The 115,343-nt window shown below is 34.7% G+C and carries 111 protein-coding genes (2 of these 111 cut by a window edge); 67 read left to right on the forward strand and 44 right to left on the reverse strand.

From position 1 onward, the window contains the following. Both H7F21_RS13185 and H7F21_RS13190 read right to left on the reverse strand, forming a co-directional pair. Positions 1-1,804: the 5' portion of a thiol-activated cytolysin family protein gene (locus H7F21_RS13185; protein ID WP_185789770.1), read on the reverse strand. The gene continues 131 nt to the left of window position 1, outside the view; the window shows 1,804 of its 1,935 coding nt (coding positions 1-1,804); it begins with the start codon at positions 1,802-1,804; its stop codon lies off the left edge, out of view. Positions 1,805-2,018: 214 nt separating this feature from the next. Next, complete coding sequence (locus H7F21_RS13190) at positions 2,019-3,584, reverse strand: tetratricopeptide repeat protein (RefSeq protein ID WP_185789771.1); 1,566 nt, start codon at positions 3,582-3,584, stop codon at positions 2,019-2,021. 539 nt (positions 3,585-4,123) lie between these two features. Between H7F21_RS13190 and guaA the strand changes: the two genes are divergently transcribed. The 4 genes from guaA to H7F21_RS13210 all read left to right on the forward strand — a co-directional run bounded on the left by guaA (position 4,124) and on the right by H7F21_RS13210 (position 8,480). Beyond that, positions 4,124-5,659 carry a glutamine-hydrolyzing GMP synthase gene (gene guaA, locus H7F21_RS13195; protein ID WP_185789772.1) on the forward strand — a complete coding sequence of 512 codons (1,536 nt, stop codon included), beginning with the start codon at positions 4,124-4,126 and terminating at the stop codon, positions 5,657-5,659. 47 nt (positions 5,660-5,706) lie between these two features. Further along, complete coding sequence (locus H7F21_RS13200; RefSeq protein WP_185789773.1) at positions 5,707-7,611, forward strand: amino acid ABC transporter substrate-binding protein; 1,905 nt, start codon at positions 5,707-5,709, stop codon at positions 7,609-7,611. Between the two features lie 91 nt (positions 7,612-7,702). Beyond that, positions 7,703-8,251: a DUF922 domain-containing protein gene (locus H7F21_RS13205; RefSeq protein ID WP_185789774.1), complete on the forward strand. Its 549-nt coding sequence runs from the start codon at positions 7,703-7,705 to the stop codon at positions 8,249-8,251. Position 8,252: 1 nt separating this feature from the next. Continuing rightward, positions 8,253-8,480 carry a DUF3820 family protein gene (locus H7F21_RS13210; protein ID WP_246431485.1) on the forward strand — a complete coding sequence of 76 codons (228 nt, stop codon included), beginning with the start codon at positions 8,253-8,255 and terminating at the stop codon, positions 8,478-8,480. A gap of 2 nt (positions 8,481-8,482) precedes the next feature. Here the strand turns inward: H7F21_RS13210 and H7F21_RS13215 are convergent, their stop codons facing one another. Further along, the gene (locus H7F21_RS13215; RefSeq protein ID WP_185789776.1) at positions 8,483-9,238 is read right to left on the reverse strand and encodes a hypothetical protein; all 756 of its coding nucleotides are present in this window, start codon (positions 9,236-9,238) and stop codon (positions 8,483-8,485) included. A gap of 81 nt (positions 9,239-9,319) precedes the next feature. After that, complete coding sequence (locus H7F21_RS13220) at positions 9,320-9,883, reverse strand: hypothetical protein (RefSeq protein WP_246431486.1); 564 nt, start codon at positions 9,881-9,883, stop codon at positions 9,320-9,322. Between the two features lie 88 nt (positions 9,884-9,971). On the opposite strand from H7F21_RS13220, the gene pyrG reads away from it, so the two are divergent. Both pyrG and yidC read left to right on the forward strand, forming a co-directional pair. After that, positions 9,972-11,588 carry a CTP synthase gene (gene pyrG / locus H7F21_RS13225; RefSeq protein ID WP_185789777.1) on the forward strand — a complete coding sequence of 539 codons (1,617 nt, stop codon included), beginning with the start codon at positions 9,972-9,974 and terminating at the stop codon, positions 11,586-11,588. 165 nt (positions 11,589-11,753) lie between these two features. Beyond that, positions 11,754-13,670: a membrane protein insertase YidC gene (gene yidC, locus H7F21_RS13230; protein ID WP_185789778.1), complete on the forward strand. Its 1,917-nt coding sequence runs from the start codon at positions 11,754-11,756 to the stop codon at positions 13,668-13,670. Between the two features lie 412 nt (positions 13,671-14,082). Here yidC and H7F21_RS13235 read toward each other — a convergent pair whose 3' ends face one another. After that, on the reverse strand, positions 14,083-15,471 hold the full coding sequence (locus H7F21_RS13235; protein ID WP_185789779.1) for a fasciclin domain-containing protein: 1,389 nt from the start codon (positions 15,469-15,471) through the stop codon (positions 14,083-14,085). Between the two features lie 64 nt (positions 15,472-15,535). On the opposite strand from H7F21_RS13235, the gene H7F21_RS13240 reads away from it, so the two are divergent. The 9 genes from H7F21_RS13240 (at position 15,536) to H7F21_RS13280 (ending at position 23,286) form a co-directional block, all read left to right on the forward strand. Then, the gene (locus tag H7F21_RS13240; RefSeq protein WP_185789780.1) at positions 15,536-16,249 is read left to right on the forward strand and encodes a toxin-antitoxin system YwqK family antitoxin; all 714 of its coding nucleotides are present in this window, start codon (positions 15,536-15,538) and stop codon (positions 16,247-16,249) included. A 141-nt stretch (positions 16,250-16,390) separates the two neighbouring features. Next, positions 16,391-17,578 (forward strand): tRNA 2-thiouridine(34) synthase MnmA, encoded by a 1,188-nt coding sequence (mnmA, locus tag H7F21_RS13245; RefSeq protein WP_185789781.1) that lies wholly within the window; start codon positions 16,391-16,393, stop codon positions 17,576-17,578. 188 nt (positions 17,579-17,766) lie between these two features. Continuing rightward, complete coding sequence (locus tag H7F21_RS13250) at positions 17,767-18,708, forward strand: NAD(P)H-dependent flavin oxidoreductase (RefSeq protein WP_185789782.1); 942 nt, start codon at positions 17,767-17,769, stop codon at positions 18,706-18,708. 37 nt (positions 18,709-18,745) lie between these two features. Then, positions 18,746-19,711, forward strand: a complete 966-nt coding sequence (locus tag H7F21_RS13255) for a hypothetical protein (RefSeq protein WP_185789783.1) — start codon at positions 18,746-18,748, stop codon at positions 19,709-19,711. 38 nt (positions 19,712-19,749) lie between these two features. Beyond that, positions 19,750-20,457, forward strand: a complete 708-nt coding sequence (locus H7F21_RS13260) for a DUF3667 domain-containing protein (protein ID WP_185789784.1) — start codon at positions 19,750-19,752, stop codon at positions 20,455-20,457. Between the two features lie 144 nt (positions 20,458-20,601). Continuing rightward, on the forward strand, positions 20,602-21,978 hold the full coding sequence (locus H7F21_RS13265) for an MATE family efflux transporter (RefSeq protein ID WP_185789785.1): 1,377 nt from the start codon (positions 20,602-20,604) through the stop codon (positions 21,976-21,978). A 55-nt stretch (positions 21,979-22,033) separates the two neighbouring features. Further along, entirely contained in the window at positions 22,034-22,387 is a 354-nt protein-coding gene (locus H7F21_RS13270) for a four helix bundle protein (protein ID WP_185789786.1), read from the forward strand. A 99-nt stretch (positions 22,388-22,486) separates the two neighbouring features. Further along, entirely contained in the window at positions 22,487-22,714 is a 228-nt protein-coding gene (locus H7F21_RS13275; protein WP_185789787.1) for a hypothetical protein, read from the forward strand. Then, complete coding sequence (locus H7F21_RS13280; RefSeq protein ID WP_185789788.1) at positions 22,714-23,286, forward strand: phosphatase PAP2 family protein; 573 nt, start codon at positions 22,714-22,716, stop codon at positions 23,284-23,286. The genes H7F21_RS13275 and H7F21_RS13280 overlap by 1 nt, the downstream gene beginning before the upstream one ends. A gap of 5 nt (positions 23,287-23,291) precedes the next feature. On the opposite strand, the gene H7F21_RS13285 is transcribed toward H7F21_RS13280, so the two are convergent. The 5 genes from H7F21_RS13285 to H7F21_RS13305 form a co-directional block, all read right to left on the reverse strand. After that, on the reverse strand, positions 23,292-24,914 hold the full coding sequence (locus tag H7F21_RS13285) for an ArnT family glycosyltransferase (protein WP_185789789.1): 1,623 nt from the start codon (positions 24,912-24,914) through the stop codon (positions 23,292-23,294). After that, entirely contained in the window at positions 24,907-25,530 is a 624-nt protein-coding gene (locus H7F21_RS13290; RefSeq protein WP_185789790.1) for a lipid-A-disaccharide synthase N-terminal domain-containing protein, read from the reverse strand. Before H7F21_RS13290 ends, H7F21_RS13285 begins: the two co-directional genes overlap by 8 nt. Then, the gene (locus H7F21_RS13295; RefSeq protein ID WP_185789791.1) at positions 25,527-26,243 is read right to left on the reverse strand and encodes a glycosyltransferase family 2 protein; all 717 of its coding nucleotides are present in this window, start codon (positions 26,241-26,243) and stop codon (positions 25,527-25,529) included. The genes H7F21_RS13290 and H7F21_RS13295 overlap by 4 nt, the downstream gene beginning before the upstream one ends. Positions 26,244-26,446: 203 nt before the next feature. Then, a complete protein-coding gene (gene meaB, locus H7F21_RS13300) occupies positions 26,447-27,523 on the reverse strand; it encodes a methylmalonyl Co-A mutase-associated GTPase MeaB (protein WP_425509964.1) in 1,077 nt (358 codons plus the stop codon). A 15-nt stretch (positions 27,524-27,538) separates the two neighbouring features. Further along, complete coding sequence (locus tag H7F21_RS13305) at positions 27,539-28,105, reverse strand: DUF2911 domain-containing protein (protein ID WP_185789792.1); 567 nt, start codon at positions 28,103-28,105, stop codon at positions 27,539-27,541. Between the two features lie 255 nt (positions 28,106-28,360). Here H7F21_RS13305 and H7F21_RS13310 point away from each other — a divergent pair, with 255 nt between their 5' ends. The 4 genes from H7F21_RS13310 to H7F21_RS13325 all read left to right on the forward strand — a co-directional run bounded on the left by H7F21_RS13310 (position 28,361) and on the right by H7F21_RS13325 (position 31,892). Continuing rightward, on the forward strand, positions 28,361-28,858 hold the full coding sequence (locus tag H7F21_RS13310) for an RNA polymerase sigma factor (protein WP_221892479.1): 498 nt from the start codon (positions 28,361-28,363) through the stop codon (positions 28,856-28,858). Next, the gene (locus H7F21_RS13315; protein ID WP_185789793.1) at positions 28,842-29,414 is read left to right on the forward strand and encodes a hypothetical protein; all 573 of its coding nucleotides are present in this window, start codon (positions 28,842-28,844) and stop codon (positions 29,412-29,414) included. The genes H7F21_RS13310 and H7F21_RS13315 overlap by 17 nt, the downstream gene beginning before the upstream one ends. Before the next feature lie 53 nt (positions 29,415-29,467). Beyond that, complete coding sequence (locus H7F21_RS13320) at positions 29,468-31,084, forward strand: hypothetical protein (RefSeq protein ID WP_185789794.1); 1,617 nt, start codon at positions 29,468-29,470, stop codon at positions 31,082-31,084. 121 nt (positions 31,085-31,205) lie between these two features. Further along, the gene (locus tag H7F21_RS13325; protein WP_185789795.1) at positions 31,206-31,892 is read left to right on the forward strand and encodes a peptidoglycan DD-metalloendopeptidase family protein; all 687 of its coding nucleotides are present in this window, start codon (positions 31,206-31,208) and stop codon (positions 31,890-31,892) included. Here H7F21_RS13325 and H7F21_RS13330 read toward each other — a convergent pair. The 13 genes from H7F21_RS13330 to H7F21_RS13390 form a co-directional block, all read right to left on the reverse strand. Continuing rightward, positions 31,889-32,407 carry a nuclear transport factor 2 family protein gene (locus tag H7F21_RS13330; protein ID WP_185789796.1) on the reverse strand — a complete coding sequence of 173 codons (519 nt, stop codon included), beginning with the start codon at positions 32,405-32,407 and terminating at the stop codon, positions 31,889-31,891. The two genes, H7F21_RS13325 and H7F21_RS13330, sit on opposite strands and share 4 nt — an antisense overlap. Positions 32,408-32,420: 13 nt before the next feature. After that, positions 32,421-32,828: a hypothetical protein gene (locus H7F21_RS13335; RefSeq protein WP_185789797.1), complete on the reverse strand. Its 408-nt coding sequence runs from the start codon at positions 32,826-32,828 to the stop codon at positions 32,421-32,423. Between the two features lie 86 nt (positions 32,829-32,914). Then, a complete protein-coding gene (locus H7F21_RS13340; protein ID WP_185789798.1) occupies positions 32,915-33,457 on the reverse strand; it encodes a hypothetical protein in 543 nt (180 codons plus the stop codon). A gap of 128 nt (positions 33,458-33,585) precedes the next feature. Further along, the gene (locus H7F21_RS13345; protein WP_185789799.1) at positions 33,586-34,272 is read right to left on the reverse strand and encodes a DUF6624 domain-containing protein; all 687 of its coding nucleotides are present in this window, start codon (positions 34,270-34,272) and stop codon (positions 33,586-33,588) included. A gap of 62 nt (positions 34,273-34,334) precedes the next feature. After that, positions 34,335-34,850, reverse strand: a complete 516-nt coding sequence (locus H7F21_RS13350) for a hypothetical protein (protein ID WP_185789800.1) — start codon at positions 34,848-34,850, stop codon at positions 34,335-34,337. Between the two features lie 126 nt (positions 34,851-34,976). Beyond that, positions 34,977-35,657 carry a hypothetical protein gene (locus H7F21_RS13355; protein ID WP_185789801.1) on the reverse strand — a complete coding sequence of 227 codons (681 nt, stop codon included), beginning with the start codon at positions 35,655-35,657 and terminating at the stop codon, positions 34,977-34,979. A 217-nt stretch (positions 35,658-35,874) separates the two neighbouring features. Further along, positions 35,875-36,420 carry a hypothetical protein gene (locus H7F21_RS13360; protein ID WP_185789802.1) on the reverse strand — a complete coding sequence of 182 codons (546 nt, stop codon included), beginning with the start codon at positions 36,418-36,420 and terminating at the stop codon, positions 35,875-35,877. 125 nt (positions 36,421-36,545) lie between these two features. After that, positions 36,546-39,902, reverse strand: a complete 3,357-nt coding sequence (gene secA / locus H7F21_RS13365) for a preprotein translocase subunit SecA (RefSeq protein WP_185789803.1) — start codon at positions 39,900-39,902, stop codon at positions 36,546-36,548. Positions 39,903-40,069: 167 nt separating this feature from the next. Continuing rightward, entirely contained in the window at positions 40,070-40,291 is a 222-nt protein-coding gene (locus tag H7F21_RS13370) for a DUF2795 domain-containing protein (RefSeq protein ID WP_008272287.1), read from the reverse strand. Positions 40,292-40,453: 162 nt separating this feature from the next. Continuing rightward, complete coding sequence (locus tag H7F21_RS13375) at positions 40,454-41,029, reverse strand: cob(I)yrinic acid a,c-diamide adenosyltransferase (protein WP_185789804.1); 576 nt, start codon at positions 41,027-41,029, stop codon at positions 40,454-40,456. Positions 41,030-41,125: 96 nt separating this feature from the next. Beyond that, positions 41,126-41,818: an ABC transporter ATP-binding protein gene (locus H7F21_RS13380; protein ID WP_185789805.1), complete on the reverse strand. Its 693-nt coding sequence runs from the start codon at positions 41,816-41,818 to the stop codon at positions 41,126-41,128. A gap of 89 nt (positions 41,819-41,907) precedes the next feature. Beyond that, the gene (locus H7F21_RS13385; RefSeq protein ID WP_185789806.1) at positions 41,908-42,678 is read right to left on the reverse strand and encodes an O-methyltransferase; all 771 of its coding nucleotides are present in this window, start codon (positions 42,676-42,678) and stop codon (positions 41,908-41,910) included. Further along, entirely contained in the window at positions 42,679-44,541 is a 1,863-nt protein-coding gene (locus H7F21_RS13390; protein ID WP_185789983.1) for an ATP-binding cassette domain-containing protein, read from the reverse strand. It lies immediately after the preceding gene. Positions 44,542-44,643: 102 nt separating this feature from the next. On the opposite strand from H7F21_RS13390, the gene H7F21_RS13395 reads away from it, so the two are divergent. The 25 genes from H7F21_RS13395 (at position 44,644) to H7F21_RS13515 (ending at position 71,650) form a co-directional block, all read left to right on the forward strand. Next, positions 44,644-45,444, forward strand: coding sequence for a polysaccharide biosynthesis/export family protein (locus H7F21_RS13395; RefSeq protein ID WP_185789807.1), 801 nt, complete (start codon positions 44,644-44,646; stop codon positions 45,442-45,444). A 2-nt stretch (positions 45,445-45,446) separates the two neighbouring features. Further along, positions 45,447-47,909, forward strand: coding sequence for a polysaccharide biosynthesis tyrosine autokinase (locus H7F21_RS13400; RefSeq protein ID WP_185789808.1), 2,463 nt, complete (start codon positions 45,447-45,449; stop codon positions 47,907-47,909). 15 nt (positions 47,910-47,924) lie between these two features. Further along, a complete protein-coding gene (locus tag H7F21_RS13405; RefSeq protein ID WP_246431487.1) occupies positions 47,925-48,506 on the forward strand; it encodes a sugar transferase in 582 nt (193 codons plus the stop codon). Positions 48,507-48,511: 5 nt separating this feature from the next. After that, positions 48,512-49,807 (forward strand): nucleotide sugar dehydrogenase, encoded by a 1,296-nt coding sequence (locus H7F21_RS13410; protein ID WP_185789809.1) that lies wholly within the window; start codon positions 48,512-48,514, stop codon positions 49,805-49,807. 25 nt (positions 49,808-49,832) lie between these two features. Continuing rightward, a complete protein-coding gene (locus H7F21_RS13415) occupies positions 49,833-50,810 on the forward strand; it encodes an SDR family oxidoreductase (protein ID WP_185789810.1) in 978 nt (325 codons plus the stop codon). Positions 50,811-50,847: 37 nt separating this feature from the next. Continuing rightward, on the forward strand, positions 50,848-51,720 hold the full coding sequence (locus H7F21_RS13420; RefSeq protein WP_185789811.1) for an ABC transporter permease: 873 nt from the start codon (positions 50,848-50,850) through the stop codon (positions 51,718-51,720). Beyond that, positions 51,720-52,988 (forward strand): ABC transporter ATP-binding protein, encoded by a 1,269-nt coding sequence (locus tag H7F21_RS13425; RefSeq protein WP_185789812.1) that lies wholly within the window; start codon positions 51,720-51,722, stop codon positions 52,986-52,988. Before H7F21_RS13420 ends, H7F21_RS13425 begins: the two co-directional genes overlap by 1 nt. Beyond that, the gene (locus H7F21_RS13430; RefSeq protein WP_185789813.1) at positions 52,978-54,063 is read left to right on the forward strand and encodes a glycosyltransferase; all 1,086 of its coding nucleotides are present in this window, start codon (positions 52,978-52,980) and stop codon (positions 54,061-54,063) included. The genes H7F21_RS13425 and H7F21_RS13430 overlap by 11 nt, the downstream gene beginning before the upstream one ends. Then, on the forward strand, positions 54,026-55,000 hold the full coding sequence (locus H7F21_RS13435; protein WP_185789814.1) for a glycosyltransferase family 2 protein: 975 nt from the start codon (positions 54,026-54,028) through the stop codon (positions 54,998-55,000). The genes H7F21_RS13430 and H7F21_RS13435 overlap by 38 nt, the downstream gene beginning before the upstream one ends. After that, positions 54,990-55,925, forward strand: a complete 936-nt coding sequence (locus H7F21_RS13440; RefSeq protein WP_185789815.1) for a glycosyltransferase family 2 protein — start codon at positions 54,990-54,992, stop codon at positions 55,923-55,925. Before H7F21_RS13435 ends, H7F21_RS13440 begins: the two co-directional genes overlap by 11 nt. A 13-nt stretch (positions 55,926-55,938) precedes the next feature. Continuing rightward, positions 55,939-56,862, forward strand: a complete 924-nt coding sequence (locus tag H7F21_RS13445; RefSeq protein WP_185789816.1) for an NAD-dependent epimerase/dehydratase family protein — start codon at positions 55,939-55,941, stop codon at positions 56,860-56,862. Between the two features lie 8 nt (positions 56,863-56,870). Then, positions 56,871-57,593: a class I SAM-dependent methyltransferase gene (locus tag H7F21_RS13450; RefSeq protein WP_185789817.1), complete on the forward strand. Its 723-nt coding sequence runs from the start codon at positions 56,871-56,873 to the stop codon at positions 57,591-57,593. Positions 57,594-57,603: 10 nt separating this feature from the next. Beyond that, the gene (locus H7F21_RS13455) at positions 57,604-58,617 is read left to right on the forward strand and encodes a glycosyltransferase family A protein (protein ID WP_185789818.1); all 1,014 of its coding nucleotides are present in this window, start codon (positions 57,604-57,606) and stop codon (positions 58,615-58,617) included. Beyond that, positions 58,617-59,699 carry a glycosyltransferase gene (locus tag H7F21_RS17585; protein ID WP_185789819.1) on the forward strand — a complete coding sequence of 361 codons (1,083 nt, stop codon included), beginning with the start codon at positions 58,617-58,619 and terminating at the stop codon, positions 59,697-59,699. The genes H7F21_RS13455 and H7F21_RS17585 overlap by 1 nt, the downstream gene beginning before the upstream one ends. A 1-nt stretch (position 59,700) precedes the next feature. Further along, positions 59,701-60,369 carry an acylneuraminate cytidylyltransferase family protein gene (locus H7F21_RS13465; RefSeq protein WP_185789820.1) on the forward strand — a complete coding sequence of 223 codons (669 nt, stop codon included), beginning with the start codon at positions 59,701-59,703 and terminating at the stop codon, positions 60,367-60,369. After that, the gene (locus H7F21_RS13470) at positions 60,362-61,408 is read left to right on the forward strand and encodes an N-acetylneuraminate synthase family protein (protein WP_185789821.1); all 1,047 of its coding nucleotides are present in this window, start codon (positions 60,362-60,364) and stop codon (positions 61,406-61,408) included. The genes H7F21_RS13465 and H7F21_RS13470 overlap by 8 nt, the downstream gene beginning before the upstream one ends. After that, positions 61,387-61,980: an LbetaH domain-containing protein gene (locus H7F21_RS13475; RefSeq protein WP_185789822.1), complete on the forward strand. Its 594-nt coding sequence runs from the start codon at positions 61,387-61,389 to the stop codon at positions 61,978-61,980. Before H7F21_RS13470 ends, H7F21_RS13475 begins: the two co-directional genes overlap by 22 nt. Continuing rightward, positions 61,981-63,111, forward strand: coding sequence for a UDP-N-acetylglucosamine 2-epimerase (gene neuC / locus H7F21_RS13480; protein WP_185789823.1), 1,131 nt, complete (start codon positions 61,981-61,983; stop codon positions 63,109-63,111). Continuing rightward, on the forward strand, positions 63,104-64,489 hold the full coding sequence (locus tag H7F21_RS13485) for a hypothetical protein (protein WP_185789824.1): 1,386 nt from the start codon (positions 63,104-63,106) through the stop codon (positions 64,487-64,489). Before neuC ends, H7F21_RS13485 begins: the two co-directional genes overlap by 8 nt. Next, positions 64,489-65,628 carry a glycosyltransferase family 4 protein gene (locus H7F21_RS13490; protein ID WP_185789825.1) on the forward strand — a complete coding sequence of 380 codons (1,140 nt, stop codon included), beginning with the start codon at positions 64,489-64,491 and terminating at the stop codon, positions 65,626-65,628. The genes H7F21_RS13485 and H7F21_RS13490 overlap by 1 nt, the downstream gene beginning before the upstream one ends. Before the next feature lie 6 nt (positions 65,629-65,634). After that, the gene (locus H7F21_RS13495; RefSeq protein WP_185789826.1) at positions 65,635-66,753 is read left to right on the forward strand and encodes a glycosyltransferase; all 1,119 of its coding nucleotides are present in this window, start codon (positions 65,635-65,637) and stop codon (positions 66,751-66,753) included. A gap of 26 nt (positions 66,754-66,779) precedes the next feature. Continuing rightward, a complete protein-coding gene (locus tag H7F21_RS13500; protein ID WP_185789827.1) occupies positions 66,780-67,832 on the forward strand; it encodes a glycosyltransferase in 1,053 nt (350 codons plus the stop codon). Between the two features lie 14 nt (positions 67,833-67,846). Further along, positions 67,847-69,220: an O-antigen ligase family protein gene (locus H7F21_RS13505; protein ID WP_185789828.1), complete on the forward strand. Its 1,374-nt coding sequence runs from the start codon at positions 67,847-67,849 to the stop codon at positions 69,218-69,220. After that, positions 69,183-70,190, forward strand: coding sequence for a glycosyltransferase family 4 protein (locus H7F21_RS13510; RefSeq protein ID WP_185789829.1), 1,008 nt, complete (start codon positions 69,183-69,185; stop codon positions 70,188-70,190). Before H7F21_RS13505 ends, H7F21_RS13510 begins: the two co-directional genes overlap by 38 nt. A 65-nt stretch (positions 70,191-70,255) precedes the next feature. Then, positions 70,256-71,650, forward strand: coding sequence for an exopolysaccharide biosynthesis polyprenyl glycosylphosphotransferase (locus H7F21_RS13515; protein ID WP_185789830.1), 1,395 nt, complete (start codon positions 70,256-70,258; stop codon positions 71,648-71,650). Between the two features lie 7 nt (positions 71,651-71,657). On the opposite strand, the gene H7F21_RS13520 is transcribed toward H7F21_RS13515, so the two are convergent. Both H7F21_RS13520 and H7F21_RS13525 read right to left on the reverse strand, forming a co-directional pair. Further along, positions 71,658-72,827, reverse strand: a complete 1,170-nt coding sequence (locus H7F21_RS13520) for a lipoprotein N-acyltransferase Lnb domain-containing protein (RefSeq protein ID WP_185789831.1) — start codon at positions 72,825-72,827, stop codon at positions 71,658-71,660. A gap of 3 nt (positions 72,828-72,830) precedes the next feature. Then, positions 72,831-73,901, reverse strand: a complete 1,071-nt coding sequence (locus H7F21_RS13525; RefSeq protein ID WP_185789832.1) for a putative type IX sorting system protein PorV2 — start codon at positions 73,899-73,901, stop codon at positions 72,831-72,833. Between the two features lie 144 nt (positions 73,902-74,045). Between H7F21_RS13525 and H7F21_RS13530 the strand changes: the two genes are divergently transcribed. Genes H7F21_RS13530 through H7F21_RS13540 form a run of 3 tightly spaced genes read left to right on the forward strand, consistent with a single transcriptional unit; the run spans position 74,046 to position 75,936 of the window. Beyond that, positions 74,046-74,804, forward strand: a complete 759-nt coding sequence (locus tag H7F21_RS13530) for a CDP-alcohol phosphatidyltransferase family protein (RefSeq protein WP_185789833.1) — start codon at positions 74,046-74,048, stop codon at positions 74,802-74,804. 23 nt (positions 74,805-74,827) lie between these two features. Next, the gene (locus tag H7F21_RS13535; RefSeq protein WP_185789834.1) at positions 74,828-75,637 is read left to right on the forward strand and encodes a TerC family protein; all 810 of its coding nucleotides are present in this window, start codon (positions 74,828-74,830) and stop codon (positions 75,635-75,637) included. Then, positions 75,634-75,936: a hypothetical protein gene (locus tag H7F21_RS13540; protein ID WP_185789835.1), complete on the forward strand. Its 303-nt coding sequence runs from the start codon at positions 75,634-75,636 to the stop codon at positions 75,934-75,936. The genes H7F21_RS13535 and H7F21_RS13540 overlap by 4 nt, the downstream gene beginning before the upstream one ends. On the opposite strand, the gene lptB is transcribed toward H7F21_RS13540, so the two are convergent. From lptB to H7F21_RS13560, 4 genes are all read right to left on the reverse strand, one after another. Then, complete coding sequence (gene lptB, locus H7F21_RS13545) at positions 75,933-76,673, reverse strand: LPS export ABC transporter ATP-binding protein (RefSeq protein WP_185789836.1); 741 nt, start codon at positions 76,671-76,673, stop codon at positions 75,933-75,935. The two genes, H7F21_RS13540 and lptB, sit on opposite strands and share 4 nt — an antisense overlap. A 73-nt stretch (positions 76,674-76,746) precedes the next feature. Further along, complete coding sequence (locus H7F21_RS13550) at positions 76,747-77,094, reverse strand: carboxymuconolactone decarboxylase family protein (protein WP_185789837.1); 348 nt, start codon at positions 77,092-77,094, stop codon at positions 76,747-76,749. Positions 77,095-77,096: 2 nt separating this feature from the next. Further along, positions 77,097-77,927: a twin-arginine translocase subunit TatC gene (gene tatC, locus H7F21_RS13555; RefSeq protein ID WP_185789838.1), complete on the reverse strand. Its 831-nt coding sequence runs from the start codon at positions 77,925-77,927 to the stop codon at positions 77,097-77,099. Continuing rightward, a complete protein-coding gene (locus H7F21_RS13560; RefSeq protein ID WP_185789839.1) occupies positions 77,927-78,892 on the reverse strand; it encodes a KpsF/GutQ family sugar-phosphate isomerase in 966 nt (321 codons plus the stop codon). The genes tatC and H7F21_RS13560 overlap by 1 nt, the downstream gene beginning before the upstream one ends. Positions 78,893-79,113: 221 nt before the next feature. Here H7F21_RS13560 and recQ point away from each other — a divergent pair, with 221 nt between their 5' ends. Next, on the forward strand, positions 79,114-81,315 hold the full coding sequence (gene recQ, locus H7F21_RS13565) for a DNA helicase RecQ (protein ID WP_185789840.1): 2,202 nt from the start codon (positions 79,114-79,116) through the stop codon (positions 81,313-81,315). On the opposite strand, the gene H7F21_RS13570 is transcribed toward recQ, so the two are convergent. Then, on the reverse strand, positions 81,316-81,774 hold the full coding sequence (locus H7F21_RS13570) for a hypothetical protein (RefSeq protein WP_185789841.1): 459 nt from the start codon (positions 81,772-81,774) through the stop codon (positions 81,316-81,318). It lies immediately after the preceding gene. 105 nt (positions 81,775-81,879) lie between these two features. Here H7F21_RS13570 and H7F21_RS13575 point away from each other — a divergent pair, with 105 nt between their 5' ends. Both H7F21_RS13575 and H7F21_RS13580 read left to right on the forward strand, forming a co-directional pair. After that, a complete protein-coding gene (locus tag H7F21_RS13575; RefSeq protein ID WP_185789842.1) occupies positions 81,880-82,812 on the forward strand; it encodes a peptidylprolyl isomerase in 933 nt (310 codons plus the stop codon). Between the two features lie 109 nt (positions 82,813-82,921). Beyond that, entirely contained in the window at positions 82,922-83,623 is a 702-nt protein-coding gene (locus tag H7F21_RS13580; RefSeq protein ID WP_185789843.1) for a tetratricopeptide repeat protein, read from the forward strand. 92 nt (positions 83,624-83,715) lie between these two features. Here H7F21_RS13580 and H7F21_RS13585 read toward each other — a convergent pair whose 3' ends face one another. Further along, positions 83,716-84,105: a PUR family DNA/RNA-binding protein gene (locus H7F21_RS13585; protein ID WP_185789844.1), complete on the reverse strand. Its 390-nt coding sequence runs from the start codon at positions 84,103-84,105 to the stop codon at positions 83,716-83,718. A 66-nt stretch (positions 84,106-84,171) separates the two neighbouring features. Next, complete coding sequence (locus H7F21_RS13590; protein ID WP_185789845.1) at positions 84,172-85,926, reverse strand: ABC transporter ATP-binding protein; 1,755 nt, start codon at positions 85,924-85,926, stop codon at positions 84,172-84,174. A gap of 133 nt (positions 85,927-86,059) precedes the next feature. On the opposite strand from H7F21_RS13590, the gene H7F21_RS13595 reads away from it, so the two are divergent. The 4 genes from H7F21_RS13595 to yajC all read left to right on the forward strand — a co-directional run bounded on the left by H7F21_RS13595 (position 86,060) and on the right by yajC (position 89,178). Then, positions 86,060-87,163 carry a Glu/Leu/Phe/Val family dehydrogenase gene (locus H7F21_RS13595; RefSeq protein WP_185789846.1) on the forward strand — a complete coding sequence of 368 codons (1,104 nt, stop codon included), beginning with the start codon at positions 86,060-86,062 and terminating at the stop codon, positions 87,161-87,163. A 125-nt stretch (positions 87,164-87,288) separates the two neighbouring features. Next, positions 87,289-88,200 carry a transcription antitermination factor NusB gene (gene nusB / locus H7F21_RS13600; RefSeq protein ID WP_185789847.1) on the forward strand — a complete coding sequence of 304 codons (912 nt, stop codon included), beginning with the start codon at positions 87,289-87,291 and terminating at the stop codon, positions 88,198-88,200. 125 nt (positions 88,201-88,325) lie between these two features. Next, positions 88,326-88,877, forward strand: coding sequence for a DUF1573 domain-containing protein (locus H7F21_RS13605; RefSeq protein ID WP_185789848.1), 552 nt, complete (start codon positions 88,326-88,328; stop codon positions 88,875-88,877). Between the two features lie 10 nt (positions 88,878-88,887). After that, positions 88,888-89,178: a preprotein translocase subunit YajC gene (yajC, locus tag H7F21_RS13610; protein ID WP_185789849.1), complete on the forward strand. Its 291-nt coding sequence runs from the start codon at positions 88,888-88,890 to the stop codon at positions 89,176-89,178. A 54-nt stretch (positions 89,179-89,232) separates the two neighbouring features. On the opposite strand, the gene H7F21_RS13615 is transcribed toward yajC, so the two are convergent. The 8 genes from H7F21_RS13615 to H7F21_RS13650 all read right to left on the reverse strand — a co-directional run bounded on the left by H7F21_RS13615 (position 89,233) and on the right by H7F21_RS13650 (position 95,227). Next, on the reverse strand, positions 89,233-89,832 hold the full coding sequence (locus tag H7F21_RS13615) for a YdeI/OmpD-associated family protein (protein WP_185789850.1): 600 nt from the start codon (positions 89,830-89,832) through the stop codon (positions 89,233-89,235). 173 nt (positions 89,833-90,005) lie between these two features. Then, entirely contained in the window at positions 90,006-90,305 is a 300-nt protein-coding gene (locus H7F21_RS13620) for a hypothetical protein (RefSeq protein WP_185789851.1), read from the reverse strand. Positions 90,306-90,453: 148 nt separating this feature from the next. Continuing rightward, positions 90,454-91,290 (reverse strand): SDR family oxidoreductase, encoded by an 837-nt coding sequence (locus H7F21_RS13625; RefSeq protein WP_185789852.1) that lies wholly within the window; start codon positions 91,288-91,290, stop codon positions 90,454-90,456. A gap of 17 nt (positions 91,291-91,307) precedes the next feature. Next, entirely contained in the window at positions 91,308-91,787 is a 480-nt protein-coding gene (locus H7F21_RS13630) for an anthrone oxygenase family protein (RefSeq protein ID WP_185789853.1), read from the reverse strand. Continuing rightward, positions 91,784-92,176, reverse strand: a complete 393-nt coding sequence (locus H7F21_RS13635; RefSeq protein ID WP_185789854.1) for a DUF5367 family protein — start codon at positions 92,174-92,176, stop codon at positions 91,784-91,786. The genes H7F21_RS13630 and H7F21_RS13635 overlap by 4 nt, the downstream gene beginning before the upstream one ends. Before the next feature lie 90 nt (positions 92,177-92,266). Further along, positions 92,267-93,118: a helix-turn-helix transcriptional regulator gene (locus H7F21_RS13640; protein WP_185789855.1), complete on the reverse strand. Its 852-nt coding sequence runs from the start codon at positions 93,116-93,118 to the stop codon at positions 92,267-92,269. A gap of 27 nt (positions 93,119-93,145) precedes the next feature. Continuing rightward, positions 93,146-94,375 (reverse strand): peptidase T, encoded by a 1,230-nt coding sequence (gene pepT / locus H7F21_RS13645; RefSeq protein WP_185789856.1) that lies wholly within the window; start codon positions 94,373-94,375, stop codon positions 93,146-93,148. 21 nt (positions 94,376-94,396) lie between these two features. After that, a complete protein-coding gene (locus H7F21_RS13650; protein WP_185789857.1) occupies positions 94,397-95,227 on the reverse strand; it encodes a universal stress protein in 831 nt (276 codons plus the stop codon). 149 nt (positions 95,228-95,376) lie between these two features. On the opposite strand from H7F21_RS13650, the gene H7F21_RS13655 reads away from it, so the two are divergent. The 4 genes from H7F21_RS13655 (at position 95,377) to H7F21_RS13670 (ending at position 99,230) form a co-directional block, all read left to right on the forward strand. Further along, a complete protein-coding gene (locus H7F21_RS13655; RefSeq protein ID WP_185789858.1) occupies positions 95,377-96,411 on the forward strand; it encodes a quinone-dependent dihydroorotate dehydrogenase in 1,035 nt (344 codons plus the stop codon). A 10-nt stretch (positions 96,412-96,421) separates the two neighbouring features. Beyond that, positions 96,422-97,039 carry a LysE family translocator gene (locus tag H7F21_RS13660; protein WP_185789859.1) on the forward strand — a complete coding sequence of 206 codons (618 nt, stop codon included), beginning with the start codon at positions 96,422-96,424 and terminating at the stop codon, positions 97,037-97,039. Between the two features lie 100 nt (positions 97,040-97,139). Next, positions 97,140-98,288 carry a Kelch repeat-containing protein gene (locus H7F21_RS13665; protein ID WP_185789860.1) on the forward strand — a complete coding sequence of 383 codons (1,149 nt, stop codon included), beginning with the start codon at positions 97,140-97,142 and terminating at the stop codon, positions 98,286-98,288. Between the two features lie 78 nt (positions 98,289-98,366). Then, a complete protein-coding gene (locus tag H7F21_RS13670; protein ID WP_185789861.1) occupies positions 98,367-99,230 on the forward strand; it encodes a hydroxymethylglutaryl-CoA lyase in 864 nt (287 codons plus the stop codon). A gap of 57 nt (positions 99,231-99,287) precedes the next feature. On the opposite strand, the gene H7F21_RS13675 is transcribed toward H7F21_RS13670, so the two are convergent. Continuing rightward, positions 99,288-101,519 (reverse strand): TonB-dependent receptor family protein, encoded by a 2,232-nt coding sequence (locus H7F21_RS13675; protein ID WP_185789862.1) that lies wholly within the window; start codon positions 101,517-101,519, stop codon positions 99,288-99,290. Between the two features lie 317 nt (positions 101,520-101,836). Between H7F21_RS13675 and guaB the strand changes: the two genes are divergently transcribed. Beyond that, positions 101,837-103,306 (forward strand): IMP dehydrogenase, encoded by a 1,470-nt coding sequence (gene guaB, locus H7F21_RS13680; RefSeq protein ID WP_185789863.1) that lies wholly within the window; start codon positions 101,837-101,839, stop codon positions 103,304-103,306. A gap of 27 nt (positions 103,307-103,333) precedes the next feature. Here guaB and H7F21_RS13685 read toward each other — a convergent pair whose 3' ends face one another. Further along, entirely contained in the window at positions 103,334-103,906 is a 573-nt protein-coding gene (locus H7F21_RS13685; RefSeq protein WP_185789864.1) for a non-canonical purine NTP diphosphatase, read from the reverse strand. Positions 103,907-103,969: 63 nt separating this feature from the next. Between H7F21_RS13685 and H7F21_RS13690 the strand changes: the two genes are divergently transcribed. The 3 genes from H7F21_RS13690 to H7F21_RS13700 all read left to right on the forward strand — a co-directional run bounded on the left by H7F21_RS13690 (position 103,970) and on the right by H7F21_RS13700 (position 109,569). Beyond that, positions 103,970-106,132, forward strand: a complete 2,163-nt coding sequence (locus H7F21_RS13690) for a prolyl oligopeptidase family serine peptidase (protein WP_185789865.1) — start codon at positions 103,970-103,972, stop codon at positions 106,130-106,132. Between the two features lie 70 nt (positions 106,133-106,202). Next, positions 106,203-107,690: an ArnT family glycosyltransferase gene (locus tag H7F21_RS13695; RefSeq protein WP_185789866.1), complete on the forward strand. Its 1,488-nt coding sequence runs from the start codon at positions 106,203-106,205 to the stop codon at positions 107,688-107,690. An 82-nt stretch (positions 107,691-107,772) separates the two neighbouring features. Then, positions 107,773-109,569 (forward strand): glycoside hydrolase family 2 TIM barrel-domain containing protein, encoded by a 1,797-nt coding sequence (locus H7F21_RS13700; protein WP_185789867.1) that lies wholly within the window; start codon positions 107,773-107,775, stop codon positions 109,567-109,569. A 4-nt stretch (positions 109,570-109,573) separates the two neighbouring features. Here H7F21_RS13700 and H7F21_RS13705 read toward each other — a convergent pair whose 3' ends face one another. Further along, positions 109,574-109,960 carry a thiol-disulfide oxidoreductase DCC family protein gene (locus H7F21_RS13705; RefSeq protein WP_185789868.1) on the reverse strand — a complete coding sequence of 129 codons (387 nt, stop codon included), beginning with the start codon at positions 109,958-109,960 and terminating at the stop codon, positions 109,574-109,576. Positions 109,961-110,114: 154 nt separating this feature from the next. Here H7F21_RS13705 and H7F21_RS13710 point away from each other — a divergent pair, with 154 nt between their 5' ends. After that, entirely contained in the window at positions 110,115-110,414 is a 300-nt protein-coding gene (locus H7F21_RS13710) for an HPF/RaiA family ribosome-associated protein (RefSeq protein WP_185789869.1), read from the forward strand. A 115-nt stretch (positions 110,415-110,529) separates the two neighbouring features. Here the strand turns inward: H7F21_RS13710 and rlmH are convergent, their stop codons facing one another. Beyond that, positions 110,530-111,003, reverse strand: a complete 474-nt coding sequence (gene rlmH / locus H7F21_RS13715; protein ID WP_185789870.1) for a 23S rRNA (pseudouridine(1915)-N(3))-methyltransferase RlmH — start codon at positions 111,001-111,003, stop codon at positions 110,530-110,532. A gap of 173 nt (positions 111,004-111,176) precedes the next feature. Between rlmH and nadC the strand changes: the two genes are divergently transcribed. The 4 genes in view from nadC to priA are tightly spaced (at most 23 nt apart) and all read left to right on the forward strand, a layout consistent with a single transcriptional unit that may run on beyond the window. After that, positions 111,177-112,034, forward strand: a complete 858-nt coding sequence (nadC, locus tag H7F21_RS13720; RefSeq protein WP_185789871.1) for a carboxylating nicotinate-nucleotide diphosphorylase — start codon at positions 111,177-111,179, stop codon at positions 112,032-112,034. Between the two features lie 23 nt (positions 112,035-112,057). Beyond that, positions 112,058-113,011, forward strand: coding sequence for a YihY/virulence factor BrkB family protein (locus tag H7F21_RS13725; protein WP_185789872.1), 954 nt, complete (start codon positions 112,058-112,060; stop codon positions 113,009-113,011). Then, the gene (locus H7F21_RS13730; protein WP_185789985.1) at positions 113,004-113,429 is read left to right on the forward strand and encodes a DUF2147 domain-containing protein; all 426 of its coding nucleotides are present in this window, start codon (positions 113,004-113,006) and stop codon (positions 113,427-113,429) included. Before H7F21_RS13725 ends, H7F21_RS13730 begins: the two co-directional genes overlap by 8 nt. Further along, positions 113,426-115,343, forward strand: partial view of a replication restart helicase PriA gene (gene priA / locus H7F21_RS13735; protein ID WP_185789873.1) — the 5' portion only. It continues 536 nt past the right edge of the window; 1,918 of the gene's 2,454 nt are visible here — the first part of the coding sequence; its start codon is at positions 113,426-113,428; the stop codon falls past the right edge of the window. Before H7F21_RS13730 ends, priA begins: the two co-directional genes overlap by 4 nt.

The following is a 115,343-nucleotide window of genomic DNA, read 5'->3' on the forward strand; positions in this document are numbered from 1 at the left end:
CAACTTTATCAAACAGTGTTCCTTCTGTATTTGCTAAGTTATCATACCATGTAGTGCTATCTAATGGGTTTTCCCAACTTCCTCCAGCTGGAGTTGAATAAAGTGCATATTCTTCTCCAGGTTTAGCAAAATAAGCATGCGTCTGTACACCTACGCGGCAGCCAGCTTCAAAGCCTTGGCCTGCAAATTGAAAGTTACCACTATCTCCAAAAGTACTGTTAACTAAAAATATATTATCCGAGTCTGATGGATCAACTGTATAGGTTCCTATTGGTGATGTTGGTGCATCTCCATTTCCAGACCAGTTTGTTATATTATATGAAAGAAGAGAACTTAAAAGTCCAGTTTTGTCAAATAAATATATGCTTGTATTAGAAAATTGTATTGCAGCTCCAACATCGTTTAAAGGAACAATTCCTAAAGGAGAATCTGGGTCGTCGATATTGAATACAGCTTTTACGTCACCGCTATTACCATTGTACCAAGCATATTTAGTTCCCATTTTGTTAAACACTAAAAGATTACTATCAGATACATGAAGCATAGCACCAATACCACCACCATCTTCATCGTTACTAAATAAATCGACTAATGACAATAAACCTTGAGGTGGTAAAATACCTTTTAATTCACAGTCAACGATATCGTATTCTGTAGCTAATTCTACACCAACAATTCTATCTGGGCGTTCAACACTTCGTACTACATAAGATAATGGTAAACCTGCTCTTATATCTGTACTTTCAGCCAGCTTGTTAGCAATGTCAGAAATGTTAGTTTCTCCGGCTAGTTGAAACGATCCTGCGGCATCACCACCATAGGCGATCACTTTTATTTTTAAGTCGTTTAATTCTTCCATAGCACTGACACCTAGTTCTGCTTCAGCACTATTATTAAAAGCGCCATAAGCTATGTCCAATTTTGCGTCCATTTCTTGTCTGCTCGATGTCGATTCTATAAGCATATAGAATATGCGTCCATAAGTTACCGAAGAAATAAAAGTTGCAGGATTATTTTCCTGCACATAAACATCTAATTGTTGCGGTGTTACATTAGGTGCAAAAATGTCGTCTAAACTTGTAGGAAGATCAAAGCTCATTGTATAATACGATTGATTGAGCTTAACCAAAGTTCTATTAAATGTTTGCTCTGTACTAAATGACATATCAGCAGAGACTTGTGTTGTGTAAGTTTCAACCTCTATACCAAGTTCTAAAGCCAATTGACTTTCAGATTCAATTTGAACAATTTCTAACTGAAAATTTGCAGGAACAACATCACCAGCATTGGCAATGATATTATTCATGCCGTCTTGTATGGTACTTTTTCTTACCTCGTCAACGGTAAAACTAGAACTTGTATTCCCATTGTTTAAATTATAAGAAATGGTTCCACCAGCGCGATCTACGACTATTGGTGAAGGTGTAGCATTAGATAATGTAGCACCTTGTAATAAACTCCCAGGGTAAATAACATCTGCACTAGTGTCAAATAATGGAAACTGACCATTACCATCTAAAACACTTACGGTTTGCGTTGTACATATAAAACGTTCTGATATGGTTTCTCCATCTTCATCTTCTCGATCATAATCTTCATTCATAGGCTCACTTTCATCTATAACTTCTGTAGTTCTTGATAATGGAAATGATTCAGTTTCACCTCCTTTGGCAATAACTTCTTCGAAGGTTAGGTTATCTGTGTCTTGGTCTCCGTCGTTATTAGAATCTTCTTTACTGCATGATAAACAGCTCATACAAACTAGAGCAATAAGAAATACTGATTTTTTAATAATAGCTTTCATAATACGTTTGTTTTGTGGTTAAAAATTTACTGTCGTTTTGTGTAACCTACTTGGAAAATGGTCTGCAGCCCTTTACCAAGTAAGACCACAAAACGGTGATGTCAACTTAATGACAGAACAAACATATTTTTAATACATAAAAATGAAGAATTTTGTGGGGCGACAAACGGTATACTTGTCTAAAATAATTTTTAAATAACTGAAAAAGAATAGATTATATTATTTCTAGTACAGCCATTTCTAATGAGTCTTTTGTAGATAAATTCATTTTTTTACGAAGTCTTTGGCGTGCTTTTTTAACTCCAGGAACCGAAATGTTTAAAATATTTGCCATTTCTTTTATGGATAAGTTCATTTTTACTAATGAGATTAATCGAAGTTCATTAGGTGTGACTTCTGGGTATTTTTTTGCTACATTCTGATTAAAATCTTTATGCACTTGTTGAAAATAATGAGCAAAGTTTTCCCAATTATTATCATCTTTTAAATCAAAATCTATGGTTCTAATTAATTGCTGATAACCATTAGTTGTATTTTCTGCGGTTTTAAGTTCATTAGCTTTTTGTTTTAAACTTTCTAATAGCTCATTCTTTTTGGCTAGGTGTAACGCATGCGTCGTCAATTCTTTCTTTTTGAAATCTAATTCGGCATCCAGTTTTTCTTTTGCTAGTTTGTTACGTTTCATTTTTTGACGTATACCATAATAACCAAAACCAACTGCGATTAATGTTAGCAATAAGCCACCACCTAATAATAGTTTTTGCAAATTACTAACCTTAGCTTTTTGCTCTAATATATCGATGTCTTTTTTTTGCAAGGCTATTTCCTTCTCTTTTCGTTCGGTTTGATATATTATTTTTTGCTCGACTGTTTGTGCTGTTCTAAATTGTGTGGTTAGTGTGTCTTTTGCATCACTACTCTCTTTATATACAGCAAGTGCCGTTTTATAGTTGCCTAAATTTTCTAGTGCCTTTGATTTGTAGTATTTAGAAAAACTTAAATTTGTTAAAGAGTTATTACTCTCAGCTAGTTCTTCACAGACATTAAAATTCTTTAAGGCTGCTTGGTATTTATTTTGTGCCAAATTTAATTGACCTTTGAATAAATTATAATCATAGTCAACATTGAACGAATTCTTAGCTTTCATAAACGATTTGGCCTCGGCTAAATATGCGTCAGCTTTTATCAGGTTGTTACGCTCAATTTCCAAATACCCAAGTTGTGTTAAAGCGGTTGTAACTATATTTTGCTGGTTTATTTCTTTAGCAATTTTTATAGCTTCTTTTAAGTTTTTTTCTGCTGCATCATAATGTTTCAATTTTATTTGGGAAAGTCCTTTAATTTCTAGCAATTGTGCTTTTAGTATTTTATTTCCAATATTATCTTCTATTATAATCCCTTGATCGAAGCTGGTAATGGCGTTTTTATAATCAAATAGATCCAAGTGTAGTTGACCAATTGCATAAAATCCTTGTGCCATACGCGTAGAATCTTTAAGAGCTTCTCGCAATGCAATTTCTTTTCTGTTTAGGTCAATAGCAATATTCCTATGCCCTTTATTTTTAGCAATTGCTGCGCGATGCCCCAAAAAAGAAGCCATTAATGAAGTGTCTTTATAACGTATGGCGATAGGTTCAGTTTCATTGACTATACTTTCCAGGCGTTGATAATCGCCAGTAGTTACTCTGACAAGAATAGCTAGATTAGAATTCGTTTTAGCAGCTCTTAAACTGTCACCTGCTTTTAAATATTGTTTACTAGATCTACCTATGTAAACCATTGATGAATCGTAACTTCCTTGGGTGTATAGATAATTCGCGTTAAGCGCATACAGATTACCAATACCTACAGTATTAGGTGATATTTTATATAGGCTATCAGCTTTATCAATATGCCATTTTACCTTTTTAGAGTTCTTATACATTAAAAGTTGAGCAATGTCTAAGTGATGATCTGCTTTTATAGTATCTATTTTGGTTTTTTGAATAAGGGTTTTTAAGCTATCTAGTTTATTTGTTGATTGAGAATTACTGTAAAAAAAACTAAAAACAATGTATAATATGCTAAAACATAGTTTTAGCTGTAGTGAATTTAAACTCATGATTTTATAATTAATAGCTAGACCTTTAAAAGTAACAAAAAAAAAGCAAACCATTTGGTTTGCTTTTTTTGAACTAAACATCAACTTAGTTCTTTATAAATTTTAAAGCTTTTCAAAAAGAAATAGATGATTTTGCTGTTAATTGATAACTGTTAAAAACTATTAAAAAAATCTAAAGTCGGCGATCGTCAATCTGATTGCAATTATTATTTTTGCACATGCAACACAACAAAGTCCTTATTCTAGATTTCGGATCGCAGTATACACAGCTCATAGCAAGACGTGTAAGAGAGTTAAATATCTATTGCGAAATCCACCCATTCAATAAAATCCCAAACGATTCTGAGAGCTTTAAGGCCGTGATTTTATCAGGTAGTCCTGTGTCTGTACGTTCTGATGATGCCTTGCATCCAGACCTTTCAGAAATAAGAGGAAAAAAGCCATTATTGGCGGTTTGTTATGGTGCGCAATATCTAGCTCATTTTTCAGGGGGTGAAGTAGCAGAGTCCAATACACGCGAATATGGTAGAGCAAATTTAGGTTTTATAAAAGAGGAGGATGACTTCTTTGAGAATATACATGAAGGCAGTCAAGTGTGGATGAGCCATAGTGATACCATTAAAAAATTACCTACAGGTGGTGTTTTGTTGGCGAGCACGGAAGATGTCGAAAATGCGGCTTTTAAAATTGAAGGTGAAGTCACCTATGCTATTCAATTCCATCCGGAAGTGTATCATACCACAGACGGACATCAATTACTTCAAAATTTCTTAGTAAAAATTGCAAAGGTGAATCAAGATTGGACGCCAAATGCCTTTGTTGAAGAAACAGTCCAAGACTTAAAGGACCAACTTGGCAATGATAAGGTAGTACTAGGTTTATCAGGTGGTGTGGATTCTTCTGTAGCGGCCATGTTATTGCATAAAGCCATTGGAAAAAACCTGTATTGTATCTTCGTCAATAACGGTTTATTACGAAAAAATGAGTTCGAAGATGTGCTGCATCAATACGAAGGCATGGGTTTGAACGTTAAAGGAGTAGATGCTTCGGCACGCTTTTTGGATGCCTTGGCAGGAAAGAGCGATCCTGAGGAAAAAAGAAAAACCATAGGGCGCGTGTTCATTGAGGTTTTTGATGATGAGGCACATCGCATACAAGATGTAAAATGGTTGGCACAAGGCACTATTTATCCTGATGTTATAGAAAGTGTTTCGGCAACAGGAGGTCCAAGCGCAACTATTAAGAGCCATCATAATGTCGGTGGATTACCAGACTTTATGAAGTTAGAAGTCGTTGAGCCTTTAAGAGCCTTATTTAAAGATGAGGTGAGACGTGTTGGTGCTTCCATGAATATGGATTCGCAATTGTTAGGTCGTCATCCATTTCCTGGTCCAGGATTGGCCATTAGAATCCTTGGAGATCTAACACGAGAAAAAGTGCGTATATTACAGGAGGTAGATGCTATTTTTATTAATAATCTACGATCTTGGAATTTGTACGATAAAGTATGGCAAGCTGGTGCAATGTTATTACCAGTTAATAGTGTAGGCGTCATGGGAGACGAGCGTACTTATGAAAAATGTGTGGCTTTAAGAGCTGTAGAAAGTACTGATGGTATGACCGCAGATTGGGTAAATTTACCTTATGAGTTTTTGCAAAAGACCTCAAACGAAATTATAAATAAAGTAAAAGGTGTGAATAGAGTGGTTTACGACATCAGTTCTAAGCCACCTGCGACTATAGAATGGGAGTAAAAATCAGTAAACAGTATTAAGCAACTGTTTACAGTAAAAATATAAAAATGAAGAATTTTCTAACCGTCATATTAATTTGCTTAGCACTTAACCTTAGTGCTCAAAACTATATTGAACATAAGGTAAAGGCAGGCGAAACTATTGAAAGTATTGCCAAAAATTATTTGGTAACACCTTTTGATATTTATGCTTTAAATCCTGATGCAAAGCAAAAATTTCAGCCTAATTCGATTTTAATTATTCCAAATTCTAAAGTTAAGAATGAACCTATTGCCGAAAATTCAAGGGAATTAATAGGTTATAAAAAGCATAAGGTAAAGCGCAAGGAAACCCTCTATGGCTTAGCTAAAAAATATAATGTTTCTGAAGAAGAAATAAAGAAAGCCAATCGACAATTATATTCAGAGAATCTTAAAAAAGGGGATAAAATTAGAATACCAAGATTTAAAAGTTTTATTTCTAAGCAGTCCTATAAGAATACGATTAAGAAATACAAAGTACAACCGAAAGAAGGGAAATGGCGTGTGGCCTATAAGTTTGGTATCACTGTTGAAGAACTTCAAGCGCTAAATCCAAATATGAAAGAGGTGCTTCAGCCTGGAGATGAGCTTAATGTGCCTAATATAGAAGGTGAAGATGAAAAGTCGACCGAAGGTAAACATAACTATTATGAAGTTTTGCCTAAGGAAGGCTTTTACCGACTAAAGGTAAAGACAGGTCTTACTCAAGAGCAGCTTGAAGCTTTAAATCCGGAGCTAAAAGAAACTGGTTTAAAAGCGGGAATGGTTTTAAGAATTCCTGACTCCCTTAGTGTAAGTGGTAGTCTTTCTAGTGTTGAAACGACAAAATTAATATCTAACCTAACGAATTTTGAGACCAAGAAATTGGCGTTAATGTTACCCTATCAATTGGATAAAATTGATGTGGATTCTGTAGAAGAGGCAAAGGACATGATAAAAAACAAAAAGTTGTTATCGCTCGTTTTAGATTTTCATGTTGGTGTAAGAATGGCATTGGATTCAGCTAAGCAATTGGGTATATCTACGGATTTAAAAGTTTTGGATACACGCTACCAAGCCTCAAGAACCAGGGAATTACTGGAAGAGAATGATTTTTCTGATTATGATGCAGTGATTGGTCCATTGGACAACAAATCTTTCGATAGGGTAGCCACAAGATTAAATAGAAATCGAGTGCCAGTAATTGCGGCACTAAACAAGCCTAAAGAAGTTTATGGCAATGTGTTTCAAACCATTCCAGAAGATAAGCTTTTGCAAAAAACCATGATAGATTATGTTAAGCGCGATAGTTTAAAATCAAAAGTATTGGTAATCGCAGATCACGCTCATAAAACTATTGCGGAAATGTTGAAGACCGAATTTTCGGATGCTAAAGTTCTATATTCTGAAAAGGATAAAAAATCAGGTAAGGACGATTATTACATCTATCCTGTGCGTTTGGATAATATGTTTCCTAACGGAAGAACAGTTGTTTTTCTAGAAACAGATAATGATGCTTTTGCATCAAGTGTTATAAGTATGCTTAATGGTCGCATGGTAGATAGAATAGAAATCGTATTGGTGACCTTAAATAAGAGCAAGGCATTTGAAGGCAAAAATATTGATAATAACTACTTGTCAAATCTTAAATTTCATTATCCATCTGTAAATAAGGATTTTGATGAAGATAAATCTAATGGGTTTGTAAGAGCATACAAAAAAGAATATGGTGTGTCACCTAGTAAGTATGTCGCTCGTGGGTTCGATATTACCCTAGATTTACTATTGCGCTTAGCTTCTGAAGAAGATTTGTACGAAGCGTCTAGTGATGCCATAGAAACAGAATACATAGAGAATAAGTTTAGATACAATAAATCTATGTTTGGAGGTTATAAGAATGAAGCCGTTTATATTGTTAAATACGATGATTTAAGGATTGTAGAAGCCAAATAGAATGGCCTCTAGGTGATGTTTATACTTCGGATTCTCGAGATTACAATAATGATAAAGTAAAAGCGTTTTCTCCTACAGATACTGTCGTTGTATGCAGATAAAATATATTATAGTTGTCCTCATTTTTCTTTTTATAGGGAACGCTTCTTCAAATGAAGAAACTGTAACTTGGAATGAACTACGCAAACTCACTTGGTCAGATTTTAAGGCGGCACCAGATTCTAATTCTGGTGCTGTTGCTCTAACAGCTTCTGGAATTACGTTTGGGTACTCTCTAAAGACTTCTGGTAAAAGAATTATAGATTTTAAGTATTCTGTAGAAGCACACTTCTATCCTGATAAATCGTGGTATATTAGCGAGAAAGGTGATAGTTACATATTAGGACATGAGCAACTTCATTTTGATATCACAGAACTCTATGTACGCAAGTTTAGACAGCAATTAGAGCGTTTGGTAGCCAATCAAAATATTAAACAGCAGATGAACCAGATTCATATCGCTATTAATGAAGCTTTGGATAAAACTCAGAAGACTTACGATGCACAGACCAAGCACTCCATAAATGTTGATGCACAAAAGTATTGGGAGACATACATTGCAGAAGAATTGGCGAAGTTGGACACATACAAATCGCAATAAATTGGAAGGCAGTAAAGAGGCGCTCATTGAATTAGCACACTACAAAATGCCTTTTGGCAAATACAAAGGTGATTACCTCATTGATATTCCAGAATATTACTACACATGGTTTAAGCAAAAAGGATTTCCTGAAGGGAAACTGGGTAGAATGATGATACAGATGCATGATATTAAAATCAACGGACTAGAAGAATTAATCTATACGATTAAGAAAGAGTTTAAGAAGTAGATTTATTTATAATTATTAATAAATTCTTGCACACCGCCAGACCGCGTCATATTATTTTTTTCTAATAAGACTAAGTATTCTTTAATAATTTTTGCGGTATCTGATTTGGGATTGTTGGCTACTATTCTAAGATACACGGTTTCTGCTTGATCAGTTAATTTGTCGTTTTCTCTAAAAACTTTTACCGTTCTTGTTCCGGAGATTAAATTCTTTAAGTGCCAGTTTTTATAGTGGTAATATGTCATTTCTTTTAAAAAGAAATTTGGATTTTCTGAATTAAACTTTTCCCACCACAATGCATTGCTTGCAATAGTTTCTAGATCTTCTGAATCGTTAAATTCTTTTAATTGTTGTCGACAAAACTTTTTCATGGGTTCTGATAAATATGTAATTACATTTGCCTCTAAATAGTCACTTTGTACAGGAACCAGATACTCTTTTTCTTCTTTCTGAATCTTTTTGAAACCGTAATTATTTATAATGTTTTCAGGTTCGTTCTTTAGTAAAACTCTGCCTAAATTATAATGATTAAAATAGGGCATAAATAAAGAGTCCTTTTGGGAATTATTATGGCTCTTGGATATATAGTCTTTAAATAGGTCTGTAGCTTTATTCAAAGTTGAAATCTCGTCACTTTTTAATTCACTTAGCTCTTTTTCAAAATTTGAAATTAAATGAGTATCTGTGACGTTATTTGTTTTTGACTTTTTACCACAGCCCATTAGTAGAATCGTTAGTAAGAAAATGGTAAATCTCATTTTTTTATGCATAACCAACTTTGTTTGAAATTTTCTTTTATGTTCGCGGTCCATCGAAGTTAGTTAAAAAAACTTTAAAGCTCAAGCACTCAAATTAGCAATACATTGCTCCCTAATCTCCCAAATTCTATCAAAATTAAGAGGAATACTGCGGTCAACTATCCAATCTTTCAAATAGGATTTATGAAACTGTACTTTAAAATCAGCAACTTGGTGCGGCTCAATATCTTTTTCTAAAAGAATATCGCTTTTTATCTTACTAAAATCAGAATTGATGGATGTATAATCAAAACGCTCTTCATTTATCTTTATATAACAATGGGCTTCTGGAATATAATTCAATTGATTGTCAGACAAAACACTGCCAATTTTTGCAGTATTTATTGAATTCATTTTATACATGCATAGTATGAGTTCAATATTTGGAAGATTATTTAAATCAGCCACATGTTTCAAAAAGGCATGTTTAGAACTGCAGGTTCCTTTTTGTTCTTTCCAGACTAAGCTGACATCTGATCGATTTACGTTTCTGCCATAAGGTAATGATTTTACATGTAGGGTTAAATCATACCAACTATTAATGCCATGGCGCTTTATCAATTGTGTCAGCTCGTCCTTAGATGTTAAATCCCAGTTGTCTTTCATGATATAAAAGTAACATATAAACAAACCATTAACAATTCTAAAAATACTCGTTTTATTTTGTAAATTTGCCTGCGTTTAACAGCGCAACATGACCACAAACCCTAAGTATATTTTTGTAACAGGAGGCGTGTCTTCTTCTCTCGGAAAAGGCATTATAGCAGCATCTCTCGCTAAACTCCTACAAGCACAAGGTTACAGAACAACCATCCAAAAATTAGATCCTTATATTAACATAGATCCAGGAACATTAAACCCTTATGAACATGGCGAGTGTTATGTAACGGATGATGGTGCGGAAACTGATTTGGATTTAGGACATTATGAGCGTTTTTTAAATGTACCAACTTCGCAAGCTAATAATGTGACAACTGGTAGAATATACCAAAGTGTTATTGACAAAGAGCGTAGGGGAGAATTTTTAGGTAAGACGGTTCAGGTAATTCCGCATATTACGGATGAAATTAAGCATCGTATTCAAATTTTAGGTAATTCAGGTGACTATGACATAGTGATCACGGAAATCGGAGGAACCGTTGGTGATATTGAGTCACTACCTTATATTGAATCTGTGCGTCAGTTGCAATGGGAATTGGGCGATCATAATGCACTAGTAATACATTTGACTCTAGTACCTTATTTGTCTGCTGCCGGTGAGCTAAAAACAAAACCAACCCAACATAGTGTAAAAACACTTATGGAGAGTGGAGTACATGCCGATATTTTGGTATGTAGAACTGAACATGAACTAAGTGATGGACTAAAAGAAAAGTTAGCACGCTTTTGTAATGTAAAGAAAGAAGCTGTCATTCAATCTATTGATGCATCAACTATATACGATGTGCCTAATTTAATGTTGGATGAAAAACTAGATAGAGTCGTATTAGAAAAGTTGGACCTTCAAAGCGATGTTCCGGATTTAGGTCGTTGGAACGAGTTTTTGAAACGTCACAAAAATCCAAAGAGTGAAGTTACCATTGGTTTAATAGGTAAGTATGTAGAGCTTCAAGATTCCTATAAATCTATATTAGAAGCCTTTATACATGCAGGCGCAGAGAACGAAGTTAAAGTTAATGTAGAGTCTGTTCATTCAGAATATTTAAACGAGGATAACGTCAATTTTAAACTTGGTCATCTGGATGGTATATTGGTTGCACCCGGTTTTGGTGAGCGTGGCGTAGAAGGAAAAATTGATGCTGTAAAGTATGTTAGGGAAAACAATATTCCGTTTTTGGGTATCTGTTTAGGGATGCAAATGGCAGTGATTGAATATGCGAGAAATGTCCTAAATCTTAAGGATGCCAACTCCATTGAAATGGATGGAAATACTAAAAATCCAGTAATCAACTTAATGGAGTCCCAAAAAAATGTAGTCAATAAAGGTGGTACCATGCGTCTAGGAGCTTGGGATTGTGAAATTGTTGACGGCAGTATAGCACACAAGATTTATAGACAAACAAGCATTAATGAACGTCATAGACATAGATTTGAGCTTAATGACAATTATAAGGCACAGCTTGAAGCTGCTGGAATGAAAGCCACTGGATTAAATCCAGAAACCGGATTGGTGGAAATTATAGAAATACCAGATCATAACTGGTTTGTAGGTGTGCAATATCACCCTGAATATAAAAGTACAGTGGCTAATCCGCATCCATTGTTTGTAGCGTTTATTGCTGCAGCATTAAAATTTAAAAATAAAAAATAACGAAATAATGTGCCACTTTGGCGCAAAATTAACTTTGGATAGCTTTTTGGGTTGTTCAATTATCATCAATAAACCCTTAATTTGTGATTCTGAATTTGATTCAGAATCTAGGTTTAAAGATTCAAACCAAACTAATAATATTACCGTCTATTATGGCAAATAAATATGGAAGAAAAGAAACTCGATATTAACTCAATTATAGGATTCATCCTAATCTTTGGAATTTTGGTGTATATGATGTACCAAAATGCACCGACACCAGAAGAGATTGAGGCTCAGAAAAAAGAGGAACAAGAGCAAGTAGAGGCAGAAAAAAAACAGAATAAACAGAATGAAGCCGTAGTTACTACTGCCGAAGATTACTCGAATGCTCAAGTTCTAGACTCCACACAACGTGTGGCACTTCAAAACAAATTAGGCGCATTTTCTTTTGCTTTGAATCAGCCTTCAACAGGAGATGGGTTAACTAGCGTAAAAACAGATGTCTTTGATCTTAAATTCAGTAACAAAGGTGGTCATTTGGCAGAAGTAAGGCTAAAAAACTTTGTCGATTATGATTCCATACCTATTTATTTAGTTAAGGATCAAAACAGTAATTTCAATATTACTTTTGGGACGTCTGACAATAGAACACTGAACACTCAAGATTTACCATTTCAGCCAGGAGTAACCAAAAGTGGTGAGAATACCATTGTTTCCATGAAATTAAAAGTTTCGGAAACAGCGTTTTTAGAATTTAGATATGAGCTTAAGCCAAATGATTATATGATTGATTTTTCAATCAGGTCGCAAGGTTTAAGTGGTGTATTTAATACATCGCAACCTATAACGTTAGATTGGAAGCAGAAAGGAATACGACATGCAAAAAGTATTAGTTATGAGAATCGTTATACACGTCTCACCTATATGTATGATGAGGATCGTGTAGAAAAGCTGTCTCAAATGAGTGATGATGAAGAAACGGTCGAAGGTGTCGAATGGTTATCCTACAGACAGCATTTCTTTAGTTCAATTTTGGTTTCAAGTGATAGTCCGTTTAAAAAAGTAGACATGACCTCCGAAGATTTGGTAGAGGATGAGGAGGTGGATACGCTCTTTACGAAGTTGTACACTTCTAAAATACCCCTAGCTTATAATGGTGGTGAAATCACAAAAAACCTAGGATTGTACTATGGACCGACAGATGCAAAAACGCTTAAGGCTTACGATAAAAGCCTAGAAGAGAGTATTCCTTTTGGTTGGGGAATTTTTGGCTGGATTAATAAAGCATTGTTTATTCCTTTGTTCGGATTTTTAAGCGGCTTTTTACCTTATGGTATAGCGATTATTGTCATGACTATTTTGGTAAAGATTATGTTGTCGTTTGTGCAGTACAAGCAGTTCTTATCGCAAGCGAAGATGAAAATCCTAAAGCCAGAACTTGATGCTATTAGAGCTAAGTACAAAGACAATAAGTTAAAGGCTCAGCAAGAAACAATGGCTTTACAGAACAAAGCAGGTGCAAGTCCTCTAAGTGGTTGTTTACCAGGTTTAATGCAAATTCCAGTATTTTATGCCTTGTTCATGTTTTTTCCAACAGCCTTTGCTTTAAGACAGAAGAGTTTCCTATGGGCAGATGACTTGAGTTCTTTTGATTCGATATACGATTTTCCAGATGGGTTTAGTATTCCGTTTTATGGCGACCATATTGCATTATTTCCAATATTAGCGGCAATTGCTATTTTCTTCTATATGAAGATGACAACCGGTCAACAAACAGCAATGCAAGGTCCACCACAAGAAGGTATGCCGGATATGGGTAAAATGATGAAGTACATGATTTACTTCTCACCATTGCTAATGTTGGTATTCTTTAATAATTACGCTTCAGGATTGAGTTTGTATTATTTTATTTCTAACTTAATTAGTATAGGAATTATGTTAGTGATTAAAAATTACATCATTGACGAGGATAAAGTACTAGCGAAGATAGAAGTGAGCAAGAGTAAGCCTAAAAAGCAAAATCGTTTCCAGAAAAAGATGGCTGATATGATGGAACAAGCTGAAAGACAAAAGCAAGCTCAACAGAAACGAAAGAAATAACATTATTGTGTATTAATAAATGAAAGCCTTAGTTTTACTAGGGCTTTTTTTATATACAAATGTCTTTCCAGTACAATAAATACACGTCAGTTCTTAACTGACAGTATCAGTCCTTCATACTACTTAATTGTGTAATAACAAGGAAAATAACGAGTAGTAAAACAAACAATAATGTTGATATATAAGGATAATAGTATAAGCAAATAAATGCAGCCAAACCCGTAGTTAGCCCTATATAGCTAAGTATGCTAAGAATGTGTTTTTTTAAGAAATGCTTTAGTTTCATAATAATAAGTTGTACTTAATCTCATAATGTTACAGTACAAAAAAAGAAACCCAGACTATTGTCTGGGTTTCCTTACTAACTAAATCAATCAATATAAAAATGAGGTAATCAGCCTCGATCTTTCTCTTATTGTGCAGGTAATATCACTTTGTCAATAACATGTACTACACCATTTACTGCTTGGATATCAACTAATGAGGTTACAATATTACTTACTCTACTATTAGCATCTGTTAATGTGAAATTAGTATTATCGGCAGTAATATCTCCACCAAGTGTTCCAACGGTTCCGTTTGGCAATTCTGAAGATTGGATATTTCCACTAACTATATGCATTAATAATACTGCATCTGTGGTCGCAGCATTTAATTCACCAGTTCCTTCACCAAATCCAGATAAACCTAATTCTGCCAATATACCATTTGTGCCATCAAGGAATGCGTCATCTACTGGAGCAAAAACAGTGAATGGTCCTGCAGCTACGTCAGATACCGTTGCTATATATGGTACTGTTGGAGTACCAGTGTCAGCATATTGAAGCGCAGCAACTAAGGTTGATAATGCAGGATTGGTTGTGGCGAATGTCGCAATTGTCGGAAGATCAATAACTTCGTTTACGACATGTACTATACCATTCGTGGCCATTAGATCAACATTATTCGTATCAACATTAGATTGACCGTTTAAAACAACACCATTTGAAGTATCGAAATATAAACTTAAATTGGCATCGTTTGGACCCGTTGCACCTGTATTAACATAACCCGATCCTAAACTTACAAGGTCAGATGAGGTAATATTAGATCCTACTATAACATGGTTCAATAATATATTTGTAACCAAGGCTTCTTCATCTGCAGATAAATTATTTAAATCTAGACCAGTCGCATTAAGCAGTGCTGTGAACGCATCGTTAGTTGGTGCAAATACTGTAAATGGACCGTCACCTTGCAATACGCTTACTAAATCCGTTGCGGTGAGTGCGGCTGCAAGTGATGTAAATCCTGCATCTATCGCTAAATCAACTACAGTAAAGGTCACTTGTACTGGTGCACCTGTCACGTCTAAAGATGCACATAAATTATTAGAAGTAACTAGGCCAAGAACATCTCCGCCTGTTGTTGTGCCAAAGTTAATGACGCTTAAATCTAAAAAGTTAGCATCTGTATTGTCTGATGTTTCCGCTACTAACGTATGTATAGTATACAATCCAGCTTCGTCTACTGTAAAACTTGGATTGGCACCAGCATCTTCAATAACTAAATTTGTTCCAGAAGTTAAAACATAAGTTACATCATAATTTGCAGGAATTACGATGTCACCATTAGCTGTTGCGCTAATAGTGGCCGTACCTCCTGACAGAGAAACAGAACTGGCAGTTGCAGTTAAGGTACCAGCATCTGCAGTACATACAGTTGGTTGTGGATTACCATCGTCGTCGTCACTACATCCAGTAATACCTAAAACCAATAGAAATACTGCAAGTAATTTGAAATTTTTCGAAATAATTTTCATTTTTTTGAGTTTTTAAAATTGTTCAACATTCAAACTTGATTAGTTTGTTTAACAAATATACGTAATGATTAAACAAAAAGATTATCTGATTTTCACTTTTACAATAATTTTAACAACCCTTGGCTTTGCTCAAGAACCAATAAATCAATTCGATAAGAATGGTAAACGCCATGGCCTATGGACTAAAAACTACCATAAGACAGATCAAAAACGTTATGAGGGAAACTTTAATCACGGAAAAGAAATAGACACCTTTAACTATTATACCCTATCCAATGGCAAAAGTGTGCTCGGTGCTACTAAAGTATTTAACGCAAACGATAGTATTGCAATAGTGACTTTTTATACGTCGGCAAAGAAAGTGATTAGTGAAGGGAAAATGAATGGGAAGCGCTATATTGGACAATGGACATACTTTCATAAAAATTCTTCTGCCAAGATGATTGTAGAACACTACAACGACGAAGGAAAACTTGATGGTGAACGGACAGTCTTCTATAAAAATGGGAATTTGGCAGAACATACGCTTTATAAAGATGGAGAGCTAAATGGCGAATCCAAATGGTTTTCTGAGGATAATAAGCTTTTAAGGAAATCCTTGTATAACAATGACCAACTAAATGGCAAAACCATTAATTATGATGCTGATGGCAATGTAACGTCTGAAGGCGACTTTACAAACGATCAAAAATCTGGTATTTGGAAGTATTACAACGCCGGAGAAATAACAAAAGAAGTAGATCATACGAGCCAAAAAGTAATCAAGAAATATAAATAGTTATAAGCTATTATACAGATAGTTTTTCAATATGGCAATCCTCATCGGATTGCCTTTTATATTTTGTAATTTTGCGAAAGTTTTGAGACAAATAAACACAAACTATTAAATAAGAGATTCCTGCTTTCGCAGGAAGCTAACATGAAAAGAGTTATCGTAGGACTTTCAGGTGGAGTGGATTCTAGCGTTGCAGCTTATCTTTTAAAAGAGCAAGGCTACGAGGTTATAGGCTTGTTTATGAAAAACTGGCACGATGATTCCGTGACCATATCAGATGAGTGCCCTTGGCTAGAAGATAGTAATGACGCCATGTTGGTGGCAGACAAATTGGGTATTCCGTTTCAAACGGTCGATTTAAGTGTTCAGTATAAAGAACGTATTGTAGATTATATGTTTAATGAATACGAAAAAGGACGTACCCCTAATCCTGATGTCTTGTGCAATCGCGAAATAAAGTTCGATGTCTTTATGGATATCGCTATGGAATTAGGTGCAGATTACGTAGCCACAGGACATTACTGCAGAAAAGGGACCATTACCAAAGATGGACAAGAAATTCATCAACTTTTAGCAGGTATAGATAATAATAAGGATCAATCTTATTTTCTGTGTCAATTGTCACAAGCGCAGCTAGCAAAGGCTTTGTTTCCAATTGGCGAATTAACCAAGCCAGAGGTTAGGGAAATTGCAAAAGCGCAAGATTTAATTACTGCCGAAAAGAAAGATTCCCAAGGTTTATGTTTTATAGGTAAAGTTCGATTGCCAGACTTTTTACAACAACAATTAAAACCTAAGGAAGGGGTTATTGTTGAGGTTGATACAACTTTCGATCAGTATAATCAAAATATGCCAGCATTCGATTCAAAAGAAAGTAAGTTAGCATTTTTGGCTAAAAAGCCAGAATACCATCTTTCTGATGGGAAAGTTGTTGGGCAACATCAAGGTGCCCATTACTTTACAAAAGGACAACGTAAAGGCTTGGCAGTTGGTGGCACAAAAGAGCCGCTATTCGTTATTGAAACCGATGTGGAAGACAATGTGATTTATACTGGCCAAGGTAAAGATCATCCGGGTTTATTGCGTAATGTATTGTTTGTGTCTAATGACGAATTGCATTGGATTAGAGAAGACTTAGAATTAAAAGTAGACGAAACTATGGATGTTATGGCTAGAATCCGCTATCGTCAGCCTTTGGAAAAAGCAACACTTCATAAAGTGACATCTGGACTATATGTCGAATTCAAAAACAAACAATCTGCGATTACCGAAGGTCAATTTGTAGCTTGGTATAATGATGCCGAGCTGCTAGGTTCAGGAGTTATTTCCTAGACGTCAGTTCGAGGACTTTGAAGCATGAAAAATCTCACTTCGACTTTGCTCATCAGAACTATCGAGAACTAATATTTCTCGATACAATGGGCCGAGGCTCGCCACTAGAAGCGATATGGTAAATTTCAGAGGATTTCATTCGTAAAATTCACATGAATTGACGAATTTTATGCAAACTTATTATAAGAATGGCAAACAGAATAACCTCTCTTTTCAATATAAAATATCCAATCATTCAAGCTGGAATGATCTGGAACAGTGGTTGGCGCCTAGCTTCAGCAGCCAGTAATTCGGGGATTTTGGGCTTGATAGGAGCAGGTTCCATGTATCCTGATGTGTTGCGTGAGCATATCCAAAAATGTAAAGCAGCAACGGATCAACCTTTTGGAGTCAATGTGCCCATGCTATATCCAAATATCCAAGCCATTATGGATATCATTGTTGAAGAAGATGTGAAAATTGTGTTCACATCTGCGGGAAATCCAAAGACCTGGACCACATGGTTACAAGATAAAGGGATTACTGTGGTACATGTGGTAAGCAGTGTCAAGTTTGCGCTGAAAGCGCAAGCTGCAGGAGTTGATGCTGTTGTTGCGGAAGGCTTTGAAGCAGGTGGGCACAATGGACGTGATGAAACCACCACCTTGACCTTAATCCCAATGGTAAAAGAACAACTCGAAATCCCATTAATTGCGGCTGGAGGTATCGCCACAGGTAAGGCCATGTTGGCTTGTATGGTTTTGGGAGCAGATGGTGTGCAAGTGGGTAGTCGCTTTGTGGCCAGTGAAGAATCCTCTGCACATCAAGATTTTAAGCAAGTAGTAGTTGACGCTAAAGAAGGTGACACGCAATTGACTTTAAAAGAGCTCGCACCAGTAAGACTTATAAAAAATAAATTCTATAACGAGGTACAGGAACTCTATAAAACAGCACCAACCCCAGAACAACTGAAAGAGCTTTTGGGACGTGCACGCGCGAAACGCGGCATGTTTGAAGGCGATTTAGACGATGGTGAATTAGAAATTGGACAAATCGCAGGATTAATCCATGATATAAAACCTGTGGCTGAAATTGTAGAAGATATGATAAAAGAATTTGAGCAAGCCAAAATAAAATTAAGCACTTACTAATACAGTAATTAATATTTAAAAAATGAGTATTTCAACTATGAAACAAAGCATATTAAAATTAAAGGTTCTAATTATAATAATTATAGCAGCAGGTTATACGAGTTGTAGTAGCTCAGACAGTTCTGATGATACCACTCAGACTGTTTTTCGATTTGATGTCGATGGAGTTACCAAAGATTATAGTAATGACTTGGTCTCAGCAACTTTATTTAATGATGGTAAGGAATTATCTATTAGTGCTATTCCGTTGCAAAGTGGTCCAGTAACTGAATTTTTAAGACTAAAAATAGGTGAAGTCACATCAGATAATGTGGTCACGGAAGGTTTATATACCATAGGCAATTCATCTGGTTTAATAAATGAAAACATCATTTACAGAGGTAATACTTCAAGTGAGCCATTTATTGAGTTGTATGGCCCAGGTTCTGCTTATGCGTGTGATGTATTAAGCAATACCATAGTGGCTCAAATTAACTTAACAGACTTAGATGTTACAAATAGATTTGTGTCTGGTACCTTTAGTGGCACTTTATTTCAATTAGAAACTAATGGCAGTATCACTACCATTGAGATTACTAATGGTGTGTTTACTAATGTGTCGCTTGCTACTGCAGATAAAGATATAGACGATAATAGTGTTAACGCAACGGTTAGTGGCCTTGATTACGTTTCTAATAGTTCGGTGGCGCTGAGATCACAATCTAATGGCGATCATATACGAGTAACTGCTTTCGATCATAATTTTGGACGAATAATAATGGTTATACCTACAAGTGTCACAGCCGGGAATAGTTACGCCCTTAACAATGACAACACAGATGGTGTTTTCTTTTTTAATTTCTTAACTAGATTACCAGACGAGGTATTGGGTAGTTCTGGTATTACCATAACGCAACACGATACGGATTTGAATATAATTGAAGGAAGTTTTTATGTTGAAAACGCTTCAACAGATATAACCAATGCTGTATTTAGTGTTTCCTATCAAGATAACTTTGATTAAAAAGTAATATTACATAGATTTTAAAGCATAACTACTAAATGATTTGTAGGTCTTGTAATCAAGAACATAATAACAACTTTTGTCCTAATTGTGGTGAGAAGCGTGATGTAGAAAAAATCACATTGACTTCCATGATGTCATATGCCTTTGCATCGGTTACTAATATGGACAAGGGCTTTTTGTTAAATCTCAAAATGTTGCTGTTAAAACCACAGCGCATTACCTCAGAATATCTTAATGGTAAAAGAAAAGGCATTCTTAACCCAATATCATTTCTAATCCTGTCCGTCACATTGTATTTGGTAGTTTTGGAATTGTTTAAAATACCAAAAAAACCTAGTGATATAAGTAAGTTGCCATCAGGAACTCTGGAGACTTTGGGAAACATGAGTTATAAAGCCGGTCAATTTATTAGAACTTATTTAAAGTTCTTTTGGATTTTGGCAATTATTCCATTGGGACTCGCTCAGAAATTGATTTTTAGAAAATATAACTTTACAGAACATCTAGCCATAAGCTCATTTATCATTGGGCAAGCCACGTTAGTAGGTATTATAAGTTATTTAATATTGAGGTGGCCCTTAATTTTTGATCCTGTCATCTATATCATGATTACGTGGATGGTCTATAGAGTGTTTAGAACTAATAATAAATTGGACTCCCTATTATTGGCATTTGTAGTACTATTCTTATTTATACTGCAACTTATTTTGATTACGTTTTTGATAGGCTTAAGTCAAGTTTAAAATAAGTAAGGTTACATATTGACTTCTTAATTTTTTAAAAGCCTAACTTAGCTTAACTGACCATATCTAAGTGTTAAGCACACCTGTTCCATAACACCTCCAATTTAATTCGTACAACAAAAACCTAAGCCCTATTTTTGCGCTATGGTTTTAAGCGACTACACGAAAGAATTTCAATACAATCTAAAACTGGCATCTCCTGTGATTTTAGGCATGCTTGGGCATACCTTTGTGAGCTTCGTGGATAATGTTATGGTCGGGCAATTGGGAGCGGCAGAATTAGCTGCAGTGTCTTTGGGTAATAGCTTTATTTTTATTGCTATGTCCATTGGTATTGGCTTCTCCACGGCCATTACACCTTTGGTCGCAGAAGCAGATACAGAACAAAATTTCACTAAAGGGAAATCGGTATTTAAACATGGGTTTTTTCTATGTACGGTTTTAGGTATCCTATTATTCCTTATGCTTTTAGTAGCCAAACCACTCATGTATGTTATGGATCAGCCAGAAGAAGTAGTTGAGCTGGCCATTCCGTATTTGGATCTAGTGGCATTTTCGTTAGTGCCTTTAATTGTGTTTCAGGCGTTTAAACAATTTAGTGATGGCTTATCCTTAACCAAATACCCAATGTTTGCCACTATTGTGGCCAATATTCTAAATGTGGTGATCAATTATGTATTAATCTTTGGGAAGTTTGGTTTTCCAGAAATGGGAATAGTAGGTGCAGCCGTTGGTACCTTGGTATCGCGTTTTGTCATGCTCTTTTTCTTATGGTGGTTATTGGCTAAACGCCATAAGTCTAAACCTTATGTAACTAATATTAAATTCTTTAAACTAAGTAAGCAACCGCTTAAAAAACTAACCAATTTAGGATTGCCAAGCGCCATGCAAATGTTTTTTGAAGTGGCCATATTCACAGCAGCTATTTGGTTAAGTGGATTGCTTGGTAAAAATGCCCAAGCGGCCAATCAGATTGCCTTAAACCTGAGCTCCATGACCTTTATGGTAGCCATGGGATTGAGCGTGGCTGCGATGGTTAGGGTTGGCAATCAAAAGGGATTAAAGGATTATAAAAACCTAAAGCGTATTGCAGAGTCCATCTTTTTGGTTGGGTTTGTTTTTGCCTTGGTATTTGCTTTATTTTTTGCCGTGTTTCATCAGGTGTTGCCAGACATGTATGTAGATTTAGATGATCTAGCGAATGCTGTCGATACGGCTGAGGTGGTTAAGATTGCAGCAACCTTATTGTTGGCAGCGGCAGTATTTCAGATTAGTGACAGCTTGCAAGTTGTCGCTCTTGGTGCGCTTCGCGGATTGCAAGATGTTAAGATTCCAACGCTTATTACGTTTATCTCGTATTGGGTCATAGGTTTTCCTATTGGCTATTTCCTTGGTAAAGAAGAAGCCTACGGCAGTTTAGGTATTTGGCTGGGCTTATTAGCCGGATTAAGTGCGGCAGCGATTTTGTTGTTTGTTCGATTTAATTATTTGACTAAGAAGTTGATAAGGGAAAGTGATTAAAGTAGTTAGGGTTAAAAAGTGCCTAAAGTATTTAAAGTTATAAGAAAATTAAAAAATGACTAATAAAGAGTTTGCCAAACAGCTAGAAAAGCGTACGATTAGATTTGCGATTGATATTATTAATCTATCATCGAGTATGCCGAAAACAACAGAATCATTGGTGCTTAGAAATCAATTGACAAAGTCTGGAACTAGTATTGGTGCTAATTATAGAGAAGCTAATCGCTCTCGCAGTCCAAAAGACTTTAAAAACAAAATCAAAATAAGTTTAGCAGAAGCTAGTGAAACCGATTATTGGTTAAAAATTATTGAAGAATTGAATTGGCTTGAACTACCAAAACTGAAAGAATTAAGAATAGAAGCTAAAGAGTTACTTGCTATTTTTACTTCTATCGCAAACAAACTTTAGACACTCTAAGTACTTATAACTTTTTAACTCAAAGATTTATTACTTTTGCCCATGAGTAATCAAAAACTTAGGTACTCGTAACTTTGACATTTATAACCTATGGAACTACCAAAATTCATACTAGGCGACAATACGGATTATCCAGATGCCATTTTTATTATACATACGGAGTTTCCGAGATTCATCATTAACCTAGAGAATGATGAAGTAGAGTGGTTCGAGGAATTCGATGAGCATGACCAAAGAGAACTAGAAACCGAAACTGAAAATTATATAAAACAGGCTACCGAGTTTTACGATAGGGAAGTAGCACGCTACGACGACTAATGCTAGAAAAACTTTTAGACTTAGATACCGAACTTTTTCTTTACCTAAATAAATTGGGCTCTTCGACTTGGGATTGGTTGTGGTTGTTTATTACAGATGAATTTTCATTTGTACCGCTTTATGCCATTCTCCTGTTTCTCATTTATAGAAAATATGGTGTCAAACCCTTACTGATTATGGTACTGGTTATTGCGGCCATGATTACATTCACGGATCAGATTACCAACCTTTTCAAAGACGGCTTTATGCGTCCAAGACCATGTCGATTAGACAGCTTGTTGGATGAAGGTATGCGCTATATTGCTGAGCGCTGTGGTAAATATGGCTTTTTCTCTGGTCATTCTTCAAACTCAATGGCTGCTGCTGTTTTTGGTGGCTTGGTATTGCGACCCTATTTTAAGAACCTTATTTTCTTGTTGTTGTTTTGGAGCTTCATCGTTGCCTACAGCAGAATCTATGTTGGTGTGCATTATCCGTTGGATATTGTTTGTGGAATGGCGTTTGGAGCTTTAGCAGGATTTGGTTTTTACAAACTTAATAAGTATATGCTAAAGCGGTTTATCACATCTTAAATATTTTACTTTTTCAGCGAAAGTCGATATAACTGATTGACTAATCTCGATTTATGTGCCCTTGTATTTTTAGGGGAGGTATTTAAATCGTAAGTCGCTAAAAATATAATATGATATAATTTTGAAAGCGCCTTGATGTTGTTGGGATCTTCTTTGTTTGTTAATAAATTGAACTCTTTCTCTTCAGGAATTAGAATGCCATCCTTGGTCTTTATCTTAGCTATTTTATCACCATAATTATATATGGCTTCAGGTGAGACCTTATTTAGACTATATAACGGAACACCTGCATTGATTAATTCTGAAACAGGTTTATAATCATCTTGAATATGCGATTTAGCTATTGGCAGTGCTATTAAGCCTATGATTAACATAAACCCAATGATGAGATAGAATACGTTCTTCATACGCTTCCGTTTTAAAAATTTGAAGATATAGAAGCCAATCACCAATAGGATTAAAGCAGAAATTATAAATCGAATTAATAATGTTCCGGTTAAAGCAATGTTCGAAAAGAACCAAATCATCCAAAACAAACAAGCGATACAGCCAATGAGTCCAAATGAAAAATAAACAGGAAAGGTTTCTTTCTTCGAGCTTATGTTTTTGAATTCTCGAACTAAATACTCTATATAAAAACCAATATTTAGAGCTAAGGGTATAAGTACAGGCATTAAGTAGCGTGATTTCTTTTCAGGAATAACAGATAGTAAAATCACGGCAATTATCGTCCAGAAGAAGCTAAATCGATAAGCTTTTAGATTGGACACCCGAGATTTCATGTAAGGATATAACAAGCTTAGAAATGCAGGAATAGTCCATAATCCACTCTGTACAAAAAAGCTCCAATAATAATAGAAAGGTCTAACGTTATAACTGCTCCAATTTGAGGTTTCACGCTCAGTAATAGCAGCAAAAGTTTCAGGATCTGCAACTCGTACATGGAAGTACCACCAACCTCCTAAAACAATACCAAAGACTAAAAGACTGAATAATTTCAAAAAGTGTAATGTTCCACCTTTTGGTTTATAAGCGACGCTGTAGGCTATGACAAAAGATAAAAAGAGCACATATAATGACACTGGTCCTTTTGATAATATAGAACAAGCCATGAATAACACAAAAAGTAAGCTATGGCGTATAGGTGTTTTTTGCTTTTGAAACATGAGAAACAACTGATACAAAGCCATAAGCATAAAGCCATGTGTATAAATATCCCAAGGTGCTTCTATGATGATGCCTATGACATAAAATGAACTTAGTACAATGAAGCCATTAATCAGGCTATGTGATTTATCGAGCTTGAGTTTTTTTGATAATAAATAAGTAGATATACCAATGCTCGCCATAAAAAGTAAGGCTGGCCAACGCAATGCCAATACCGACTTCATCCCAAAAAGCATCCCAAAAAAAGCAGTAATCCATGTTGGTAAAGGCGGCTTTTGATAACGCGCTTCGCCATTCATGGTCGTTAAGATCCAATTGTCATCTGTAAGCATTTCCCTAGCCGAAATGAAATTACGTGCTTCCATTATAGTCACAGGAATGGCGTCAATTGTAAAGCCTAGCATCACAATGACAAAAAGCAATAGACTTAAAATCGGATATTTTTCTATACGCTTAATCATTGGTTTGTCTCATGAGGTAAGCATTACGTGCATATATTATCATTCCGAATAAATGCCCAACAAAGAGGACAGGATCTTCTCTAATAATGGCATAAGTTAAGATAAGAGAAGCACCGATTAAACTCAAAACCCAAAAGCCCATAGGTAATGAAGATGCTTTATGACGCTCAGCATGTATCCATTGATACACAAAACGTAATGTAAAAATCACTTGAGCCACAATACCAAGGATTAGTAGCCAAGTTGGAATAGCTTCATTTTTAAATAACAATTCGATATCTATCTTATTATTGTTATAATAGAAAATAACAATAAGGATTGGCACAATCAATAATAAATATCGCACAATCTTAGGGAACTTTTGCCATTGTCCTTGAAGCTGAAGATTTCTTATGTAAATGAAGTAAGTTAAACTTTGCCCTAACATAATGGCGAAATCCAATCGCAAATACCCATAAATAAAGAGTAGGAACGAGGCGATCAAACTTAGCGTCCAAAATGTTGTTGGTGTAATAACCTTACGTTGCTTTTCTGAGGTGACCCATTGAATGAGCAATCGAGATGAAAATAGAATCTGCGCTAAAAAGCCTATGGAATAAATTAACCAATCCTTCATTTGCTAGTTTTGGCAACATTATAATTGATGTATTTCTTCTTCATCCATAAATAAGCAAAACAATCCATTAGCGGACCTAAAAGACGATTCCAAAGTCCAAATTTTGCGGTACCTGCAATTCTCGGAAAATGCTGCACAGGGACTTGAGTTATCCTACCGTTTTGTAACATAATCATGGCAGGTAAGAAACGATGCAAACCTCTAAACATTGGAATACGCTTTGCGTAATCCGTCTTGATTATTTTAAGAGGACAACCTGTATCATCCATACCATCTTTGGTAAATGCACGTCTAATACCATTGGCAATTTTAGAAGACATATTCTTTACAAAGGAGTCTTTTCTATTAGAGCGCACACCAGTAACCAACTCATGAGTATCTATATGTTCTAGAAGACTATTAAAATCTTCAGGAGATGTCTGTAAATCAGAATCAATATAGCCAACCAGTTTAGTTTCAGCATGGTCAAAGCCTGCTTTTATAGCTGCACTTAGACCTCTGTTTTCTTTAAAGAGTATATATTCAAAAGCTGTATTGCGGTTACAGATGTCCTCAATGAATGCTTGACTGTTATCTTTTGATCCATCATTAACAAATAGCACGGATGCAGGAACGGATGCCATTTTTAAGTAGTTGGCAAGTTCGGTTTCAACACGCTCTAGATTTTCGGCTTCGTTATAAACCGGAACTATAATCGTTAGCTTATACATCATATGCTTGATGGCTTAATCTGTGCAAAAGTATTGTTTTTTATTGAACTCATATTCACTTTGAATGTTTAACCGAAAATGAAATAAAACCTGTTCAGATGATGGTATTTTTAAAATTCATAGCAGAGCTACGTATGAGGAAATAGAAGAAATATGAACGGGTTTCAAACATTTTTTAGGAAATAGACAAAGTGAATATGAGTTCATTATAAAGAAAGTAAGTATTCTGCAGCAGCAAAAGGAGTCGTTTTTCCATTTTCGACCAAATCGATTTGTTGTTGTAATTTTGTTTTGATTTTCGGAGCATTATAAAAATTCGATTTAAGGTGCTCTTCTATAGTTTGTAGTAGCCAAAACGTATTCTGATTGTTTCTGTTTTGTTCAAAATACTGGTTGGATGTAGTGGTTTTAAGGTAGTCTTGGATCACCCGCCACACCGCTTCAATGCCTTCTTTTTGCAACGCCGAACATAGAAATACCTTGGGCGACCAGCCCGAATCTTTTTCAGGATAGAGATGTAAAGCTCTATTAAATTCAAGCTTCGCGGATTTTGCAGCTTTGAGATTATCGCCATCAGCTTTATTAATCACAATGGCATCTGCCATTTCAATAATACCACGTTTAATACCTTGTAATTCGTCACCTGCTCCAGCAAGTTTTAATAATAGAAAGAAATCTACCATACTATGTACGGCTGTTTCGCTTTGCCCAACACCAACAGTTTCTATGATAATAGTATCAAAGCCTGCAGCTTCACAGAGAATAATGGTTTCCCTTGTCTTTCTAGCAACACCACCCAGAGAATTTCCAGATGCAGAGGGTCTAATGAAAGCATTCTTGTTTTTTACCAAATCTTCCATTCTGGTTTTATCACCAAGAATACTACCTTTACTTAAAGAGCTACTTGGATCTACGGCTAAAACTGCAACTTTTTTCCCAATACTGGTAAGATAAGTCCCAAAGGCTTCTATAAATGTACTTTTACCAACACCAGGAACACCAGTGATACCAATTCTAATTGAATTGCTGGCATGCGGCAAGCAAGCATTTATAATGCCTTGTGCTTTCCTGGTGTGCGTTGGGTTCGTACTTTCAACTAAGGTGATGGCTCTACTCAATGCGGTTATATTTCCCGAAGTGATGCCATGGACTAGATCACTTATCGATGGTTGACTTTTACGCTTGGCTTTTATGGATTTGGCAGAATCTGTACTTAGTGCTTTTGGAGGCGAAATCCCATCTTGTTCTTGCAACGCAGATTTATATGTTTTGATCTTTTTCACCACTTTGTGTTGCTGTTACGATTTGTTGCTTGAATTTACCTTAAGAGGAATTTCAATTAAAGTTTGATCCCATGCCATGGTTAATTTTAAAGTTCCAAGTTTATTGTCAAAGGCAATGGTAAACTGTTCAACGGTTTCATCAAGCTGTTGAGCAGTCACTTCAATTTCAACAGCATCATAATTCGGATCCCACATCGGTTCCATTTTTTCGTTAACACCCCATTGATATTGCTTGGAATTAAACATGACTTTCCATGAGTTTTCCATGGGTACTGTCCAAAGTGTGTACTTTCCTTTTTTAAGGAGCATGCCATTTACCATTAAATCTTGATTGGTTTGAAAGGTTGTTGCTTCATTAGCACCTGTTCTCCAAACTTTATCAAAAGGAACTAAAGCACCAAAGACAATTCGATCACGTTTTGAGGGTCTATTATACTCTACTTTTAAGTCTAGGTCATTGAGTGAGATTTTTGCAGTATCCTTTGGACTTAAGCGAGGCGCGAAAATATTTTCAACAAATACGGAATATAAAAGTAAGCCTAATGCAATGATGGAAAGAAAAATGAGGAGGCGTTTTAGCATAGTTATTTTAACTTAGAAAGGTTCTGGATTCTCAATTGAGTTTAAAATTTAAAGATAATTCAAATCCCTAAATTTATACAGTTCAAACGCTTAATTTTAAGCAAATCTTATAAAAGTCGAAAAAATTCAAGATTTTTTGCAACACCGACTTTTTTGTGTCGTCTTTAGAATAGAATCAACCAAAACCAATTAATCATTAGCACGTTTCAAATTCATATTGTTGAAAAATGCAAGCAGAACGATAGACAGGCTCAAATGCAACTGTATAATCAATATTGCAATGGCATGCTCATAGTGGCGCTTCGGTTTGTTAAGGATACAATGGAAGCGGAGGATATTGTTCAAGAAGCTTTTATAAAAGCATTTACAAAGTTAGAGCAATATAAAGCTGAAGTAAGTTTTGGCGCATGGTTAAAACGTATTGTGATCAACAAGTGTATTGATGTTTTAAAAGCAAGGAAACAACGCTTGATTGAACTCGAAGAACATCATTTAAACCTCGTAGATACGGAATATGAAAATGATTGGATGGTGGATGATAGCATTACTATGGATGATGTGAAAATGGCAATCGAAGATTTGCCAGAAAAGTATAGGTATGTGGTAATGCTCTATTTAATTGAAGGTTATGATCACCAAGAAATTTCAGAAATCCTGAGTATTTCTGAAGTAGCATCACGAACACAGTTATCAAGAGGAAAACAAAAATTGCAATTAGCATTAAAAACAGAGAAAAATGGCACAAGATCTTAGAAATTTATTTAAAGAGGATTCAAAGGAACAGCATATCAAAATGTCTCAGGGTCATGAAGCACGGTTTTTAGAAAGACTTGATGAAGCATTACCTAAAAAGAAAAGGCCAAACAGATTTTTCTTTTTGAACATTGCAGCAAGTGTTGTTATACTATTAGGATTGAGTTTTGGTGCTTACAAAATGTTAAACAAGCCAACTATTGATATTCCAGAAAAGAATGTCGCAGAAACTACCGAGGATTTAAAAACCTTAGGAGATGTTTCTCCGGACTTGAAAAAAGTAGAAGACTACTATTTGGCAAGTATCAATTTAGAATTATCGAAAGTGCAATTAACACCAGAGAATAAAGAGTTATTCGATGGTTATGTGCAACGCCTTAAAGAGTTAAATGAGGAATATGACAAGTTAACCTTGGAACTCAATGACAATGGGCCAAATGAAGAAACGCTCGATGCCCTTATCGATAATTTAAAGTTAAGGCTGAATTTGGTCATGCGTCTTAAGGAAAAATTACAAGAATTTAATGATGAGTCTTTTAAAGAAGAAAGTATCTAATCAATATTTATAAATCAAAAATCAAAAAACGAACAGTTAAATCAAAAAAAATCATGAAGACAATTAGAATTTTAGTGTTGTGCCTTGTGACCTCATTCGGTTATGCACAAAAAAAATTAAGTAAAACATCACAGTCTATTAAGGTTAACAAAGATGTTATTGTAGACCTAAATACGAGCTATGCTGAAATAGAAATAAGTACTTGGAACAAGGATATCGTTGAGGTCGAAGCCTATATCGAAAGCAGTAAATTGTCAGAAGAAGAATTAGAGCGTGCTCTTGAAGCATGGAACCTTAAAGTTGATGGTTCTAACGATAGAGTTACCATTTCTTCCAGAGGAGGTAGAGCAATAGGTTTGTTTGGCGAGAACGACTATGCCACTGTACTTAGAGATTTGGAGTTTGAACTAGCTGATTTACCGGAAATACCTCAAGTTGTAGTCATGCCTAGCGTACCAAGCCTGGAAGGCTTTCCAGAAATGCCAGAGATGCCAGAGATGCCTGAATTTCCCGAATTACCAGAATTACCAGAAGGTATTAATACTATAAGTTTTGATTACGACAAGTATCAGAAAGAAGGCGAAAAGTATTTGACAGAATGGAGTAAAAAGTACGAAAAAGAAGGCGGTAAGGAGTTACAAGAAAGCATGGAAGCATGGGCAAGAAAGTTTGCAGAATCTGGCTACCAAGAAAAAATGGCAAAATGGGGAGAAGAATATGGAAAGCGTTTTGAGGGTAAATGGGCCAAGGATATGGAGAAATGGGGAGAGAAGTTTGGTGAGAGTTTTGGAAAGGATATGGAAAAATGGGGCGAAGAGTTTGGTGAGAAATTTGGAGAAGAATGGGCTGAAAAAATGGAAGCTTGGGGCGAACGTTTTGGAAAACAAATGGAAAAACAAGCTGTGCTTATAGAGAAAAGTGCTAAGCGAGCAGAGCTCATGGCAGAACGTGAAGAAAAAATAGCAGAGCGATATGAAGAACGTGCTGAATCAATGAAAGAGCGACGAGCAGAAATGGAAGAGCGAAGAAACTCTATGCGTGATAAAAGAGAATCTATTTTGGCAAGACGACTAGAGTCCGGTAGCAATAGTAAGGTAAAAAAGGTGATTAAGATTAAAATCCCTAAAAGAGCTAAACTAAAGACAGATATTAGGCATGGCGAGCTTAAGTTATCCTCTGTTATATATGATATGAGTGGTGATATATCACATGCCTTTTTGGTAGCAGATAACATTGATGGAAGTGACACTTCCATTAATGTTTCTTATTCTCCAGTGGTTATCAATAATTGGAATTTAGGAACTTTAAATCTTAATTATGTGGACAGAGCACAAATTAAGAGTGCAAAGAATCTAGTCTTAAACTCAAAGTCTTCTAATATCAATATTGAAAATCTAAGCGATACAGGAATCATAGATGGCAGTTTTGGAGATTTAACTATTTCTAACCTTGCAGAATCTTTTAAAAGTTTAAACTTGGTTCTAGAGAATAGCGATGCTTTAATAAATCTGCCTAAAGCTGTTGATTATAGTATGTATTTTAAGGGTAGTCGTTCTAAATTCAATAATAAGGTAACGTCCCAAAAAACAATCAGAAATTATCCTAATGGACAGAGTTCTGCCAGAAATATCATTGTTAATGCTAAGTTTAGTAATGTGATTATGAATTAAAACTACGTTCTACTATCAGTCCCTAATTCTCAACTTATTTCTACTTCCCAGATTTAAAAATCTATTTCCCTCTCCGACTTTCCATAAAATAGAATCGTATTTTTATGGAAATTTTATTTGAATGTCCCTTTCATCATTTCAAGCTTTCTTAAAATCACTTAGTACATTTCCTTTATTGGGTGATTCAATGTCCAAAGAAGATTATATCGCATTAGACTTATCAGTAAATAATTCTGATTTGAAGAGCGTCAACGTATCATCATCAATAGCACTAGAAGTTTTTATATGGGATTTTATGGCAAAGCATAATGCCAAAGCTTCCTATGGTGGTTATCTAGAACAAAGAAGTATTTATCGGCGAAGTGACTATTTTAATCAAGATACTCCAGAGGAAGAGCGCAATATCCATTTAGGATTAGATTTATGGATAGAAGCTAGTGCACCTATTTTTTCGCCTTTGGATGCCAAAATACACAGTTTTAGGAACAATACTAATTATGGTGATTATGGACCAACAATTATATTGGAGCATAATTTAGAAAATAATAAATTTTACACACTCTATGGACATCTAAGTTTAGAGTCTCTAGTTGACTTAAAAGTTGGAAAAGAGATCAAGCAAGGTCAACAAATAGCAACACTTGGAACTGCTGAGGTTAATGGCGATTATCCACCGCATTTACATTTTCAAATTATAAAAGATATCCAAGAATTTGAGGGTGATTACCCTGGTGTAAGCAATCATCACGATTTAGAGTTTTATAAAGAGAACTGTCCAGATCCTGGTCTGCTTTTAGGTTTGTTTTAAAACTTATCAAAGTCATCAATGGCAAAAGCTTTATTATAATCATCTTCACCAATAGTATCACTTTCAGATGAGTCATAGTCCATTGTAATTTTCCATTCACCATCTATTTTTTTCATTATTACATGAAACTGCCCATAGTAGGATTGCTCATTGTCCGTATCCTTATTTCTTACTAGTCTATAAATACCACGTTCGCTTGATGTATTTCCATCACATAAACGCTCAAAAAAGCGTAATGAGATATTACTGGTTTGGCCAGCTTTTTTATCACGTTCAAAGCCCGCTTTGTAATTATTTATGTAAGTATCATAATCCAAAATACGATTACCACCAGATACACGCACTAAGTCTTTAGAATGAATTTCTGCCATTAAGGTATAGTCAAGAGTTTCAAAGGCATTATAAAATTTTGCCCAAACAGAATTAATAGCTGTTAGATGATCCGTGTTTTGCGCCTTAGCTTGACTATAACACAAAACCACTAGCAATATTGGAACCCATATTTTTCTTAGCATTTCTATTTATGTTTTAAGTTGTGATAAGTTGTTTTTTTGACAAGGATGTACCAATAAGAAAACCAATAAATACAAATAGACCATCAGAAATTGAAAACCATAATTCTTTAGGTAATGAGAAAATAACAAAGAATGTCATGGCTACCATTAAGAAACCAACAAGATAGGATGGAACAAGGCTTGTTTTAGAAATTTTAGCAGCTACGAACATTCCTGCAATGATGCCTATAAAATGTGCGATGACGACAAATATTTTTGAACCCGTAGGGATTTTATCCATATTATTTTTTATCCATTCCATGTCCATAGGGTTGGCATCTTCAGGCAGTGGGAATAAATTGTGCCCAATCAAGGATTCGAAAATATAAACGGTTAGTGATGCAACTACAAGACCAACAATGGTGGCTAATACATTTTTCATGACAAGAAAGATTAGTTAGTGGGTTTAAGATAATAAAAAAATCCCGATGTTTTATATCGGGATTCATAGTTATATATGATCTTTAATCAATTACTAGGCATAAAATATTGGCCGTCATAACTACCAGAAATCACTTGACCGTCATTTCTTGTAAATGTAAAAGTAAATGCAATGTTGAATTGTGTAAAGTTGGTTACAGTCATAGATGCTGATTGTGCATACATATCAGATTCCGGGTTGTCATCGGATAATAATACAGTACCATGGTTAAATTCACTATCGATTACGGTGCTATTAATGGAGACGTCGTAATCTTCAATTTGGCTGTATGTTGTATTCTGAATGGTAGTATCTTCAATCTCGAAATACACATAGCTTATATCACTTAGGTCACTATTGCCAGTAATTTCAGCACTTGTCTTATTAAACAAACTGATACTAATTTCACTCGAGTCGATGGTTGAAGTATTTTCGTCAGTGATAATGGCAGAAACTAAATTATAGCTTTCACCATTAATGATAAATTCACCAGCATTTTCGTTGGGTATGCCATCACCGTCATCTGGAGAGCAAGAGACTAATATACATGCAAATAGCATGGCGATTAGGCAAGGTAGTTTGGGTTTCATAATGTCTAATTTTAAGTAGGTTCTAGAAGTAAATATATAATAAAAAAGTTTGATGGCTTAAAGCATTCTAAATTGACATTCTATTTTCATAGTACTATAGTTATAAAATAGCCAATCGTATTAGTTCACTAATTCTTTGATCTTAGACGTTCAAATTCTTCAGATCGTTTTATTTGTTCTTCAAGATTCCAATCAAAATTAAATCTGTTTTTCAGGAATATACCAATGGAGTCTAATCCGATTGCGGCACGCCTTTTATCAATGTTTATAGGGTCGTAAACAGGCCAAACGTTGAAGCTTTTGGTTTCTGGATAGTATTTCATTTGTCCGCCATAGATTTGTAATTCACCTTTATCGGTGGCAATTCTATCTTCTGCTCGAACTAAAAATCGAGGCTCCAGTTTTTTATCTAAGACTGCTTGCTTCATTAAAGGAATATAATGTTCTCTTGTGTCTTGGTCTGTATGCTGTAAAACATTACAAATGGTTAGATTGCCCTGTGTGCCTATTTGGGTAGAGTCTGGCCATCCATATGTTTCCAAAATATTTTTGACTTTGATAATATTGGTTGCATGATTTTTTCTGTACGTGTTTTGATAAACTTCCGCTTCCTTAGATTCAGGACCATAAATGGCCATTACAGAATCTCTCAAGCGAAGTGGTATTTGCTCTTTTTGCCAAATTGTATCTAAAATGGCGATTAAGTTTTGAGATTTTTCCGGTGCTGTTTCGGTAGCATCTTTGCCTTTACAAGATGAAACGAAAATTGAAAAGCATACTAATGCAATTGGTAATAAAGAGACGTTATATTTCATAACTCCAAATAGGTTAAAGAAAGGATGTTGGACTGAATTCTATGACTACACATAAATCTTATTTATTGCCATAAAGTAGATAGAAGTTGTTTGTTTCCATCTTTTAGAGCTTTTTTAAGGTTTCCTGATTTCGTGCCCGCAAGAAAGACTTTATACTTATGAATGCCAGTAATATTAAGTGTATTATCTTTCAACGTATATTCCATGTCAACATACATCGATGCCTTAGGTTCTTCAAATATCCATTTTATGTTTTTTATAGAAACCATAACTGAGATTATTGAATCCGAGGGAAACACATAGCTAGGTGAGTAAATAAGGTTAATTTTAGTTTCTTGGGCTAATTCTTTAATTCCTTCTGAAAACACTTCATGAATATTTGGGTTTTTAGAATCTCCAATATGTTCGCCAAATTTCTTAACTCTTTGATAACTCGTGGCTTCTTGCAAGGTGAATACTACTGTCTTATCCTTAAGGCTATTTGTATTTAGAAAGTATTCTTTTTTTGCTGCGCAATTATATGAAATAAATGAAAGGAGTACTAGAATTAATGCATGTCTGCTTAGGAACTTATACATATATAATAATGATATTTAATCAATTTGATTTGGCTACTACTAATATTTGATAAAATTAGCAAAAGAAAAATAGATCATAAATAACTCTGAGCTTTGATTGTTATTCCTTTTGCTTGCTTGTAAAGGCTATTCTTTATCTTCTGGTACAGGCGAAATCATAATATGTGCACGATGTGTTCCTGGGTTCATAATCCAAGGGTGATTTGCCGCATACGGTTTTTCTGGTAAACCAGTAGATTCTGCAGTTGCCCATGGCATATATACGACATAGCGTAGTCTCGCATCTTCAACTTTTGACGTTTCTGGATCATATGTTGTTTTTTTACCATAGTAGATATGCAACGTTGCACCATTTGGGATTTTAAGTTTACCTGCTTTCATTTCGGCTTCACGGATATCAAAGACCTCTTTATAATTCTTTCCCTCGGCTTTTAAGGTCCGTCCTCTAGCCATAAACGGTTCTAGGTCTTTGTGATAGCATGCAGCGTTAAAACCATCTTTTTTTGGGTCATCTGCAAGTACAATAAATTGATTATCACCCTCGCGTAGTGTTACAAATTCGCCGGTCATGTTATAACCAATAACTTTACAGTTTGCTCTGCTTTCTTCAGGAGCAGACATTAAAGCAGTTGCAATTAAGGCTTCATCTGTATCAATAGGCTTTAGTTGTTTATCCTTGGTGTTTGACTCATTGGCGACTATTGTTTCTGTATCAGGAGATTCTTCTTTAATAGTTGTTGTTTTATCTGAAGAGTTACAAGAAATCAAAATTCCTGTAAAGACAATGGCTAAAATATGTAGCTTCATATAGTTTTATGTATTGTTTGGTGAATATGTCCTTTTAAAATTACGAAAAACCAAGCACTCTTTCGTTTTTGATACTAATTTGAATTTTATATTCTGAAAAGAGTTCACGATAACACTATTTTTTACCAAATTATTCGTTCGAGTGAGAGATGTACGTATTTAGAACAACAGCCTACTACTACTACTACTACTACTACTACTACTACTACTACTACTACTACTCACATTCTGCCTGAGTAACTTTGTTTTTCCATTGTATCCAATATTCTTGTAGACCTTGTTTTGTGGTTTTTAGGTCACTGATGTCTAATTTATGACCTTTCATTACAGCATCTTTGAGTTGTATTTTACGCTCTTTTAGAGCAGGAGCGTGGTTCCAACCACCAACATGGTCAAAAGATGTATAAGCCTCGCATTTTTTGTTGACTTTTATAAATGGAATCGATAAATGGAATGTTACCGTACCAGAACCCATACCTTCTGTGGTCATTACAATGTTTGCAAAATCTACTTTGCTATAGTTCCCAGTTTTATACAATACTTTTAATTGGTCACCTACTTTAGCAGACATGGTATTGGAGAATTGATGTGCTATATCACTATTCTTAATAAATTCTTTACCATGATAGGTACCTTTACAACCATTCTCCGTACAAACAACATTATTGTCTTTTGATTGATTAGTGATTGAATTGTTTTGTGTATTAGAGCAGCAAGTACAAATAATGGCGACAATAATTAGTTTTGTTTTTAATAACTTCATATCTAAAAATAAAAAAACCCTGACGGTTTACATCAGGATATTTAAATAGTTATGTTGCTTTATTAAATTCTAAAACACACTTCGACATGCTCGGTGTAAAAGTTTAGGATGACAAAAAGGGATGTTTAGTCATTAACCAAAACCCATTCGCCTTTATCAATTAAAGGAATGGCTTGCTTATACTTCACCTCTTTACTTTCGCCACTCATAACGTGCTTAATCGTCACTCTATCGTTACGGCCAATTTTTGGTTGTTCCCTAACAATGGTTTCCACTACTTGCTGTTGGCGAGACGCACCTTGTCCAGCCGCTCTGCTTTGAGAAGAACGCTCGTCTAAATTTGGAATTTCATCTTTTTGCGTTTCAAGTTTTTCTTGCTTACGACGCTTTGCTTCTTGAATGTTATTAGCCGTTTCTTGTGGAATCTCTCCTTTAAACAAGAATGATATTACATCTTTATTTACTTGATCAATCATACTTTTAAAAAGCTCAAAAGACTCAAACTTGTAAATTAATAATGGATCTTTTTGCTCATGTACCGCTAATTGTACAGATTGTTTTAATTCATCCATTTTACGTAAATGTGTTTTCCAGGCATCATCTACTATAGCCAGTGTAATATTTTTTTCAAAATCATTGATTAACTGTGTACCTTTAGATTCGTATGCTTTCTCTAAATCGGTAACAACTTGCAAATTCTTAACACCGTCCGTAAATGGCACAACGATACGCTTAAAACGATCACGTTGTGTATTATATACATTTTCTATTACTGGATAGGCCAAATCTGCAGCACGTTGCATTTTTTCACGATAATGCTTAAAGGCTTCTTTATAAATAACACCAGCAATGTCCTGTTCTCCCATTTTTGTAAATTCTTCTTCAGAAACAGGAGAGGACATGGAGAAGTAACGGATCAATTCAAACTCGAAGTTTTTAAAATCATTAGCCGCTTTATTATTCATCGCTATACCTTCAGAGGTATCAAAGATCATATTTGCTAAATCGACACGAAGACGTTCACCATGCAAAGCATTACGACGACGTTTGTATACCACTTCACGCTGAGCGTTCATGACATCATCATATTCTAATAATCGCTTTCGTACACCGAAGTTATTTTCCTCAACTTTCTTTTGTGCGCGTTCAATAGACTTGGAAATCATGGAATGCTGAATTACTTCACCTTCTTTTAGCCCCATTCTATCCATCATCTTGGCAATACGCTCACTACCAAACAAACGCATAAGGTTATCTTCTAAGGACACATAGAACTGAGAACTTCCCGGATCTCCTTGACGACCAGCTCTACCACGTAATTGTCTGTCGACTCGTCTTGAATCGTGACGTTCCGTACCAACGATGGCTAAACCACCAGCTTCTTTTACCTCGTCACTTAGCTTAATATCAGTACCACGACCTGCCATGTTGGTAGCAATAGTTACCTGACCGGCATTACCAGCTTCGGCAACAATCTCTGCTTCTTTTTTATGCTGCTTAGCATTTAAGACATTATGTGGAATCTTACGAATACTTAACATCTTACCTAAAAGCTCGGAAATTTCAACGTTAGTTGTACCGATCAATACAGGTCGCCCTGCATTGGATAATTCCACAACTTCATCAATAACGGCGTTGTATTTTTCGCGCTTTGTTTTATAAACTAAATCTTCTCTGTCATCTCTAGCAATTGGTCTGTTGGTAGGAATTTCTACAACATCCAATTTATAGATTTCCCAGAATTCACCAGCTTCAGTTACCGCAGTACCTGTCATACCAGAAAGTTTGCGATACATTCTAAAGTAATTCTGTAATGTTACAGTAGCAAAGGTCTGTGTTGCTGCCTCAATCTTTACATTTTCCTTAGCTTCAATCGCCTGATGTAATCCGTCAGAATAACGACGGCCATCCATAATACGACCAGTCTGTTCATCGACAATCATTACTTTGTTCTCCATGACCACGTACTGCACATCTTTTTCAAAAAGTGCGTATGCTTTAAGTAATTGGTTAAGGGTATGGATACGTTCAGATTTAATTCCGAAGTCTCTAAATAAGTCTTCTTTAAGATTAGCCTCCTCTTCAGAAGATAAGCCTTGGGATTCAATCTTGGCAATTTCAGTTCCCATTTCAGGCATTACGAAGAAGTTAGGATCGTCCTTACCTGAGAGGAATTCTACACCTTTATCGGACAGTTCCACCTGATTGTTTTTTTCATCAATAACATAATAAAGATCCGCATCTACTTTTGGCATTTCTCTATTATTATCTTGCATGTAAAAGTTTTCAGTTTTTTGGAGTAGTTGCTTTATACCTTCTTCACTCAAAAACTTTATGAGGGCTTTGTTCTTTGGAATACCTCTGTAAACCTGCAGTAATCTAAAACCACCTTCTTTGGTATCTCTTTCAGCAATCAATTTCTTAGCTTCTGCCAAAACACCGACCAAATATTTACGTTGAACGGCTTCAATTTGTTCAACTTTTGGTTTTAAGGCATCAAACTCATGTTCGTCTCCTTTTGGAATAGGTCCTGAAATAATCAATGGTGTACGCGCATCATCCACTAATACCGAGTCCACCTCATCCACAATCGCATAGTGATGGCGACGTTGCACCAAGTCTTCTGGTGAATGCGCCATATTATCACGCAAATAATCAAAACCAAATTCATTATTGGTTCCGTAAGTAATATCTGCATTATAAGCTTTACGACGTGCATCAGAATTTGGTGTATGGTAATCAATACAATCGATACTCATACCATGGAACTCAAATATTGGTGCCATCCAAGCACTATCACGTTTTGCCAAGTAATCGTTCACCGTTACGAGGTGAACACCTTTTCCGGCAAGTGCGTTTAGATATACGGGTAAAGTTGCCACAAGGGTTTTACCTTCACCCGTTTGCATCTCGGCAATTTTACCCTGGTGCATGGCAATACCACCTATGAGTTGAACATCATAGTGAATCATATCCCAGGTGATAGGCTTACCTGCTGCATCCCAAGAATTTGCCCAAACGGCTTTGTCGCCATCTAAAGTGACATAATCCTTTGCACCTGAAACTTCTCTGTCGAATGCATTCGCCGTCACAGGAATTTCTATGTTGTGCACAAAACGTTTAGCGGTTTCTTTTACAACAGCAAAGGCTTCTGGTAAAATATCGTTTAGAACACTTTCGGTAACTTCATAGATATCGTCTTCGATTTTATCTGCTTCTACATAGATGTCCTCGCGCTCATCAATATCCTCTGTTTCTTCTGCTGTTGCTAATAATTCACTTTGCTTTTCGAGTAGTGGTTTTCTAGCTTCAGCAATTTTTTCTTTAAACTCGGCCGTCTTTGCCCTAAGCTCATCATGTGATAAAGCTTCAAGTGCTTGCTCAAAAGCTTTTATTTGGTTTACAATTGGTTGTATAGCGCTAACGTCTTGTTTGGATTTATCTCCAACAAAAACTTTAAGTACTTTATCTAGTATACCCATGGTCAATATTTTGTAACAGATTGACTGGTGTCAAACTGTGTATTAATTTCAATAAAAATGGTTGGCTAATAAAGCCATAAACGTTTCCCGATTTTAAGGAATCCGAAAATAAAAAAAGTCTCTCAGTTAAGATAACGCAAGAGACTTTTTTGTGATAATATTATATGTTAATATTCGTCCTCGTTCCAGAGGTAATCTTCATCAGTTGGATAGTCTGGCCAAATTTCTTCAATAGAGTCGTAGGAATCACCTTCATCTTCTATCGCTTGTAAATTTTCTACAACTTCTAAAGGCGCACCTGTTCTAATCGCATAATCGATAAGTTCGTCTTTTGTTGCTGGCCAAGGTGCATCACTTAAATACGATGCTAATTCTAATGTCCAATACATTTGCGTTTGTAATTTTAATTTTTGCAAAAATAATTTTTTAGCTGAATAATTCAAGAAAAAATTAAATTAATTATTCATTAATAAAAAGAACGTGTAATCTTCAACCTAATTAAACCTAGATATTGCATTATCTAAGGTCTAAAAGCAAAAGCACTTAATGTGTCACGATTCTTTTTGAGGAATCCACTTAATCTCTTCTGCTTGCAAATCATGTGACAACTTCCGTGCCAATACAAAAAGGTAGTCAGAAAGGCGATTTATATACATTAGTGTTTCAGGCTGAAAGGGCTCTAAATCATTAAGATGCGAGGCTAAGCGTTCGGCTCTGCGGCATACTGTACGAGCTATGTGACAGAATGACACCGTTTGATGTCCTCCGGGTAACACAAAATGCGTCATTGGCGGAAGACTAGCTTCCATAGCATCCATTTCTTTCTCGAGACGTTCTATATCTTCATTAGAAATTTTAGGAATGTTCAACCTTGCTTTACCGTTTTTTAGTGTTGCTTTTTCTGGGTCAGTCGCCAAAATAGCACCAACAGTAAACAGACGATCTTGAATATGCATCAAGGTATTCTTATATAATTGGTTGATATCTTGATCTCTTATTAGTCCAATGTGAGAGTTCAATTCATCTATTGTGCCGTAACTTTCTATCCTTATATGATGTTTTGGTACGCGTGTACCACCAAAAAGAGCAGTAGTACCTTTATCACCTGTTTTTGTATATACTTTCATAAAACAAAGTTACAAGTTAAAAGTTGTAAAGTAAAACAGTTTGAAGTTGAATTACATGGATGGTCAGATCTTTAGACGATTGGATATTTAGTAGTTTCACTGATTATTAAATGTGTCACTCTCAACGATACCATCTCTTAAGCGAATAACACGTTTGGCGTGAGCAGCAATATCTTCCTCATGCGTTACCATAATAACAGTGTTACCTACAGCATGGATTTCATCAAAGAGCGCCATGATTTCGGTACCTGTTTTAGAATCTAGATTCCCTGTTGGCTCATCGGCCAGAATTATTGATGGCTTGTTAACCAAGGCACGGCCCACAGCAACCCGTTGTCTCTGTCCACCAGAAAGTTGATTAGGCTTGTGATCCATACGATCGGCTAAACCAACATCGGTTAATACTTCTGAAGCTCTATCATTACGCTGTTTTTTTGAAGCACCAGCATATACCATTGGTAAGGCCACATTATCTAAAGCTGTAGTTCTTGGCAGCAAATTAAAGGTCTGAAAAACGAAACCAATTTCTGTATTTCTTATGTCTGCAAGCTCATCATCTGACATCTGGCTAACATCTTTTCCATTCAGATTATAGGAACCAGCAGTAGGCGTATCTAAACAACCTAATAGATTCATTAAGGTAGATTTACCAGAACCCGATGGTCCCATGATAGCCACATATTCTCCTCTTTTAATGTCTAGATCAATACCTTTTAACACGTGGACTGTCTCTTGTCCTAATTTAAAATCTCTAATGATACCTCTAATCTCAATGACGTTGTCACTCATAATTTACAGATGTTGGTTGTAAAAATCCTTTGCAAGATAAAAGAATTTAAAAATTGGTTCGCTAATAAGACGTTAAAGTTGCGAGCTTGTTACACCCTTATTTTAAAATGTTCTTTGCCTTGCTCTTTTCTGAAAAATACAAAGCCCAAATGGAAACAATCTACTGTTACGGTTACAGCGGTATGGGCTTTAATATATGCCCAAGCCTCAGACATACCTTCAGACCAGTAGATGTCATCAAAGACAAAAACAGTTTCATTATGAACTTTTGATAAAAGGGATTCAAAATATTTAATAGTAGCATCTTTGTTATGGTGCCCGTCAAAGAAAATAAAATCAAATTTATTTTCTCTTAATGATGGAATTATCGATGTAAAATCACCTTTTACAAAAGTTACGTTTTTGATTTCCAACTGTTCGAATTTAGATTTTGCAAAATCTGATGTATTGGGGCAGCCCTCAATAGAGAGAATATTCGCATCGTTATTGGCTAGAGCTAAGGCATATGTTCCCATACCTAAAGAAGTGCCCAATTCTAAAATCGTTTTGGAACTAAAATATTGAATAACTCTAAAAAGTAGCTTTGATTCCTTTACTGTACTGCTTGAGTTACGTATCATTTTAGCAACACGACGTTTTTTTGAATAGAGTACTTTTGAACCTTCACCTAAATCCGTAATTTCTAATACAGTATCTGAGTGTCTTAGGATATTTCGGTAGTTATTAAGCTTGTTATATGCGTTATATTTGTCTTTATTGTATAAACATTTTGTGACAAAATCAAAAATAAATGGTGAGTGTACACCATGCTGATTGGTTGAAGCAAAAAGGAATTTTATGTATGCTATTGCCTGATACATTTAGCTCTCTAATTTTTCAGCTAATTCAAACCATCTCAATTCTTTTTCTTCAATTGTGTCTATGATAATTTGAAGCTCGTCAGATAGCTTATTGATGTCATCTTGAGATAATTCAGGATTATTGAATCTGCTTTCCAGTGCATTTTTGTCCAGCTCTAAAGACCGAATTTTAGATTCTAGATTTTTATATTCTTTCTGCTCATTATAAGATAATTTGTAGGCTTCATTTTGCTTTGTTGCTTCGGAGCTTTCTGTCTTGGTAGAGGTTTGAACTTGTTTTGGTTGACTACCATCGTAAGCTCTAAAATCTGAGTAGTTACCAGGGAAATCGTCAACCACACCATTTCCTCTAAATACAAATAAGTGATCTACAATTTTGTCCATAAAGTAACGGTCGTGTGAAACTACCAAAAGAACTCCCGGGAAATCCATTAAGAAACTTTCTAGAACATTTAAGGTAACTATGTCTAAGTCATTAGTCGGTTCATCCAATATTAAAACATTAGGGTTTTGAATTAAAACGGTACATAAATACAGTCGTTTTTGTTCGCCACCACTTAGTTTTTCAACAAAATCATATTGCTTTTTTCTATCGAATAAAAAGCGCTCTAATAATTGTTGTGCACTTATTTGCCGTCCCTTGGCCAATGGTATATAATCGCCATAAGCTCTAATAACATCGATAACCTTTTGGTTTGGTTTTACTGTGATACCACCTTGTGTGTAATAACCGATTTTTACTGTTTCGCCTAGAACAACCTTTCCGCCATCGGGAAGAAGACTGCCTGTAAGAAGATTTAGGAATGTAGATTTACCTGTTCCGTTTTTTCCAATGACGCCAATACGTTCTCCTTTTTTAAAGGTGTAATCAAAACCATCAAGTATTTTTTTGTTTTTAAAGGCTTTTGATACATTATGAAACTCTATAATCTTACTTCCAAGACGCTCCATGTTAATTTCTAATTGTACTTGGTGGTCTGTACGTCTTTGATGTGCTTTTTTCTTTATTTCGAAAAAGTCATCAATTCTGCTTTTGGATTTTGTAGTGCGTGCTTTTGGTTGGCGACGCATCCAGTCCAATTCTTTTTTAAAGAGTTGTTTTGCTTTACCAGTTTCTATAGCTTGATTTTCGATACGGGCTTCTTTCTTTTCTAGGTAATAAGAATAATTTCCTTTATAGGTGTAAAGCTGACCATGATCAAGTTCTATAATCTCATTACAAACACGTTCTAAGAAATAGCGATCGTGTGTGACCATGAAAAGCGTTTGTTGCGTCTTTGCAAAGTACTCTTCTAACCATTCAATCATTTCTAAATCAAGGTGATTGGTAGGTTCATCTAAAATTAGAATATCAGGTTTGCTCAACAAGGCTTGGGCTAGTGCTAATCGTTTTTTTTGTCCACCAGAAAGTGTATTGACTTTGATGGATAAATCATCTAACTTTAATTGCGATAGAGTTTGTTGATATTGCGTTTCAAATTCCCATGCATTGTTGCTATCCATAGCTTCAAAAGCCGATTGATAAGCGTCTATATCTTCGGGATTTTTTAATGCACTTTCATAAGCTTCAATGGTTTTTAAAATTGGGATATCTGATGCGAAGATTGTTTCTTCAATAGTAAGCTTAGGGTCTAAGTCTGGCTCTTGATCCAAGAAAGCTAAGCGCAGACCTTTTCTAACAACAATTTGTCCTTCATCTGTCGTGTCTTTTCCTGATAAAATATTTAGTATAGAGGTTTTACCACTTCCATTTTTAGCGACGAAAGCAATCTTCTGATCTTTATGAATACTGAAGGATAAATTCTTAAAGAGTACAAGTTCTCCATAAGACTTAGATATATTTTCTACATTGAGGTAATTCACACTGAATTTTTTACAAAGAACGAAATAAACCAAAAAGAAACCTAATAGTTTTGTTATTGCTAGTGATACATTATATTTGTCTGTAAACATCCATTTTTATCTATGAGAAGCATTAAGCTTTTGATTATTGCACTTAGTTGCATTGTTGTCTCTTCTTGTATCCCTCACAAAGACACTATTTATTTGCAGAATAAAGAGAATTCCCTTAATGACACTATCTCTAATAATTTGTCGGAAGTTCATAAACCTTATCGTGTTCAGATCAATGATATTTTAAATATTCGTGTGAAAGCATTAGATCAAGAATTGGTTTCAATATTTAATCCTATTGGAAATGAAAATTTAAATGCCAATAGTCAGGAACGCGCTTACTTTGATGGTTTCACTGTAGATCTGCACGGAAATATTCGTATTCCTATATTGGGAAATATCAATGTATTGGGTTATACGACTGAGGAAATACAGAATATGATCGAAACCAAACTGCTTAAAGAACAGTTTAGGAAGACAGCAAATATTTTTGTCACTGTTAAGCTGGCTGGCCTAAGATATGTGACAAATGGAGAAGTTGCTAATCCTGGAACTAAAGTTCTTTTTCAAGATCGCGTTAATATTTTTGAAGCTATAGCTAACTCTGGTGATATTGTTTTAACTGGTAATCGTAAGGATGTTTTAGTCATAAGACAGTATCCCCAAGGCCAGAAAATACATCATGTGGATTTAACAGATGTTAATATTATGAATTCACCATATTATTATATTCAGCATAATGATATGATATATGTAAAGCCTTTAAAGCAAAAATCATGGGGAACGGGTGCCACAGGAGCACAAACGATTACTACTTTGGTTTCGGTTTTAACCTTTGTGACGACTACTTTTTTACTTGTTGATAGATTATAAAAATGAATCAGTACGAATATGATATAGGAGAAAACGATCCATCTAGAGTTGGTTTCGACTTCAAAGGATTTCTATATAAAATTTTAAATTTTTGGAAATTCATAGTGCTATCAATTCTTGCTGCTTTGGCCATCGCTTACTTCGTAAATGATAGGAAAGAAAATATCTACAGATTAGATTCTTTGATAACAATAGATAATGATCAAAATCCATTTTTTACAGCTAATACAAGCATATCCTTTAATTGGGGAGGTGTTTCTGGTAAGGTTGGTAATATTATTACGGAAATAAAAACGAGATCACATAATGAATTGGTTATAGATTCTTTAAAGTTTTATAAACAATATTTAGAAGAAGGTAAATATCATTTTAAGGATTTATATAAAGGTTCACCATTTGAAGTTAAGACGCTAGACAGTAAGCCCCAAGTCTTAAACAAGAATATAGGACTTCGTTTTTTAGATGAGGATACTTTCGAACTATTTGTTGATTTTGAAACGGACAAGGTACAATGTCAGATATATAAAACGAAAGAAAAATTATTAATATCCGTTAATGAGACTAGTTTTTCAAAAACATTCAGACTAGGTCAGACCATAAATCTACCATTCTTTAATGGGGTTGTAACAAAAAAACAAAATGTTACAATTGCGCCAAATTCATTATTTTATCTGAAGTATCTAAATTTTGATACCGTCGTTAATCAGTACAAGACTGCTATAAATATTGAGCCTGATTCTAAGGACGCAACTTCTGTTCTTAGGCTGTCGTTAGTGGGGAAGAACAAAGCAAAAATTGTTGATTTTCTCAATGCCACATCAGCAATTTTGAGAAAAACGGAATTGGCTAGGAAAAACCTTTATGCAACTAATACCATAAAATTTATAGATAGTAGCTTAAGTAATGTCAATGATGACATAAAAGATGTTACTGCTAAGATGAATAATTTTCGAAAAGAAAATAAGGTGTTCGATATAGAAGTCGAAATGTTACAAGTTTCTGAGCAACTAAAGAACTACGAACAAAATAGATTGGTAGAGGAATCTAAATTAAGTTATTTAAATAGTTTAGAAAACTACTTAAATCAGAAAACAGATTATACCAAGATAGCCGCACCGACATCCGTTGGAATTGAGGAAGTAAATATTCTAACAAGTGTTAGTCAAATAACAGCACTTGCCATAGAGCGGCAAGAGATTGAATATTCCACTCAAGAGGGTTCTGTTATTTTTGAAGAATTGGATCGTAGGATTAATGCAGAAAAGCGAGTCTTACTTGAAACCATTGAAGTAACAAAGCGTACAATTGGTTCGCAAATCAATTTTATGAATAAAGAAATCGGTAGGTTGGAGTCTAAGTTGTTGAATCTACCTAAGAATCAGCAAGAATATTTGAAGATTAGAAGAAGTCTCGATATTAGTACTGAAGCCTATGATATTTATCAAGCTAAAAGAGGTGAAGCAGCAATAGTAAAAGCTGCTAACATATCGGATATTACCGTAATTGATGAGGCTAAGGATATTGGAGATGCACCAATTGGTCCAAACAAATCTCTAAATTATATGCTGGCATTAATATTAGGGGTATTTCTGCCTATTTTATCAGTTCTCGTTTTGTACCTTGTAGATAACACTATACATACAAGAGAAGAGGTAGAAAGGCTTTCTAGTATTCCAGTTTTGGGCTTGTTGGGCAAGAGTAAATATGCAAATAACTTGATAGTCTATGATAAGCCTAAATCTGCCATAGCAGAGGCATTTAGATCGATTAGGTCGAGTTTGAAATTTATTTATGGTAAACAAATGTCCGAAGAAAGAGGGAAAACACTTATGGTTACGTCTTCTGTTAGCGGAGAAGGAAAAACGTTCACTTCTATTAACATGGCAACGGTCTATGCCTTATCGGGAAAAAAGACAATTTTGTTAGGTTTAGATTTACGTAAGCCAAAAATATTTGGAGATTTTAATATTTCCAATGATACAGGAATTGTAAACTACCTAATTGACAATGAAGAGCTATCTAATGTCATATATTCTACACATATTGAGAATCTCGATTTTTTACCATCAGGTCCTATCCCTCCGAACCCTTCAGAATTATTGATGAGTGATAGACTTCATCAAGCCATTGAGCAATTAAGAAAAGATTATGACATGATAATTTTGGATACGCCTCCACTAGGTTTAGTTACAGACGCTTTAGAATTATCGAGTTATGCAGATGCAACTATTTTCATGATTCGGTTGGACTATACTAAAAAAGGTATGTTACAACTAATTAATTCTAAATATAAGGCTGGTGAAATTAAGAATCTAAGCTTTGTACTTAATTTTTACAAGCATAAAGCTAGATATGGCTATGGCTATGGCTATGGATACGGCTATGGTTTATATGGGAATTCGTATCATGAAAAAGAAGAACAATCAATTTTGGCTAAGGTTAAAAACTTTGTTAGAAAGCTTTAAAAAAAAACTTAAGTTTTGATTTCTGAAAAACAGTTAAGAATAAAGCGTTTGTTCGACCTTACCTTGGTTGTTATGCTTTTGCCTTTATTGCTTTTGCCAATTATTGTTTTAATTGTAGCTGCAAGTATTGATACTAAGAATTTTGGAGTATTTACGCAATTACGGGTTGGGCAAAATGGTAAGCTTTTCAAGATATATAAAATAAGAACTTTAAAAGATGGTGTTCATCGTCTTGGTCATCTGGAAAAGAGTGCTACACCTCTTGGTAAATATTTAAGAAAGACCAAACTAGATGAGTTGCCACAATTATTTAATGTTCTTAAAGGTGACATGAGTTTTGTTGGGCCAAGACCAGATATTCAAGGTTTTGCAGATATGTTGGAAGGTAAAGATCAAATTATTCTTAAAGTCAAACCTGGTATTACAGGAGAAGCAACAATTAAATATAGGGACGAAGAACTTGTATTAGAACGACAAAATGACCCTGAAGACTATAATAGAACGATTATTTGGGTAGATAAGGTGAAAATCAATAGAAATTACGTTGAGAATTACAGTTTTTATTTAGATTTGAGGCTTATTTTAAAATCTCTTTAAAACAGATGACACATTCTGAAGACAAAATTGCAATCATAGGATTAGGTTATGTCGGTTTGCCCCTTGCCGTAGAATTTGCGAAAAAATTCTTCGTGGTTGGTTTTGACATTAACAAACAACGGATCCGTGAGTTAAATTCTGGTGTAGATAAAACATTAGAAGTCGATAATGATAATCTAAGTTCAGTTTTAACCAATGACTTAAATGCAGATAAAGGTTTATATATCACCGATAGTTTAGAAGCATTATCCGTAACAAATATATATATCGTAACTGTACCAACACCTACCGATGCTTTAAATAAGCCTGTGTTTACACCACTTGTAAAAGCAAGTGAGGCAGTAGGTAATGCTATGAGTAAAGGAGATATCGTTATATACGAATCGACAGTTTATCCAGGAGCTACCGAAGATATATGTATTCCTGTCGTAGAGAAAGCATCTGGATTAATTTTTAATAAGGATTTCTATGCTGGTTATTCTCCCGAGCGAATTAATCCTGGAGACAAGCATCATACGGTTACTAAAATTTTAAAAGTGACATCAGGGTCAACACCTGAGATTGCTAAGAAAATAGATGACTTATATAAAACAGTTATTACCGCTGGAACGCATTTAGCGCCTTCAATTAAAGTTGCAGAGGCGGCTAAAGTAATTGAGAATTCACAGCGTGATATCAATATTGCATTTGTTAATGAGTTGTCTAAGATTTTTAGACTATTAGATATTGACACTAAGGCAGTATTAGAAGCAGCTGGTACTAAGTGGAACTTTCTGAAGTTTTCACCAGGTTTGGTAGGTGGTCATTGTATCGGTGTTGATCCATATTACTTGGCACAAAAAGCTATTGAGTCTGGTTACAATCCGGAGATTATCCTAGCGGGTCGGAAGATGAATGATAGTATGGGTAGCTATGTTTCTACAGAGACTGTTAAAATGATGATTAACAAGGGTGCAACTATCAAAGGATCTAATGCTTTGGTTTTGGGAATCACTTTTAAAGAAAATTGTCCAGATATTAGAAATTCTAGAGTAATAGATATCATTGAGGAATTACAGTCTTATCACGTAAATGTCGATGTTTATGATCCATGGGCTTCTAAAGAAGAAGTAAATCATGAATATGGGTTGGAGTTGAAATCCTCAACCACTGAGTTGAAACCAAATTACGATGCCATTATATTGGCCGTTTCTCACAAAGAGTTTTTGGAAATATCTCTTGACAATTTAAAATCTGATAAATGCGTAATTTTTGACGTAAAGTCTTTATTGCCTCACGACACTGTAGACGCACGTCTATAATTAAATTTAACCTCAAATCATAATTATGTACTCAAATCAATATCATACTGATGACCTTTCCCAGTTAAGTTTTTTAGTGACTGGAGGTGGAGGATTTATTGGCTCTAACATTGTTGAATACTTATTAAAGTATGGTGCAAAAAAAGTTAGGGTTTTAGATAATTTTTCGAACGGCTATCGTGAGAATTTAACGGAGTTTATGGATAACCCATCTTTTGAATTATTAGAGGGCGATATAAGGGATTTGACTACTTGTAAAAAGGCAATGGCAGATATAGACTATGTATCTCATCAAGCTGCTTTAGGTTCTGTTCCTCGTTCAATTAATGATCCAGCAACATCAAATGAGGTCAATATTTCAGGGTTCTTGAATATGTTAATTGCCGTAAAGGATAGTCCAACGGTGAAACGTATGGTATATGCGGCATCTAGTTCTACCTATGGTGATAGTAAAGCTCTACCGAAGGTAGAAGATAACATTGGGAAGCCTTTATCACCATATGCAGTTACAAAATATGTAAACGAGCTTTATGCAGATGTTTTTGGTAAAACCTATGGAACTGATGTGATTGGTCTTCGTTATTTTAATGTATTTGGGCCTAAACAAAGTCCAAATGGAGCATATGCCGCGGTTATACCATTATTTATGCAAGCTTTAAAGGATAATGAGCCATCGAAAATTAACGGAGATGGAGATCAAACAAGGGATTTTACGTTTGTAGATAATGCTGTTCAAGCTAATATTAAAGGTTTCTTTGCTCCTAAGGAAGCAGCGAATGAGGTATTTAATGTGGCCTGTGGAGAACGCATATCGGTAAATTATTTATGGGATTCACTTAGAATGGCTGCCAAATCTGATTTAAAAGCAGTTTATGGTCCACAGAGACAAGGAGATGTAAGGGATTCTTTAGCCGATATTTCAAAAGCCAAAAGTTTACTTGGCTACGAACCTCAGTATACAGTCAGACAAGGTTTAAAAATTACTTGGGATTATTTTAACTAGTCTTTTTGCGTATATTAGCGGGTAAAATCCCGCTAGTTTGAATACCCAGAACAATGAGACGTGGTTATATACCATTTCCGGAAAAAAAAAGCTATTAGATTTTAATTTTAAGGAAATTTGGCGTTATCGAGATTTACTGTTCTTGTTTGTAAAGCGCGATGTCATTACATTATACAAACAAACGATTTTAGGACCGCTTTGGTATATTATACAACCTTTATTTACAGCGGTTATATTTACTTTGATTTTCAATAATCTGGGCCAAATAAAAACAGGTGACGTAGTCGATCCTTTTTTGTTTAATCTAACCGGTATAACTTTATGGAATTACTTTAAAGAATGCCTTACAGGTACATCAAGTACTTTTACTAAAAATCAAAATATTTTTGGCAAAGTGTATTTCCCTAGAGTGATTATGCCCATGTCAGTGACCATATCCAATTTGCTTAAATTTGGAATTCAATTACTGATTTTGATTGGCTTTTATTTATACTTTCTATTAAAAGGAGATAATCTAATACTCAATTATAAATACTTATTATTATTACCAATTTATGTTTTTATGATGGCTTTATTAGGCTTGGGTTTAGGAATGCTCTTGTCTGCAATGACAACAAAGTACAGGGATTTAACTGTCTTATTAAGCTTTGGCGTGCAATTATTGATGTATGTGTCTGCTGTACCTTATCCTCTAAGTGAGGCACAAGAAAAATTCCCCCCTTTGGTATCTAAGTTTGTAGAATATAACCCTTTAGCTCAAATTATAGAAGGATTTAGATTTATTGTGATTGATGTCGGTCAAATAGAAATGCGTAAAGTGATATTTACATTAGTTTTAAGTATTCTTATGTTCTTGCTTGGTCTTATAGTTTTTAATAGAACGGAAAAATCATTTATCGATACGGTGTAATGAGTTCAGAAATAATCTTAAAGGTAGAAGGTGTTTCGAAGCAATATCGTTTAGGCGTTGTTGGCACAGGTACTTTGACTCACGACCTCAATAGATGGTGGAGTAAAGTAAGAGGTAAAGAGGATCCTTACTTAAAAGTAGGGAATATTAACGATCGGTCTAAAAAAGTAGATTCACAATATGTTTGGGCTTTAAAGGATATTAATTTTGAAGTCAACAGAGGTGAAGTGTTGGGGATTATTGGTAAAAATGGAGCAGGAAAATCAACATTGCTTAAAATACTCTCAAAAGTAACATCTCCTTCTACTGGACAAATTAAAACTAAGGGCCATATTGCTTCTTTATTGGAAGTAGGTACAGGTTTTCATCCAGAAATGACCGGTAGAGAAAATATTTATTTAAATGGTGCTATTTTAGGAATGACAAAATCCGAAATAAATAGTAAGATAGATGAGATTATAGACTTTTCAGGCTGTTTGAAGTATGTAGACACCCCAGTTAAGCGCTATAGCTCTGGGATGAAAGTGCGTCTAGCCTTTGCCGTAGCTGCTCACTTGGAACCTGATATTTTGGTTGTGGACGAAGTCTTAGCTGTTGGCGATGCAGAGTTTCAAAAAAAGGCTATTGGTAAGATGCAAGATATTTCTAAAGGGGAGGGAAGAACAGTTTTATTTGTAAGTCATAATATGGCAGCTGTTAGGAGTTTGTGTACAAGAGGAATACTTATTGAAAATGGTAGAATTAGTAGTATTGGTACTATTGATAAAATAATTGAACTTTATTTAGATAAAGATGCTGTAAAAAATAAGATTAATACAGACAATAGATCAGGTAGTGGTCTAATGAAAGTAGAGGATATAATTGTTTCTGGAAAAAAAGCGAATATGAGCCCTGAGAATGGAGCACTGTTTAGAATTGAAATTCAATTAGAAAGTCAAATTAAAATAAGCTCTCAACAATTAAGGCTAGATTTAAAAATTAACGACTATATGGGGCAAAGAGTGGCTTGGCTCAGTAATTACTTGTCTGATATAAAAACTGTAGAAGAAGTGAAAAAAATTGTTTTTTCAATTCCGAAGTTGAATCTTAACGGAGGTACGTATTTTATTAGTACGGATTTATATATTGACAAAAAGAGATCTGATTTTCTGCAAAATGCCATTTCGTTTGATATCAATAATGGGGATTTTTATGGCAATGGAAGAAGTGTACCAATACAAGAGTCTAGAATTTTGATGAATTTTAATACAGAAATCCTTGGAGAGTAATACCAGAATATTATTCGTTTGTCCAGATATTAATAAGCCTTCTGGAGGTATCAAACAGATCTACAGACAAGTTGATGTTTTATGTAAAAACGGATTTAATGCCCATATTCTTCATGAGGCATATAGATTTAAATGTACTTGGTTTGATAATGCAACACCCATAGTTTATAATGCATCAGTCTTCCAAGAATTAAATAGCTTAAAGCAAAGAAGACGTCGCACAACAAAGGAAAAAATCAAATATCTTGTCAAGAATTTTATTAAATTCTGTAAGTCTTTTACTCGCAAAAATCATGATATTGAGCTCAATACAAATGATATACTAGTTTTTCCAGAGATTTATGGTCCAAGACTAGCAGAAGTGAAAACAGGAATTAATAAAGTAATATATAACCAAGGGGCGTATCAAACCTTTTTTGGTTATAACTTAAATTTGCAGGATACGGACACACCTTACCATCATAAAGATATAATTGGTGTTGTTGTTAATTCTGAGGATGCTAGACAATATATGAATTTGGCTTTTCCTAAATTGAAAACCTATAGAGTAAAATATGGATTTGATAGTGATAGATTTTCAATTAATAGGTCCAAAAAGAAGCAAATATGTTTTATGCCAAGGCGTCTTAGATCAGATATTATTCAGGTTATTAATATTTTAAAGTTTAATAAAGTTCTAGAAGGGTGGACCATAAGACCTATTGAGAATATGAATGAAGACGAGGTGGCAGAATGTATGAAAGAGAGTGCTATTTTTTTAAGTTTTAATATCAATGAGGGTTTTGGTATGCCTCCAGCAGAAGCAATGGCGTGTGGTTGCATTGTTGTTGGTTATCCAGGTCAAGGCGGTAATGAAATTTTTAATGAGAAGTTTTGTTTCCCTGTTAAAGATAGAGACGTAAAAGCTTATGTAAAAACGCTAGAAAAGGTTATAAAGGCTTATGAAGATAATCCCAAAACGCTTTTAAATATGGCTAATAATGCTTCCAATCATATTTTGTCTTCATATAGCATGACGGAAGAAGAAAATACCATTATTGAAACTTGGACAAGAATTAGTGACCAAAACAACTAAAACTTTGGCTAAAGTCAGTATAATCATACCTAGCTATAATCATGAAGCCTATTTAGAACAGCGACTAGATAGCATATATGGTCAAACCTACAAAAACTGGGAAGCTATAATAATTGATGATGCTTCTACTGATAATAGTTTGGCTCTAATAGAAAGTTACTTAAAAGCACATCCTAGCTTTAATATAAAGTATTTTGTAAAGAATGAAACTAATACAGGTAGTGGATATAAATCATGGCAGAAAGGTATAGAATTATCTGAGACTGATTATATATGGATAGCCGAAACGGATGATTATTGCGAGTCAAGCTTTCTTGAAGAACTAGTCAGTGCTTTGGAAGAAAATAGCGACGCCATTTTAGCGTTCTCAGGATCTAACTATGTTGATGAAAAAGGAAGTATTCTCTATAATTCTTTAAAGAGAACAAAAAATCTTGAATCAGAAAAGAATACTTACACTTTGATCTCAGGAGATAAATTTATTGATGAATTACCTTTTAATACTTATATAACAAATGGAAGTAGTGTGATATTCAGGAAGCCAAAAGAAGTCATACCAGACATTATATTTAGTAATAAACAGAGTTCAGATATTTTTCTGTGGACGTACTTATTACAACGAAAGACTTTCATTTTTAACAAGAGATTATTAAATTTCTTTAGACAACATGGGGATTCTACAACAGTGAAAAATTATAAGTTTAGAAAGAAGAGTATCTACATAGAGAAAATAAATTATCTCAATTATTTTAAAAGAACAGAACAGTATAAAATTTTAGTCGATCATTTTATAAAGCATTATATATGGAGTAATAAAAAGATGTTTACTAAAGTTGGTTTTTTAAATACAATAGAAACAAGTGATAATGTAATATTTTATTATTACAAAAGTTTACTGAAATTTGCATTGCAAAAATTGTTTCGTTATGGAAGATAAGTGGCCTCTAGTAAGTATAATTATTCCAACGTATAATAGAGCAAATCTTATTGGTGAAACTTTAGAAAGTATTGATAACCAGATTTATAAGCATTGGGAGTGTATCGTTGTAGATGATGGTAGTACTGACAATACGAAAGTAATAGTAGATGAATTTGTAAAAAACAATACAAAATTCTCATATTTATCTCGACCTAAGAGTATGGCTAAAGGAGCTAATTCTTGTAGGAATTACGGTTATGAAAAAAGTAAAGGTCTATTGATAAATTGGTTTGATAGTGACGACATTATGCATCCTAGAAAATTAGAGATTCAAGTTGGTCATTTAGAGAGTACTAAATTTCAATTTACGGTTTGTCAAACGTTAGTTTTTAAGCATCATATTGATAATATAATAGGTTTAAGATGCGGAAAAATATATTCCAAGTCTTTCTTTGGAGATTTCGTGACTAATAAAATAAAATGGTTAACTCAAGCGCCATTGTTCAAGAGACAATTTATAGACGCACATATGTTAAGATTTGATGAGACTTTGTCTCAATCTCAAGAAAGAGATTTTTTTATTAGGGTCTTAGATATCGTTAACGATTATCATTATGATGATACACCATTAGTTTATTTTAGAGAGCATAATGATAGCATATCTCATAGTGCACAAACAAAAGATATGCTTAAGTCTAATTTTAAAGTTAATTATAGGGCTTTAGATATATATGGTGATAAATTAAATGACTCTGAGAAAAAAGTGCTGAAGAAAGGGATTAAACAAGTTTTAAAAAAAACAATACAAAATAAATATTTTAAACTCTCCAACGAAATACTTAAAAAGATGTATTTTCATCTTTCTTTTAGGGAAAGGTTAAAAATACGATTAGGGGTATTGTTACTAAAAAATATAGGTAAGGGAGACGTTTTATTTAATTAATTAGAGTCTAAATATGTCAAATATATTAATTACAGGGGGCGCTGGAAATGTAGGAAGTGCTTTAGCAAAACAATTAGCAAAAGATACGAGTAATGTTATTGTAATAGTCGATAACATTTCAACAGGAAGTAAAGATAAAGTACCAAAGTTAGATAATGTTGTTTTTATAAAGGCAGATGTCAATAATTATCAAGATGTTGTACCGGTTTTTGGCCGTTATAATTTTGACTATGTGTTTCATTATGCTGCAGTGGTTGGTGTTGCTCGTACATTAGAAAATCCAATGTCTGTTTTGGAAGATATTGATGGTATCAAAAACATATTAAGTTTATCTAAAAATACCGGTGTAAAACGTGTGTTTTATTCTAGTTCATCCGAAGTTTATGGTGAACCATTTGAAATTCCTCAAAATGAACAAACCACACCTTTAAATTCTAGACTTCCCTATGCTATTGTCAAAAACGTGGGTGAGGCATTCTTTAGATCGTTTTATAACGAATATGGCTTAGAGTATACCATTTTTAGATTTTTTAATACATATGGGCCAAATCAAAGTGACGATTTTGTAGTTCCGCGCTTTTTAAGAGCAGCTCTAAAAAATGAAAATTTGTTTATTTATGGAGATGGAAAACAAACGCGCTCATTTTGCTATGTAGATGATAACGTGGATTCGTGTATTAAAGCGATGCATAGTGAGGATCAAGTAAATGAAGTGCTTAACGTAGGTAGTGATATAGAAATGACCATATTAGAATTGGCCAAGAGGATAATTAAATTTACGAATTCCAAATCAGAAATAGTGCATTTACCTGCACTAAAAGAAGGTGATATGGCAAGGCGCTGTCCAGATAATACCAAAATGAAGAAGTTATTGGGAAGAGAATTAGTGCCATTAGAAACTGGATTGGATAAATTGATCGAATTTTATAAAAATTAAATTTATTAATGACCTTTAAAAAGTTCAAACAGTTTGTTAATTATAAGATAGATCTAGATAAAATTCATAGAAGCAATGATGATGCCTATGCACTCCAGGTAATTCTTAAATTATTTCCAGAATATACCTATTTACCTTTTACCCCCTTTTCTTTAAACCCATATACTATAATTCATATTTTAAATGATATACTATTAAATAATAGAAAGCAAATTGTAGAATTCGGTTCAGGTATTTCAACGATTGTAATAGCTCAGTTTATAAAAACGAATAAACTAAAAACCAAGATACTAAGTATTGATAATAATAAGGACTGGCAATCTATTATTTCTCAAGAAGTAGAGAAATACAATTGTGGCATGAACTTAACCTTATTGCATGCGGAACTTGAAGAAAACACACGAGACAATTATATAATCGACCAAAATAAATATTGGTATAACAATGAGATAGTTGAAACAACCATTAATTCTATAGAAAATATAGATTTAGTTATTGTTGATGGACCTAGTACTGGTACATCGGCTTATGCAAGGTATCCGTCATTTTTTAGCGTTCAAAATAAGTTGGCCAGTTCGTATTGTATTTTTCTAGACGATATTAAGCGTAATGGTGAACGTAAAATTATTGAAAAATGGAATAAAACCATACAAGGCAATTTGCAGTATGAGAAAATGTATGCTACCATCACAGTAGGTCAAAAATTTTCGACGAAACCACTAAGTCATTGATTAATTAGATATGCGTATAGGTATTAATCCAGAAAAAGAAAATAACCAACTTCTATTGGAATCTTATCATAGAGTTGTAATACCTGTATATATTCCTAATCTTGTAGAAGACTATTTTAAAGACGGATTAAGGATATTTAAACTTTGTATAGAATCTTTATTACATACCATTCATAATAAAACCCGAATTTCATTAATTGACAATGGTTGTTGCGAAGATGTCCAGGTATATTTAAAGGAATTATATGATTCACACAACGACATAGATCAACTGTTGAATTCTAAAATTAATTTAGGAAAAGTCAATGCGATATATTCAGCCGTTAAAAGCAATCTAGAACCTTTAATTACAATATCTGATGCCGATGTCATGTTTTTACCTGCTTGGCAAACGAATGTAGAAAGTATTATAAGGGATTTTCCGGAGAGTGGAATGGTTTCACCTGTCCCAAGTAGTTTAGGATATAGAAGTGGGTTTTTAAATAGTACGGTGTATTATGGTCTTTTTAAAGGTGAAATTCAATTTGAAGATGTGTTAGATCCTGATGGTCTTCATAAATTTCAAGAAAGTATTGGTAGAAAGATGTATAATGATATACATTTAGAAAAATACTTAACACTGTCTAATTCTAAAAATACGGCAGTTATTGGATGTGGGCATTTCGTCGCTACAATGCGAGCAGAAATATTTGAAAGCGCGCCATGGGAAGTTTGTCAGCATAAAATTGTAGGTGGAAGTGAAAGTACTTATTTTGATATTCCAAACGATGAAGCAGGGTATTTAAGATTGGCAACCAAAGGAAATTATGCCTATCATTTGGGTAATGTTTTTGAACCATGGATGAAAGATAAAATGGAAACTATTTTAAATCATACCCATAAAGAAGATACATTAGAGAAATTACCCAAAGGAAAACCTATATCATCCACCCAATATAAAATAGGTAAGTTTTTTAGAATATTGATATTCAAGAAATTCAAGAAACTTTATTTTCAACTAAAAGGTATTAAAACTCCATACTAGTGTCAAAATCGGCAAAAATCTTAATTTCTAATATGGCTTTGCCAACTACAAAAATTGGAAGCTGGACGACTAGAATGAGTCGATTTATAGATGATAATCCACTTTTTTTTAATTATATACTATCGCCAAGTAATAGTTTAAGTACTTCAATATATTGTAAGAAAGGCTCATTCATAACTTGGAAAAAGCCATTTAGAAACTTCCAATTATTAAATAAAGTAGCTTCTGATTACATAAAACAGATTAAGCGTTTATCACGTAATTATGATGAGTTAACCATCGTAGTAATGGATGACCCACATTTGGTAGAAGCGATGAGTTTAATTAAGAATAGACTAAAAAGTAATGTAGAACTCATCTTTTCTTTTCATGGATTTAATTTAGAGCTGGATTCTAAGATTATGCAATCCATAGATAAGATTCTTTGGTTATCTCAAAAGGCTTCTGAGCATAATAAATTAAACTATGATGATAATTTCCCAAGTTCTTATGTAGTTGGTAATGCAGTAGATTCTGATAAATTTCACCCTTTAAATTCTGATAAGTTCATAGAAGAAAGATCTAAAAGAGGTTATTCACAAAGGGATGAAATTTTAGTATGGATGGCAAACGATCGCCCCAAAAAAGGACTTCATATATTTAAGTTAGTTGTTGAATCGTTACTTGAAGAGCATAAAAATCTTAAAATTATTGTTATTGGTACTTCACAAGAAATTAATCACTCTAATGTTTTTTGTATTGGGAAAATTCCTAATCATGAAGTAGCGACTTATTTACAAATAGGAAATTATTACATATTTACGACATTATATGAAGAAGGTTTTGGTTTATCAGTTGTGGAGGCTTATAAATGTGGCAATGTTGTTATGGCATCTAATAAAGGTGCAATCCCAGAAGTGCTAAATGACTTAAATCATGCATACCTAGTAGACGAACCTGAGAATATAAATTCATGGGTTGAATGTTTTAACTTGGCGAGAACAAATAGTAACTTTGGCAAGGAGCGCATATCAAAAAGAGAGACAGATTCTATTTGGAACTACAATACATGGGAAGAGAAATTTGTAGATGCTATCAATTAAAATGAAAACAGTTATAATTATACCTGCAAGAAAAGGGTCTAAGCGTTTACCTAAAAAGAATGTCTTGGACTTAGGAGGCATCCCATTAATTGCTCATAGTATTATGTATGCGCAACAGTTTTCTAGTATCACAACAGATATTTATGTAACTACAGATGACGAAGCCGTTAAATTGATTGCAGAAAATTATAATATAAATGTAATTGAGCGCCCCAAAACTATCGCGGGTGATAATGCTACAACTGTTTCAGCTTTAAAGCATGTCTTAGAGACTGTTAAGGATACTTATGAACAAGTTATTTTGTTACAACCTACAAGCCCTTTAAGACCAAAGCATCTGCTTTCAAAGGCTTTTAAAATGTTTATAGAAAAAGGTTGTGATAGCTTAATGACAGTAAGTGAAAATGATAAAAAATTAGGAAAAATAAAGGGCGGTAACTTTGAGCCTTTCACCTATAAAATGGGGCAACGAAGTCAAGATTTAGAACCTTTATATTATGAGAATGGGCTATTATATATTGCTAAAACAAACTTAATTTTAAATAATAAAATTCTCAGTGATAATAACGTCCCATTTGTTATTGATCATCCATATATGACTGTTGATATTGATACAAAGGAAGATTTATTATATGCTGAGTTCATCCTAAACAATTACAAAAATGAGTAATCCATACATAACAATAGCTGGCAGAAAAATAGGGCCTGATTACCCACCACTGGTTATTGCGGAAATAGGAATTAATCATGAAGGATCACTAGACATAGCGAAGCAAATGGTAGACGCTGCAAAACGAGCAGGAGTAGAAGTTGTAAAACATCAAACCCATATTGTAGAGGATGAAATGAGTGGTGTTGCCAAATCTGTAATTCCTGGAAATTCAGACACTTCTATTTATGATATTATGGAACGTTGTGCTTTAAATGAAGCAGATGAAAGGGCTTTAAAAACTTATGTTGAAGAACAAGGTATGATTTTTATTTCAACGCCTTTTTCTCGAGCTGCTGCAAATAGGTTACAATCTATGAGTGTAGAGGCTTTTAAAATTGGTTCAGGAGAGTGTAATAATTATCCTCTGTTAGAACATGTTGCTGCATTTGGTAAGCCAATTATTCTAAGTACAGGTATGAATACTATTGAAAGTGTTCGTAAAGCTGTAGCTGTTTTCGATAAAGAAAATGTCCCAGTGGCTTTACTACATACCACTAATTTGTACCCAACACCATCACATTTAGTAAGGTTTGGAGCAATGATAGAGTTACAAGAAGCTTTCCCAGATAAAGTCTTTGGACTAAGTGATCATACCCTTAACAATAATGCATGTATTGGAGCAGTGGCTCTAGGGGCTTCAATCTTAGAAAGACATTTTACAGATCATATGGGGCGCACTGGTCCAGATATAGTTTGTAGTATGGATGAAATTGCAGCAAAGGAACTTATGGTTTCAAGTCAAGAAGTTTGGTCCATGAGAGGAGGTACAAAAGAACCAGCTAAAGAAGAACAAGTCACTATAGATTTCGCTTTTGCAACTGTCTGTACGATCAAAGGTATTAAAAAAGGTGATACATTTTCTAAAGATAATATCTGGGTAAAGCGACCAGGGACAGGAGAAATACTTGCAGAGCATTTTAATTCTATTATCGGAAAGAAGGCAGAAATTGATATTGATATTGATAAACAATTGACATGGGCAGACATAGAATCGTAGATTTTTTAAATTTCTTATTGCAACGTGTTTATGAATCAAAGCCTATTGAGGAGTCATTTATTTTAGATGCATTTAATAAGGTGGTTAAGGATGTTAATTATCATTTTCCAACAGTTGATGAATTAGAGATTATCGATAGAATTACAACCAGTCAGAATGAACTAGCATTATTTTTATTTAGAATAGGAAGAGAGCTACATCTCAATAACAAAGATAATTTAAAAGCGCAAATACACTTTTTGATGAAAGATTTATGCGGTTGTGAAATATATTTTAACTCGAGTATAGATACTGGTTTTTATATCGTACATGGTGAAGGTACAGTTATCGGAAGCAGAAATACGATAGGTAAAGGTTTTGTCATTCATCAAAATTGTACTATAGGACATAAGATGAATGGTGCAGGTGCTGGAAACGTAATTGGGAACAATGTAAAAATGTATTGTAATTCATCCATATTGGGGGAATTAAAAATAGGTGATAATGTTATTATTGGTGCCCATACAATGGTAAATAAAAATATTAAAGCGAATATGACAATAGTTTCAACTTCGCGATTAGAATATTTATAAATGGATCTTAAAAAAATATTATTTTTAACAGGAACGCGAGCTGATTTTGGTAAGATCAAAGGGCTAATTGGTGTTTTGGAAGCTAATAGAAAATTTGAGCCTTATCTTTTTGTTACTGGTATGCATCTATTGCACAAATATGGCTATACTCTGTTAGAAGTAGAACGCTGCGGTTATCAACATATACATACATTTAATAATCATACGCATGAGACAACAATGGACTTGACTTTGGCCAAAACCATTGAAGGATTTTCAACTTACGTAAAATCAATAAAACCAGATGTAATAGTAGTTCATGGTGATAGGGTTGAAGCACTAGCTGGCGCAATTGTTGGAAGTCTAAACAACATTTTGGTCGCTCATATAGAAGGTGGTGAAATTTCGGGAACAATAGATGAATTGATTAGACATTCGGTATCTAAATTAAGTCATATTCACTATACATCTAATGATGAAGCTAAGAAGCGTTTATTGCAAATGGGGGAATTACCCGAATCTATTTATACAATTGGTTCTCCAGATATTGATGTTATGTTTTCTGATCATCTCCCAGAAATTGAGGAGGTAAAGCGTTACTATGAAATTCCGTTTCGAGATTATGCAGTTGCAATGTATCACCCAGTAACAACTGAGGTAGATACTATAAAAGAAGATGCTCATAAGTTTGTAGAATCCTTAAAGAAGAGCAGAAAAAATTATGTGGTCATTTTTCCGAATAATGACCTGGGAAGCGCATCTATTATAGAAGCTTATCAGGAATTGAATGACCATAAAAGGTTTAGAGTTTTTCCTTCTATTCGCTTTGAATATTTTTTGACTTTATTAAAACATTCTAGCTTTATTATAGGCAATAGCAGTGCAGGTATTAGGGAAGCTCCTTATTATGGAATTCCCAGTATAGATATAGGAACGCGTCAAAAGAACAGAGTTAAGTTAAAGAGTGTTATAAATTCGGAGTGCATTGTGAATAATATTATTGAAGCTATTGAAGGTATAAAAGATATTAATTCGGAAAAAATGCAGATATTTGGTTTTGGTGAAAGTGCATCTTTATTTCTAAAAAGTTTAGAATCAACTGCGTTGTGGAATATCAATCATCAGAAGCAATTTAAGGATATTAATGAGTAATAAAAAGCATGTTGTTTTTATTGTTCCAGATGGGGTAGGGATTAAGAATTATCTGTATTCAGATTTATTAAAATATGTAGATGACTTTGCAAAAGTAACTATATGGTCTCCTTTGCCAGAATCTGCTTTCGATGAGGTTAAGACCTTGCATAATTTTAGCATTAATTATAGAAGACTTAAACTCCATTCAGAGTCTATACTTACAAGACTATTTAGAGAATCGGCGTCTTATGCTAGATTATGTTATAATTCAAAATTAACGCAAAACGAGACGATACTTCTTAATTGGAGGCGTCCTAAAGGAAATTTTAAATTAGGTTTATTATACAGATTTGCAGAGGCCATAGGAAACTGGGCCAAACATAACTATAAACGTATATTAGGTTTAGAAGAACATTCAAAAAACAAATGGTCTCGATCTATAATCCAGTTTTATAAAACAGAACTAGAGACGCTAAATGCAGATTCAGTATTTATTACTCATCAAAGGGTACCTAGACTTATGCCTATATGTATTGCGGCAAAACAATTAAATATTAAATCCGCTACAGCTATTTTTTCTTGGGATAATTTACCAAAAGCACGTTTGTGTGTTGCCACTGAATATTATGTTTTATGGTCTGATTGGATGAAAAAGGATATGGATTTGTTTTATCCTGAAATCGATGAAGAAAAATTAATTATTACAGGAACTCCTCAGTTTGAATTTTACAAACAGGATCAACGGATCATGGATAGGTTGTCTTTTGCCAAATCCCATGGTTTAAATCCTGAAGTCAAATGGTTCTGTTTTAGTGGTGATGACGAATATACATCGCCTTATGACCCCAATTATCTATACGATATTGCTAAAGTAATTTCTCAGATGGAAACGCCAGTTCAGCTTATATTCAGGAGATGCCCGGTAGATTTTTCCAATAGATATAATACAGTTTTAGACGAGTTTAAAGATGTAATAGTGCCAATAGACCCCATTTGGCATACAGACTCTAAAGCCTGGGTGGGTTACTTTTCAAAGCTAGAAGATGTGAGTCTTCAAGTTAACTTGGCTAAGCATTGCGAGGGTGTAATTAATTTGGGGAGCACCATGGCGCTGGATTTTGCAACATTTAACAAGCCATGTCTATATCTTAATTATGATACAGTTAAAGATGACAATTGGAGTACAGATTTTATATATAAATTTCATCATTTTAAATCCATGAAGGATTTAGATGCTGTGGGATGGATTAATGGTAAAAATGAAATTAATGATGCTCTCGAATCTGTTTTGGATGAAAGAGAAGTAGTTGGTCCAGATAGAAAATTATGGCTAGAAAAATTAGTGAATTGCCCACTAGAAGCCAATGCTAAACACATTGCTAATATATTAGAATAATGCATATTTGTTTTATTTCAAGCGAGTATCCTATTTGGAAATCTGGAGGCGTCGGAAGCTTTCTTCAGACGTTTAGCAGGGCTATGGTGCAAAGAGGTCATACTATATCTATAGTAGGCATTGGGGAAACACATGAAGAAATGCAGTTGGTTGATGAGGGCGTTCATATATACAGACTACCAGTCGCAAAATTACCTATAGCTAAGTTTATTGCCAATACCAGACGCATACATATTAAGATTAAAGCACTTAATGCGAAAGAAAAAATTGATATTGTAGAATCTGCAGAACTGGGATTGGCCTTTCAAAAAAAAATACCATCTATTGCTTATTGCATTCGCTTGCATGGTGGGCATCACTTTTTTTCGGAATCTGAGAATAGACCAGTACATTGGTGGCAGGGTTTTAAGGAAAAGTTATCTTTTAAAAATGCAGATGGCTTTATTGCAGTTTCCGAATATGTAAAGAACCATACAGCTAAATATTTATCTTATCATAGCAAACCAGTTGAGATTATAAACTACCCGATAAATACAGAAATGTTCTCTCCGAATTTATCAATTAATGTAGATGTCAATAACATAACATTTGCTGGTACTATTTGTGAAAAAAAAGGGATAAGACAGCTTATAATGGCCATGCCTTTATTGCGGGAGCAGCATTCAGAATTGCACTTGCATATTTATGGAAGAGAATGGTTTTATAAAGATGGAACTTCTTACACGGAAATGCTAAAAAGCAAATATGCACCTATTGTTGATACCTGTGTTACCTTTCATGGTGTAATTCCATTTAATGACTTACCTAAAAAGTATGCAGAAGCTATGGTATGCGTATTTCCGTCGCACATGGAAACTCAAGGGTTGGTAGCACCAGAAGCAATGGCAATGAAGAAACCTGTTGTTTTTTCAGAATTAGGACCAGGACCGGAAACTATTGAAAATTATAAAACAGGCTTACTTTGTAATCCGCATAAAATTGACGACATTGTTGAAAAAGTCTTATGGTTTTTAAACAATAAAGATAAAATTGAGCGCATTGGAAATAATGCAAGAGCTTTTGTACTGCAAAAGTTTAATTCATCGCCCATTCTAAATAAGAATATTAGCTTTTATAAAAAGATTATCAAGAATAAATAGTTTAAGATGGTACTGGCAATTTTCACATTGGTTGAACATATTGAAAAAGAGGGCAAGTACTTTGGATATGCACCTTATGTCAGGGAAATGAATTTATGGACTTCTACATTTGAGGAAGTAATTGTTGTTGCACCGCGATCAGAACATAAAACTTTAGATAAGATATGTATGGCTTATGCTCATGAAAATGTGAAGTTCGTTAAGATGCCTGTCTTTCAAATAAAATCTTTAGTAAGTATTATTACTTTATTGATTAAGATTCCCAAAATATTATTCATTATGGCTAAGGTAATGTATCGGGCAGATCATTTACACTTTAGAAGCCCTAGTAACATTGCTGGAATAGCAGCACTAGTTCAATTATTTTTTCCTTTCAAGAAAAAAACGATGCGATATACTGGAAATTGGGACCCAAAAAGCAGACAGCCTATTGGTTATCGTTTTCAGAAGTATCTATTTAGTGCTCCTTTTTTCTCTAAAAATATAGTAGCAATGGTTTATGGAAATTGGCCAAAGCAATCTAAAAATGTCAGATCATTTTTTACCGCTACCTATTCAGAAAATGAAAAGGAAAGCTTTTTCAAAAGAGATTATAAAAATAGTTTAAAATTCATATTTACTGGGGCTTTGGTAGAAGGAAAACAGCCTCTATTTGCAATACAAATTATTGAGCGTTTAAAGGAATTTGGTAATGACTGTACTCTCGATATATTCGGAGATGGTATCTTAAGGTCATCCGTTGAAATTTATATAGAGAGGAAAGGCTTAGGAAATATAATTACATTACACGGTAATCAAGACAAAGAGACAATTAAAAGTACATTAAGAAAAAGTCACTTTATAATTTTACCATCAAAAAGTGAGGGCTGGCCAAAGGCGATTGCTGAGGGTATGTTTTTTGGCGTTATTCCTATTTCAACTTATGTTTCTTGTCTAGATTGGATGTTGGGTTCTGGCAGTAGAGGCATTCTGATTGAGCTAGACATAAACTCGGCTACTGAAAAAATTATAGGAGTCCTCCAAAATAGAAACCTACATGAAATGGCGAAATTTGCACAAGATTGGTCACAACAATATACTTTGGAAACTCTAGAAAATGAGATAAATAACGTTTTACAATTATGATAAGGGTTTTGCAACTTATCGATTCATTGGAAGCAGGGGGAGCTGAGCGATTGTCCATTAATGTTGCAAATGGCCTTGCTGATGAGATTGATGGTTCCTTTATATGTGTGACACGTGCCGAGGGTCCTTTGAAATCTTCAATAGACAAGTCAGTAGGCTATTTGTTTTTAAAGAAACGATCCACGCTAGATCTAAAAGCTATTTTTAAACTTAAAAAGTATATAAAAAATAATAGAATTTCTATTATTCATGCTCATTCATCTTCTTTTTTCCTAGGATTTTTGGTTAAGTTAATTTATCCAAGAATATGCCTAATATGGCATGATCATTATGGCAATAGTGAATTTTTGGAAGAAAGGTCAAACTTGATATTAAAAGTTTGCTCTTATTTTTTCTCTCACATTTTTTGTGTTAATCGAACTTTGAAAGATTGGTCAATTCAGTATTTAAATTGTAAGAGTGTTAGTTATCTTCAAAATTTCACATTTTTAAAAAATAATGAAGAATTAACCGATCTAAAAGGTGTCAAAGGAAAGAGAATCGTATGCTTAGCAAATTTGCGTCCGCAAAAGGATCATCTAAATTTATTAAACGCATTTAATATGCTACTAAACGATCATCCTGATTGGTCATTGCACTGCATTGGTAAAGACTTTAATGACGATTATTCTAGAAAATTAAAGGAGTATATTCGGGAAAAAGGACTGTTAAAACACGTATTTTTTTATGGTAGCCGTCAAGATATAAGTTATATATTGTCTCAATGTGAAGTTGGTGTACTTTCTTCAAAATCGGAAGGTTTACCCATTGCATTACTAGAGTACGGATTTAGTAAATTGGCCGTTGTGGCGACGAAAGTTGGAGATTGTGAGTTAGTAGTTAACTCGACAGAATTGGGGGCATTAGTTCCACCAGAAAACCCAGAAAGTCTGTCTTTGGCCTTAAAAAGGTGTGTAGAAAGCTCTCAAAAAAGACTTTTAACTGCAAATAAATTACATATGAAAGTTATTAGTAAATTCTCTAAACCTGCCGTAATTCATAAGGTAATTGATATGTATAGCGTTGTATTAACAACATAAGATCGGGATTTTAGATGTTTAAGCACAAAATTATAAAAGAAAATCAGGTACAATACATAATGCTTGTATTGATGCATATTCTACTCGCTGTTTTCATTTATTTTCTACCGCTATTTTCTAAGTTCTATTTTATTTCTGTAGTTATATTCTTTTTAGTACGGATAGTGTCCGCCTCGAATAACAACAAATCTAAAGAAGTGATTTATGCTTGTTGTTATGTAATTGGATCAGAAGTTTTATTTAGGATGACTTCTGGTGCCTTTTTTTATGAGGCAGCCAAATATTTGGTGATTTTATATATGCTTTTAGGCATATTCTCTACTGGAGTTTCGAAAAAGTCGTACCCTTATTTTATTTTTTTGTTACTCTTGATTCCATCAATATTTGTTGCCTATATGAGAATGGACTATGATTCTAATTTAAGAACTAATATTGCCTTTGTTCTTAGTGGTCCAGTTTGTTTGGGGATTTCTGCACTTTATTTATACGATAAAAGAATTACATTGAATGATTTATTGCAGGCCTTAAAATATTTAAGCCTACCGATTATATCCATGACAATCTATTTATTTCTTTATAATCCGAGTATAAAAAATGTGCTAAAAGGTACACAGTCTAATTTTGAGACCTCAGGAGGGTTTGGGCCTAACCAAGTTGCGACGATTTTGGGTGTAGGAATGTTTATATTATCAGTAAGGTTATTTATGAAATCTTCGAATTTATCATTGAAAATAGTAAATGGTATCATTCTAGGGCTTATTAGCTTCAGAGGAATAGTAACGTTCAGTAGAGGAGGTATAATGACTGCAATTTTGATGATTTTAATATTTCTAACAATCATATACAGAAATGCTTCTAGAACGCAAAGAAGTAAAATTGTTTATACCTTTTTTGTCTTAATTATCTTAGGTACAGCTGTCTGGACCATTAGCTCTTCCCAAACAGAAGGATTAATAGATAAACGTTATGCCAATCAGGATAAATCTGGGAGAGAAAAGGAAGATTTGTCTACAGGACGAGTCGATTTGTTTATAAGTGATTTGGAAGGATTTATAAACTATCCATTTTTAGGTGCTGGTGCAAATGGTGCAAAAGAACTTCGATTAAAAAATAATGCAGGTTTAAAAGCATCACATAATGAGATTAGTCGTTTATTGTCGGAACATGGTATTTTTGCAATAATTATGCTATTAATTTTAATAGTAAAACCATTACTATATCATTTTAATAATAGGCGAAATTTATTTTTCTACGCTTTTCTATGCTTTTGGTTTGCGACAATCAATCATTCGGCTATGCGAATAGCAGCTCCAGGTTTTATATACGCTTTAGCTCTTTTAGATATTAAATATGAAAAACGTCCTTTACATAGGAAACGTATTGTCTGATAGTGGAAAGACAGTTACTACTATTGAAACTTTAAGTATTAATCTTAAAGAGTTTTGTACTATAAAATTAGCATCAAATAAGACCAATAAGCTTTTAAGGCTCTTAGACATGTTAAAACTGATCTGGGTTAATAAGACTAATACTGATTATGTCTTAATAGATACTTACAGCACAACAAATTTTTACTATGCGTTTATAATAAGCCAGGTTTGTCGAGTTTTCAGGTTAGACTATATCCCTATTCTTCATGGAGGTAATCTAGAAAAAAGGCTTAAAAACTCAGGATATTTAAGTCATCTTATTTTTAGTTATGCTCATAAATTAGTAACACCATCTCTCTTTTTAAAAGAGATATTCAATAATTATGGCTATGATAATATTCTTTATATACCCAATAATTTGCTAATAGAAAACTATGAATTTAAAGATCGTGAGATTACAGATATAGAACTGTTATGGGTGAGGTCTTTTGCGTCAATATACAATCCAGTGCTAGCTATAATGGTTATGGAAGGTCTTCATGAAAAAGGTTTAGAGGCTCGGTTAACAATGATTGGACCAGAAAAGGATGGATCCCTGGCAATGACTAAAACCTTAGCAAAAGAAAAACATCTGAATGTTAATTTCACAGGAAAACTTTCAAAAAAAGAATGGGTGGAAATATCGAAGAAGCATAACATTTTTATTAACACCACTAATTTTGATAATTTACCAGTAAGCGTCATTGAAGCCATGGCCCTTGGATTACCGGTGGTTTCCACTAACGTCGGTGGTTTATCGTATCTAATTAATCATAATGAGGAAGGTCTTTTAGTCCCTCCAAATAATGTTGATGCTATGGTTAGCGCAATAATGAGATTAAAGGAAGATAATAATTTAAGAAAGAAAATAGTGATCAATGCCAGGAATAAATCAGAACAGTTTGATTGGGAAGTTGTTAAGCCACTTTGGCAGTCACTTTTGTCCTAAGTTCTATTTTAATCAGATTGAACTTGTTATATTTACTGCATAGTCGATTCTATTCTACCCTTTAAATGAAACATAAAAAAGGTATCCATTTCGAAGTTTCTGAACGTAAAGTTCTACTTCGAATAATGGATTTAGCTGTAGTTTATTTAGGTATATATGGACTTGGATTCTATTCAAATTTCGAGTATATATTGCTAGGAACAGAAAATTTAGTAGCATTAATATTACTTGGGACATATATTATAGTTTTTGGAACAATATTCGAGTTGTACGACCTTCAGAAAGCTAGTATTTTGGAAGTTACATTTAGGAATATAGTGATTACTATTTCTACTGTTGTATTATTTTATCTTCTAACTCCAATCTTATCTCCTTCCTTACCAGAAGACAGAATTCAGATCGTCTATTTTTATTTAGTATTAATTATTTCTCTGCTAATATGGAGATTGGCATATATTAGCCTCATTGAGACTCCTAGGTTTTATAAGCGTATACTGCTTGTTGGAGAAGTGTCCAACATAGAAGGATTGGTCAAGGCTCTTGATACCTCAGATCCCAATTACAGAATTATTGGTTTTGTTAATAGTGAAAGTTCGTCATCAGAATCTGTAAAATTTAAAGGCTTGAAAGAATTTGGTGCGGAAGATTTCTTGGTGGCAATTCAAAGAGAAAAGATTTCAGAAGTATTGGTTGCAAGTTTTAACTCAGACGCTATAATTCCAGAGGTTTATCACGATTTGTTGTTATTGTTAGAACGCGGGTTTAAGATAAGAGAATACACACAGGTCTATGAAGAGCTTTTGCATAGAGTACCAATTCAGTTTGTGGGTAGGGATTTTTATAAATACTTTCCGTTTAGTAGGAGTAATGAAAATAAGCTTTATATCTTTTTTCAAAGAACATTCGATATCATCTGCTCAATTATTGGACTTTCAATTGGCTTACTACTTTTACCATTTATACTAATAGGAAACATTCTGGCAAACACAGGGCCCTTATTTTATATTCAAGAGCGTGTTGGAAAGAATAGTAAACCTTTTAGAATTGTTAAGCTTAGAACTATGGTCATTAATGCAGAAAAAGATGGTGTGAGATGGGCAAAAAAGAATGATAACCGAATTACAGCTTTTGGAAAGTTTTTGAGACGATCGCGATTAGATGAAATCCCTCAATTTTATAACGTTCTAAAAGGCGACATGAGTATTATAGGCCCAAGACCAGAGCGCCCATTTTTTGTTAACGAATTATCTAGAATAATACCATTTTATGAAACTAGACATATTATAAAACCTGGTCTTACAGGCTGGGCTCAGGTAAAAACTAGATATGGATCATCAATAGATGATAGTCTTACCAAACTGCAGTATGACTTGTATTATATTAAGCATCGCAGTATTTTTCTAGATTTTAATATTGTAATTAAAACCTTGAGCACTATATTATACTATCGAGGTCAGTAACGAGAACTTATTTGATTTTCTTGTAAAACTGTATTAAGTATATGTATCGAACTAGCAAAGCTATAAGTAAAGGAATGATGCCAACGGCGAAAACCTGAACTCCGATGATCCAATGCAAGGATAAAAGACAAAGCATGATCACCAAAAATTTTATGTAGTTTCTGAACCAATTTTTAGCTTTCTTTCTAAATAACTGGCCTACTACAAAAATATTAAAAGGAACGGCCCATAGGACATTGTAGTTGTATGCCGTCGCTGTATGATCGGTTCCAAACCACAAGAATAAAAGGAGTAGACCGATAACGCCAGTTAACATAAAGAGGGTAATATCTAACCAGTTACTTCTTTCATTATTTTTATAATCTCGATAAGTAATAAAAACTATAAAAAGACTAATTGCACCTATTATCATTAAAGGACTTAGTAATAAGTTACCACTAGTCTTTTCATTTTTGTTTGAATATAAATTTGATGAGTTTTTCACCAGATTTTTACCATTAGATTTTGCGTTCGCAAAAAAGGAGTGGATATATTTTGGCAAAAACATATATTCATTAGCAGATACTTCTCTGTCTACAATAGAACCCAATGCGACGTCAATACCTAGGCTTCCCCAAGAATTCTTGTTTAAATGCTCATATATAAGAGACCTAAAAGTCTTTGGTTTATAATCTTCAGGAGTAATAAAGTCAATATCTCCTACTGTTACATCTTGTGATATGTCTCTTATTTTTGTGGCGCAATTATCATAGAAGAAGTCGTATTTATATCCTCTATTTTCAGGCTTGTAATTATTTTCAAGAAACTCAAAAAGCCTTTGTTTTTCTTCAATGTTGAGGTTTAAGACCTGTTCATCTATAGAACGATCATAACTTGAGTAGTGATAATAAATATCTGAAAAATTATGCTTGCTAATTAGGTAATTTAACTTGCCTCTTGCAAACTTTAAGTAAAAATTAGGAGCATCAAAATCGTACTCACCATAACCGTAAACCAAATCAATACTTCTGTCTTTATCTACTATCCTAAAAGCATTGTGTCCAAAGGAATCGTTTAAGGATTGTCCTGGACCAAAGGTTAGTACCGATACTTTAGCATCTGGAGCCAACTGATACCGCTGTCCAAATCCTAATAATGATAAGGAAAATAAAAAGAAAAAAGATAGTTTTATTTTCATAGGCTATCTAAAAATACTAAAATCTATTTTTAAAGAAAATACATTAGAATACAAAGCAGCACTTTGGTCTCCGATATCTGTAAAAGCATAGTCTATCTGAACGCCTTTATATTTAAAACCAACACCAAAATTTGGTTGAAAAGTCAGATCTTCAGAATTATCAATTTGTAATTCGTTTTGAAAGTTTCCTAGACCACCTCTTAAAAACACCAAATCCGTGTAACCAAACTCAAATCCTAATGCAGGATTTATACTGGCAAATGACGTGGAAAAAACATCATTATTCTCCTCAAATCTTACGTTTAGGTTAGCTGCAGCCAAAAGTGAATAATCATAATTAAAAATCCACTTTTTAGACATGCCCAATTGCAATTTTGGAATAGTAATTTCTGTGGTTTCAGGTAATTCCTGGTTTTGCCCTTCAACGGCACCGCTGATTTGTTCAAACTTATCTTCATCAATCGACCAAGCATTATAGGTAGTGGTAATATCCCTAGCCATAAGGCCAAATTTCCAACCCGATTTATTTTCAAACTGAATACCAGCATCCAAGCCAAATCCCCAAGACGATGCAAAATCACCAATGATTCGTCTAATCACTTTAGCATTAACACCAAAATTTAATCCATCTAGCGGAAGCTTTCTAGCATAAGAAAATGTCAATCCATAATCTGCTGTAGAAAACGTGCTTATTCTATCGTAATTTATATTTCCTTGATCATCAATAAGTTGTGTGGTATCTAAAATATCATCAACACCAAATCTTATAATTGAAATACCTGCAGCACTTCTGTCATCCAAAGGCATGGCATATGCTATATAATTATAATTGGCAATATTGGCAAAATAACTCGAATGCATCAAAGCAAGTTGGTTATCTTCTAGATGCACCAAGCCTGCAGGATTCCAGTATCCTGAATTTACATCTGCAGTTTGAGAGACCACAGCATTGCTCATGCCCAATGCCGCAGCATCCACACCAATATTCATAAATTCGTTTGAATATTTTCTTGTGGTTTGAGCCGAAACAATAAGTGTAACAAGTGTTAAGAGAATTACAGCGTAATTTTTCAACAGCAAAATTTTTTACAAAGATGCACAATTTTTCTATCTATTTAACTTCAAAAGACGCTTCTTATTGTCCAATTAACTGGCAATTTGAAGAAAAAAAGAAGCTAAGCTCAAATACTTTTTTATTTTTACAGAAACTAACTAATAATGGATATTAAAAGACATATCCCAAATATAGTCACGCTACTTAATTTATTTTCTGGCTGTATTGCCGTTGTTTTTGCTGTTTATGGCAATTTTGTAGCAGCGGTAATATTTGTGTTTCTAGGTATATTTTTTGATTTTTTTGATGGGCTTTTAGCTCGAAAATTGAATGTACAAAGTGCTTTAGGTATACAGTTAGATTCATTAGCAGATTTAGTAACTAGTGGTGTGGTTCCTGGTATTATTATGTTTAAGTTGATTTCCTTTACTGTTGATGCTCCAGATTATTCAACATATAGTGATGGTTGGAATTCCATTTTTCATTGGCAAGGTTTCAAATTGTCCATTCTTCCCTTAATGGGTTTTCTTATTCCAATGGCATCGGCATATCGTTTGGCAAAATTTAATTTAGATGAAGATCAACAGACTTATTTTAAAGGCTTGCCTGTGCCGGCAAATACATTAATGATTTTATCCTTACCGTTAATTTTAGAGTATCAGAATAATGATATTATGAATGCAATAATCATCAATAAATGGTTTCTTATAGGTCTAACACTTTTGAGTTGCTACTTACTTAATTCCAATTTAAAGCTATTTGCCTTAAAATTTAAAGATTACGGTTTTAAGAACAACGCAATCCGTTATATCTTTTTAATGATGAGTTTAGTGATGCTTATTGTTTTACAATTTGCGGCGATACCGCTCATCATAGGATTATATATTATTCTATCGTTATTGGATAAAAAAAATATTTACTAATGCATTTAATGAAGACATAAACTATGGCCGAAGTTATTTTTACGCTTTTAATGCTTGTTATGCTCCAAGCAGTTTTAGGTTTTGATAACCTGTTATACATATCACTTGAATCTAAAAAAGCACCTTTAGACGAGCAAAAGCGAGTAAGGAAAGTTGGAATTCTTATCGCCATTGTACTCAGGATAATCTTGCTTTTTGTTTTGGTATCGGTCATAGAGTATTTTCAAGAACCATTTTCGTTTTTGACTGGTGGGATTGATGATATTTTAAAATTTGCTTTTAATGGGCATAGTTTAATCGTTCTTGCTGGTGGTGGATTTATTATTTATACAGCCATAAAGGAAATTTGGCACATGATTTCCACAGAAGATTTAAGTCATGATATTGAAAGTGACTCTACATCAAAACGAAGTAAATCGGCAAATGCAGCTATAGTGAGTATTGTTATTATGAATTTGGTATTCTCTTTTGATTCTATATTGGCAGCCATAGGTTTAACAAGTGATATAGAAAATTCAACTACTGCATTTATAGTCATGGCTATTGCGATAATAGCGAGTGGATTGTTAATGTTGCTATTGGCAGATAAAATATCTATATTCCTTGCTAAGAACAGAATGTATGAAGTACTAGGCTTGTTTATCTTATTTATTGTAGGAATAATGTTAGTTACTGAAGGAGGGCATTTAGCACACCTTAAAATTTTCGGAAACGAAATTGTACCAATGAGTAAAACCACGTTTTATTTTGTAATTGCAGTCTTGGTAGTTGTAGATATAGTACAAGGACGTTACCAGAAAAAATTAATCAAAGAAGAAATATCTAAAAAATGAAAAAATTTCCAGTCAAGCGCTTTCTGATCGTATTTTTTATATTGTTACTTACCCAATTTTTAGTTGGGTTGGCCGATATATTTAATCAGAGCGAAAACGAATTTTCATCGGTAATTAATATGTTGATGGCTGTTTTTAGTATGCCAATAGGTCTTATTCACAAAGGTCTTCCATTTTATGTTAACGAACCATTACTAATAAGAGCCATTTTTTGGGTTATTAATGTATTGATTCAAACCTTTTTGATTCTTGGAAGCATTTCTTTGTTAAGAAGAGTTAGGGAAAAATTAAAATACTAAAACTCCAGCTTCTTTTTGCGCAGTTCAAAATTCTGACCTAAGTAAACCTTGCGTACCATTTTGTCACTGGCGAGTTCTTCTGGTTTACCAGCTTTAAGGATACCACCTTCAAACATTAAATACGTTCTGTCAGTAATTGCCAAAGTTTCCTGTACATTATGATCGGTAATGAGAATACCAATATTCTTTTTGGTCAGTTTTGCAACTATACGTTGTATGTCCTCAACAGCTACTGGATCAACACCAGCAAAGGGCTCATCCAAAAGAATAAAATTTGGATCTGTAGCTAAAGCACGAGCAATCTCAGTTCTTCGTCGCTCTCCTCCAGAAAGTAAATCTCCTCTATTGGTTCTTATGTGTCCCAAACCAAATTCCTCAATTAAGGACTCCATTTTATCATGCTGTTCTTTCTTACTAAGTTTAGTGAGCTGAAGTACACTTAGAATATTGTCTTCGATACTCAGCTTTCTGAAAACAGATGCTTCTTGTGCTAAATAGCCAATACCGTTTTGGGCGCGCTTATACATTGGATATTTGGTAATATCAGTATCATCTAAATAAATGTTACCACCATTTGGTTTTATAATTCCAACGATCATATAGAATGAGGTCGTTTTACCAGCGCCATTTGGACCTAGTAGTCCAACAATTTCTCCTTGATTAACTTCCAAGGAGACATCCTTTACTACTTTTCGTCCGCTGTAGGACTTCATTAAATGTTCTGCGCGTAGCTTCATAATGCTTGTTAGAACGCTAAAAATAACAAAATCATATAGATTTGGTCATGACTAGCTTACATTTATAAAAAGTTTAACCTTGATTTTCCAACGCTTCCCAATACTCATGGGCACGTCTTAAATGCGGAATTACGATGGTACCACCTACCAGTGTCGCAATGCCAAGAGCCTCGCTTACTTCGGCTTTTGTTAAGCCTTCGTTGTAGGATGCTTCCAAATGGTATTTTACACAATCATCACAACGTAATACGGTTGAAGCTACCAAACCCAGTAATTCCTTGGTCTTCTTATCCAAAGCACCTTCTGCAAAGGCATTGGTATCCAAATTAAAAATACGTTTTACAATTTTATTATTGTCAGCTAAAATTTTATCATTCATCTTAGAACGATAATCATTGAATTCTTTGACGATATCAGACATAATTATTTGGTCTTAACTTTTGTATATTTTCTGTTTTGATTTCTGACAACTACTGCCGAAATATAGATACTCACTTGATATAATATCAAAATTGGAATAGCTACAATCACTTGACTCGCAATATCTGGTGGTGTTATAATTGCTGATAATATTAAAACAATTACTAAGGCATATTTTCTGTACTTTCTTAAAAATTCAGGCGTTACCAATCCTATTTTGGTCAAGAAATATATGATAATTGGTAATTCAAATACAAAGCCAGAGGCTAGGGCTGAAGATCGTACAATAGCAATCACAGAACTAACATCAAATTCATTGGAAATTTGCGCACTGATTTGGTAATTGGCTAAGAAATTAATTGATAAAGGCGTTACGATATAATACCCAAAAAGAACACCTAGAAAAAATAACAATGATGCAATGACTAAAAAACCTCTTGAATTCTTTCGTTCGTTGGGCATTAGACCTGGACTTATAAAACGCCACAGCTGGTACAATACATAAGGAAATGCAATTATGAATCCAGCGTAGATTGATGTCCAGATATGAGCAGAAAATTGTCCCGCAACTGTCCGATTCTGAATAACAAAAGGAAATTTATCAGCACAAAATGTAGAGTCCTCAATACCCAAAAGATTAGAGACTTGGCACAATCCGTTGTATGTTGGGAAATCCATTTGAGTAGGTCCAAAAATAACAGTATCAAAAATGAATTTATAAAAAAAACCAGCTAAAGTTGCAGCTAGTACAATACCTAATGTTGCTCTAATTAAATGCCACCTTAATTCTTCAAGATGGTCTAAAAAAGACATTTCATCAATATTTTTCGCCATTATATAATGCCTTCTTTTATTAAGTCATGAAGATGTACAACACCAGCATATTTTCCATTATCCTCAACAAGCAATTGTGAGATACCATATTCTTCCATGATTTCTTTTGCATCAACCGCCATGGCATCTTCTGAAATACGCCTTGGACTGTTGCTCATTATGTCTCTAGCCTTAAGACCTCCAATATCATCACTTTTGCTCAACATGCGTCTTAAATCACCATCAGTAATAATACCTACAATGGTATTATTATCAATTACGGCCGTAACACCGAGCATCTTTTCGGTAATTTCAACAATAACTTCCTTTAAACTAGCATCTAGACCTACTTGAGGTTTTAAGTTTTGGGATGATAAATCATTCACCCTCAGATACAGTCGTTTTCCCAGAGAGCCACCAGGATGATACTTGGCAAAATCCTTACTTGAAAAACCTCTGAGTTCCAATAAACAAATGGCTAAAGCATCTCCCATGACCAATTGAGCCGTTGTACTTGTAGTTGGTGCCAAATTATTTGGGCACGCTTCCTGCTCCACATAGGCATTTAGAACATGGTCCGCTTGTTGCCCTAAAAAAGAATCTTTGTTTCCTGTTATAGCAATCATTCTATTTTTAGCATTCTTAATCAGTGGCACCAATACTTTAATTTCAGGGGTATTGCCACTTTTAGAAATGCAAATCACAACATCGTCTTCTAGAATAAGTCCTAAATCACCATGGATAGCATCTGCAGCATGCATAAATACGGCTGGAGTTCCGGTAGAATTTAAAGTGGCCACAATTTTATTAGCAATAATGGCACTTTTTCCAATTCCTGTTATAATTACTCTACCCTTGGAATTGTAGATCAATTCTACCGCTCTGGCAAAATCTTCTGTAAGTAGATGCGATAAGTTTTCAATCGCTTTGCTTTCAGATATTATAGTGCTTTTTGCAGTGTTTAAAATGGATGACACAGTGTTCAAAACTAATTATTTAATGCGTTTTTTAGATTTAAAGAAATTGTTATCTTTAAGGTTATGCAAAAGTACATGAATTTTTTCATTCGAAGATTCAGAATAAGCGAATGAAAAAAACTATGGACTAATATTGTGGTTACTGATGTAGTACTAAATTCTGCACTTTTAGGTAAAGCGAAATTTAGTTTTTTACGGAAGAAATGTATATAAAATAGTAATAGGGATTAATGAGTATTGCAGAAATTGACTTGCACTCCGCACTAAAAAAATTCTTTGGTTTTTCAGGGTTCAAAGGTCTTCAGGAAGAGGTTATTAAAAATGTCATAGCAGGTAACAACACTTTTGTTATTATGCCTACTGGTGGTGGAAAATCACTTTGTTATCAACTACCGGCTTTAATTAAGGAAGGAACGGCAATTGTGGTGTCTCCTCTAATCGCGTTGATGAAAAATCAGGTCGATGCTATTAGAGCGGTATCTGAGAATGAAGGTGTGGCACACGTTCTAAATTCTTCATTGAACAAAACCGAAGTAAAGCGCGTAAAAGATGATATCACAAACGGAATTACCAAACTGCTTTATGTTGCTCCAGAATCGTTGACAAAAGCGGAGTATGTTGACTTTTTGAGAACAGTCAAAATCTCATTTATGGCTGTAGATGAAGCGCACTGTATCAGTGAATGGGGACATGATTTTAGACCAGAATACAGAAACCTAAAACATATTATAAAACGTATTGGTGATGATATTCCTATTGTAGGACTCACGGCCACAGCAACGCCAAAAGTGCAAGAGGATATCTTAAAGAGTTTAGGAATGTCTGATGCTGTCACTTTTAAGGCATCATTTAATAGACCAAATTTATATTATGAAGTAAGACCCAAAACTAAAAATGTAGATGCCGATATTATCCGTTTTGTAAAACAGAATGAAGGTAAATCTGGTATTATATATTGTTTGAGCAGAAAACGTGTTGAGGAATTGGCGCAAGTGCTTCAAGTTAATGGAGTTAAAGCGGTTCCCTATCATGCGGGATTGGACGCCAAAACTAGGGTGAAACATCAGGATATGTTTTTGATGGAAGATACAGATGTGGTTGTGGCGACGATTGCTTTTGGAATGGGAATTGATAAACCAGATGTACGCTTTGTGATTCACCATGATATTCCAAAAAGTATTGAAAGTTACTACCAAGAAACTGGTAGAGCTGGTCGTGATGGAGGTGAAGGGCATTGTCTGGCCTATTATGCCTATAAGGATATCGAAAAACTTGAGAAGTTCATGTCAGGTAAACCTGTGGCTGAACAGGAAATTGGCCACGCCTTGTTGCAGGAAGTTGTTGCTTTTGCCGAAACATCTATATCCAGAAGAAAATTTATTCTGCATTATTTCGGAGAAGAATTCGACAATGAAACTGGAGAAGGTGGTGATATGGATGATAATGTGCGAAACCCCAAAAAGCAAGTTGAAGCTCAAGACGATGTGAAAATACTTTTAGAAACTATTCAAAATACCAATGAAAAATATAAATCCAAGGATTTGGTTCAAGTTCTGGTGGGGAAGTCAAATGCCTTGATCAGTTCGCATAAAACGGATACCCAGCCGTTTTTTGGAGTAGGAAAAGACAAGGATGCTAGATATTGGATGGCATTAATACGTCAGGTATTGGTTGCGGGTTATTTGAAAAAGGATATAGAGACCTATGGTGTACTGCGATTAAGTGATGAGGGTAAGGCATTTATAAAGAGCCCTAAATCGTTTATGATGGCCGAAGACCATGTGTTTGATGAAAGTACAAATGATGGTATCGTAACCAACGCCAAGGGTGGTGGCGCAGTAGCCGATGAGAAATTAATGACCCTGCTCAAGGACTTACGCAAGCGCAATGCTAAGGCATTAGGTGTGCCACCGTTTGTAATTTTTCAAGATCCGTCATTGGAGGATATGGCACTTAAATATCCAATTAATTTGGAGGAATTATCCAATGTTCATGGTGTTGGTGAGAGTAAGGCCAAGAAATATGGCAAGGACTTCATTGCACTGGTTGCCAACTATGTCGAAGAAAACGACATTATGCGACCAGATGATATGGTCGTGAAATCTACAGGTTCTAACTCTGCATTAAAGCTTTATATCATCCAGAATGTCGATAGAAAACTGAGATTGGACGACATTGCTTCTGCTAAGGGTATGGAAATGTCTGATTTTATTAAGGAAATGGAATCCATAGTATTCTCTGGGACAAAGTTGAACATCAATTACTGGATTGATGAAATTTTGGACGAGGACCAACAAGAAGAAATCCATGACTACTTTATGGAATCTGAAAGCGATAAAATCTCAGATGCTGTTGAAGAATTTGATGGCGACTACGAAGATGAAGAGCTACGTTTGTACCGTATTAAATTTATGAGTGAGGTCGCGAATTGATTATTCCTCTTCATCATGAATTTTATATTTCTTAAATTCTAGCTTTTGGTTTTTAACTTTAATAAGAACTGTTCTTAGTTCAGTATTTTGTAAATTTTCAATATCCGATTCTTCAATCTGAAAATCAATTTTTGTGACGTAGCGTCCTTTAACATCCGTATGGTCCGACTCAAACTCTTGGATATCAGAGTCTAGAATCAATTCAAATGTGTCACCTTTAAAAGAAAGTTGAGCTCCCTTTTTGCTTTTCACGTTAAGTGTTCCTACAATCACAGTCTGAAAGAAGTAGTAGCCACCCAATTCATTTAAACCAGCAAAGAGGACATTGGTGTCAGATACACCATAAGGTGTATTTTCAACGGTTTCAATAATGGCGTCTATTGTATCAGAAGTGTTAGCATCTGATGCTGTTTTGTTGAAGAGTTTGGAAAATGAAAAGCCCATATATTTAGTTTTCAACAAAACTAGGTTTAATAAATTAATTTGCAAATCTTAACGCTACACATCCAACTTTCAGCTTCCAACTTTCTTCGTATCTTTGCGCACTTAAATAAATAAAAAACAATGCAAGACGGTTTATACGCAAAATTCAACACCTCGAAAGGTGAAATATTGGTGAATTTAGAGTTCGAGAAGACTCCAGGAACAGTAGGTAACTTTGTTGCTTTAGCAGAAGGAAATTTAGAAAATTCGGCTAAACCACAAGGGACACCCTACTATGATGGTTTAAAATTTCATAGAGTGATTCCAGATTTTATGATTCAAGGAGGCTGTCCTCAAGGTACAGGAACAGGAAATCCAGGCTATAAGTTTGATGATGAAATTCATCCGGATTTAAAGCATGATGCGCCTGGGAAATTGTCTATGGCGAATGCAGGCCCAGGCACTAACGGAAGTCAGTTCTTTATTACTCATGTTGCTACAGATTGGTTAGATGGTAAGCACACAGTTTTTGGGAATGTCATTGAAGGACAAGACGTCGTTGATGCTGTCGCTCAAGGTGATAATATTGAAAGCTTAGAAATTGTTAGAGTGGGAGACGCAGCTGAACAATTTAATGCTATTGAAGCATTTAGAACATTCGAAGGTGCTCGTGAAAAGCGTGTTGCTGCAGAACGTGAAGCAGCTAGGGCAGAGCTAGATAAATTGGCAGCTGGTTTTGATGAAACGGATTCTGGGTTGCGCTATAAAGTGATTCAAAAAGGCGATGGTAAAAAAGCAGAAAAAGGTAACATGGTGTCTGTACATTATAAAGGTCAGTTAGCAGATGGAACTGTTTTTGATTCCTCATATAAAAGAAATGCACCACTAGACTTTCAAGTAGGTGTAGGGCAAGTAATTCCTGGTTGGGACGAAGGTATTTGTTTATTAAATGTTGGTGATAAAGCACGTTTGGTGATTCCAAGTGATTTGGCTTACGGTGCTGCTGGAGCAGGTGGTGTAATTCCGCCAAATGCGACTTTGGTTTTCGATGTGGAGCTAATGGACATAAAATAAGGTCAATAGACTGAGCTTATCGAAGTCTAACATTGTAACAAAATTCAAAAAAAATCGTCTCACTAAAAGTGAGACTTTTTTTATTTTAACAAATATCAACCAATCAAAAATGAAATTTAAAGTAGCTATTTTTCCACTATTAGTAGCATCAGTTATTATGGGTTGCTCAAAATCTATCGAATATTCCGAGCAATTTAAAAAAGAAACTTCTGGGAAGTACCTCTATAATCCGGATGAACTAATCTTGGTGTATTATGAAGACAATAAACTTCGCCTGAATTGGAAAGGTGGAGACATAGAGCCTGTCACCTTAGAAATGAACGAATTTTTTATTCCAGACATGTATAAAAAATTTCGTTTTGTACAACATCCTGAGACCAATGAACGCTATTTATCTGCAATACTTGAGGATGATGAAGATAAAATAACTTATGATTATTTAAAAGTTGCAGACAGCTATAAAACACCAAGTCAATATTTGGCAGAGGGGGATTTTGAAAAGGCATTAGCTGGTTATATGAAAATCAAAAAGCAAGATTCTACAAGTTCCTATATTAATGAGTGGGATTTTAATAGAACAGGTTACAAGCATTTGAGAAAAAAGGAGTATGATAAGGCTATTGGTGTATTTGAACTTAATGTAAAGCTCCATCCAAATAGCGATAATGTCTACGATAGTCTAGCTGATGCTTATCTTACAAGTGGAGATAGTTTGCAAGCATACCACAATTATAAGGTGGCTTTGGAGATCAATCCAAGAAATAAGCGCGCAGAACGTTTTTTAAACATCTACAGTCCTAAAGAAGATTAGAAATATTCTAGACGTCAATAAATTAAAGGCATTAAAAAAACCGTTACATGTCGCAACGGTTTTTTTATAATGTATTGATCTGGCAAAGTCGCTTAGATATCGTCAAAACTGATATCTGTAAAACTATCTGTACCTTTAGTGTCTTCTGGTGTTTTAGCTTCCTGAGCTACAAAGTCATCGTCACGTTTAAAATCTTTTTGATGACGTTCACTAATAACTTCTTCACCTTTTTCAGTGATAATGTAGTCCGTCATTTCAGCTAAAATTTCCCTAAACTCAGAAAAGTCTTCTTTGTACAGGTAAATCTTATGCTTTTTATAATGGAAAGATCCATCATCATTGGTGAACTTTTTACTTTCAGTAATAGTCAAGTAGTAATCTCCTGCCTTAGTTGCTCTAACGTCAAAGAAATAAGTTCGTCTTCCAGCACGCAGTACTTTCGAATATATTTCTTCCTTGTCCATCATTTCATAATCGCTCATAGCTAATCTTAATTTTTTTAATTCAAATCAAAAATCTAAAAAAAAACTTACCTAGCCAACAAATTCTTATAATTCTTTTTCGGAGAGTTGTTTCGTATATAACTCTTTGTAGTAACCATCAGTATCAATAAGACTTTGATGATTTCCAGTCTGAATTATTTTGCCATCTTCCAATACAATTATCTTATCTGCGTTTTTGGCTGAAGATACACGATGACTCACGATAATGGTCGTTTTATCCTTTGTGAGCTTTACCAAATTCTTAAGGATTTTTTCTTCCGTTTCCGTATCTACCGCAGATAGACAATCATCAAATAATAAGATTTCTGGTCGTTTAATAATCGCTCGTGCTATGGAAACCCTTTGCTTTTGACCACCAGAAAGCGTGATGCCGCGTTCACCTAGAACAGTATCATAACTTTTATTGAAACCAATAATATTCTTGTGAACTCGAGCGTTCTTAGCAGCTTCAATAACTTCTTCGTCCGTAGCATCCTCTTTGCCAAATTTGATATTATTCTTAATGCTATCCGAAAACAAAAAAGCATCTTGGGGTACGTAACCAATGCTTTCTCTAAGACTGTAGAGGTTTAATTCTGCAATTGGACTATCATCCACAAAGATTTTCCCATTGTCAATATCGTAAAGTCTTCCTATTAAATCTAAAATTGTTGATTTTCCAGAGCCAGTTTTGCCCAATATGGCAAGGGTTTCACCAGAATTCAATTTAAAACTGACGTTCTTAAGTGCTTCAATATTAGTATCAGGATATATAAAGGATACATTTTTGAACTCTATATCACCCTTAATAGGTGTCAATTCATTGACTTTGTTTTTTATGTCGGGTTCTGTTTCCAAAAACTCATTGATACGTTTTTGGGAGGCTTCTGCTTGCTGAACTAGAGATGTCACCCAACCGACAGTAGCGACAGGCCATGTTAGCATATTCACATAAATAATAAATTCAGCAATGGTACCTATATTTTCAATCTGTCCATTCATATATTGTCTTCCCCCAATATAAATGACAATGATATTACTTATACCGATTAACAAGATCATCAATGGGAAAAACAAAGCCTGAACTTTAGTGAGATTGATTTGTTTCTGTCTATTTTCCGCGGAAAGATCTTCAAATTCTGTATTGGTTCTAGGTTCAATACCATAAGACTTAATCACTGAAATGCCACTAAATGTTTCCTGTGAATAGGTAGATAGTGTAGACAACGACTCTTGTACTATGGTACTTCTCTTATTAATTAATCGACTTAATTTATAAATAGTTACAGATAGAATTGGCAATGGCAGTAGGGTGTACAGCGTTAGCGTTGGCGCTGTATTTACCATATAAATGATGGCAACTGTGAAAAGGGTGAGCGTATTCATGGTGTACATTAATGCTGGCCCAACATACATACGAACCTTACCAACATCTTCACTGATACGGTTCATTAAGTCTCCAGTTCTATTGGACTTATAGAAGTTTTGGGATAATACCTGATAATGTTGATAGATTTCATTTTTAAGATCATATTCAATATACCTTGAGACATTTATGATGGTCTGTCGCATTAGAAAAGTGAATAGACCAGCGACAACAGCTGCACCAACGAGATAGAGAATGTTTATCATCAATTCGCTTCTAAAAACTTCTTCGGTAATTTTACCATCTAAACGATCTGAAACCACATTAATGGAAGCACCAACTAATCTTGGTGTAAAAAGAGCAAAAATCTTGGCAACAATGGTAATTATGATACCAATAATTAGGCGATATCTGTACTTAAAGAAGTATTTATTTAGATGCTTTAGTGCGTTCATATTGTATTTCGTCCGTCAAAAATATTGCGTTAATCCTATTTTGACGTTAATATTTTGCTAATCCTCTATTAATAATTTATTTTTGCTCGCTGTTTTTAGAGTATCTTCAAACAGCCTTAAATCTCAATTGAAAATGACTTCAGATATAATCAGCTCTAAGGAGCTTAAGAAAATCGATCCCGTTTTTGGACAAACGTCTTTTGATGACCACGAACAAATCGTTTTTTGCAACGACAAAGATACTGGTTTAAAAGCAATAATCGGAATCCATAACACGGTTTTGGGACCAGCACTTGGTGGTACCAGAATGTGGAGCTATAATAACGAATGGGAAGCACTGAATGACGTGCTTAGACTTTCGCGTGGTATGACTTTTAAATCTGCCATTACGGGTTTAAACTTAGGTGGAGGTAAAGCGGTAATTATAGGTGATGCCAAAACCCAAAAAACACCAGAACTCATGAAGCGCTTTGGTGAGTTTGTACATTCCTTAAGTGGCAGATATATTACAGCAGAAGATGTTGGTATGGAAACCGAAGATATGGATATAGTAAGGGAAGTGACGCCTTATGTTACTGGAATATCCCAAAATAAAGGTGGTGCTGGTAATCCATCTCCTATTACTGCCTATGGTGTTTTTATGGGCATGAAAGCTGCTGCGAAATTTAGATATGGTTCTGATGTCCTTGAAGAGAAAAATGTGTTTGTTCAAGGTATAGGAAATGTAGGTGAGGCTTTAGTTGAACATTTGGTTAACGAAGGTGCCAATGTTACGATTTCGGATATTAGCCAAGAGCGTTTAGAAGAGGTGCGTTCTAAATATGGAGCAACTATTTATGGAGGAAACGACATTTATGGTGAAGCTATGGACATTTATGCACCTTGTGCATTGGGCGCTACGGTAAATGATGATACTATTTATAAGTTACAAGCCGATATTATTGCTGGTGCGGCAAATAACCAATTGGCAGACGAAGATAAGCATGGAAAGATACTTCAAGAACGAGGTATTGTATACGCACCAGATTTTTTAATCAATGCTGGTGGTATTATCAATGTTTATGCAGAACTGGAGAACTATGATAGACAGGAAATCATGCGTAAGACTGAAAATATCTTTAATACCACATTAGAGATTTTAGATAATGCTAAAGTGAATGAACTTACATCACATAGCGCGGCATTGAATATTGCTAGGGAGCGCATTGCAACGCGTAAGCGAGAAAACTCTAAATAATTTTTTTACGATTTAAATAATAGTATTTTTGCAAGGTGAATCTATATCGGTTCACCTTTTTTAATCATAAATATTAAAGTAGTTCTTTACATATGCTAAACCGAAGACACATCAGAATAAAAGTCATGCAAACTTTGTATGCTTTTAAAGGTACTGAAAGTGATGATTTGACTAAAGACGAGAAGTTTTTACTACACAGTTTGGATAGCATGTATGATTTGTACCTCTCTATATTGGCCTTGCTAACTGAGCTTCATAAAAAGAGCAAGGACTATAATGAAAAATTGCAAAAAAAGCTTTTGGGCAGTGACTTGGACAAAAATCCAAACACTAGGTTTCAGGATAATGCACTGTTAAGTTTAATCAGCGATAACAAGATGTTGCAAGAAACCATCTCAAAGCGCAAATTAAACTTTTGGGATCTGGATTTTGAATATGTAGATATTCTTTTTAAAGCCATACTGAAAAGCGATATTTATGAGGATTATATAAATGATTCAGAAATATCGTTTAAGAAAGACAAGCAATTTGTCTTGGACATTTATACTGAGATTATCGCTCCAAATGATAAGCTTTACGATTACTTTGAAGATAAAAAATTGACTTGGGTAGACGATCTTCCTCTGGTAAATACTGTATTGCTGAAAACCCTAAGAAAGCTAAAACTCACCTCGCCTGAGACATTGCTTTTGCCAGATTTATATAAGGATGAAGATGACAGGGACTTCGCAAGGGAATTGTTTAAAAAGACTGTCCTTAATAATGGCAAGTTCGCAGATGAGGTTGCCGTTAAAACTACCAATTGGGATTCAGAACGACTGGCAAGCATAGATGGTGTGCTTTTAAAAATGGCATTGTGTGAATTTCAAAAGTTTCCTTCCATTCCTCATAAGGTGACCATTAACGAATATCTTGAAATTGCTAAGGAATATTCTACACCAAAAAGTAGCCTATTCATTAATGGGATACTGGATAAAATCGTTAAGGAATACAAGTCTAATGATCTCCATTCCAAAACAGGAAGAGGCCTGATGTAATGCTGTTTTAAGTGCTATTGGGTGCGTTGAAATGTTAAGCCAGACTTAAAAATTTTAATTGGTTAAAATAATTGCTACATTTGCCTGCTGAAATTAGAACGACTTATTAATTAAAATATATTGTAATGAAAAAAGTAATCTTAGGACTTAGCACATTATGTATGGTGGCATTTACTTCTTGTAAAGAGAATGCTGCAAGTAAAATTAAATCAGAGAATGTTGCCGTAGCTGCAGAGCGAGATGCCAACGCAGGTAACTTTCCAGTGCTAGAATTAGACAAGACAGAGCACGACTTTGGTAAAATTATGGATGGAACTCCAGTAGAAACGGTATTTAAATACACAAACGTAGGTAATTCGATGTTGGTGGTTAGTAATATCAAGAGTACTTGTGGTTGTACAGTACCTTCTAACTATACTAAGGAAGTAGCACCAGGAGAAACCGGCCAGTTTACGGTAAAGTTTAATGGTAAGGGTAACGGTAAGGTTACTAAGTCTTTAACTATGACAACCAATACGGAAAAAGGGACGCAAATTGTGAAGATTACGGCATTAGTTGAAAAAGATCCAAATGCTCCACAAAAGTCACCTGTAAAGGCTGCTGCTGCGAATCCTTTATCTACAACTCCAGTAAAGACTTCAACACAGCCAGGTCACGAAGGACATAACCATAATTAATAACTCACTAATGGACGGAATAGGATCATTTTTACCATTTATTGCCATTTTTGCTGTGATGTATTTCTTTATGATTGCACCACAAATGAAACGCGCCAAGCAAGAAAAGAAGTTTGCCAGTGAGCTTAAGCGAGGCGATCGTGTCATCACTAAAAGTGGAATGCATGGTAAGGTTACAGAGTTGAACGATAAAGATAATAGCTGCGTTATTGAAACAATGGCTGGAAAGATTAAATTTGATCGCTCTGCAATTTCCATGGAAATGAGTAGAAAATTAAATACTCCAGTTACTGTAAAGTAATCCTGAGGCATAAAAATATTAAGAAAGCCGTTCCTTTTGGAACGGCTTTTCTATTTAGCAGTTTTTATACTTATCGTTGAGTCCAATACCGCTTAGAATCATTGGTGTAATTTTCTCTATGCGTGATTGTTTTGTAGTGTCTCTTTTTGCACCACTAATATACTCACAGTACTCCCTTTGCTTACCGGGTGTTAAAGCCTTAAAACTGACATTTAATTCTTGATCTGCTTTGAGAATATGATTTAGTTCATCTGGTATAACAATGGTTTTGGTTATACGTTGTGGCCTTATCTCTTTGCCCAAGCGCTGATTTTCCACGGCCTCTCTTACATAACTCAGTACAAGGGGCTTTTTGATCTCTGCTAAAGTCTCAAAACGCATTTGTCGTAAGGCCTTGGTTTTGTTTTCTTGCGCATTAATAAGCAAATTGTGCTCGTCTTTTAGAAATACACCTTGGTGAAACCATAAACAAAAATGCTGTTTAAAAGCACCAATGCCTAATACATTTTTACCATTAAGGCAATAGGTTGGCATACTCCATTTTACAGTTTCCTCTAAATCCGTAGCATTTACAATCTCACGCAGTAGCCTTAGTTCATCTGCATAATGTGAGTTGATCTCAATATATTCCTCTACGGAATAGACTTTTTTCATTTTCTTGAATTCAGGTTCTTTTTAGTAAATAATAATTAAAATAATCCTTGTGACCTTTCCTATATATTAGTAACTAATTTAAAAAATAAAATTTGAATAGACATGAATATAGTGAACTTGCGTTAGAAGCGGACATAAGCTAGTACTGATCGAGAAAATAACTATATCGATTGTCAGTCATAGTTTTTTATTACTTTTTCAAGTTGTTTCCATATAGCGAAACGACCTGATTTCTTGAATGCCTTGTCACATTCAGATTTGCCAGAATGAGTCAGAACGTATTTTTTGTTCTCCTCGGTAATGAGATTTCTGTGAAGCAACCATTTTATAGAGAGCTCCAGTTCTTGGGAGGTAGGTACAGCATGATTGATACTATCTGCTACCATAGAAATAGCCTTTCGGTCGACAGCCTCATGAGATGAAGCAATCGCCAAGGCCATAAGAATCCAAGATATTGTTTGTTCTTCTGTCATGTTTAATAACTACCAAAGCCCATTGCCTAAGACGCTATATGGAAAATCAGTTATGATTTTGAGATTAATGAAACAAGATAGTAAATTGCTCAAGAATTTCCCAGTAGGAAATTCCAAAGCAATTAGCTATATATGTGGTTGGCAATATTTATATGACGCTTATCTGATTCCAAATACCAGTTTTAGCTGTTTCTATTGCATATTCCATAAATGGTTTTGCTTTTCTGCCTAAAACACGTTCAATATCACTCACTACCAGTTGATTTTTTGGATTGGTTAAAACATGACTAAACAAATACTCAATTAACCAAACAACATCATTAGGTATTTGCATTTGTTTCATGCCATCCACATATTGCTCTAAAGTGATTTCGTAAAAGTTTAAACGTCTGTCACTTGCCTTTGAAATGATGTCAACGATTTGCTTAAATGTAATTAATTCTGGCCCTGTTACCTCAATGATTTCCCCATTATAAGAATCATCAATTAATACGGTAGCGGCAACTTCAGCAATATCATTAGCATCCACAAATGGAATTAAAACATCAGACATTGGTAACGCTACTTCTCCTGATAATATAGGTTCTAAAAAGAAACTTTCACTCCAATTTTGGTTAAACCAAGACGCTCTAACTATGGTATAATCTATTCCAGAATCCATTACAATATTTTCACAAGCTTCTGCTTCGGTTTCCCCTTTTCCAGAAAGCAAAACCATTTTTTTAACGCCTAATTCTTTTGCTAAATAGGTTAAACTCTGTATGGCTTCTTTGGCTCCAGGAACAGCTAGATCTGGATAATAAGTCACATACATTTTTTCAATGCCTTGTAAAGCATTTACCCAAGTGTCTTTATTGTCCCAATCAAAGCTTGGTGATGCGTTTCTTGAACCAATTCTAGGTTCAATCCCTTTGTTTTGTAATTGTTCTACTACGCGGCGACCAGTTTTCCCGGTTCCTCCGATAACTAAAATGTTCGTTTTCATAATGAATTGTTTTAAAATTATTTTTTAATAACTATTGATATAAGTAATAAGATGAATGAAATCATGCTTGAAATGGCTCTAATGTTATGATATCGATTCCAAGCACTTTCATAATAGGTTCTAAAGTTTTTTAATTCTAATAGGCTCAGTTTGGTAATGTTCAATGTTTCTAATTCATTGTTTAAAGGAACATTTCCAAAGGCAGTAATGCCAAAAGTGCCAAATAGGTAGATAATTGCTGATGCCAAGACTAATACAAACACAGGTTTGTTGTTAAACTGCAAATAAGTAGTTATTAATAATGTGATTAGGCTTCCAAAGAACACCGAGAAGAATGCTGGGTTTAAGATTTCTTTATTGATGCTCTGCATGCTTTCCAAGTAAGTAAAATCACTCACTTTTTTTGTTCCCAATATGACCGAAACTGACCAAGCGAAAAAAAATCCTGTAGAAAGTGCATTCAATAAAACTGTTATAAAAAGAGTCGTCGTTTTCATGCTTTTATCCTTTTGGTTAAATAATTTCCGAAATACAATACAATGAAGTAAAACTCTACTATGATCGCATAAAACATAGGATCTCCGAAAAATTCTGAATAACTACCACCATTTGGAATTATGAATACAGGAACCGTTATCAATACGTCCAATATAGTAGCCACAATTATAAATGTAATGGCCAATGCAGATGGTTTCATGTAGCTCTTTGTATAGAAAAGATATGTTCCTAAACAAGCACTTGGTATTATGGCTATTACCAGTACAATATTAGATTGTCGCTCAAGATTTTCTAAAATGGGAACATAAAAAGACAAGAGGAAAAAGCTAACGCCTATAATCCAAACTAAAATGGCGCATAGAATGCTAAATATTTTTTGAATAATCATAATTTTTGTTTTTTAATTATGATACAAAGCTATTGTAGCTATAAGTCAGCGACTTATTCAAAAAGAATTATGATTTATTCGAAAAGAATTTTAAGCTTGGCTCGGTCTATAGCCAAACTTTTTTTCAAAAGCGTTAGAGAAAGAACCTAAACTATCATAACCTACAGCCCAAGCGGCTTCTTGAATAGTTTTGTGTTCGTTCTTTATTAGATTGTAAGCTCTCTTTAATCGTTCGTTTTGTAAGTATTTGAAAACAGGAACACCAAACTGCGCTTTGAATTCTATTTTGAGTTTATTGGTATTGGTCCCAATTCGATGAGCCAATTCTGTTAAAGACGGTGGATTCTCTAAATCGGATAATAAAATTTCTTGGGCTAGATTAATTTTTTCTAGTTGTGAAGTATCAAGTTTTGTAGTTTTTTGTTTTGCCAATTGCCCAAAATAATGAGAAAGTAAAGCTGTAATATGGCTTTTGTAGAACATCATCTTAATCTCGTCTTTGTAAGTATTATTAAAGAATTGTTCCACTAGCTGAAACATTTCTGGGTTCATATTAAAGACAGGACCTTCAACATAGTGATCTTTTGGGTGCACTAATTGATGTAAAAATTTTTCTAAAAACTGACTTTCTCCATTTGGTAATTTATCTATGTTTCTAATAGTTGTAGCTATCACTAAGCATTGAAGCGGTTTTAATTTTGAGACATGGTGTTCAAATTCCACTTTATCATCAGCGTAAAATGATAAAACTATTCCTTTTGTATGATGAAATTCTTTAATTCTTCCATCAAACTTCACTTTAAGACCAACGTCACCTTCACCATAAAAGGCTATAGCTATTACAGGTTCGTCAAAAAAACATGAATCAATTAAACTATTATTAGTAGAAGCTTCTTCCAATAAAATGGTATAATCCTTTATGTCGATTATTTCGCGATTCATTCTTCTGTATAACCCAATTTGGTTGATTTATTGCTTAAGCGCTGTCAATTCTGCTATTTTGCAAATCACTTCTACGGCTTTTTGTATGCTCTCTACTGGAACATATTCGTAACGTCCATGAAAATTATGACCGCCAGCAAAAATGTTGGGACAAGGTAAACCCATATAAGACAATTGCGAGCCATCCGTACCACCTCTTATAGGTTTAATTAGAGGTTTTATGCCTAGGGCTTTCATTGCTTCTTCGGCAATATCTACAATGTGCATGACAGGTTCTACCTTTTCTTTCATATTGTAATACTGGTCTTTTATATCTAAATCAAAAACCTCACTTTCAAATTTGGTATTTAAGTCTAAAGTCACCTTTTCCATCAATGCTTTGCGTGCTTCAAACTTATCCTTGTCATGATCACGGATGATATACTTTAAAACGGTTTCTTCTACCTTTCCTTCAATACTGTACAAATGAAAAAACCCTTCGTAACCTTCAGTATGCTCCGGTTTCTCTAGGTTTGGTAATGCATTAATAAATTCGCTAGCGTAATACATGGAATTTATCATTTTACCTTTGGCATAACCAGGATGAACTATTTTGCCTTTGACGGTTATAGTAGCACCAGCAGCATTAAAATTTTCATATTCCAATTCGCCTATTTGGCTACCATCCATGGTATAAGCCCAATCAGCACCAAATTTTTTAACATCAAATTTATGGGCACCTCTTCCAATTTCTTCATCTGGCGTAAAGCCTACTTTAATAATACCGTGCTTAATTTCAGGATGATTAATAAGATATTCCATAGCCGTCACAATCTCCGTGATACCTGCTTTATCATCAGCTCCCAAAAGGGTAGTGCCATCCGTAGTGATTAAAGTTTGCCCTTTGTACTGTAAAAGGTCTTCAAAATAATCTGGTGATAAGACAATGTCTTTTTCTGGATTAAGGACAATATCCTTACCGTTGTAATCCCTGATAATTTGAGGTTTTACATTAGCACCAGTAAAATCAGGAGAAGTGTCAAAATGTGAAATAAAACCAATGGTTGGCACATCATGATCTACATTGCTTGGTAAGGTTGCCATGATATAGGCGTTGTCATCGATAGTGACATCATTCATACCAATAGCTTTAAGTTCTTCTACAAGTTTATTGGCTAAATCCCATTGCTTTTTGGTACTAGGTGTTGTATTAGAATTTGGATCAGACTCCGTGTCAATAGTAACGTAGCTGATAAATCTATCAATGATGTGCTGCATAATTTTGGTTTTGTCACAAAGTTATAACTTAAAAGTTACAACTGGAAGTCTTGAGTGATTAACCAAGTCTTCTGAAATACTGCCACCAAAGAAATGACTTAAGCCAGTTCTACCATGTGTAATAATGGCCACAGCATCCGCTCTATTGCGTCTTGCATAATTAAGTACACCATCTTCAACTGTATGATCTGATATATAAGCGATGCTTGATGCTTTGTCTTGAAGATCGGCAAGCTTAAAGAAGTCTGTGATTTTTTCATCAATCTCATCCGTACTCATAAAGCCTAGATTAGGAAGATTTACATGTAGCAAGGTGGTGTTCTCTGAAAGTTCTTTTAATGCTTCGATAGCTTTTTTAACAGCATCAATACTTTCTTCGCTAAAATCACATCCAAGAACGACATTCTTAAAATTAACAGATTCTGGTTTTGATTTTACAACTAAAACAGGCGTCTCACTGTAACGTACAACTTTTTCGGTATTAGAACCTGTAAAAATACCATCATGATCACTATGTCCACGAGACCCCATAACTATAAGGTCTGCTTTTTCGCGACTAGCTACTTTAGATACCTCTTTTAATACCTTGTGATGCTTTATTATTGGAGTCACTGTGATGCCTTCTAAGTAAGGCTTGTCCAAGAATTCTTCAAATTCCTTATTGGTGACCATAAGCATAAATGCGGTTTCTTCATTTCTTTCTGTGCTAGAGGTCGAGAAGATAGATTCTGATAGTTCTAACATATGCATCACAATGAGTTCTGCGTTATGCTGCTTTGCTAGAGCAGCTCCAGTTTCTAAAGCATATTCTGAATATTTCGAAAAATCGACAGGTATGATAATTTTTTTCATGACTTTATAAATTTGGTTACAGTCCAAAGTTATGACTTAGATTCACTAAAAAATATGACAAATGACAGTTTATAATTGATTATTTAATCTATTAAATACGCCTAAATAGTGATTAAGGATTCTTATTTTTGCATAGCAAATCAACAGATATGTATAAAGCCATAATTAGACCAATTCTATTCTGTTTCGATCCTGAGCGTGTGCACTATTTTACATTCTCGTTAATCCGAAATATTTCTAAAATTCCTGGTGTCAAAGGCTTATTTAGAGGTCTATATCTCATCGAGGACAAAACCCTAGAGCGCGAATTGTTCGGACTAAAATTTAAAAACCCAGTAGGACTTGCAGCTGGATTTGATAAAAATGCAGTGCTTTATAATGAATTGGCGAATTTTGGTTTTGGGTTTATAGAAATAGGTACAGTGACACCAAAAGGTCAAGAGGGCAATCCGAAGCAACGCTTATTCAGGCTTAAAGAAGATAAAGGAATCATTAACAGAATGGGCTTTAATAACGAAGGTCTGGAAGCTGCTATTGATCAACTAAAGAAAAATAAAGGGCAATTAATTATTGGCGGAAATATTGGGAAGAACACCCAAACAAAGGCAGAAGATTATACTAAAGATTATCTGGATTGTTTTAATGCCTTGCATCCTTTTGTCGATTATTTTGCGCTGAATGTTAGTTGTCCTAATGTAGGAAGTCATGCTAAACTCAATGACAAAGACTACCTTATAGAGCTGATAGGCGACGTCCAAAATGCGAATTCAAAGTTTGATAAACAAAAGCCCATCCTATTGAAGATTGCTCCAGATTTAAATGATGGTCAGTTGGATGAAATTGTAGATTTGGTAAAAGAAACGAACTTAGATGGTGTTATTGCTAGTAATACATCAACTGATCGTGAGGGTTTAAAAACCACACAGAAACGCTTGGAAGACATCGGAAACGGAGGACTGAGTGGACAACCTATAAAATCTAAATCTACAAGAGTTATTAAGTATCTGGCGGATAAAAGCAATAAAGCATTTCCAATTATAGGAGTAGGAGGCATACACTCTGCGGAAGATGCGTTGGAAAAGCTTGACGCAGGTGCAGACTTAGTGCAGATTTATACCGGTTTTATTTATGAAGGACCAAGTCTCATTAAGCGCATCAATAAGGCTCTACTAAAAAGGTCATAATGCATATTAGTTGAATGTTGAAATTCTCATATCATTTGCCTTAGCGACTTCGGCTTTGGCTATCTCGCCTGGACCAGATAACATCTATGTATTAGTACAGAGTATTACTCATGGTAAAATGTATGGCTTGGCTACGGTATTTGGATTAATCGCTGGCTGCATAGTCCATACAACACTTTTGGCGTTTGGCGTTTCTGCCGTTATTAAGGCTAATGACAATGTATTCTTCGGAATTAAGATATTGGGAGCGATATACCTTTTGTATTTGGCGTATAAAGTATTTAAGGCTGATACTCATTTGGATTTGGATGCTGAAAGCGTACCTAAAAAGAGTTTAAAAGGTCTCTTTGTCCAAGGGTTTTTCATGAATGTTTTAAATCCTAAAGTGACCATTTTCTTTTTGGCATTTTTTCCAGGATTCTTATTTTCGGACACTATGAGCACGGTTATTCAATTCTATGTTTTGGGTGGTATTTTCATGCTGGTGTCGTTCATTATATTTTCAATCATAGCTTTGCTTGCTTCACAGATAAAGATCTACACGTTAATGCATAAAAACTCTGGTGTTGTATTTAAATGGCTTCAGATTATTGTTTTTATTGGTATCGCAGTTTTTATTTTATTGTAATATAGTTTTTTGCTCAAATTTATTGTTGGCGTTTTTTATATATTAAAATAATATTAATTTTGACAGAAATTATTTACCAAAAATTCATTGAAGGCTTAATATGAAACACCTCTACACTTTTATTTTCTTCTGTTTTTTTATAGGAATACATGCAAATTGTCAAAGCATAAACTTTAGTGATGCAGCTGATATGCCTGCGGCAAAAAGCGCAACGAGCTCTGCTAATGATGGCAGTAATATTTATGTAGCCAATGGCTTTAGTATTGCTGGTGGTTTTACATCAGATGTGTTTAAATATGATATTACTAATAACTCTTGGAGCGTTCTGACGAATGCCACGATAGGAAAACGTTTTGGTTCGGCTGCCATAGTTGGTAATAACTTATTTATCTTTAATGGCTATACGCCTGGTAACAGCTTCAATGACGCTCTAGAAATTGTTGATTTAGCCACAGGAGTAGTTGTAAATCCAGGTCTAGTAAATCCTCAGCCAGCAGCCGGAGCCGGAGTATCTGTAGAAGGCAATATTATATATTCTTTTGGTGGTAATACAGGTTCTGGTTTTTCTAATAAATTATATGCTGTTAATACTTCGGCATTAACGATCACAGAGTTGGCGCCAATGCCAATTGCAGCGGAAACCAAAGGTGAGGTGGTTAACGGAAAACTATATATCATTGGTGGATTTAACGGGAGCACTTCCGATAAAATCCATGTATACGACATCTCGACAAATACTTGGACTGACGAATATACCTTACCTCAAACTTTATCAGCTAATGCGACAGCAGTTGTTGGCGATAGAATCTACGTGCTCGGTGATTTTTCAGATCAAAACTTTACAGGCTATTTCGACACGTCAACGAATACTTTCACGGAGACTACCAGTAATTTAGTAAATCGCAGACACGCTTCTGCCGAGGGCGTCAATGGTGAATTGTATGTTATGGGAGGGAATACAACATCTAGTGGTACTTCGGCTATTGCCAGTACGCAAATGGCGAGTATTACTTTAAGTACAGAAGATTATAATGAAGAGTTGTTTTCAATGTATCCAAATCCTGCTATAGATTATGTTAGCTTTTCTAAGCAAGTTGAAGAATTAACACTTTTAAGCTTGACGGGACGTATCGTTAAAGAAGCATCGAATATTACTACAATGGATATCAATGACCTTCAAAAAGGAATCTATATTTTAAAACTTAAAGACCAAGGCAATAGCCAAATCATTAAATTGGTAAAGCATTAGACAGTGGTGCAGCAGTAAGTATCTGATTATAGGTTTTAAAATTTTTGAATGCACTATTTATACTATATTTGAAAAGCAATGCCAGATATAGTTAAACTCATAGAATGCCCACGAGATGCCATGCAAGGTATCAGGGAATTTATTCCTGCTGAGAAGAAGGTACAGTATATTCAGTCCTTGCTTCGTGTTGGTTTTGACACGATAGATTTTGGAAGCTTCGTGTCACCGAAAGCTATTCCGCAAATGGTTGATACCGCTGAAGTTCTTGCGCAACTAGATTTAAGTAAAACGAGGAGTAAGTTGCTTGCCATTATCGCTAATACAAGAGGTGCTAATGATGCATCACAACACTCTGAGATTGATTATCTGGGTTTTCCATTTTCAATATCAGAAAACTTTCAAATGCGTAATACGCATAAAACCATAGCGCAATCTGTGGTGACACTATCAGAAATACTGAACGTCGCAGATAAAACTAATAAGGAAGTTGTCGTTTATATTTCCATGGGATTTGGTAATCCATATGGAGATCCTTGGAATGTAGATATAGTAGGGGAGTGGACGGAACGTCTGGCAAAAATGGGAGTCAAAATTTTATCGTTAAGTGATACCATAGGAAGTTCTAATCCAGAAAACATAGACTATCTCTTTTCTAATCTCATTCCCAAATATCCTGACATTGAATTTGGTGCGCATCTACATACTACGCCAACAACGTGGTTTGAAAAAATCGATGCAGCTTATAAAGCGGGTTGTAGACGTTTTGATGGTGCCATTCAAGGTTTTGGAGGTTGTCCTATGGCTAAGGATGAGCTTACAGGTAATATGCCTACCGAAAAAATGCTATCGTACTTTACTCAAAAAAAAGCACATGACTTAAATGCCATGAGTTTTGAAAGTGCTTATAACGAGGCCACAAAAATTTTTTCTAAATATCACTAAACAAGAAAAGCGCTATCTCAAAAAGATAACGCCTTTTATTCATCAATTAAGTATAGTTTAAAATCTAAACTCTAATCCTAGATTTCCTCCAAAAGGATGACCTGGACGCAAACCAGCTGGTACCCTAGACACAGCATAAGTTTCATCGAGCATATTAATTACATTTCCTGTAAGACTTAATTGTTTTGAAAAATGATATTTAGCCGAGAAATCTATTATAAAGTTCGAAGCGACGAGTTCATCAGCCGCAATGTTTCCAGAACCAGCTAAAGTCCTAAACTCACCATTATAACGACCACTTAAGTTTAATTCATATTTAGCATGTTCTAAAGAGGCCATTATATTAAATTGATGAATTGGGATGTATGGTAATTCATCACCTTCTTGGACCTCGCCCCAAATACTATCATCACTACCAAAACTATTTAAGAATTCTGTATTTGTAAAGGTATATCCAAATGTTATGGGTAATTTTAATTTAGTATTATTTGGAAGTAACTCATAATTCAATAATAATTCAAGACCACTCACAGCAACTTCTCCGGCATTAAACTGATCTAAAGAACCCGTTCCACCAGTAGCAGCAAAATCACTTCCAAGCAGATTGCTATAGTCATTGTAAAAACCAACGATTTCCCCACGAAGCTGTCCCAGAGAAAAACGGGATCCGAGTTCATAATTTACACTTTCTTCTGGGTCTTCGCCATCTTCACTTCCTGGAGGAGAAAATCCTTTATGGACACCACCAAAAACAGACATATTATCAGAAAATGCATAGTTAAAACCAATACCTGGAATAAAGATGTCTACTTTATTTTCTCGGAATGCTAAATTACTACCTGTTCTATTAGGGTCATCACTTCCAAAATTATCACGCTGGAGTACAATGTTTTCATAACGCATGCCTGGTGTTAAAGTAAGTTTGTTAAATTTTAATTTATACATTACATAGCTAGCAAATGCAGTGGCACTACTAATGCGATTGCCTTGTGCTCCTCTTGGCCCTTGTGATGTCCTAGTCATTTCTTGGTTAATTATATTGTAACCATCCTCCCACTGAAAACGATCTTCTTCATCATAATGGTAGCGCATTCCTATTTCGATATCATGAAAAGTAGTTTCACCATACCAATGGTAATCTAATTTTGTTTGTATGCCTTTAGAATAGTACACACGGTTATTTGCTTTTAGGAGTAGGGCATCAGCTTCAGAATCGACATCTCCTCGGACAATCGCCATATGGTCTTCAAACTGATCAGGATTACCAACGACATCAGCAATGCTTTGTTTATCGCCATTGAATACTACATCGTCAAGCTTAAACCAATTACGTGAAAACTTGTTATAATAACCATTGGTTGTGATTCTGAAGTTTTTATTAAAATCTAAAGTATGAGTTAACATTAACTGAATTTGTTCAGCCGTCATTCTATCATCTTGCGAAGAGGCATATCTGCTAAATGGTGAGGTATCAAAATCACTTTCGGTGAGCCCTAAATATGTTTCATTAGAGCGTTCGTCATAATAATGAAACTTCGTTTCTAAAGCTTGCTTTAGTTTAGCATCAGGATTCGTGTTGATTCTAAATTTTGCAGTAACCTCATTGATGTCAAAACCAGTATTGCTATTGTCTGGTAGATTTTTGAATCCATTAGATCCAAAATTTAGATACTCCACCATATAACCAAAGTTTTTCTTGCTATCACCAACTCTAGCTAAAAATTGCTGAGTGTCAAAAGCACCATAACTGGCTCGAACTTCGCCATTTAACGTAGTAGGTATTTGAGCTGAAATCATATTTATGGCGCCACCAGTAGTAAAGGGGCCAAATTGTACTTGGCTACTTCCCTTTAGAATCTCTACAGCTTGCATGCGACCAACTGAAGGGAAGTAATAGGCAGCAGGTGCGCTATAAGGTGCAGGAGCAATGAGCACACCATCTTCCATTAAAGATATTTTTGCACTACGTTGAGGAGATGTACCTCTTAAACTTATATTGGGACGTAAACCAAAGCCATCTTCTTCGTAAAAGGTGACACCTGGTACAGAGCGTAAAGCGCGATTAATATCTGTATAACTGAATTTTTTGAGCTCTTCCGGAGATAGATAATAGGCAGATCCTGTTCTATGTCTTGCGACATATTTACTTCCGAAGATCTGATTGGAGTTGATAACAACTTCATCTAACTTTTGAATGGAATCTTTAGGTGTTTCAGGTTGATTTTCTTGGGCAATTAGGTTTATTGACGTTAATAAACCTAATAATGATAGGTTAAATTTGAGTTTCATTTATTTAGACTGATTAAAAATAATATTTCTTTCAGTGTGCAAATTTAAGACCTAAATCTATTTTTACAAAGTTTATTTAGAATAAATAAAAATAAAATTTAGAAAGTTTTGGTTATTAATGTGTTATGTCAAGCAATGGTTTTTGCTAATTATTGATTTAGCGATTAATTGATATTAAGAAACTTAAAAAAGACGTATATATATTTAGATAATTATTATTTATTAAAGTCTTAATGAATTTACACTTAAACATTTTACAGACTAGTTAAGTGAAATAAAATGCGTAAATTTGCACGCAATTATATCTTAATTGCACGATGACAGCACACGAAAACAAAATCCTAGGTGAAGGTCTTACCTACGATGACGTCCTACTAGTTCCAGCATTTTCAGAAGTATTACCTCGCGAGGTGAATATTCAAACAAAGTTTACTAGAAATATTACAATCAATATTCCCGTAATTTCAGCGGCTATGGATACGGTCACTGAAAGTAAAATGGCAATTGCCATGGCACAAGAAGGTGGTATAGGGGTGCTTCATAAAAACATGACGATTGAAGATCAGGCAACGAAAGTGCGTCGCGTAAAACGTGCTGAAAGTGGAATGATAATCGATCCTGTGACCTTACCAATGGATGCTACTGTTGCTGATGCGAAAAATGCCATGCGCGAGCATAGTATTGGAGGTATTCCTATCGTTGATGACAACGGTGTGCTTAAAGGCATTGTGACAAATCGTGATTTACGTTTTGAGCATCAAAGCGATAGACCGATCGTTGAGGTAATGACCAAAGAAAATTTAGTAACCGCTCCAAAAGGGACTTCTTTGAAAGATGCGGAGGCCATATTGCAGGCCAATAAAATTGAAAAACTACTAATTGTTGAGGGCGATAAGCTTGCTGGTTTAATAACCTTTAGGGATATTACAAAGGTCACACAAAAACCAAATGCGAACAAAGATTCATACGGAAGACTAAGGGTTGCCGCAGCAATAGGAGTCACAGGCGATGCAGTGGATAGGGCAGAAGCTTTAGTAAATGCAGGAGTGGATGCGGTAGTTATTGATACTGCTCATGGGCATACCAAAGGTGTAGTATCCATACTTAAGGAAATAAAGACAAAGTTCCCTAACCTAGAGGTCATCGTTGGTAATATTGCCACTGGAGAGGCTGCTAAATATTTAGTTGAAGCGGGAGCAGATGCTGTTAAAGTTGGTATTGGACCAGGTTCTATATGTACAACACGCGTTGTTGCAGGTGTTGGTTTTCCGCAATTTTCTGCAGTGTTGGAAGTTGCTGCTGCCATTAAAGGTTCTGGAGTTCCTGTTATAGCAGATGGTGGTATTCGCTACACTGGAGATATTCCAAAGGCTATAGCTGCTGGTGCGGATACCGTGATGTTAGGGTCACTTTTGGCAGGTACAAAAGAAAGTCCAGGTGAAACTATTATTTACGAAGGTCGTAAGTTTAAATCCTATAGAGGAATGGGGTCTGTTGAAGCCATGAAACAAGGGAGTAAGGATCGCTATTTCCAAGATGTAGAAGATGATATTAAAAAATTAGTTCCTGAAGGTATTGTGGGTCGTGTGCCTTACAAAGGGGAATTGTTCGAAAGCATCCACCAGTTTGTTGGTGGACTAAGAGCAGGAATGGGGTACTGCGGAGCAAAGGACATAGCCACTCTAAAAGAGACTGGACGTTTTGTTAAGATTACAGCTAGTGGTATTAACGAAAGTCATCCACATGATGTCACCATTACAAAAGAAGCACCTAATTATTCGAGGTAACTTATTTCTGCTCACGTAGGAATCTCATTATTTACTTAAAAATTGTATGAGCTGTGCCATTGCCTTTCCGCGATGCCCAATGTTATTTTTAAGCTCTAAATCCATTTGAGCAAAGGTTTCTTCAAAACCATTTGGTTTAAATATAGGATCGTAGCCAAAGCCTTTATCGCCTGCTTTTTCTGTAGTGATTTCCCCAATACAGATTCCTGTAAATGTTTCAAGTCTTCCATTGAGATGCAAGGCAATAACTGTTTTAAATTGGGCTTTTCTAGAGGTTTTATCTTCAAGTTCTGTTAGTAATTTATTCATGTTATCATCAGCATCGCGTTGGTGACCAGCATAACGTGCGGAATACACACCAGGCTCACCTTTTAGAGCTTCAACTTCTAAACCGGTATCGTCGGCAAAACAGTCGTAGCCATAATTGGCTTTAATGTATTCTGCCTTTTGTATAGCATTACCGGCAATGGTAGGTTGCGTTTCGGGTATATCTTCAATACACATAATGTCTTCTAGGCTTAACAGTCTAATATGCTTAGGTACAATCGCTTGGACCTCCTTGAGCTTGTTTTTATTATTTGTAGCGAAGACGAGTTGCATATGTAAACTTTTAAAACTTAAAAATAGATTTATATTTATCCTGAAAATAAATAAAATTAATAAATGACGCGTCTTTTTTCTATTGTTTTAATGTTTAGTGTGGTTGTTATTGGCAATGCCCAAAGAAAGTACAGGTATGCAAAAGCTTCGAAAGATTTAACTACCAATGTCTATTTTGGTGAAACTATTGAGGATCCATATCAGTGGATGGAAAACCCTAATGATCCAAGGCTTGCTGATTGGTTGAAATCTCAAAAAAAGTTAACAGACCAACAATGGAAAAAACGGGTCAATGCTATCAGTTTGAGCAGTCAAATAGCATCTATGTATAATAATACATTCGCAGAAAAAAAGGATCATTACAAAGAAACGGTCGACAGTGTAAAAAGTAAATACCAGTTTAGGGATAAGTACGTTACATCAAGACGTTTTCCAAATTTGGAATATAGGTTGCGGGGAGAAAAGCACTATAAAAAGTTGGTTTATATTAAGGACTTCCAATTAGATAAAGATGACCATGTAAGCATTACTGATACGTATACTAATGAAGATTATGACTTAATCGCTATTGAAATGTCTCATAACGGAAGTGATTGGAGGGAAGTTTACTTTTATAATCTAAAAACAGGAGAACAGTTACCAGATAAATTAATGAATTTAAGAGTTGGTAGTAATTTGTTTTGGGAAGAAGATGAATTTATTTATGATGCCTATGATAAACCAGAAAAAGGTAGGGAGTTGTTGGATAAAGCGAAAGGGCAAAAATTATTTCGTCATAAATTAGGGACTTGGCAATCCGAAGATAGATTACTATATCAGAATCCTGATACAACTGGCACCAATGATTTCAGATATTTTAAATTAGGAGGTAAGCTGTTTTTTAAACATTTTTATAAGGTTAGAGGGAAGACCTATAAAGCCTTGTCTATTGGTAATATTCTTCCACAATCCTTTTATTTGTCGAAGTTTTTACTTTACCCAAATTCGAAAGATATTTACGTAACTATTGAAGCGGTTTTTGGTGATAAAGTATTTTTAAATACAAATTGGGATGCTGCTAATGGACGTGTATTAGCAGCTGACATAAGTCAGTTGAATAAGGTGGTAGAAATAATTCCCGAGTATGATATTTTGTTAACCAATGTCAATAAACTAGGAAAAGAAAAAATAGCTTGTATTTATTCAGACAAAGGCAAAAACTCAGTTTTAATATATAATCTAGAGGGCAAACTTTTAAGAAAAATTGATTTTCCTGAAGGTAAAAAGTTAAATGATTTTTATGAGAATGACGATGACGCTACGCATACTGATTTTAGTATATCCTCTTTTTATCATCCTAGAATTTGGTATCAACTATCACTCTCGGATTTGACATTTAAGCCTGCAGCTGTTATTTCTGTTCCTTACGACGCCGAAGACTTAGAAACTAGATATGTAACTTACAAATCTAAAGATGGTACGGATATACCAATGTATATTACATGTCTAAAGAGCACAAAACTGAAAGGTGATAATCCGACATTGATGTATGGCTATGGTGGCTATGGTTTTACTGTGTCACCAGATTTTAATGAGTCATTAACCCTATGGTTATTACACGGCGGAATTCTGGCTGTTCCAAATGTTAGAGGAGGAGGAGCTAAGGGCAGTGAATGGGGTAAAGCCGGTCGTAAATTAAATAAGCAAAATGCCATTGACGATTTTATTGCGGGTGCCGAATATCTAATTTCGGAGCAATATACCAATAGCGATAAACTAGCAATTAATGGCGGTTCTCATGGAGGATTGTTAGTTGGCGCTACAATTACTCAAAGACCTGAACTGTTCAAAGTCGCAATTGCTGAGGCTGGAGCTTTTGATATGTTACGCTTTGAAAAGTTCACTGTAGGTTCTGTAAACACTAATGCTAATGAGTTTGGTTCTATTGAGAATAAAGAAGACTATGATAATTTAAAATCTTACTCACCTTTGCATAATATAAAAGAAGGTGTAAAATACCCTAATGTACTGCTCATCACTGGTGCTGAAGATGACAGGGTTCCCCCTTTCCATTCGTATAAGTTTTTGGCAACATTACAAGAAAAAGCAAGCGACACCTCTTTATATCAATTATATGTAGTCAATGGTTCTGGGCATGGAGGTGCTTTGAATACTAAAGATTTTTCATATAAATTACTGCATAAATATTCGTTTTTATTTGATCAACTGGGAATCAAAATTTACTAAATTTATAGTTCCTCAAGTATGGTATGTTTAATATGAAAAGCTTATAAGGCAGTCAAGTTTATCTAATTTTATGAAAAAATACATCCCAATCATTTTTGTTCTAGCTCTTATAAAGTTTATTATTCAATGGATTGGCAATCATAATTATGGGTTTCATCGCGATGAATTATTACATCTTTCGGTAAGCGAGCACTTGGCTTGGGGATTTATGGAGTTTCCTCCTTTTATAGCCTTTATTGGTAAACTATCGTATTGGTTGTTCGATTATCATATTCTTGGTGTTCGTTTATTTTCTACACTGGCTGGAGTGTCTATTTTGATATTATGTTGCTTAATGGCTAAGGAACTAGGAGGTAAATTTAGAGCTGTTCTCCTAGCAGGTATCTGTGTTTTGGCATTTATTCCATTTTATAGAAATCACACCTTGTTTCAACCGGTTGCGTTTGATCAATTATTCTGGGTACTAGGATTTTATTTTTTGATAAAATTTGTGAATTCTAAAAACAAGAAGTTCCTCATTTTATTGGGAATAACACTCGGGTTTGGTTTACTGAATAAATACACCATGCTCGTGTGGGCTTTGGGTATCTTTGTGGGTTTATTATTCTATAACAAAGCAAGACTCTTCAAGAACAAATGGCTTTATATTTCCGGAATTATTTCTTTACTGATGTTTCTTCCAAACATCATCTGGCAATTTCAAAATGATTTCCCACTATTAAGGCATATGCAACGTTTAAATGAAAGTCAATTGGAGGGTATAAGCCTCTGGAGTTTCATTTTGGACCAATTGGAAATTACGCCACCATTTATTTTGTTTTTGTGTGGTTTTATAGGTTTGTTTTTTAGTAAAAAACTCAGAGAATTTAAGTTTTTAGGAATAAGTTGTTTAGTCATTTTTGCGACTATGTGGTTTATGGGTGCAAAGACCTATTATATTTTTCCTTTATATCCAGTGTTGTTTTCAGCAGGTGCTGTTTTCCTTGAGAGTCTATTCGTAAAACGACCGAATCTGGTTTATGTAATAGCTGTTTCAGTATTATTGCCAATGATCTACTTCATTCCAGAAGCCACACCAATCTTACCAATAGATGCTTTCGTAGAATATAGAAGTTTAGAAGAAGAAGATGGGCGTATTGAACTTACAGGTGATTATGCAGATATGTTTGGTTGGGAAGAACAGGCAAAGCTGGTAGATAGTGTGTATAATACTTTAACTGCAATAGAAAAGGATAATTGTGTACTTTGGGCTGAAAACTATGGCGAAGCAGGTGCTCTAAAAATTTTAGGCAAGCAATATAATCTGCCTAATCCAATAAGCCGTCACGGGAGTTTTTGGACTTGGGGGTTTGGTAATAAGAATGCAAAGGTTTGGATTAGTTTAGGTAATGAAGAACCAGCGGTTGATTATGTCTTTGAAGATGTGGAATTGGTAAAAATTATAACTCATAAATATGCTATTGGTGAAGAGCATGATATTCCGCTTTATATCTGCAGAAATCCTAAAGTAGATATAGAGGCATGGTGGAAAGCTTATGAGCCGTACATTTTCGACTAACATCTACACTTTTTGTTAAGGTTTAAATAAGAGCTTAATTATTCTAAGTTAATTAGGTTATTTTTATAAAAAAACCTAAGCTATGAGACTCTTTGCCATTTTAGTTTTTATATCACTATTTTCTTTTTCCCAAACTCAAATAGAGAAGATTCAAAATAATTGGATACTCAAAGTGGATGGTCAACCATTCGATATTAAAGGGGTGACTTTTGGTTATGATAAAGACGTTAAGAATTACGATACATACTTTGAAGATTTAGAGTCTTTAGGCGTTAATACCATAAGAACTTGGTCCACAGGTAAAAACACGCTGCAATTATTAGATGCAGCTGAAAAACATGGATTTAAAGTCATGGTTGGCATCTGGATGCGCCATGGAAGACCAGGTATGGAAGATGATGATCATTTTGATTATCTCAAAGATAAAGAGGGTATGGAAGCCATGTATACGACGTCCATAAAAACAGTAGAAACTTATAAAAACCATCCAGCAGTTTTAACTTGGGGCGTAGCCAATGAGGTTTATATAAACACGGCAACAGATGAGGAGAAGTTGGCGTACTCTAAGTTTTTAGAGCGTGTTTGTAGTAATATAAAAGCCTTAGACCCCAATCATCCAATAACTTCTATCGAAGCTTGGACGTTTGGCTTAGAGTGGTGGCAAAAGTATGTACCCTCAATCGATATATATGGGCTTAATAGTTATGGAGTGGGAGTCAACTTTCTTCAAGATGAAATGGATAAACGAAATATTGATAAACCCTATATCATTACTGAATTTGGTGTCACAGGAGAATGGGATTTACCATCTGATAAGAATGGTATTAAGATTGAACCTTCTGACTCAGAAAAGTATGAGACGATTGTTAAAGGCTATAGAGAATGGATATCTAATAAGCCCTCTTGTTTAGGTGTGTATGTTTTTCATTACAATAATGGACCTGAATTTGGGAGTGTGTGGTTGGCTACACATGTAAATAGTTATACCAGACCGCCGTATTGGGCGATTAGAGAGGCTTTTACTGGTAAGAAGCCTCGAAATAACGTGCCAAAGGTGGATGCTTTTGTATTACCCGATGGCGAGTTTAAAAGCGGAACATGGATTTCTGTAGAATTAATGGTTTCTGATGTTGAAAATGAGAAGCTAGATGTGAGTTTTTCCTATAATCAGCGAACAGGTAGCCGAAAACGTCGTAACCAAATACTAACACTTAATCATCGTGGTAATCTTTCAGATGGTTTTGAAGTTCAATTGCCAGAAGAGGACGGTGCTATTAAAATCTATGTTAATGTTAAGGACAGTTACAATAATCTTGGTATTGCCTCAAGTTCGATTCAGGTCATTGATGAAAAAGCAAAGGCAATAGTATATAAAGTACCAAAAGTTGATTTGCCTTTTTATGTATACAAAGAGAGTGAAGATTTGTCATATTTCCCATCAGGGTATATGGGAAATTATAAAGCCCTAAATGTTGATCTTAACCATACAAATGATGTGTATTCAGGAGAGACGGCTATTAGAATAACATATAAGGAACGAAGCGGTTGGTATGGTATTGCATTTGTAGATCCAGCAAACGATTGGGGAGATATTCTTGGAGGTTATAACATTAGTGAAGCCAAAACCTTTAGTTTTTGGGCCAAATCAAAATTTGATGGCGTTGTCGCAAAACTTGGTTTTGGTTTAATAGACAATGACAAACCTTTTCCTGATACCGCTATTAAGTCCGTGGAAATAAAGCTGACGTCTGAGTGGAAAAAATATACTATTAAGACAAAACGCTTAGATTTAAGTTGTATTCGTTCGGGATTGGTGCTTTTTGCCAGTAGTTATGGACACCCACAAACCATTTATATAGATGACGTAGTTTTTGAGTAAAGCACTATCTAAAATCAATAGTACAACTTTTAGATTGCCCAAACCATTTTACCCGATTTTTAGATGCGGTTTTATAAATATAATCTCGAATCATTCTTGGGATAAAGGCTAAAAGTGCTGCGACGCGTTGCCATTTAGGTATTTTTGAAACAATGCTTAGGAATCCATCAGAATGTGTTTTTACGCCATTCTCATCGATAAGAATGACAGTATCAAGATGTAGTGTTGGAAAACCGTATTGCGTTAACAGTTCTTGTCCATATTTAGATTGAAAGGGTACAAATTGAAATAGGTCTTCTGGAGCAAACTTCAATAACCAACCGACAACCCCGTTGCACAGGTTGCACTCGCCATCAAAAATTATAATATCTTTTTTCGGTTGATTTTCCATAATATGCTTGTTTATAAATCAATAGACGTGTACAAGGTTTTAAACTTTCATATCATCTTTAATTTTAGGGATTATTTATGATAATTATCAGTATTAAGCAGCTTTAAAAATCGTATCTTAGAGATAGGAATTATTAATTAAAACAAGTAAGATTATGACGGTAAATTTTCAATATGTAAACACGGATGTAAGTGAAACGTTATCAAAGTTTACAAGAGAAAAATTAGAAAAATTAGCAGATAAATTTGAGTTTTTAATATCAGCTCAAGTTTATATAAAACACGATGATAAAGATCATGATGCAGGTAAAATTTGTAATATAGAATTAAGTTTACCTGGACCACGTATTTTTGCCACATCTAATGAGGCTGCCTACGAAATGGCGGTTAACGCCACAATTAGCGATTTAACACGTCAGCTGAAAAAAAGAAAAGAAGTTTTTAAAACATACTAATTATTAGGTTAAAACGTTCCGACGTTTATATTAAGGGGTTTACGATTTTATAAGGAAAGATTGGGTTCGTTCTTTGAAATTGTAAGCCCTCTTTAATTTTTCTAATAAAACAAGTTCACCTATGATGATAAGGTTCGTTTCTTAAAATAGTAAATGCTCTATATAATTGCTCTATAAAGAACAAGCGTACCATCTGATGCGAAAAGGTCATTTTAGACATGCCTAACTTCTCATTGGCCCTTTTATATACAGCTTCTGAAAATCCGTAAGGACCACCAATAACAAAGATCAAGGTCTTAATTCCTGAGTTCATATGTTTTTGTAGGTAACTAGAGAAAGCAACAGAATCCATTTGTTTTCCATTTTCATCCAATAAAATGAGTACATCAGATTTTTGAGTTTTAGATAAAATAAGTTCACCCTCTTTCTCTTTTTGCTGAGCTTCGGAAAGGTTTTTTACGTTTTTTAAATCTGGAATGATATCAAACTCAAACCGAATGTAGTGACTAAGTCTTTTGGTATAGTCTTCAATTAAAGATTGAAGATTTTTGTTGTCGGTTTTACCTATGGTGATGAGTTTTATATTCATGTGTTTTGTCACTTCAAGGGATTCAGAATTGTCGGAATCGTATCGAAAAGTTTTGTTTTAATAGTTCACGATACAAATTTATTCGTTTTACTTATAAATTCGCTCGAACTGAACTCAGAATTATTTAAGTTTTAAAATTTCAATTCCTATTTTTACAGTAAATAAAAGGTGACATGATTTCAAAAGAACAATTCGATAAAGAAATAGAAGGAATTATAGCAAATGCCATTAGAGAAGATGTAGGTGATGGTGATCATAGTTCTTTAGCTTGCATTCCTCATTCAGCCATGGGAAAGGCAAAACTTTTGGTAAAAGATGAGGGTATTATTGCTGGTATCGAATTTGCCAAACAAGTTTTTGCTTATGTTGATGACAATATGGAAGTGGAAACCTTAATCGAAGATGGGAGTAAGGTCAAATATGGAGATATTGCATTTTATGTGAAAGGTGCATCACAATCCATTCTTAAAGCAGAACGTTTGGTGTTGAATGCCATGCAGCGTATGAGTGCAATTGCGACCAAAACCAAGAAATTTGTAGATTTATTGGAAGGCACAGGAACCAAAATCTTAGACACGCGCAAAACCACACCAGGTATTAGGGCTTTAGAAAAATGGGCCGTAAAAATTGGTGGAGGTGAGAATCACCGATTTGCACTCTATGATATGATCATGTTAAAAGATAATCATATCGATTTTACTGGAGGTGTATCAAAAGCCATCAGTCTAACAAAACAATACTTAAAAGATACCAATCGCGATTTAAAAATTATTGTAGAGGCGAGAAATTTAGAAGAAATCAAAGAAATCTTAGGCTGTGGCGGTGTTTATCGTATTCTTATAGATAACTTTAACTATGATGATACACGCAAAGCTGTTAAACTCATTGGAGATCAATGTCTAACAGAATCTTCAGGTGGAATTAATGAAAAAACGGTTAGACATTATGCAGAGTGTGGTGTGGACTATATTTCATCTGGAGCGTTAACACATTCTGTTTATAATATGGATTTGAGCCTAAAAGCAGTCTAAGAAATCTAACAATCTAAAAATTAATGACCAAGCCTATTGAAGACAAGCTCGAAAAAATACCCATACTTAATTTATTAGTTCGCTTTTTTAAGCAAATTAGATTACCTGGGTTTGAAGGTTTATCTATCTACGACTTACTTGAACTCTATGCAATGGGTATTGTTAAAGGTGCTTTGACGACAAGAGCCAGTGCGATTGCCTTTAGTTTTTTTACGGCTATTTTCCCGTTTTTATTGTTTGTCATTATTTTAATTCCTTACATTCCTATCGATAATTTTCAAAAGGAGTTTTTAGATTTTCTAAATTCGTTTTTACCACCCCAAACCTCAGATTTTTTCTTCTCTAATATTTTTGATAATATCAGTGGTGGAGCAGGAGCTGGTTTAGTGTCTTCGGTTTTTTTGCTATCCATGTTGTTGATGGCAAATGGTGTAAATGCGGTATTTTCAGGTTTTGAAAATTCGTATCACGAACAGTTAACCCGTAATGTGTTTCAGCAATACATGTATGCGCTAGGTATAGCTCTGATTTTAGCAATTTTAGTATTGCTCACCGTTGCTGTATTTGGGTATTTTCAAATTTATATACTTGGCCCAATTTATGAAAGTTTCAGCGGTGAGGTTCTAAAGAATAATGATAACGGTGTGGGTTGGATTGTTTTTGCGAAATACATGTTCTTTGTCATCATGGTGTACTTGGCAACAGCGACTTTATATTATTTTGGAACGAAAGAGGGACGACATACTCGATTTTTCTCCGTAGGTGCATTATTGACAACATTACTGATCATCTTAACATCATATCTATTTGGTGTATACATAGATAATTTTTCTCAGTATAATAAACTATACGGCTCTATTGGAGCGTTATTGATATTGTTATTGTACTTATGGTTAAACTCTAATATTTTGTTGCTGGGCTATGAATTGAATGCCTCGCTAAGGCGACTAAGAAAGATAAATCGTTATGATGAATAAACTTGTTTTAATAATAGTATTGGTGCTAAGTATTAACGGTATGAATGCCCAAAGCATCTTTGGCAAATGGAAGACTATTGATGATGAGACAGGTAAGGAAAAGTCGATCGTTGAAATTTATGAAAAAGACGGAAAAGTCTACGGTAAAATCATAGAGCTTATAAATCCTAAACAGAAGAATCCTTTATGTAGTAAATGTGATGGCTCTAAGAAAGATAAACCTGTTCTCGGTATGGTAATTATTGAAAGCTTAGAAAAAGATGATGATGTTTACAATGATGGCACCATTCTTAATCCAGAAAATGGCAAAGTTTATTCGTGTCGTCTAAAACTTGATGACGAAAAAGATACTTTACAAGTGCGCGGCTATGTCGCATTTTTTTACAAGACCCAATATTGGAAACGCGCTAGCGAGTGACTTACTTTTTAGACGTCATATTACCTATTCCGCTTCAGAAAGCCTTTACTTATCACATTACCGCAGCCGAAGCACAGTTCCTTAAATTAGGGATGCGTGTGGCAGTGCCATTTGGTAAAAGTAAAATCTATACGGCCTTAGCTTATAATATTCATAATACGGCACCAACGTCTTATGAGGCCAAGACGATTCATCAAATTTTGGATGACAGACCAGTAGTAAGTGAAATTCAGCTTAAACATTGGGAATGGATTGCTAACTACTATATGTGCAGTTTGGGGGAAGTTATGCGTGCTGCTATGCCTAATGCTTTTATACTCGAGAGTGAAACCATTATTTCTAAAAATGAACAGATCGAAATTAAAGATTCAGAATTAAAAGATGACGAATTCTTAATTTATGAGGCCTTAAACTATCAGTCATCATTAAAAATTCAAGATGTCGTTTCTATTTTAGATAAAAAACGTGTACTACCTGTTATTAAGAATTTGGTTGAAAAAGGTGTGCTGCATCTGCAAGAAGAACTTTACGAAAAGTATCAACCGAAGTTGGTACGTTACGTAAAACTTCATAATAATCATAAGTCGGAGGAAAAACTACAAGAACTTTTAGAAATACTAAGTAGAGCACCAAAACAGCGTGAAGTTATTTTAGCCCTATTTGCCTTAGAAGCTTCAGATAATAAACCCATAAAAGTTTCAGAATTGGTAGAACGAAGTGGTACGTCGTCGGCTATTGTAAAAGCGCTTATAGATAAAGGGATTTTAGAGGAATATCATATTCAAACCGATCGCATTCAATTTGAAGGTGATGGTGATGCGGATTCTAAAACCTTGAATGAAGCACAGCGGCAGGCTTTTAAGGAAATTGAAACAACGTTTCAGTCAAAATCAGTAGCATTATTGCATGGAGTAACATCATCAGGAAAAACTGAAATCTATGTTCAGCTCATTCAAAAGCAACTGGAGCAAGGTAAGCAGATACTTTACTTATTACCGGAAATAGCTCTGACAACGCAATTAGTACATCGTTTACAGGATTATTTTGGAGATAAAGTCGCCGTGTTTCATAGTCGCTATTCTGGTAATGAACGTGTTGAAGTTTGGAATAATATGCTCAATAATTCTGAAAAAGCTCAAGTTATTATAGGAGCACGCTCTTCGCTATTGTTACCGTTCAATAATTTAGGCTTAATCATTGTTGACGAAGAACATGAGCAATCCTACAAACAATTTGATCCAGCGCCACGTTACCATGCCAGAGATGCCGCTATAGTATTAGCAAATATGCACATGGCTAAAACATTACTTGGATCGGCAACACCTAGTTTAGAAAGCTATTTTAATGCTAGTCAAGGTAAATATGGCTTAATTGAATTAAATACGCGCTATAATAATGTACTGATGCCCGATATTGAATTGGTGGATTTGGCCGATAAATACAAGCGCAAACGTATGAAAGGTCATTTTTCTGATCGATTAATAGAAGAGATGACCGACACTTTAGAACAAGGTTTTCAAATTATATTATTTCAGAACCGTAGAGGATTTTCTCCTATTGTAGAATGTACAACCTGTGGTAACTCACCACAATGTCCAAATTGTGATGTTAGCTTAACCTATCATCAGTACAGAGATCAATTGCGATGTCATTACTGTGGTTATAATTCTGCAATGTTAAAACGTTGTCAAGGATGTGGCAGTCATACTTTAGATACTAAAGGATTTGGTACAGAACAGATAGAAGAAGAGGTTAAGGTATTATTTCCAGAAAAGAAAGTCGCTCGTATGGATTTGGATACCACGCGTGGTAAATTTGGTTTCGAAAAAATCATCAATAGTTTTGAGCAGCGTGAAGTCGATATTTTGGTAGGTACGCAAATGCTAACCAAGGGTCTAGATTTTAGACATGTAA

This window comes from Winogradskyella flava, from assembly GCF_014243395.1.
Classification (GTDB): Bacteria; Bacteroidota; Bacteroidia; order Flavobacteriales; family Flavobacteriaceae; genus Winogradskyella; species Winogradskyella flava.

Coding starts and splice junctions, on each gene's coding strand:
- H7F21_RS13235 (WP_185789779.1), bottom strand. CDS start 15,471: ATGAAAATTATTTCGAAAAATTTCAAATTACTTGCAGTATTTCTATTG.
- H7F21_RS13375 (WP_185789804.1), bottom strand. CDS start 41,029: ATGAAAGTATATACAAAAACAGGTGATAAAGGTACTACTGCTCTTTTT.
- H7F21_RS13270 (WP_185789786.1), top strand. CDS start 22,034: ATGACTAATAAAGAGTTTGCCAAACAGCTAGAAAAGCGTACGATTAGA.
- H7F21_RS13510 (WP_185789829.1), top strand. CDS start 69,183: ATGAAAAACGTCCTTTACATAGGAAACGTATTGTCTGATAGTGGAAAG.
- guaB (WP_185789863.1), top strand. CDS start 101,837: ATGACAGCACACGAAAACAAAATCCTAGGTGAAGGTCTTACCTACGAT.
- nadC (WP_185789871.1), top strand. CDS start 111,177: ATGATTTCAAAAGAACAATTCGATAAAGAAATAGAAGGAATTATAGCA.
- tatC (WP_185789838.1), bottom strand. CDS start 77,927: ATGGCGAAAAATATTGATGAAATGTCTTTTTTAGACCATCTTGAAGAA.
- H7F21_RS13580 (WP_185789843.1), top strand. CDS start 82,922: ATGAAATTTAAAGTAGCTATTTTTCCACTATTAGTAGCATCAGTTATT.
- H7F21_RS13650 (WP_185789857.1), bottom strand. CDS start 95,227: ATGAAAAAAATTATCATACCTGTCGATTTTTCGAAATATTCAGAATAT.
- H7F21_RS13310 (WP_221892479.1), top strand. CDS start 28,361: ATGCAACTGTATAATCAATATTGCAATGGCATGCTCATAGTGGCGCTT.
- H7F21_RS13320 (WP_185789794.1), top strand. CDS start 29,468: ATGAAGACAATTAGAATTTTAGTGTTGTGCCTTGTGACCTCATTCGGT.
- H7F21_RS13620 (WP_185789851.1), bottom strand. CDS start 90,305: ATGACAGAAGAACAAACAATATCTTGGATTCTTATGGCCTTGGCGATT.
- yajC (WP_185789849.1), top strand. CDS start 88,888: ATGGACGGAATAGGATCATTTTTACCATTTATTGCCATTTTTGCTGTG.
- pepT (WP_185789856.1), bottom strand. CDS start 94,375: ATGCAGCACATCATTGATAGATTTATCAGCTACGTTACTATTGACACG.
- H7F21_RS13505 (WP_185789828.1), top strand. CDS start 67,847: ATGTTTAAGCACAAAATTATAAAAGAAAATCAGGTACAATACATAATG.
- H7F21_RS13575 (WP_185789842.1), top strand. CDS start 81,880: ATGCAAGACGGTTTATACGCAAAATTCAACACCTCGAAAGGTGAAATA.
- H7F21_RS13540 (WP_185789835.1), top strand. CDS start 75,634: ATGAAAAAATTTCCAGTCAAGCGCTTTCTGATCGTATTTTTTATATTG.
- H7F21_RS13550 (WP_185789837.1), bottom strand. CDS start 77,094: ATGTCTGATATCGTCAAAGAATTCAATGATTATCGTTCTAAGATGAAT.
- H7F21_RS13265 (WP_185789785.1), top strand. CDS start 20,602: ATGGTTTTAAGCGACTACACGAAAGAATTTCAATACAATCTAAAACTG.
- H7F21_RS13400 (WP_185789808.1), top strand. CDS start 45,447: ATGAATCAGTACGAATATGATATAGGAGAAAACGATCCATCTAGAGTT.
- H7F21_RS13665 (WP_185789860.1), top strand. CDS start 97,140: ATGAAACACCTCTACACTTTTATTTTCTTCTGTTTTTTTATAGGAATA.
- H7F21_RS13275 (WP_185789787.1), top strand. CDS start 22,487: ATGGAACTACCAAAATTCATACTAGGCGACAATACGGATTATCCAGAT.
- rlmH (WP_185789870.1), bottom strand. CDS start 111,003: ATGAATATAAAACTCATCACCATAGGTAAAACCGACAACAAAAATCTT.
- neuC (WP_185789823.1), top strand. CDS start 61,981: ATGGATCTTAAAAAAATATTATTTTTAACAGGAACGCGAGCTGATTTT.
- H7F21_RS13385 (WP_185789806.1), bottom strand. CDS start 42,678: ATGTATCAGGCAATAGCATACATAAAATTCCTTTTTGCTTCAACCAAT.
- H7F21_RS13355 (WP_185789801.1), bottom strand. CDS start 35,657: ATGAAGCTACATATTTTAGCCATTGTCTTTACAGGAATTTTGATTTCT.
- H7F21_RS13250 (WP_185789782.1), top strand. CDS start 17,767: ATGGCAAACAGAATAACCTCTCTTTTCAATATAAAATATCCAATCATT.
- H7F21_RS13705 (WP_185789868.1), bottom strand. CDS start 109,960: ATGGAAAATCAACCGAAAAAAGATATTATAATTTTTGATGGCGAGTGC.
- H7F21_RS13490 (WP_185789825.1), top strand. CDS start 64,489: ATGCATATTTGTTTTATTTCAAGCGAGTATCCTATTTGGAAATCTGGA.
- H7F21_RS13360 (WP_185789802.1), bottom strand. CDS start 36,420: ATGAAGTTATTAAAAACAAAACTAATTATTGTCGCCATTATTTGTACT.
- H7F21_RS13370 (WP_008272287.1), bottom strand. CDS start 40,291: ATGTATTGGACATTAGAATTAGCATCGTATTTAAGTGATGCACCTTGG.
- H7F21_RS13290 (WP_185789790.1), bottom strand. CDS start 25,530: ATGAAGGATTGGTTAATTTATTCCATAGGCTTTTTAGCGCAGATTCTA.
- H7F21_RS13485 (WP_185789824.1), top strand. CDS start 63,104: ATGAGTAATAAAAAGCATGTTGTTTTTATTGTTCCAGATGGGGTAGGG.
- secA (WP_185789803.1), bottom strand. CDS start 39,902: ATGGGTATACTAGATAAAGTACTTAAAGTTTTTGTTGGAGATAAATCC.
- H7F21_RS13415 (WP_185789810.1), top strand. CDS start 49,833: ATGTACTCAAATCAATATCATACTGATGACCTTTCCCAGTTAAGTTTT.
- H7F21_RS13585 (WP_185789844.1), bottom strand. CDS start 84,105: ATGAGCGATTATGAAATGATGGACAAGGAAGAAATATATTCGAAAGTA.
- H7F21_RS13530 (WP_185789833.1), top strand. CDS start 74,046: ATGGATATTAAAAGACATATCCCAAATATAGTCACGCTACTTAATTTA.
- H7F21_RS13280 (WP_185789788.1), top strand. CDS start 22,714: ATGCTAGAAAAACTTTTAGACTTAGATACCGAACTTTTTCTTTACCTA.
- H7F21_RS13520 (WP_185789831.1), bottom strand. CDS start 72,827: ATGAAAATAAAACTATCTTTTTTCTTTTTATTTTCCTTATCATTATTA.
- H7F21_RS13640 (WP_185789855.1), bottom strand. CDS start 93,118: ATGAATCGCGAAATAATCGACATAAAGGATTATACCATTTTATTGGAA.
- H7F21_RS13700 (WP_185789867.1), top strand. CDS start 107,773: ATGAGACTCTTTGCCATTTTAGTTTTTATATCACTATTTTCTTTTTCC.
- H7F21_RS13685 (WP_185789864.1), bottom strand. CDS start 103,906: ATGCAACTCGTCTTCGCTACAAATAATAAAAACAAGCTCAAGGAGGTC.
- H7F21_RS13690 (WP_185789865.1), top strand. CDS start 103,970: ATGACGCGTCTTTTTTCTATTGTTTTAATGTTTAGTGTGGTTGTTATT.
- H7F21_RS13465 (WP_185789820.1), top strand. CDS start 59,701: ATGAAAACAGTTATAATTATACCTGCAAGAAAAGGGTCTAAGCGTTTA.
- H7F21_RS13315 (WP_185789793.1), top strand. CDS start 28,842: ATGGCACAAGATCTTAGAAATTTATTTAAAGAGGATTCAAAGGAACAG.
- H7F21_RS13495 (WP_185789826.1), top strand. CDS start 65,635: ATGGTACTGGCAATTTTCACATTGGTTGAACATATTGAAAAAGAGGGC.
- yidC (WP_185789778.1), top strand. CDS start 11,754: ATGGAAGAAAAGAAACTCGATATTAACTCAATTATAGGATTCATCCTA.
- mnmA (WP_185789781.1), top strand. CDS start 16,391: ATGAAAAGAGTTATCGTAGGACTTTCAGGTGGAGTGGATTCTAGCGTT.
- H7F21_RS13240 (WP_185789780.1), top strand. CDS start 15,536: ATGATTAAACAAAAAGATTATCTGATTTTCACTTTTACAATAATTTTA.
- H7F21_RS13475 (WP_185789822.1), top strand. CDS start 61,387: ATGGGCAGACATAGAATCGTAGATTTTTTAAATTTCTTATTGCAACGT.
- H7F21_RS13325 (WP_185789795.1), top strand. CDS start 31,206: ATGTCCCTTTCATCATTTCAAGCTTTCTTAAAATCACTTAGTACATTT.
- H7F21_RS13630 (WP_185789853.1), bottom strand. CDS start 91,787: ATGAAAACGACGACTCTTTTTATAACAGTTTTATTGAATGCACTTTCT.
- H7F21_RS13730 (WP_185789985.1), top strand. CDS start 113,004: ATGAATAAACTTGTTTTAATAATAGTATTGGTGCTAAGTATTAACGGT.
- H7F21_RS13220 (WP_246431486.1), bottom strand. CDS start 9,883: ATGAAAGACAACTGGGATTTAACATCTAAGGACGAGCTGACACAATTG.
- H7F21_RS13340 (WP_185789798.1), bottom strand. CDS start 33,457: ATGAAACCCAAACTACCTTGCCTAATCGCCATGCTATTTGCATGTATA.
- recQ (WP_185789840.1), top strand. CDS start 79,114: ATGAGTATTGCAGAAATTGACTTGCACTCCGCACTAAAAAAATTCTTT.
- H7F21_RS13535 (WP_185789834.1), top strand. CDS start 74,828: ATGGCCGAAGTTATTTTTACGCTTTTAATGCTTGTTATGCTCCAAGCA.
- H7F21_RS13440 (WP_185789815.1), top strand. CDS start 54,990: ATGGAAGATAAGTGGCCTCTAGTAAGTATAATTATTCCAACGTATAAT.
- H7F21_RS13445 (WP_185789816.1), top strand. CDS start 55,939: ATGTCAAATATATTAATTACAGGGGGCGCTGGAAATGTAGGAAGTGCT.
- H7F21_RS13670 (WP_185789861.1), top strand. CDS start 98,367: ATGCCAGATATAGTTAAACTCATAGAATGCCCACGAGATGCCATGCAA.
- H7F21_RS13305 (WP_185789792.1), bottom strand. CDS start 28,105: ATGCTAAAACGCCTCCTCATTTTTCTTTCCATCATTGCATTAGGCTTA.
- H7F21_RS13350 (WP_185789800.1), bottom strand. CDS start 34,850: ATGTATAAGTTCCTAAGCAGACATGCATTAATTCTAGTACTCCTTTCA.
- H7F21_RS13595 (WP_185789846.1), top strand. CDS start 86,060: ATGACTTCAGATATAATCAGCTCTAAGGAGCTTAAGAAAATCGATCCC.
- H7F21_RS13675 (WP_185789862.1), bottom strand. CDS start 101,519: ATGAAACTCAAATTTAACCTATCATTATTAGGTTTATTAACGTCAATA.
- H7F21_RS13205 (WP_185789774.1), top strand. CDS start 7,703: ATGCAGATAAAATATATTATAGTTGTCCTCATTTTTCTTTTTATAGGG.
- H7F21_RS13625 (WP_185789852.1), bottom strand. CDS start 91,290: ATGAAAACGAACATTTTAGTTATCGGAGGAACCGGGAAAACTGGTCGC.
- pyrG (WP_185789777.1), top strand. CDS start 9,972: ATGACCACAAACCCTAAGTATATTTTTGTAACAGGAGGCGTGTCTTCT.
- H7F21_RS13285 (WP_185789789.1), bottom strand. CDS start 24,914: ATGATTAAGCGTATAGAAAAATATCCGATTTTAAGTCTATTGCTTTTT.
- H7F21_RS13410 (WP_185789809.1), top strand. CDS start 48,512: ATGACACATTCTGAAGACAAAATTGCAATCATAGGATTAGGTTATGTC.
- H7F21_RS13395 (WP_185789807.1), top strand. CDS start 44,644: ATGAGAAGCATTAAGCTTTTGATTATTGCACTTAGTTGCATTGTTGTC.
- H7F21_RS13425 (WP_185789812.1), top strand. CDS start 51,720: ATGAGTTCAGAAATAATCTTAAAGGTAGAAGGTGTTTCGAAGCAATAT.
- H7F21_RS13335 (WP_185789797.1), bottom strand. CDS start 32,828: ATGAAAAATGTATTAGCCACCATTGTTGGTCTTGTAGTTGCATCACTA.
- H7F21_RS13605 (WP_185789848.1), top strand. CDS start 88,326: ATGAAAAAAGTAATCTTAGGACTTAGCACATTATGTATGGTGGCATTT.
- H7F21_RS13635 (WP_185789854.1), bottom strand. CDS start 92,176: ATGATTATTCAAAAAATATTTAGCATTCTATGCGCCATTTTAGTTTGG.
- H7F21_RS13455 (WP_185789818.1), top strand. CDS start 57,604: ATGCGTATAGGTATTAATCCAGAAAAAGAAAATAACCAACTTCTATTG.
- H7F21_RS13710 (WP_185789869.1), top strand. CDS start 110,115: ATGACGGTAAATTTTCAATATGTAAACACGGATGTAAGTGAAACGTTA.
- H7F21_RS13255 (WP_185789783.1), top strand. CDS start 18,746: ATGAAACAAAGCATATTAAAATTAAAGGTTCTAATTATAATAATTATA.
- guaA (WP_185789772.1), top strand. CDS start 4,124: ATGCAACACAACAAAGTCCTTATTCTAGATTTCGGATCGCAGTATACA.
- H7F21_RS13345 (WP_185789799.1), bottom strand. CDS start 34,272: ATGAAATATAACGTCTCTTTATTACCAATTGCATTAGTATGCTTTTCA.
- H7F21_RS13725 (WP_185789872.1), top strand. CDS start 112,058: ATGACCAAGCCTATTGAAGACAAGCTCGAAAAAATACCCATACTTAAT.
- H7F21_RS13330 (WP_185789796.1), bottom strand. CDS start 32,407: ATGCTAAGAAAAATATGGGTTCCAATATTGCTAGTGGTTTTGTGTTAT.
- H7F21_RS13190 (WP_185789771.1), bottom strand. CDS start 3,584: ATGGTTTACATAGGTAGATCTAGTAAACAATATTTAAAAGCAGGTGAC.
- H7F21_RS13615 (WP_185789850.1), bottom strand. CDS start 89,832: ATGAAAAAAGTCTATTCCGTAGAGGAATATATTGAGATCAACTCACAT.
- H7F21_RS13590 (WP_185789845.1), bottom strand. CDS start 85,926: ATGAACGCACTAAAGCATCTAAATAAATACTTCTTTAAGTACAGATAT.
- H7F21_RS13295 (WP_185789791.1), bottom strand. CDS start 26,243: ATGATGTATAAGCTAACGATTATAGTTCCGGTTTATAACGAAGCCGAA.
- H7F21_RS13260 (WP_185789784.1), top strand. CDS start 19,750: ATGATTTGTAGGTCTTGTAATCAAGAACATAATAACAACTTTTGTCCT.
- nusB (WP_185789847.1), top strand. CDS start 87,289: ATGCAAACTTTGTATGCTTTTAAAGGTACTGAAAGTGATGATTTGACT.
- H7F21_RS13450 (WP_185789817.1), top strand. CDS start 56,871: ATGACCTTTAAAAAGTTCAAACAGTTTGTTAATTATAAGATAGATCTA.
- H7F21_RS13200 (WP_185789773.1), top strand. CDS start 5,707: ATGAAGAATTTTCTAACCGTCATATTAATTTGCTTAGCACTTAACCTT.
- H7F21_RS13215 (WP_185789776.1), bottom strand. CDS start 9,238: ATGAGATTTACCATTTTCTTACTAACGATTCTACTAATGGGCTGTGGT.
- H7F21_RS13655 (WP_185789858.1), top strand. CDS start 95,377: ATGTATAAAGCCATAATTAGACCAATTCTATTCTGTTTCGATCCTGAG.
- H7F21_RS13695 (WP_185789866.1), top strand. CDS start 106,203: ATGAAAAAATACATCCCAATCATTTTTGTTCTAGCTCTTATAAAGTTT.
- H7F21_RS13515 (WP_185789830.1), top strand. CDS start 70,256: ATGAAACATAAAAAAGGTATCCATTTCGAAGTTTCTGAACGTAAAGTT.
- lptB (WP_185789836.1), bottom strand. CDS start 76,673: ATGAAGCTACGCGCAGAACATTTAATGAAGTCCTACAGCGGACGAAAA.
- H7F21_RS13470 (WP_185789821.1), top strand. CDS start 60,362: ATGAGTAATCCATACATAACAATAGCTGGCAGAAAAATAGGGCCTGAT.
- H7F21_RS13380 (WP_185789805.1), bottom strand. CDS start 41,818: ATGAGTGACAACGTCATTGAGATTAGAGGTATCATTAGAGATTTTAAA.